The sequence below is a fragment of the Streptomyces sp. NPDC002602 genome (assembly GCF_042889445.1).
Taxonomy (GTDB): Bacteria; Actinomycetota; Actinomycetes; order Streptomycetales; family Streptomycetaceae; genus Streptomyces.
Genome location: NZ_JBIAQX010000002.1, coordinates 57,108 through 171,009, shown reverse-complemented (window position 1 = coordinate 171,009; position 113,902 = coordinate 57,108). Strand labels below are relative to the sequence as shown.

At 71.8% G+C, this 113,902-nt stretch carries 101 protein-coding genes and 2 riboswitches (2 of these 103 only partly in view); of the genes, 58 read left to right on the top strand and 43 right to left on the bottom strand.

Translation table 11 applies throughout. The annotated features are described in order from the left end of the window. On the bottom strand, positions 1 to 419 hold the 5' portion of the coding sequence (locus ACFYW3_RS06145; protein ID WP_351750149.1) for an RDD family protein. Its footprint begins 49 nt before the window's first position; the window shows 419 of its 468 coding nt (coding positions 1–419); the start codon lies at positions 417 to 419; the stop codon falls past the left edge of the window. Positions 420 to 604: 185 nt separating this feature from the next. Here ACFYW3_RS06145 and glnA point away from each other — a divergent pair, with 185 nt between their 5' ends. Next, the gene (glnA, locus tag ACFYW3_RS06140; protein ID WP_053676099.1) at positions 605 to 2,014 is read left to right on the top strand and encodes a type I glutamate--ammonia ligase; all 1,410 of its coding nucleotides are present in this window, start codon (positions 605 to 607) and stop codon (positions 2,012 to 2,014) included. A gap of 165 nt (positions 2,015 to 2,179) precedes the next feature. On the opposite strand, the gene ACFYW3_RS06135 is transcribed toward glnA, so the two are convergent. Beyond that, positions 2,180 to 2,842, bottom strand: a complete 663-nt coding sequence (locus tag ACFYW3_RS06135) for a TetR/AcrR family transcriptional regulator (protein ID WP_389385674.1) — start codon at positions 2,840 to 2,842, stop codon at positions 2,180 to 2,182. Between the two features lie 86 nt (positions 2,843 to 2,928). Between ACFYW3_RS06135 and ACFYW3_RS06130 the strand changes: the two genes are divergently transcribed. Beyond that, entirely contained in the window at positions 2,929 to 3,699 is a 771-nt protein-coding gene (locus ACFYW3_RS06130) for an SDR family NAD(P)-dependent oxidoreductase (protein WP_351750139.1), read from the top strand. Between the two features lie 86 nt (positions 3,700 to 3,785). Here the strand turns inward: ACFYW3_RS06130 and ACFYW3_RS06125 are convergent, their stop codons facing one another. From ACFYW3_RS06125 to ACFYW3_RS06100, 6 genes are all read right to left on the bottom strand, one after another. After that, complete coding sequence (locus ACFYW3_RS06125; protein ID WP_053676096.1) at positions 3,786 to 4,304, bottom strand: DUF4240 domain-containing protein; 519 nt, start codon at positions 4,302 to 4,304, stop codon at positions 3,786 to 3,788. 183 nt (positions 4,305 to 4,487) lie between these two features. Then, complete coding sequence (gene aceE / locus ACFYW3_RS06120) at positions 4,488 to 7,172, bottom strand: pyruvate dehydrogenase (acetyl-transferring), homodimeric type (RefSeq protein ID WP_351750138.1); 2,685 nt, start codon at positions 7,170 to 7,172, stop codon at positions 4,488 to 4,490. A gap of 330 nt (positions 7,173 to 7,502) precedes the next feature. Continuing rightward, on the bottom strand, positions 7,503 to 8,126 hold the full coding sequence (locus ACFYW3_RS06115) for a GntR family transcriptional regulator (protein ID WP_053676140.1): 624 nt from the start codon (positions 8,124 to 8,126) through the stop codon (positions 7,503 to 7,505). A gap of 306 nt (positions 8,127 to 8,432) precedes the next feature. Then, positions 8,433 to 10,256, bottom strand: a complete 1,824-nt coding sequence (sucB, locus tag ACFYW3_RS06110) for a 2-oxoglutarate dehydrogenase, E2 component, dihydrolipoamide succinyltransferase (RefSeq protein ID WP_389385673.1) — start codon at positions 10,254 to 10,256, stop codon at positions 8,433 to 8,435. Positions 10,257 to 10,309: 53 nt separating this feature from the next. Then, positions 10,310 to 11,698 carry a dihydrolipoyl dehydrogenase gene (lpdA, locus tag ACFYW3_RS06105; RefSeq protein ID WP_053676093.1) on the bottom strand — a complete coding sequence of 463 codons (1,389 nt, stop codon included), beginning with the start codon at positions 11,696 to 11,698 and terminating at the stop codon, positions 10,310 to 10,312. A 313-nt stretch (positions 11,699 to 12,011) separates the two neighbouring features. Next, a complete protein-coding gene (locus tag ACFYW3_RS06100) occupies positions 12,012 to 13,541 on the bottom strand; it encodes a leucyl aminopeptidase (RefSeq protein ID WP_351750136.1) in 1,530 nt (509 codons plus the stop codon). 376 nt (positions 13,542 to 13,917) lie between these two features. Between ACFYW3_RS06100 and ACFYW3_RS06095 the strand changes: the two genes are divergently transcribed. From ACFYW3_RS06095 to ACFYW3_RS06075, 5 genes are all read left to right on the top strand, one after another. Continuing rightward, positions 13,918 to 15,927, top strand: coding sequence for a hypothetical protein (locus tag ACFYW3_RS06095; protein WP_389385672.1), 2,010 nt, complete (start codon positions 13,918 to 13,920; stop codon positions 15,925 to 15,927). 119 nt (positions 15,928 to 16,046) lie between these two features. Continuing rightward, on the top strand, positions 16,047 to 17,561 hold the full coding sequence (gene pelF, locus ACFYW3_RS06090; protein WP_351750134.1) for a GT4 family glycosyltransferase PelF: 1,515 nt from the start codon (positions 16,047 to 16,049) through the stop codon (positions 17,559 to 17,561). After that, the gene (locus ACFYW3_RS06085; protein WP_389385671.1) at positions 17,558 to 19,084 is read left to right on the top strand and encodes a hypothetical protein; all 1,527 of its coding nucleotides are present in this window, start codon (positions 17,558 to 17,560) and stop codon (positions 19,082 to 19,084) included. Before pelF ends, ACFYW3_RS06085 begins: the two co-directional genes overlap by 4 nt. A gap of 26 nt (positions 19,085 to 19,110) precedes the next feature. Then, the gene (locus ACFYW3_RS06080; protein ID WP_351750132.1) at positions 19,111 to 19,776 is read left to right on the top strand and encodes a spherulation-specific family 4 protein; all 666 of its coding nucleotides are present in this window, start codon (positions 19,111 to 19,113) and stop codon (positions 19,774 to 19,776) included. Continuing rightward, a complete protein-coding gene (locus tag ACFYW3_RS06075; RefSeq protein ID WP_351750131.1) occupies positions 19,773 to 20,621 on the top strand; it encodes an endo alpha-1,4 polygalactosaminidase in 849 nt (282 codons plus the stop codon). The genes ACFYW3_RS06080 and ACFYW3_RS06075 overlap by 4 nt, the downstream gene beginning before the upstream one ends. 59 nt (positions 20,622 to 20,680) lie before the next feature. Here the strand turns inward: ACFYW3_RS06075 and ACFYW3_RS06070 are convergent, their stop codons facing one another. From ACFYW3_RS06070 to ACFYW3_RS06050, 5 genes are all read right to left on the bottom strand, one after another. Next, complete coding sequence (locus tag ACFYW3_RS06070; RefSeq protein ID WP_389385967.1) at positions 20,681 to 21,859, bottom strand: sensor histidine kinase; 1,179 nt, start codon at positions 21,857 to 21,859, stop codon at positions 20,681 to 20,683. Positions 21,860 to 21,950: 91 nt separating this feature from the next. Then, complete coding sequence (locus ACFYW3_RS06065) at positions 21,951 to 22,667, bottom strand: hypothetical protein (protein WP_351750130.1); 717 nt, start codon at positions 22,665 to 22,667, stop codon at positions 21,951 to 21,953. Continuing rightward, positions 22,664 to 24,556 (bottom strand): phosphatidylglycerol lysyltransferase domain-containing protein, encoded by a 1,893-nt coding sequence (locus ACFYW3_RS06060; protein ID WP_351750129.1) that lies wholly within the window; start codon positions 24,554 to 24,556, stop codon positions 22,664 to 22,666. The genes ACFYW3_RS06065 and ACFYW3_RS06060 overlap by 4 nt, the downstream gene beginning before the upstream one ends. Before the next feature lie 81 nt (positions 24,557 to 24,637). Then, on the bottom strand, positions 24,638 to 25,693 hold the full coding sequence (gene cobT, locus ACFYW3_RS06055) for a nicotinate-nucleotide--dimethylbenzimidazole phosphoribosyltransferase (protein ID WP_389385966.1): 1,056 nt from the start codon (positions 25,691 to 25,693) through the stop codon (positions 24,638 to 24,640). 116 nt (positions 25,694 to 25,809) lie between these two features. Next, positions 25,810 to 27,024, bottom strand: a complete 1,215-nt coding sequence (locus ACFYW3_RS06050; RefSeq protein WP_351750128.1) for a bifunctional adenosylcobinamide kinase/adenosylcobinamide-phosphate guanylyltransferase — start codon at positions 27,022 to 27,024, stop codon at positions 25,810 to 25,812. Positions 27,025 to 27,152: 128 nt separating this feature from the next. Here ACFYW3_RS06050 and ACFYW3_RS06045 point away from each other — a divergent pair, with 128 nt between their 5' ends. Further along, complete coding sequence (locus tag ACFYW3_RS06045; protein WP_053676083.1) at positions 27,153 to 27,365, top strand: hypothetical protein; 213 nt, start codon at positions 27,153 to 27,155, stop codon at positions 27,363 to 27,365. Between the two features lie 28 nt (positions 27,366 to 27,393). On the opposite strand, the gene ACFYW3_RS06040 is transcribed toward ACFYW3_RS06045, so the two are convergent. Further along, complete coding sequence (locus tag ACFYW3_RS06040; RefSeq protein ID WP_389385965.1) at positions 27,394 to 28,137, bottom strand: class I SAM-dependent methyltransferase; 744 nt, start codon at positions 28,135 to 28,137, stop codon at positions 27,394 to 27,396. An 80-nt stretch (positions 28,138 to 28,217) separates the two neighbouring features. After that, positions 28,218 to 28,817, bottom strand: a complete 600-nt coding sequence (locus ACFYW3_RS06035; protein ID WP_351750127.1) for a DUF3043 domain-containing protein — start codon at positions 28,815 to 28,817, stop codon at positions 28,218 to 28,220. Positions 28,818 to 29,099: 282 nt separating this feature from the next. Between ACFYW3_RS06035 and ACFYW3_RS06030 the strand changes: the two genes are divergently transcribed. Both ACFYW3_RS06030 and ACFYW3_RS06025 read left to right on the top strand, forming a co-directional pair. Continuing rightward, the gene (locus tag ACFYW3_RS06030) at positions 29,100 to 29,894 is read left to right on the top strand and encodes a PspA/IM30 family protein (RefSeq protein ID WP_351750126.1); all 795 of its coding nucleotides are present in this window, start codon (positions 29,100 to 29,102) and stop codon (positions 29,892 to 29,894) included. Between the two features lie 13 nt (positions 29,895 to 29,907). Next, positions 29,908 to 30,186 carry a hypothetical protein gene (locus tag ACFYW3_RS06025; RefSeq protein ID WP_267798596.1) on the top strand — a complete coding sequence of 93 codons (279 nt, stop codon included), beginning with the start codon at positions 29,908 to 29,910 and terminating at the stop codon, positions 30,184 to 30,186. Between the two features lie 27 nt (positions 30,187 to 30,213). Here the strand turns inward: ACFYW3_RS06025 and ACFYW3_RS06020 are convergent, their stop codons facing one another. Beyond that, entirely contained in the window at positions 30,214 to 30,981 is a 768-nt protein-coding gene (locus ACFYW3_RS06020; RefSeq protein WP_351750125.1) for a hypothetical protein, read from the bottom strand. Between the two features lie 70 nt (positions 30,982 to 31,051). Between ACFYW3_RS06020 and ACFYW3_RS06015 the strand changes: the two genes are divergently transcribed. The 3 genes from ACFYW3_RS06015 (at position 31,052) to ACFYW3_RS06005 (ending at position 35,986) form a co-directional block, all read left to right on the top strand. Continuing rightward, on the top strand, positions 31,052 to 31,873 hold the full coding sequence (locus ACFYW3_RS06015) for an adenosylcobinamide-GDP ribazoletransferase (RefSeq protein WP_351750124.1): 822 nt from the start codon (positions 31,052 to 31,054) through the stop codon (positions 31,871 to 31,873). A gap of 104 nt (positions 31,874 to 31,977) precedes the next feature. Continuing rightward, entirely contained in the window at positions 31,978 to 32,685 is a 708-nt protein-coding gene (locus ACFYW3_RS06010) for a response regulator transcription factor (protein WP_351750177.1), read from the top strand. 184 nt (positions 32,686 to 32,869) lie between these two features. Beyond that, positions 32,870 to 35,986 carry an efflux RND transporter permease subunit gene (locus tag ACFYW3_RS06005; RefSeq protein ID WP_389385670.1) on the top strand — a complete coding sequence of 1,039 codons (3,117 nt, stop codon included), beginning with the start codon at positions 32,870 to 32,872 and terminating at the stop codon, positions 35,984 to 35,986. Positions 35,987 to 36,159: 173 nt separating this feature from the next. Here ACFYW3_RS06005 and nadA read toward each other — a convergent pair whose 3' ends face one another. After that, a complete protein-coding gene (gene nadA, locus ACFYW3_RS06000) occupies positions 36,160 to 37,347 on the bottom strand; it encodes a quinolinate synthase NadA (RefSeq protein ID WP_351750122.1) in 1,188 nt (395 codons plus the stop codon). A 307-nt stretch (positions 37,348 to 37,654) separates the two neighbouring features. Between nadA and erpA the strand changes: the two genes are divergently transcribed. Then, positions 37,655 to 38,011 carry an iron-sulfur cluster insertion protein ErpA gene (erpA, locus tag ACFYW3_RS05995; RefSeq protein WP_053676136.1) on the top strand — a complete coding sequence of 119 codons (357 nt, stop codon included), beginning with the start codon at positions 37,655 to 37,657 and terminating at the stop codon, positions 38,009 to 38,011. 121 nt (positions 38,012 to 38,132) lie between these two features. Here the strand turns inward: erpA and ACFYW3_RS05990 are convergent, their stop codons facing one another. Then, on the bottom strand, positions 38,133 to 39,602 hold the full coding sequence (locus ACFYW3_RS05990) for a hypothetical protein (protein ID WP_351750121.1): 1,470 nt from the start codon (positions 39,600 to 39,602) through the stop codon (positions 38,133 to 38,135). Between the two features lie 93 nt (positions 39,603 to 39,695). After that, positions 39,696 to 39,911, bottom strand: coding sequence for a hypothetical protein (locus ACFYW3_RS05985; protein ID WP_351383588.1), 216 nt, complete (start codon positions 39,909 to 39,911; stop codon positions 39,696 to 39,698). Between the two features lie 133 nt (positions 39,912 to 40,044). Between ACFYW3_RS05985 and ACFYW3_RS05980 the strand changes: the two genes are divergently transcribed. Then, positions 40,045 to 41,022, top strand: coding sequence for a carbohydrate kinase family protein (locus ACFYW3_RS05980; RefSeq protein WP_351750120.1), 978 nt, complete (start codon positions 40,045 to 40,047; stop codon positions 41,020 to 41,022). 63 nt (positions 41,023 to 41,085) lie between these two features. Here ACFYW3_RS05980 and ACFYW3_RS05975 read toward each other — a convergent pair whose 3' ends face one another. Beyond that, positions 41,086 to 42,465 (bottom strand): cysteine desulfurase/sulfurtransferase TusA family protein, encoded by a 1,380-nt coding sequence (locus ACFYW3_RS05975; protein WP_389385669.1) that lies wholly within the window; start codon positions 42,463 to 42,465, stop codon positions 41,086 to 41,088. A gap of 283 nt (positions 42,466 to 42,748) precedes the next feature. Here ACFYW3_RS05975 and ACFYW3_RS05970 point away from each other — a divergent pair, with 283 nt between their 5' ends. The 4 genes from ACFYW3_RS05970 (at position 42,749) to ACFYW3_RS05955 (ending at position 47,248) form a co-directional block, all read left to right on the top strand. Next, a complete protein-coding gene (locus tag ACFYW3_RS05970; RefSeq protein ID WP_053676070.1) occupies positions 42,749 to 43,759 on the top strand; it encodes a cytochrome c oxidase subunit II in 1,011 nt (336 codons plus the stop codon). Further along, positions 43,756 to 45,486 carry a cytochrome c oxidase subunit I gene (gene ctaD / locus ACFYW3_RS05965; RefSeq protein ID WP_267798586.1) on the top strand — a complete coding sequence of 577 codons (1,731 nt, stop codon included), beginning with the start codon at positions 43,756 to 43,758 and terminating at the stop codon, positions 45,484 to 45,486. The genes ACFYW3_RS05970 and ctaD overlap by 4 nt, the downstream gene beginning before the upstream one ends. Beyond that, complete coding sequence (locus ACFYW3_RS05960) at positions 45,483 to 45,881, top strand: cytochrome c oxidase subunit 4 (RefSeq protein ID WP_053676068.1); 399 nt, start codon at positions 45,483 to 45,485, stop codon at positions 45,879 to 45,881. The genes ctaD and ACFYW3_RS05960 overlap by 4 nt, the downstream gene beginning before the upstream one ends. Positions 45,882 to 46,000: 119 nt before the next feature. After that, the gene (locus tag ACFYW3_RS05955) at positions 46,001 to 47,248 is read left to right on the top strand and encodes an Ig-like domain-containing protein (protein ID WP_351750118.1); all 1,248 of its coding nucleotides are present in this window, start codon (positions 46,001 to 46,003) and stop codon (positions 47,246 to 47,248) included. 104 nt (positions 47,249 to 47,352) lie between these two features. Here ACFYW3_RS05955 and ACFYW3_RS05950 read toward each other — a convergent pair whose 3' ends face one another. Beyond that, positions 47,353 to 47,754, bottom strand: coding sequence for a hypothetical protein (locus ACFYW3_RS05950; protein WP_053676066.1), 402 nt, complete (start codon positions 47,752 to 47,754; stop codon positions 47,353 to 47,355). Positions 47,755 to 47,954: 200 nt separating this feature from the next. On the opposite strand from ACFYW3_RS05950, the gene ACFYW3_RS05945 reads away from it, so the two are divergent. From ACFYW3_RS05945 to ACFYW3_RS05920, 6 genes are all read left to right on the top strand, one after another. Further along, positions 47,955 to 48,575, top strand: coding sequence for a heme-copper oxidase subunit III (locus tag ACFYW3_RS05945; protein ID WP_053676065.1), 621 nt, complete (start codon positions 47,955 to 47,957; stop codon positions 48,573 to 48,575). Between the two features lie 76 nt (positions 48,576 to 48,651). After that, positions 48,652 to 49,461: a c-type cytochrome gene (locus tag ACFYW3_RS05940; RefSeq protein WP_329445749.1), complete on the top strand. Its 810-nt coding sequence runs from the start codon at positions 48,652 to 48,654 to the stop codon at positions 49,459 to 49,461. Next, entirely contained in the window at positions 49,458 to 50,516 is a 1,059-nt protein-coding gene (locus tag ACFYW3_RS05935) for a Rieske 2Fe-2S domain-containing protein (RefSeq protein ID WP_351750117.1), read from the top strand. The genes ACFYW3_RS05940 and ACFYW3_RS05935 overlap by 4 nt, the downstream gene beginning before the upstream one ends. Beyond that, entirely contained in the window at positions 50,513 to 52,144 is a 1,632-nt protein-coding gene (locus ACFYW3_RS05930; protein ID WP_351750116.1) for a cytochrome bc complex cytochrome b subunit, read from the top strand. The genes ACFYW3_RS05935 and ACFYW3_RS05930 overlap by 4 nt, the downstream gene beginning before the upstream one ends. 190 nt (positions 52,145 to 52,334) lie before the next feature. Further along, on the top strand, positions 52,335 to 53,399 hold the full coding sequence (trpD, locus tag ACFYW3_RS05925; protein ID WP_351750115.1) for an anthranilate phosphoribosyltransferase: 1,065 nt from the start codon (positions 52,335 to 52,337) through the stop codon (positions 53,397 to 53,399). Between the two features lie 95 nt (positions 53,400 to 53,494). After that, positions 53,495 to 53,611: riboswitch (SAM riboswitch) on the top strand. Between the two features lie 231 nt (positions 53,612 to 53,842). Continuing rightward, on the top strand, positions 53,843 to 55,228 hold the full coding sequence (locus ACFYW3_RS05920; RefSeq protein ID WP_389385668.1) for an aminotransferase class V-fold PLP-dependent enzyme: 1,386 nt from the start codon (positions 53,843 to 53,845) through the stop codon (positions 55,226 to 55,228). 196 nt (positions 55,229 to 55,424) lie between these two features. Here the strand turns inward: ACFYW3_RS05920 and ACFYW3_RS05915 are convergent, their stop codons facing one another. Both ACFYW3_RS05915 and ACFYW3_RS05910 read right to left on the bottom strand, forming a co-directional pair. Next, positions 55,425 to 55,706 (bottom strand): Lrp/AsnC ligand binding domain-containing protein, encoded by a 282-nt coding sequence (locus ACFYW3_RS05915; protein WP_053676059.1) that lies wholly within the window; start codon positions 55,704 to 55,706, stop codon positions 55,425 to 55,427. Beyond that, positions 55,703 to 56,425: a rhomboid family intramembrane serine protease gene (locus ACFYW3_RS05910; RefSeq protein ID WP_389385667.1), complete on the bottom strand. Its 723-nt coding sequence runs from the start codon at positions 56,423 to 56,425 to the stop codon at positions 55,703 to 55,705. Before ACFYW3_RS05910 ends, ACFYW3_RS05915 begins: the two co-directional genes overlap by 4 nt. 133 nt (positions 56,426 to 56,558) lie before the next feature. Here ACFYW3_RS05910 and ACFYW3_RS05905 point away from each other — a divergent pair, with 133 nt between their 5' ends. From ACFYW3_RS05905 to ACFYW3_RS05875, 7 genes are all read left to right on the top strand, one after another. Then, entirely contained in the window at positions 56,559 to 56,798 is a 240-nt protein-coding gene (locus tag ACFYW3_RS05905) for a hypothetical protein (protein WP_008738811.1), read from the top strand. Between the two features lie 40 nt (positions 56,799 to 56,838). Further along, positions 56,839 to 58,203, top strand: a complete 1,365-nt coding sequence (locus ACFYW3_RS05900) for an NYN domain-containing protein (protein WP_389385964.1) — start codon at positions 56,839 to 56,841, stop codon at positions 58,201 to 58,203. A 287-nt stretch (positions 58,204 to 58,490) separates the two neighbouring features. Then, positions 58,491 to 59,531 (top strand): NlpC/P60 family protein, encoded by a 1,041-nt coding sequence (locus ACFYW3_RS05895; protein WP_351750112.1) that lies wholly within the window; start codon positions 58,491 to 58,493, stop codon positions 59,529 to 59,531. 255 nt (positions 59,532 to 59,786) lie between these two features. Continuing rightward, a complete protein-coding gene (locus tag ACFYW3_RS05890; RefSeq protein ID WP_389385666.1) occupies positions 59,787 to 60,824 on the top strand; it encodes an NlpC/P60 family protein in 1,038 nt (345 codons plus the stop codon). A 56-nt stretch (positions 60,825 to 60,880) separates the two neighbouring features. After that, complete coding sequence (locus tag ACFYW3_RS05885) at positions 60,881 to 61,999, top strand: hypothetical protein (protein ID WP_389385665.1); 1,119 nt, start codon at positions 60,881 to 60,883, stop codon at positions 61,997 to 61,999. A gap of 117 nt (positions 62,000 to 62,116) precedes the next feature. Then, positions 62,117 to 63,259 carry a glycosyltransferase family 4 protein gene (locus ACFYW3_RS05880; protein WP_351750109.1) on the top strand — a complete coding sequence of 381 codons (1,143 nt, stop codon included), beginning with the start codon at positions 62,117 to 62,119 and terminating at the stop codon, positions 63,257 to 63,259. Between the two features lie 131 nt (positions 63,260 to 63,390). After that, positions 63,391 to 65,004, top strand: a complete 1,614-nt coding sequence (locus tag ACFYW3_RS05875; RefSeq protein ID WP_389385664.1) for a GMC oxidoreductase — start codon at positions 63,391 to 63,393, stop codon at positions 65,002 to 65,004. 48 nt (positions 65,005 to 65,052) lie between these two features. Here the strand turns inward: ACFYW3_RS05875 and ACFYW3_RS05870 are convergent, their stop codons facing one another. Then, positions 65,053 to 66,849: an AMP-dependent synthetase/ligase gene (locus ACFYW3_RS05870; protein WP_351750107.1), complete on the bottom strand. Its 1,797-nt coding sequence runs from the start codon at positions 66,847 to 66,849 to the stop codon at positions 65,053 to 65,055. Positions 66,850 to 67,077: 228 nt separating this feature from the next. On the opposite strand from ACFYW3_RS05870, the gene ACFYW3_RS05865 reads away from it, so the two are divergent. The 6 genes from ACFYW3_RS05865 (at position 67,078) to ACFYW3_RS05840 (ending at position 72,245) form a co-directional block, all read left to right on the top strand. Continuing rightward, complete coding sequence (locus ACFYW3_RS05865) at positions 67,078 to 67,860, top strand: metallophosphoesterase (protein WP_351750106.1); 783 nt, start codon at positions 67,078 to 67,080, stop codon at positions 67,858 to 67,860. 200 nt (positions 67,861 to 68,060) lie between these two features. After that, the gene (locus ACFYW3_RS05860) at positions 68,061 to 68,501 is read left to right on the top strand and encodes an SRPBCC family protein (RefSeq protein WP_351383550.1); all 441 of its coding nucleotides are present in this window, start codon (positions 68,061 to 68,063) and stop codon (positions 68,499 to 68,501) included. A 127-nt stretch (positions 68,502 to 68,628) separates the two neighbouring features. Then, positions 68,629 to 69,843: an ArsA family ATPase gene (locus ACFYW3_RS05855; protein WP_389385663.1), complete on the top strand. Its 1,215-nt coding sequence runs from the start codon at positions 68,629 to 68,631 to the stop codon at positions 69,841 to 69,843. 74 nt (positions 69,844 to 69,917) lie between these two features. Then, positions 69,918 to 70,406, top strand: coding sequence for a DUF5304 domain-containing protein (locus tag ACFYW3_RS05850; RefSeq protein ID WP_389385662.1), 489 nt, complete (start codon positions 69,918 to 69,920; stop codon positions 70,404 to 70,406). Between the two features lie 61 nt (positions 70,407 to 70,467). Then, positions 70,468 to 71,409, top strand: coding sequence for an ROK family glucokinase (locus ACFYW3_RS05845; protein ID WP_351750103.1), 942 nt, complete (start codon positions 70,468 to 70,470; stop codon positions 71,407 to 71,409). Positions 71,410 to 71,480: 71 nt separating this feature from the next. After that, on the top strand, positions 71,481 to 72,245 hold the full coding sequence (locus tag ACFYW3_RS05840) for an endonuclease/exonuclease/phosphatase family protein (RefSeq protein WP_389385661.1): 765 nt from the start codon (positions 71,481 to 71,483) through the stop codon (positions 72,243 to 72,245). 115 nt (positions 72,246 to 72,360) lie between these two features. On the opposite strand, the gene ACFYW3_RS05835 is transcribed toward ACFYW3_RS05840, so the two are convergent. Beyond that, entirely contained in the window at positions 72,361 to 72,966 is a 606-nt protein-coding gene (locus ACFYW3_RS05835) for a hypothetical protein (protein WP_351750101.1), read from the bottom strand. Beyond that, on the bottom strand, positions 72,959 to 73,738 hold the full coding sequence (locus ACFYW3_RS05830; RefSeq protein ID WP_329445775.1) for an alpha/beta fold hydrolase: 780 nt from the start codon (positions 73,736 to 73,738) through the stop codon (positions 72,959 to 72,961). Before ACFYW3_RS05830 ends, ACFYW3_RS05835 begins: the two co-directional genes overlap by 8 nt. 194 nt (positions 73,739 to 73,932) lie before the next feature. Here ACFYW3_RS05830 and ACFYW3_RS05825 point away from each other — a divergent pair, with 194 nt between their 5' ends. The 5 genes from ACFYW3_RS05825 to ACFYW3_RS05805 all read left to right on the top strand — a co-directional run bounded on the left by ACFYW3_RS05825 (position 73,933) and on the right by ACFYW3_RS05805 (position 78,888). Continuing rightward, positions 73,933 to 74,655 carry a lysophospholipid acyltransferase family protein gene (locus ACFYW3_RS05825; protein WP_351750175.1) on the top strand — a complete coding sequence of 241 codons (723 nt, stop codon included), beginning with the start codon at positions 73,933 to 73,935 and terminating at the stop codon, positions 74,653 to 74,655. Positions 74,656 to 74,691: 36 nt separating this feature from the next. Beyond that, positions 74,692 to 75,903, top strand: coding sequence for a MacS family sensor histidine kinase (gene macS, locus ACFYW3_RS05820; RefSeq protein ID WP_389385660.1), 1,212 nt, complete (start codon positions 74,692 to 74,694; stop codon positions 75,901 to 75,903). 41 nt (positions 75,904 to 75,944) lie between these two features. Further along, positions 75,945 to 76,589, top strand: coding sequence for a response regulator transcription factor (locus tag ACFYW3_RS05815; RefSeq protein WP_053676133.1), 645 nt, complete (start codon positions 75,945 to 75,947; stop codon positions 76,587 to 76,589). Positions 76,590 to 76,783: 194 nt separating this feature from the next. Next, positions 76,784 to 77,812: a 6-phosphofructokinase gene (locus ACFYW3_RS05810; protein WP_351750099.1), complete on the top strand. Its 1,029-nt coding sequence runs from the start codon at positions 76,784 to 76,786 to the stop codon at positions 77,810 to 77,812. A gap of 86 nt (positions 77,813 to 77,898) precedes the next feature. After that, on the top strand, positions 77,899 to 78,888 hold the full coding sequence (locus ACFYW3_RS05805) for a 2-hydroxyacid dehydrogenase (RefSeq protein WP_389385659.1): 990 nt from the start codon (positions 77,899 to 77,901) through the stop codon (positions 78,886 to 78,888). A gap of 86 nt (positions 78,889 to 78,974) precedes the next feature. On the opposite strand, the gene ACFYW3_RS05800 is transcribed toward ACFYW3_RS05805, so the two are convergent. Further along, positions 78,975 to 80,852 (bottom strand): anthranilate synthase family protein, encoded by a 1,878-nt coding sequence (locus tag ACFYW3_RS05800; RefSeq protein ID WP_389385658.1) that lies wholly within the window; start codon positions 80,850 to 80,852, stop codon positions 78,975 to 78,977. A 313-nt stretch (positions 80,853 to 81,165) separates the two neighbouring features. On the opposite strand from ACFYW3_RS05800, the gene ACFYW3_RS05795 reads away from it, so the two are divergent. Beyond that, complete coding sequence (locus tag ACFYW3_RS05795; RefSeq protein ID WP_351383522.1) at positions 81,166 to 82,521, top strand: class II 3-deoxy-7-phosphoheptulonate synthase; 1,356 nt, start codon at positions 81,166 to 81,168, stop codon at positions 82,519 to 82,521. A 177-nt stretch (positions 82,522 to 82,698) separates the two neighbouring features. Next, on the top strand, positions 82,699 to 82,938 hold the full coding sequence (locus ACFYW3_RS05790; protein WP_351750096.1) for a (2Fe-2S)-binding protein: 240 nt from the start codon (positions 82,699 to 82,701) through the stop codon (positions 82,936 to 82,938). A 68-nt stretch (positions 82,939 to 83,006) separates the two neighbouring features. Here the strand turns inward: ACFYW3_RS05790 and bfr are convergent, their stop codons facing one another. Next, positions 83,007 to 83,486 (bottom strand): bacterioferritin, encoded by a 480-nt coding sequence (gene bfr, locus ACFYW3_RS05785; RefSeq protein WP_053676038.1) that lies wholly within the window; start codon positions 83,484 to 83,486, stop codon positions 83,007 to 83,009. Between the two features lie 173 nt (positions 83,487 to 83,659). Here bfr and ACFYW3_RS05780 point away from each other — a divergent pair, with 173 nt between their 5' ends. After that, complete coding sequence (locus tag ACFYW3_RS05780) at positions 83,660 to 84,292, top strand: sulfite oxidase-like oxidoreductase (RefSeq protein WP_053676037.1); 633 nt, start codon at positions 83,660 to 83,662, stop codon at positions 84,290 to 84,292. Between the two features lie 10 nt (positions 84,293 to 84,302). On the opposite strand, the gene ACFYW3_RS05775 is transcribed toward ACFYW3_RS05780, so the two are convergent. The 6 genes from ACFYW3_RS05775 to thiO all read right to left on the bottom strand — a co-directional run bounded on the left by ACFYW3_RS05775 (position 84,303) and on the right by thiO (position 90,141). Next, on the bottom strand, positions 84,303 to 84,839 hold the full coding sequence (locus ACFYW3_RS05775; protein ID WP_389385657.1) for a DUF4396 domain-containing protein: 537 nt from the start codon (positions 84,837 to 84,839) through the stop codon (positions 84,303 to 84,305). A 94-nt stretch (positions 84,840 to 84,933) separates the two neighbouring features. Next, positions 84,934 to 85,794: a deoxyribonuclease IV gene (locus tag ACFYW3_RS05770; protein WP_351750094.1), complete on the bottom strand. Its 861-nt coding sequence runs from the start codon at positions 85,792 to 85,794 to the stop codon at positions 84,934 to 84,936. A gap of 2 nt (positions 85,795 to 85,796) precedes the next feature. Further along, positions 85,797 to 87,707: a Stk1 family PASTA domain-containing Ser/Thr kinase gene (gene pknB / locus ACFYW3_RS05765; RefSeq protein ID WP_389385656.1), complete on the bottom strand. Its 1,911-nt coding sequence runs from the start codon at positions 87,705 to 87,707 to the stop codon at positions 85,797 to 85,799. A 246-nt stretch (positions 87,708 to 87,953) separates the two neighbouring features. Further along, the gene (locus ACFYW3_RS05760) at positions 87,954 to 88,748 is read right to left on the bottom strand and encodes a thiazole synthase (RefSeq protein WP_351750092.1); all 795 of its coding nucleotides are present in this window, start codon (positions 88,746 to 88,748) and stop codon (positions 87,954 to 87,956) included. Positions 88,749 to 88,753: 5 nt separating this feature from the next. Then, entirely contained in the window at positions 88,754 to 88,954 is a 201-nt protein-coding gene (gene thiS / locus ACFYW3_RS05755; protein ID WP_351386098.1) for a sulfur carrier protein ThiS, read from the bottom strand. Beyond that, positions 88,951 to 90,141, bottom strand: coding sequence for a glycine oxidase ThiO (gene thiO / locus ACFYW3_RS05750; protein ID WP_389385655.1), 1,191 nt, complete (start codon positions 90,139 to 90,141; stop codon positions 88,951 to 88,953). The genes thiS and thiO overlap by 4 nt, the downstream gene beginning before the upstream one ends. Further along, a riboswitch (TPP riboswitch) is annotated at positions 90,139 to 90,251 on the bottom strand. It overlaps the preceding gene by 3 nt. A 91-nt stretch (positions 90,252 to 90,342) precedes the next feature. Here thiO and ACFYW3_RS05745 point away from each other — a divergent pair. The 5 genes from ACFYW3_RS05745 to ACFYW3_RS05725 all read left to right on the top strand — a co-directional run bounded on the left by ACFYW3_RS05745 (position 90,343) and on the right by ACFYW3_RS05725 (position 94,734). Beyond that, entirely contained in the window at positions 90,343 to 91,563 is a 1,221-nt protein-coding gene (locus tag ACFYW3_RS05745; protein ID WP_389385654.1) for an NAD(P)/FAD-dependent oxidoreductase, read from the top strand. A gap of 118 nt (positions 91,564 to 91,681) precedes the next feature. After that, the gene (locus ACFYW3_RS05740; RefSeq protein WP_053676030.1) at positions 91,682 to 92,047 is read left to right on the top strand and encodes an Rv2175c family DNA-binding protein; all 366 of its coding nucleotides are present in this window, start codon (positions 91,682 to 91,684) and stop codon (positions 92,045 to 92,047) included. Between the two features lie 80 nt (positions 92,048 to 92,127). Next, positions 92,128 to 92,766, top strand: a complete 639-nt coding sequence (thiE, locus tag ACFYW3_RS05735) for a thiamine phosphate synthase (RefSeq protein WP_053676029.1) — start codon at positions 92,128 to 92,130, stop codon at positions 92,764 to 92,766. A 73-nt stretch (positions 92,767 to 92,839) separates the two neighbouring features. Further along, positions 92,840 to 93,754: a methylenetetrahydrofolate reductase [NAD(P)H] gene (gene metF, locus ACFYW3_RS05730; protein ID WP_351750089.1), complete on the top strand. Its 915-nt coding sequence runs from the start codon at positions 92,840 to 92,842 to the stop codon at positions 93,752 to 93,754. Positions 93,755 to 93,804: 50 nt separating this feature from the next. Continuing rightward, on the top strand, positions 93,805 to 94,734 hold the full coding sequence (locus ACFYW3_RS05725; RefSeq protein ID WP_389385653.1) for a hypothetical protein: 930 nt from the start codon (positions 93,805 to 93,807) through the stop codon (positions 94,732 to 94,734). Between the two features lie 37 nt (positions 94,735 to 94,771). Here ACFYW3_RS05725 and ACFYW3_RS05720 read toward each other — a convergent pair whose 3' ends face one another. The 5 genes from ACFYW3_RS05720 to ACFYW3_RS05700 all read right to left on the bottom strand — a co-directional run bounded on the left by ACFYW3_RS05720 (position 94,772) and on the right by ACFYW3_RS05700 (position 99,040). Continuing rightward, positions 94,772 to 96,184 (bottom strand): phytoene desaturase family protein, encoded by a 1,413-nt coding sequence (locus ACFYW3_RS05720; RefSeq protein WP_389385652.1) that lies wholly within the window; start codon positions 96,182 to 96,184, stop codon positions 94,772 to 94,774. Positions 96,185 to 96,292: 108 nt separating this feature from the next. Continuing rightward, positions 96,293 to 96,919 (bottom strand): DUF4126 domain-containing protein, encoded by a 627-nt coding sequence (locus tag ACFYW3_RS05715; RefSeq protein ID WP_351750086.1) that lies wholly within the window; start codon positions 96,917 to 96,919, stop codon positions 96,293 to 96,295. 95 nt (positions 96,920 to 97,014) lie between these two features. After that, positions 97,015 to 97,416 carry a DUF3040 domain-containing protein gene (locus tag ACFYW3_RS05710; RefSeq protein ID WP_053676024.1) on the bottom strand — a complete coding sequence of 134 codons (402 nt, stop codon included), beginning with the start codon at positions 97,414 to 97,416 and terminating at the stop codon, positions 97,015 to 97,017. Between the two features lie 265 nt (positions 97,417 to 97,681). Further along, complete coding sequence (locus tag ACFYW3_RS05705; protein WP_351750085.1) at positions 97,682 to 98,440, bottom strand: methyltransferase domain-containing protein; 759 nt, start codon at positions 98,438 to 98,440, stop codon at positions 97,682 to 97,684. Between the two features lie 72 nt (positions 98,441 to 98,512). Then, complete coding sequence (locus tag ACFYW3_RS05700; protein WP_351750084.1) at positions 98,513 to 99,040, bottom strand: SAV_6107 family HEPN domain-containing protein; 528 nt, start codon at positions 99,038 to 99,040, stop codon at positions 98,513 to 98,515. 281 nt (positions 99,041 to 99,321) lie between these two features. Here ACFYW3_RS05700 and ACFYW3_RS05695 point away from each other — a divergent pair, with 281 nt between their 5' ends. From ACFYW3_RS05695 to ACFYW3_RS05685, 3 genes are read left to right on the top strand one after another with little or no spacing between them, the layout of a single operon-like run. Then, positions 99,322 to 100,410: an ATP-binding cassette domain-containing protein gene (locus tag ACFYW3_RS05695; RefSeq protein ID WP_389385651.1), complete on the top strand. Its 1,089-nt coding sequence runs from the start codon at positions 99,322 to 99,324 to the stop codon at positions 100,408 to 100,410. Next, positions 100,382 to 102,475 carry a YhgE/Pip domain-containing protein gene (locus tag ACFYW3_RS05690; RefSeq protein ID WP_351750082.1) on the top strand — a complete coding sequence of 698 codons (2,094 nt, stop codon included), beginning with the start codon at positions 100,382 to 100,384 and terminating at the stop codon, positions 102,473 to 102,475. Before ACFYW3_RS05695 ends, ACFYW3_RS05690 begins: the two co-directional genes overlap by 29 nt. Positions 102,476 to 102,504: 29 nt before the next feature. Further along, positions 102,505 to 103,137 carry a TetR/AcrR family transcriptional regulator gene (locus tag ACFYW3_RS05685; protein ID WP_053676019.1) on the top strand — a complete coding sequence of 211 codons (633 nt, stop codon included), beginning with the start codon at positions 102,505 to 102,507 and terminating at the stop codon, positions 103,135 to 103,137. Positions 103,138 to 103,455: 318 nt separating this feature from the next. On the opposite strand, the gene ACFYW3_RS05680 is transcribed toward ACFYW3_RS05685, so the two are convergent. The 4 genes from ACFYW3_RS05680 to ACFYW3_RS05665 all read right to left on the bottom strand — a co-directional run bounded on the left by ACFYW3_RS05680 (position 103,456) and on the right by ACFYW3_RS05665 (position 108,952). Continuing rightward, positions 103,456 to 105,870 (bottom strand): transglutaminaseTgpA domain-containing protein, encoded by a 2,415-nt coding sequence (locus tag ACFYW3_RS05680; protein WP_389385650.1) that lies wholly within the window; start codon positions 105,868 to 105,870, stop codon positions 103,456 to 103,458. Continuing rightward, the gene (locus tag ACFYW3_RS05675) at positions 105,867 to 107,231 is read right to left on the bottom strand and encodes a DUF58 domain-containing protein (protein ID WP_351750080.1); all 1,365 of its coding nucleotides are present in this window, start codon (positions 107,229 to 107,231) and stop codon (positions 105,867 to 105,869) included. Before ACFYW3_RS05675 ends, ACFYW3_RS05680 begins: the two co-directional genes overlap by 4 nt. Next, the gene (locus ACFYW3_RS05670; RefSeq protein WP_351750079.1) at positions 107,231 to 108,241 is read right to left on the bottom strand and encodes a MoxR family ATPase; all 1,011 of its coding nucleotides are present in this window, start codon (positions 108,239 to 108,241) and stop codon (positions 107,231 to 107,233) included. Before ACFYW3_RS05670 ends, ACFYW3_RS05675 begins: the two co-directional genes overlap by 1 nt. A 159-nt stretch (positions 108,242 to 108,400) precedes the next feature. Further along, positions 108,401 to 108,952 (bottom strand): carbonic anhydrase, encoded by a 552-nt coding sequence (locus ACFYW3_RS05665; protein WP_351750078.1) that lies wholly within the window; start codon positions 108,950 to 108,952, stop codon positions 108,401 to 108,403. A gap of 341 nt (positions 108,953 to 109,293) precedes the next feature. Between ACFYW3_RS05665 and rsmH the strand changes: the two genes are divergently transcribed. The 4 genes from rsmH to ACFYW3_RS05645 all read left to right on the top strand — a co-directional run. Further along, on the top strand, positions 109,294 to 110,223 hold the full coding sequence (gene rsmH / locus ACFYW3_RS05660) for a 16S rRNA (cytosine(1402)-N(4))-methyltransferase RsmH (RefSeq protein WP_389385963.1): 930 nt from the start codon (positions 109,294 to 109,296) through the stop codon (positions 110,221 to 110,223). 77 nt (positions 110,224 to 110,300) lie between these two features. Next, entirely contained in the window at positions 110,301 to 110,738 is a 438-nt protein-coding gene (locus tag ACFYW3_RS05655; RefSeq protein ID WP_389385649.1) for a hypothetical protein, read from the top strand. Between the two features lie 108 nt (positions 110,739 to 110,846). Continuing rightward, positions 110,847 to 112,871: a penicillin-binding protein 2 gene (locus tag ACFYW3_RS05650; RefSeq protein ID WP_351762995.1), complete on the top strand. Its 2,025-nt coding sequence runs from the start codon at positions 110,847 to 110,849 to the stop codon at positions 112,869 to 112,871. Between the two features lie 37 nt (positions 112,872 to 112,908). After that, positions 112,909 to 113,902, top strand: the 5' portion of a protein-coding gene (locus ACFYW3_RS05645; RefSeq protein ID WP_389385648.1) for a UDP-N-acetylmuramoyl-L-alanyl-D-glutamate--2,6-diaminopimelate ligase. 722 nt of this gene lie beyond the right edge of the window; only the first 994 of its 1,716 coding nucleotides appear in the window; its start codon is at positions 112,909 to 112,911; the stop codon falls past the right edge of the window.

Genomic DNA, 113,902 nt, shown 5'->3' with positions numbered 1-113,902 from the left:
CCGTCCCGGTCCGAGATCAGGGCGGGGACGAAGAGGGCCAGCAGCAGGGTGCGCAGCGCCACCCGGCCGAGGCCCAGGCGCGAGCCGTCGAGCGCGATGACCCGGAGTCCCAGGATCCGCTTGCCGGGGGTGAAGCCCACGGTGCCCACCGTCAGGAACGTGAGGCTCAGGAAGAGCGCCAGCGTCCACGGGCTGGAGGCGTTCAGGTCACCGCCCGTGATCAGGGCGTAGGCGATCAGCTGACAACCGACCCAGTCGATGAGGACGGCGCCGAGCCGACGCCCGAAACGGGCCACCGAGCCGGGCCCCGAACGGGGAAGGCCCAGGCGCTCGCCCGGATGGCCGAAGTCGACGCCCATCTCCTCGGCGGCCGCGCGGGGGCCGGAAAGCCAGGATCCGATTGCTTGCCTGTTGTCCACCCGACCACGGTACCGGTGCGCTCTCCGGCACCCGGGGCGGGACCCTGGTTAACTTGTGCGAAACAAATGGGTCATGCTTGAGAAATCCCGTCTGCTTATGGTCGGGTCAGCGTGCGGCACCGCACTGACGCACCACGAGCTATAAAGCCCGCCCCTGCCCCGGGGTCGGGAGTAGGAGGAGTTGGATGTTCCAGAACGCCGACGAAGTGAAGCAGTACATCGAGGAGAACGACGTCAAGTTCGTCGACGTCCGCTTCTGTGACCTGCCTGGTGTGATGCAGCACTTCACCATCCCGGCGCGGGCGTTCGACCCGGCGGAGGAGCTCGCCTTCGACGGATCCTCCATCCGCGGCTTCCAGGCGATCCACGAGTCCGACATGGCGCTGCGCGCCGACATCACCACCGCGCGCCTGGACCCGTTCCGCAAGGACAAGACGCTCAACATCAACTTCTTCATCCACGACCCGATCACGGGCGAGGCCTACAGCCGCGACCCGCGCAACATCGCGAAGAAGGCCGAGGCGTACCTCGCCTCCACCGGCATCGCCGACACCGCGTACTTCGGCCCCGAGGCCGAGTTCTACGTGTTCGACAGCGTGCGCTTCGCGACGACCGCGAACGAGAGCTTCTACCACATCGACTCCGAGGCCGGCGCCTGGAACACCGGCTCCGAGGAGAACAACCGCGGCTACAAGGTCCGCTACAAGGGCGGCTACTTCCCCGTCGCCCCGGTCGACCACTTCGCCGACCTGCGCGCCGAGATCTCGCTGGAACTGGACGCCCAGGGCCTCCAGGTCGAGCGCCAGCACCACGAGGTCGGCACCGGCGGCCAGGCCGAGATCAACTACAAGTTCAACACGCTGCTCGCCGCGGCCGACGACCTGATGCTCTTCAAGTACATCGTGAAGAACGTCGCCTGGCGCAACGGCAAGACCGCGACCTTCATGCCGAAGCCGATCTTCGGTGACAACGGCTCGGGCATGCACGTCCACCAGTCGCTGTGGGCGAACGGCGACCCGCTGTTCTACGACGAGGCCGGCTACGCGGGCCTCTCGGACACCGCCCGCTACTACATCGGCGGCATCCTCAAGCACGCCCCGTCGCTGCTGGCCTTCACCAACCCGACGGTGAACTCCTACCACCGCCTGGTGCCGGGCTTCGAGGCGCCGGTCAACATGGTGTACTCGCAGCGCAACCGCTCCGCCGCGATGCGCATCCCGATCACCGGCTCGAACCCGAAGGCCAAGCGCGTCGAGTTCCGCGCCCCGGACCCGTCGTCCAACCCGTACCTCGCCTTCGCGGCGCTGCTGCTCGCGGGTCTCGACGGCGTCAAGAACAAGATCGAGCCGATGGAGCCGATCGACAAGGACCTCTACGAGCTCTCGCCCGACGAGCACGCGAGCGTCCCGCAGGTCCCGACCAGCCTGGAGGACGTCCTCAAGGCCCTGGAGGAGGACCACGAGTACCTCCTCGCCGGCGGTGTCTTCACCCCGGACCTGATCGAGACCTGGATCGACTACAAGCGCACCAACGAGATCGCCCCGATCGCGCTGCGCCCGCACCCGCACGAGTTCGAGATGTACTTCGACATCTAGTCGCCCCCGAGCGCCCACCGGCGGAACCCGCACGACGGGCCACCGGACGGGCGCTCCGCGACCTCGCCGCAGATGCCTGCGGCCGTGCCGCCCTCCACTCCTCACGGAGCGGGGGGCGGCACTTCGTCGTTCCGGGGCGCATCGTCGCTTCCGGGACGCGGGCCCTCAGATCGGGCGGTGGAGCAGGGGCATCGCGCCCGTCAGGTCGCGCAGGCAGCGGACCGCGAGTTCGGCCGGGGAGCCGGGGCCGACGGCCGGGGCGTCGGTGGCCGACCAGAGTTCCAGGGCGATGCGGATCGCGTCCGTGGCGGCCGCCGCCAGGAGACGGACGCCCACGGCGTCGGCGTCCGGTCCGGCGAGCCGGGCGATCACCGGGACCAGGCGTTCCTCGGAGTCCTGGTTCACGCGGTACCAGACGGCCCGCAGGGCCTCGTCGCCGGTGGCCGCCCGGAGCAGCCCGCGCGTCACCTTCAGGCCTTCCTCGACGGCCTGGGAGTCGCCGAGGGAGCGGGTGACGGCGCGCTCCAGTGCCTCGGCCAGGGGGGTGCCGGGGTCCTCCTCGGCGAGCAGCGCGCGCCAGGCGTCACCGCCGCCGGCGAGCAGGGGGGCCACGGCCTCCTGCTTGTTGCGGAAGTAGCGGTAGAACGTGCGCAGGGCCACGCCGGCGCGGTGGGCGATGTCCTCGGCGGTGGTGCCGTCGGGGCCGTGCTCGGCGAAGAGTTCGCAGGCGGCGCGGGCGATGTCGAGCTGGGTGGCGGCCTTGCGGCGCTCGGTCAGCGACTGGGCTCCGGGGCCGGCCTGGGGAGAGTACGGACGAGGGGATCTCACGTATGAAGCCTACCGTCCGACAGGCTCGACGAATGCATGCATTGACACACTGGCAAAACATGTCACTTGGTCGTACGCTCGCCCCCATGAACCGTTACGAAGGACGTCGCGTCCTCATCACCGGCGGCGGCTCCGGCATCGGCCGGGCCACCGTCCACCGCATCCTCGCCGAGGGCGGCCGCGTACACACCGTGGACGTCGACGAAGCCGGGCTCGAGAACACGGCGGACCAGGCCGGCGCCGACGGCCACACGGACCGCCTCACCACCGCCGTCCTCGACATATCCGACGAGGCGGCCGTACGGGCCGGGATCGCCGGCGCCGTGGCGAGCCTCGGCGGGCTCGACGTGCTGGTGAACGCCGCCGGCATCCTGCGCTCCGCGCACACCCACCAGACCACGCTCGACCTCTGGAACAAGGTCATCGCGGTCAACCTCACCGGCACCTTCCTGGTGATCCGCGAGTCGATCCCGGCGCTGCTGGCGGGCGACCAGCCGGTCGTCGTGAACTTCAGCTCCACCTCGGCGTCCTTCGCGCACCCCTACATGTCCGCCTACGCGGCCAGCAAGGGCGGCATCCAGTCCATGACCCACGCCCTGGCCGCCGAGTACAGCAAGCAGGGCCTGCGGTTCGTCGCCGTGGCCCCCGGCTCCATCGAGTCCGGCATGACCACCGGCAACGGCCCGGGCCTGCCCGAGGACACCGACTGGAGCCTGTTCACCAAACTCGCCCCGGCCCTGGGCCAGGGATTCGCGGGCCCGCAGACGGTGGCCGGCGTCGTCGCCATGCTCGGATCCGAGGACGGCGCGTTCATCACCGGCACGGAGATCCGCATCGACGGCGGCACGCACTACTGAGGCGCACCGGCCACTGAGGCGCACCGGCCACTGAGGCGCGCCGGCCACGACCCACCCGCGCCGCCCGCACGCGCCACCGACCGGCGTCAGCCCCTGAACCGGTCCCAGAGCCGGGGGAAGCGTTCCGCGAGCACGGCTTCGTTCTCGAAGTCGAGGGGAGCGCCCTCCGGCTCGGCCGCCTGGAGCGGGACCCCGAGGTCCGGCGCCACCGAACCGGTCAGCTGCTCGTACGCCTCGTCCGCCGCGTAACCCAGCTCCTCGCCGTCGCCGTCGATCTCCTCGTCGAAGTCGCCCAGCAGCTCCGCCAGGTGGTCGGGATCGTGGACCCCGCCCTCGAAGACCTCCCGCCCCTGGCCGATCAGCCAGCACCGGAAGTAGTCGAACGCGTCGTCGCTCGCCCCGTCGAGCAGCACCCAGGCCGCGCCCCAGAGGTCCCAGGTGTACGCCCGGTTGTACCGCGACTCGAAGTGCCGGGCGAAGTCCAGCACGGAGTCCGGGTCGAGCTGCGCCAGCCGCTCCACGAGCAGCTCGGCGTGCTCCTCGGGGTCGCCCTCGGCGGCCTCGCGGGTACGGTCGACGATCTCCCAGAACTCCGTCTCGTCCATCACCGCTCCAGCATCACGGGTCCACCCCCGTGCCGCCACCGCTCATACGGCCAAAGGCCGGTGTCCGATCCCCATTGGCGGGGCGGACACCGGCCTTCTGCCGTACGGTGGCGCGTTACGTCGGCGCGTTACGTCGGCGCGTTGCGTCGGCGCGTCGGACTCGGCGCGACGGGCGCCCGGGCCCTACAGGCCGTAGCGCTCGCGGGCCTCCTTGATGGCGGACGCCGGCACCTCGCCGCGGCGGGCGAGCTGGGCCAGCGCGGCCACCACGATGGACTGGGCGTCGACACCGAAGTGCCGGCGGGCGCCCTCGCGGGTGTCGGAGAGGCCGAAGCCGTCCGTGCCGAGCGAGGTGTAGTCCTGCTCCACCCACTGGCTGATCTGGTCCGGGACCTGACGCATCCAGTCGGACACGGCCAGCACCGGGCTCGTGACGCCCTCCAGCGCGCGGGTGACGTACGGGGTGCGCACCTCGCCGCGCAGCAGCGCCTCGTCGCACTCCAGCGCGTCGCGGCGCAGCTCGCCCCAGGAGGTGGCGGACCAGACGTCGGCGGCCACGTTCCAGTCGGCGGCGAGCAGCTTCTGGGCGTCCAGGGCCCAGTGGATCGCCGTGCCGGAGGCCATGAGCTGGACCTTCGGGGCGTCGGCGGCCGGGGCCGCCTCGGCCAGGTCGGCCGCCGTGTTGAAGCGGTACAGGCCCTTGAGGATGCCTTCCTCGACGCCCTCCGGGATGGCGGGCTGGACCTTCGGCTCGTTGTAGACCGTCAGGTAGTAGAAGACGTCTTCCGGCTTCTCGCCGTACATGCGGCGCAGACCGTCCTTGACGATCACCGCGATCTCGTACGCGAAGGCCGGGTCGTAGTTGAGCGACGCCGGGTTCGTGGACGCGATCAGGTGCGAGTGGCCGTCGGCGTGCTGGAGGCCCTCACCGGTCAGCGTGGTGCGACCGGCGGTGGCGCCGACGATGAAGCCCTTGCCGAGCTGGTCGGCGAGCTGCCACATCTGGTCGGCGGTGCGCTGCCAGCCGAACATCGAGTAGAAGATGTAGAACGGGATCATCGGCTCGCCGTGCGTCGCGTACGACGTGCAGGCGGCGATGAAGTCGGCCATGGCGCCGGCCTCGGTGATCCCCTCGTTGAGGATCTGGCCGTCCTTGGCTTCCTTGTAGTACATGAGCTGGTCGCGGTCGACCGGCTCGTACGTCTGGCCCAGCGGCGAGTAGATGCCGGCCGACGGGAAGAGGGACTCCATGCCGAAGGTGCGGGCCTCGTCGGGGACGATCGGCACCCAGCGCTTGCCGGTCTCCTTGTCCCGCATCAGGTCCTTGACGAGCCGGACGAAGGCCATGGTGGTGGCCATCTCCTGCTTGCCGGAGCCCTTGAGCAGCGGGGCGAAGGAGCGGTCCGCCGGGGCCGGCAGGGCCACGGGCTTGACCTTGCGGGCCGGGGCCGGCCCGCCGAGGGCCGCGCGGCGCTCGTTGAGGTACCGCACCTCGGGGCTGTCCGCGCCCGGGTGGCCGTAGGGGACCTGGCCGTCGACGAAGGCGCTGTCCGGGATCGGGAGGTCGAGCTTGTCGCGCATGCTCTTGAACTCGTCGATCGTGAGCTTCTTCATCTGGTGGTTCGCGTTCTTCGACTCGAACCCGGCGCCCAGCGTGTAGCCCTTGACGGTCTGCGCGAGGATGACCGTCGGCGCGCCCTTGTGCTCCAGGGCGGCCTTGTACGCGGCGTACACCTTGCGGGGCTCGTGGCCGCCGCGGGAGGTGTGGAAGCACTCGGCGATCTTCGCGTCGGACAGCACGGCCGCGAGCTGCACGAGTTCGGCGTTGGCGCCGAAGAAGTGCTCGCGGATGTAGGCCGCGTCGCGGGTCGCGTACGTCTGGAACTGCGCGTCCGGCACCTCGCGCAGGCGGCGCACGAGGGCGCCCGTGGTGTCGAGCTGGAACAGCTCGTCCCAGGCGGAGCCCCACAGGGACTTGATGACGTTCCAGCCGGCGCCGCGGAACTGGGCCTCCAGCTCCTGGACCACGCGGAAGTTGGCGCGGACCGGACCGTCGAGACGCTGCAGGTTGCAGTTGATGACGAAGGTCAGGTTGTCGAGCTGCTCGCGGGAGGCGAGGGCCAGGGCGGCGGTCGACTCGGGCTCGTCCATCTCGCCGTCGCCCAGGAAGGCCCAGACGTGCGAGTTCGCGGTGTCCTTGATGCCGCGGTTGTGCAGGTAGCGGTTGAACCGCGCCTGGTAGATCGCGGACAGCGGGCCGAGGCCCATGGACACCGTCGGGAACTCCCACAGCCACGGCAGGCGCCGCGGGTGCGGGTAGGACGGCAGGCCGTTGCCGCCGGACTCCTGGCGGAAGTTGTCGAGCTGCTGCTCGGAGACGCGGCCGTCGAGGAAGGCGCGCGCGTAGATGCCGGGGGAGGCGTGGCCCTGGATGTAGAGCTGGTCGCCCGATCCGTCGGCCTCCTTCCCGCGGAAGAAGTGCTGGAAGCCGGTCTCGTAGAGCCAGGCCGCCGACGCGAAGGTGGCGATGTGGCCGCCGACGCCGTACTTGGAGCCGCGGGTCACCATGGCGGCCGCGTTCCAGCGGTTCCACGCGGTGATCCTGGCTTCCATCGCCTCGTCGCCGGGGAACTCGGGCTCCGCGGCGGTGGGGATGGTGTTGACGTAGTCCGTCTCAAGGAGCTTCGGCAGCGCCAGACCGGCGGCCTCGGCGTGCTGGAGGGTACGACGGAGCAGGTACTCGGCGCGGCGCGTACCGGCGGCCTTGGCGACGGCGTCGAGGGAGGCCGCCCATTCGGCGGTCTCCTCGGTGTCGCGGTCCGGGAGCTGGTCGAGCTCGCTCGGAAGCTTTCCTACGGGGTCGGACATCGGTGTGCGCCGCCTTCCGGACAAAGGAGAGGTGGTGAAGAAAATCCCTGACGGGCAGGACAGGGTCGATGGACCCGGGTGGGGTCCGCGTTGACTGTAAAGCGCTGATCGATGATCGATCAAATAAAAGTGACAATTAAATGTCCAACGGGCGAAAGTCGGCACCGGGTGCCATGGCTCAAGGCACCCGGTGCCGGTGGTTCGCGTCGTGGGACCAGTACGTGGAGCCAGTACAGGTCGACGCGCCGGCGGCTCCCTGGAGAGCTGCTCGAAACCCCTGGTCGGAGGGGGGTTTCAGGGGGTCTTGCCGGCCTGGCGCGGGGAGGTCCGTCAGGCGCGCGGCGCGCAGCCCAGGACATGCCGCTTCACGAGCAGCCCGATGTCCGGATCCTGCCCGCGGAACGCCGCCACGAGTGCCTCGTGCTCCTCCGCGTACGACTTCTGCACGGTGCCGAGCCAGCGAATGGACAGCGCCGTGAACACCTCGATGCCCAGGCTCTCCCAGGTGTGCAGCAGCACGCTGTTCCCGGCCGCCCGCACCATCTCGCGGTGGAACCCGACCGTGTGCCGCACCTGCGCCGTCCCGTCCTCGGTGCGGTCCGCCTCCCACAGGGCCGCCACGTGCGGCTCCAGCGCCGTGCAGTCGGCCGCCAGCCGGGGCGCGGCCAGCTCGGCGGCGATCTGCTCCAGACCGGCCCGGACCGGGTAGATCTCCTCCAGGTCGGCCGCGGAGAGGTTCCGTACGCGGACGCCCTTGTTCGGCGCGGACTCGATCAGCCGCAACGTCTCCAGCTCCCGCAGCGCCTCCCGTACGGGCGTCTGGCTGACCTCCAGCTCGACGGCGATCCGGCGCTCCACGATCCGCTCGCCGGGCTTCCAGCGGCCGCTGACGATCCCCTCCACGATGTGCTCGCGGATCTGCTCGCGCAGCGAGTGCACGACGGGTGGGGTGATCATCGGCGCTTCATCTCCTGAGGGGCACGCAGGGCTCTGATGCGTAGACAATACGGCGGTGTCGGCCCGCCGGTACGCGTTGGTGCCCGGGGAACGGGGGTGAGGCTGGTTACAAGCCCCGTGCCGGCGGGGCTCGGTGACAAGCCCCCGTGCCGGCCGGGCTCGGTCACAAGCCCCGTGCCGGCCGGGCTCGCCGGATACGGCCGGACACCTCGTCGTGGACACCCGGGCACGACGACGGCGCCCCCGCCCGGAGTGGTTCCGGACGGGGGCGCCGTATCGAGCGGATGCCGCGGGGCGTGAGCCCTACAGGCCGAGCTCGACCTCGAACTCGCCGGCTTCCAGGATGGCCTTGACGGCCGAGAGGTACCGGGCCGCGTCCGCGCCGTCCACCAGGCGGTGGTCGTAGGACAGGGTCAGGTACGTCATGTCGCGGATGCCGATGTTCGTGCCCTCGGCGGTCTCGATGACCACCGGGCGCTTGACCGTGGCACCGATGCCCAGGATGGCGACCTGGTTCGGCGGCACGATGACCGTGTCGAACAGGGCGCCGCGCGAACCGGTGTTGCTGATGGTGAAGGTCGCGCCCGACAGCTCGTCCGGCGTGATCTTGTTGCCGCGGACCTTGGCGGCCAGGTCGGCGGTCGCCTTGGAGATGCCCGCCAGGTTGAGGTCACCGGCACCCTTGATGACCGGGGTCATCAGGCCCTTCTCGGAGTCCACGGCGATGCCGATGTTCTCCGAGTCGAAGTAGGTGATGGTGCCCTCGTCCTCGTTGATCCGGGCGTTGACGACCGCGTGGGCCTTCAGCGCCTGGGCCGCGGCCTTGACGAAGAACGGCATCGGCGAGAGCTTGACGCCCTCACGGGCCAGGAACGCGCCCTTGGCCTTCTCGCGCAGCTTCATGATCTTGGTGATGTCCACCTCGACCACGGAGCTGAGCTGCGCCTGCGAGTGCAGGGCCTTCATCATGTTGTCGCCGATGACCTTGCGCATGCGGGTCATCTTGACGGTCTGGCCACGCAGCTCGGACACCGCGGCCGGAGCCTTGGCGGCCGGAGCGGCAGCGGCGGCGGCCGGCGCCGGAGCGGCGGCGGCGGCCTTGGCGGCCTCGGCGGCGGCCAGGACGTCCTGCTTGCGGATACGGCCACCGACACCGGAGCCCGAGACCGAGGACAGGTCGACGCCGGACTCCGAGGCGAGCTTGCGCACCAGCGGGGTCACGTACGCGCCCTCGTCACCGGCCGAGGCCGGGGCGGCGGGAGCGGCCGGGGCCACGGGAGCCGCGGCGGCCGGAGCCTGTGCGGCCGGAGCGGCCTGCGCCGGCGCGGCGGCCGGAGCCGCCACGGGAGCCGGAGCGGCAGCCGCGGGGGCGGCCTGGACCGGAGCCGGGGCGGCGGCCGCGGGGGCAGCCTCCACCGGAGCCGGGGCGGCGGCGGGAGCGGCGGCCTCGGCCGGAGCCGGGGCGGCCTCGGCCGGAGCGGCCGCGGGAGCCGCGCCGGCGACACCGATGACGGCCAGGCGAGCGCCGACCTCGGCGGTCTCGTCCTCGCCGACCAGGATCTCCAGCAGGGTGCCGGCGACCGGGGCGGGGATCTCGGTGTCGACCTTGTCGGTCGAGACCTCCAGCAGCGGCTCGTCGGCCTCGACCGACTCGCCGACCTGCTTCAGCCAGCGGGTGACGGTGCCCTCGGTGACGCTCTCGCCCAGGGCGGGGAGGGTGACGTCCGTGCCGGACGCGGCAGGCGCGGCGGCGGGTGCCTCGGCGGCAGGTGCCTCGGCGGCGGGAGCCTCGGCAGCCGGGGCCGCCTCGGCGGCCGGAGCCTCGGCGGGTGCCTCGGCGGGTGCCTCGGCGGCGACCGTCTCGGCCTCGGCCGGGGCCGGGGCGCCCGAGCCGTCGTCGATGACGGCCAGCTCGGCGCCGACCTCGACGGTCTCGTCCTCGGCGACCTTGATGGAGGCCAGGATGCCGGAGACGGGCGACGGGATCTCGGTGTCGACCTTGTCGGTCGATACCTCGAGCAACGGCTCGTCGGCCTCGACGCGCTCGCCCTCGGCCTTCAGCCAACGGGTGACAGTGCCCTCGGTGACGCTCTCACCGAGCGCCGGAAGGGTTACGGAAACCGACATGGTTTCAGTTGCTCCTAACGAAAGTGCGGAAGTGGTCGTCGCGCCCGTGACGATTAGTCGTGGGAGTGAAGCGGCTTGCCGGCAAGGGCCAGGTGGGCCTCGCCGAGCGCTTCGTTCTGGGTCGGGTGCGCGTGGATGAGCTGCGCGACCTCGGCCGGCAGAGCTTCCCAGTTGTAGATCAACTGGGCTTCGCCGACCTGCTCGCCCATCCGGTCACCGACCATGTGGACGCCGACCACGGCACCATCCTTGACCTGGACGAGCTTGATCTCGCCCGCGGTCTTGAGGATCTTGCTCTTGCCGTTGCCCGCCAGGTTGTACTTCAGGGCCACGACCTTGTCCGCCCCGTAGATCTCCTTGGCCTTGGCCTCGGTGATGCCGACGGAGGCGACCTCGGGGTGGCAGTACGTGACGCGCGGCACACCGTCGTAGTCGATCGGGACGGCCTTGAGGCCGGCCAGACGCTCGGCGACGAGGATGCCCTCGGCGAAGCCGACGTGTGCGAGCTGCAGGGTCGGGACGAGGTCACCGACGGCCGAGATGCTCGGCACGTTGGTCTGCATGTACTCGTCGACCAGGACGTAGCCGCGGTCCATCGCGACGCCCTGCTCCTCGTAACCCAGACCCTGCGAGACCGGGCCGCGGCCGATCGCGACCAGCAGCACCTCCGCCTCGAAGGTCTTGCCGTCGGCGAGGGTGACGCGGACACCGTTCTCGGTGTACTCGGCCTTCTCGAAGAAGGTGCCGAGGTTGAACTTGATGCCGCGCTTGCGGAACGCGCGCTCAAGAAGCTTGGAGCTGTTCTCGTCCTCGACCGGCACGAGGTGCTTGAGGCCCTCGATGACGGTGACGTCGGTGCCGAAGGACTTCCACGCCGAGGCGAACTCGACGCCGATGACGCCGCCGCCCAGGATGATCGCGGACTCGGGCACGCGGTCCAGGACGAGCGCGTGGTCCGAGGAGATGATGCGGTTTCCGTCGATGTCCAGGCCCGGCAGCGACTTCGGCACGGAGCCGGTCGCCAGCAGGACGTGGCGGCCCTGGATGGTGCGGCCGTCGACGTCGACGGAGGTCGGCGAGGAGAGGCGGCCCTCACCCTCGATGTAGGTCACCTTGCGCGAGGCGACGAGACCCTGGAGACCCTTGTACAGGCCCGAGATGACGTCGTCCTTGTACTTGTGCACACCCGCGATGTCGATGCCCTCGAAGGAGGCCTTGACACCGAACTGGGCGGCTTCGCGCGCCTGGTCCGCGATCTCACCGGCGTGCAGCAGTGCCTTCGTGGGGATGCAGCCGTTGTGCAGGCAGGTGCCGCCGAGCTTGTTCTTCTCGATCAGCGCAACGTCGAGACCCAGCTGGGATGCGCGCAGCGCCGCGGCGTAACCGCCACTGCCACCGCCGAGGATCACTAGGTCGAAAACGGTGCTGGCGTCGTTCGCCACGTCACGTCCTCCATGCATGTGCGCCGGGCACCGGTCCTCTGTGACCGGGGCGGCGGCTGGTAATCGGCCGCTTGTTTCTTCGGCCCTGTGGTGGGGGCCCTGTCCTGCCGAGAACCCATCTTCGCATTTGTCGGGGGAACGCGGGACGCCGGGCCCCGGCTCTGGACGGTCGTTCCGCCCGAACCGGGGGTTACCGCTGCGTAGAAACCTACTGATCCTCGAGGTTTCGTCCAGGGCGAACGCGCCCCGGGACCCCGACGGGGTCCCGGGGCGCGTTCGCGTCCCTCCCGGCGAGACGGATCGCCGGTCGTTCTCAGCCCAGATCGCCCGTGGCGGTGCGCTCGGCCAGCCGCACCAGGGTGCGCACGGCCGAGCCGGTGCCGCCCTTGGGGGTGTAGCCGTACGGGGCGCCCTCGTGGAAGGCGGGACCCGCGATGTCGAGGTGGGCCCAGGTGATGCCCTCGCCGACGAACTCCTGGAGGAAGAGGCCGGCCACCAGGCCGCCACCCATGCGGACACCCATGTTGGCGATGTCGGCGGTGGGGGAGTCCATGGTCTTGCGCAGGTCCGCGGGGAGCGGCATCGGCCAGGAGGCCTCGCCGACCTCCTCGGCGATCTCGTGGATCGAGGTGCGGAAGGCGTCGTCGTTGGCCATCACGCCGAAGGTCCGGTCACCCAGGGCCAGCACCATGGCGCCGGTCAGGGTGGCGACGTCGACGATCGCGTCCGGGTTCTCCTCGGAGGCCTTGGTCAGCGCGTCGCCCAGGACCAGACGGCCCTCGGCGTCGGTGTTGAGGACCTCGACGGTCTTGCCGCTGTACATGCGCAGCACGTCGCCGGGCTTGGTGGCGGAGCCGGACGGCATGTTCTCGGCGAGCGCGAGCCAGCCGGTGACGTTGACCTGGAGGCCCAGCTTGGCGGCCGCGACGACGGCGGCGAACACGGCGGCGGCGCCGGCCATGTCGCACTTCATCGTCTCGTTGTGGCCGGCCGGCTTCAGGGAGATGCCGCCCGAGTCGTAGGTGATGCCCTTGCCGACGAAGGCGAGGGTCTTCGCCGCCTTGGAGTGGGTGTAGCTGAGCTTCACCAGGCGGGGCGGGTTCTCGGAGCCCTTGCCGACGCCCATGATGCCGCCGAAGCCACCCTTGACGAGGGCCTTCTCGTCCAGCACCTGGACCTTGATGCCGTTCTCCTTCGCGGCCGCGGACGCGACGGCGGCGAAGGCCTCGGGGGTGAGGTCGTTCGGCGGGGTGTTGACCAGGTCACGCGCGATGTTGACCTCGGTCGCGACGACGACGGCGCGCTCGGCCGCGGCCTTGTGCTCCTTGTCGCGCGGCTTGGCGCCGAGCAGGGCGATCTCGGCGAGGGGCTGCTTGGGGCCCTCGCCCTTGGCGGCCTTCTTCTCGCCGCCCTGGTAGACGGTGAAGGCGTACGCGCCGAGCAGCGCGCCCTCGGCGACCGCCGTGACGGCGGAGGCGTCGTCGAGGGGAAGCGCGAAGGCGGCCTTCTTCACGCCGTGCAGGGCGCGGGCGGCGGATCCGGCGGCGCGGCGCAGCGCCTCCTCGTCGTAGGACTCGTCCTGCTCCGGTACGGAGCCCAGACCGACCGCCAGCACGACCGGGACCTTGAGGCCGGCGGGCGCGGGCAGCTTGGTGATCTCGCCTTCCGCGCCAGAGGCGCCGAGCGCGTCAAGCACGGTGGCGAGCTTTCCGCCGAACGCCTTGTCCACGGCCTCGGCGCCTGCGGCGACCACGGGGCCCTTGGCGCCCTTCGCCACGCCGACCACGAGGGCGTCGGCGCGCAACGTCGCGGCGCCGGCAGTGCTGAGAGTCAGAGCAGTCACGGTGGTGAAGTCTCGCTTCCGTTTGTGTAGGTGGGCGCTGCGGTCGCGTCAGGGTCGCCGGCCGCTCCGCAGCGATCGTATTCCGGCTCGACGGCCGCCGGAAACGAGCCTACGCCGACGCACTCGTCCGTACGTCACTCGAAGGTTTGGCAAGTTGTTCGATCAGGACGCCGGCAGGTTCACCCATCTGTGGCCTCTGTTCCAGGTTTGCCCTTGAGACCTGGCGGGGTCCGAGAGAGTGATGCCGCTCTCGCAAGGGGACGCGGGGTCCCTTTGCACGATTTCCACAGAGCCTCCCCGGCGCGGCCGAACGCCATGCGGCCCAAGTCGTCGGGAGGCCTGCGGGGGGAAGGCCGAAATGGTCAACAAGAACCGGATGAACAGGGTTGCCGCGGCGATGGCCGCCGCGACCCTGATGTCCGTGGCAGTACCCGCGGCGTCCGCCGAGGCGGTCGTCGTGACACCGCGCATCGACCTCAGGGTGCTGGTCGTCGACGACGGCGGCAGCTCGGTCGAGGCGATCACCGCCGAACTCCGCGACACCGGGGTTCCGTACACCCGCGTCGACCTGAGCAGCGGCAGCCGCCCGGTGATCAACGCCGCCTACCTCAGCGACACGGTCGACGGCCGTCCGCGCGCCAAGTTCCAGGGCGTGGTCCTGCCCAACGAGAACCCCTTCGGCGCGGGTTCGGCCGAGATGACGGCGCTCGCCGCGTACGAGACGACGTACGGGATCCGCCAGGTCGACGCCTACACCTGGTCGCACCCGGGCGTCGGACTGGAGTACACCGACAACGGCGGCTACAGCGGCACGCTCGACGGCACCCAGGCCGCCGTCACCGCCGCCGGCAAGACGGGCCCCTTCGGCTACCTCGGCGGTCAGGTCACCTTCGAGGACAACTCGCCCCTGGTACCCGAGAGCTACGGGTTCATGGGCAAGCCGCGCACCGGCTACACCAGCTACCTCGACGCGCCCGTAGGCTCCGGCCGTGCCTCGCTCGTCGGCGAGTACGCCCACGACGGGCGCAGCGAACTGGTCGTCACCTTCGGCTACAACCAGTACCAGCAGCAGTTCCGGCTGCTGGCCCGGGGCATCGTCGAATGGCTCACCCAGGGCGTCCACCTCGGCCAGGAGCGCAACTACTTCGCGGTCCACGTCGACGACGTCTTCGCCCCGGACGCCCGCTGGAGCAAGGAGCTGAACTGCACGCCCGGCGACTACGCCTGCGCGGGCGGCGAGGGTCAGGAGAGCACCATCCGGATGACCGCCGCCGACGCCCAGTACGCGGCGCAGTGGCAGACCTCCAAGAACTTCAAGCTCGACATGCTCTTCAACGCGGGCGCGGGCGAGGAGTGGAAGGCCGAACACGGCGGCGTCGACGCCATGACCGCCCAACTGGTGGCGGACCGGGCCAAGTACCGCTGGATGAACCACACCTACACGCACCCGTTCCTCGGCTGTGTGCAGGACACCACCACCTCCCCCTGGACCTGCAAGAAGAACGCCCAGGGCGTGATCCAGTACATGAGCCGCGCCGAGATCTCGGCGCAGATCCGCGACAACAACAACTGGGCGGCCGCCAAGGGCATCACCACCGACCGCACCGAGCTCGTCACCGGCGAGCACTCCGGCCTCAAGACGGCCCCGCAGCAGCCCGTGGACAACCCCAACCTGGCGGGCGCGCTCGCCGACAACGGGGTCAAGTGGGCGGGCAGCGACAACTCCCGCGAGCCGGCGCAGCGCGCGGTCGGCGCCGCCCTGACCGTCCCGCGCCACCCGATGAACGTGTACTACAACACGGGCACCAACGCGGAGATGGCCGACGAGTACAACTGGATCTACACCAGTCGTGCCGACGGCGGCAGCGGCGCCTGCGAGGACAACCCGGCGACCTCCACCTGTCTGCCGGCCCCGCTCGACGTCAACACCGGCTACACGAACTACATCGTCCCGCAGGAGGCCCGGACCGCCCTGCGCCACGTGCTGGCCAACGACCCCCGGCCGCACTACGTCCACCAGTCCAACCTGGCCGAGGACCGCACCCTGTACCCGGTGCTCAACCAGGTCCTCGACACCTACCGCACCCTGTACGCGCCCAGCGCGCCCATCGTGAACCAGACCATGAAGGACACCGGCGTCGAGCTGACCCGTCGCGCGGCCTGGGACAAGGCCATCGCGAACAACCAGGTCACCGCCTACCGCATCGGCAAGGACGTCACCGTCAAGGCGCCCTCCGGAGTGGTCGCCCCGATCACCGCGCCCAACGGGACCAAGAAGCAGCTGGTGCTCGGCACCGCCGACTTCGGCACCGCGTACGCCGGCACCCGCTCGGCCTGGACGGGCCCGGAGCTGCTCCAGTCCGCGGTCACGCTGAAGCTGCTCTGACCTCCCCCCGGCCTCCGTCGGGCCGGCCGTTCCACCGCACGCGTACACGCATCACCCAGCGCCGGCGCTCTGCGAACCACGGGCGCCGGCCCCTTTTCCGTCCTGGGGGGACACACCGCATGAGCCATGGGCGTCATGTCACCATGCTCACCGAAGGCACCTATCCACACGTCCACGGGGGCGTCAGCACCTGGTGCGACCAACTGGTCCGCGGCATGCCGGAGGTCGACTTCAACGTCATAGCCCTGACCGGCTCCGGACGCGAGCCGGTCACCTGGGAACTGCCGCGCAACGTCTACCGGCACACGGCCGTACCGCTCTGGGGCCCTCCGACGGCCCGGCGACTGCGGTCGACACTGCGCGGCAGGGCCCTGCGAGGTTTCACCGAGACGTACGAGACGTTCCTGCTCTCCCTGCTCGACCCGCGGCACGGCGGATTCTCGCGATCCCTGCGCGAACTGGCCCTGCTGGCCCGCGCCGGCAAACTCGCGCCGGCCCTGCGCTCCGAGTCCGTACTGCGCCTGCTGATGACCGTCTGGACCCGCCCCGGCCTGGTCACCGCCGAGGCAGCGCCCACCATCCACGACGCGCTCACCGCCACCGACCTGCTGGAACACGCGCTGCGCCCGCTGTCCGTGCGGATCCCGCCCGACAGCGTCGCCCACGCCGTCAGCAGCGGCCTCGCCACCCTTCCGGCCCTCGCCGCCAAATACCTCGACCAGGTGCCGTTCCTCCTCACCGAGCACGGCATCTACCTGCGCGAGCGCTACCTGGGCTACCGCACCGCGGAACAGCGCTGGCCCGTCAAGGCGTTGATGCTCGGCTTCTACCGCGAGCTCAACACCGAGGGCTACCGGCAGGCCGACCTGATCACCCCCTGCAACCAGTACAACCGTCGCTGGGAGGAGCGCGGAGGCGCCGCCTCCGACCGGATCCGCACCGTCTACAACGGCGTCGACCCGCACGCCTTCCCCGAGGCGGGCCCCGAACCCGAGGTCCCCACCCTCAGCTGGTGCGGCCGCATCGACCCGATCAAGGACCTCGAAACCCTCATCCGAGCCTACGCGTTCATGCGCGAGGAACTGCCCGCCCTGCGGCTGCGCCTCTTCGGGCCGGTCCCGGCGGGCTGCGAGGACTACAAGCTCCGCCTGGAGAAGCTGGCCGCCGAACTCGGCGTCGGCGACGGCATCACCTACGAGGGCCGGATCGACCAGGTCGCGAAGGCCTACGCCGCCGGCAGCGTCGTGATGCTCTCCTCCATCAGCGAGGGCTTCCCCTTCAGCATCATCGAGGCCATGTCCTGCGGTCGCACCACGGTCTCCACCGACGTGGGAGGCGTGCGCGAGGCCGTCGGGGACACCGGTCTCGTCGTTCCGCCCCGCGAGCCGGAGACCATGGCCCGCGCCACTCTCGCCCTGCTCCGCGACGACGAACGGCGCGCCGAACTCGGCCGGATGTCGCGCAGGCGGGTGGTCGAGAAGTTCACCCTCCACCAGTCCGTCGACGGCTTCCGGCACATCTACCGGGAACTCGCCGGCCAGCCCCTGCTGCCCGTCCACCCGGGCGACGACTGGACCCAGCGGCTCGCGGACCCCTGGTACAAGGAGCTCGCCGCCGACGGGAGCCTGTGGTGAGCGGTTCCCTCTGGCTGAAGGTCCCGGGCGGCAACACGCTGCCCGCCGTCCCGCGACCCCGGCGGACGGTCCCCCCGGCCGCCGACCCGATGGACGAACTCGCCGAGCGGCTCGACGTGTTCATCGCCGCCGCCGTCCACCCCGACGAGATAGCGGCCATCCTCGAATCCGACGGGATGACCGACGAGTACATCCGGCTCACCTACGGCCGCCACGACTCCTTCGCGCTCGCCGAGGAGCTGTACACCCGGGTGCCCCGCTCCTTCCCGGAGCCCGAGGGCGCACCCGACCCCTGGAAGGTCTCGCTCACCGCCTGCCTGCTCCGCGGTGTGATCTTCGCCCTGCCCGGCCTGGCCTACCTGCTCGGCGCACCCCTGCTGGAGGGCCCCCGGGACCGGCTGGGGCTGCCCGCCGGGACGCTGACCCTGCTCGCCGGGGCACTGATCGGGTGGGTCTGGGACCAGACCCTGTCCCACCGGGCCTACTCCTGGCTCGGCCTCGGCGATCGGGCCGCCGCCGGGCGGACCCTGCTCGCCGGGGCCCCCGCCGGGGCGCTGCTGGGCACCGCCGCCGCGCTGGCGGTGCCCGGCGGGCCGCCGTTCTCGTACGCGTTCGCCGCCGGACAGGCCCTGTACGTCGGCGCAGCCACCGTCCTGTTGGTCCTCGGCCGGGAGCGGATGCTGATCGCCGCGCTCGCGCCGATGGCCGCGGGCGCGGTGCTGTCCCTCTTCGTGGACCTGCCCGTACCCGTGCGCGTCACCCTGCTCGTGGTGTCGCTGCTGGCCGCCTGCGCCCTCGCCATCCGGGAACTCCCGCTGGCCGAGGGGGTGCGGACCGCCGTGCGCCGTGTCCGGGGCTGGTCCCGGCGAGGCCCGGGGGAGGGCCCGGTGCGCTGGCGGATGCTGCGCGGGGCCGAGGAGGAGTACCGGCCGCGCGGACCCCGGCTCGGGGACTCCGTGCCCTACGGGGTGTTCGGCCTCGGCACCGGCCTGCTCGTGCTGTACGCCGCCCTCGGCGAGGTGCTGGCCGGAGGTCCCGCCGAGGCCGTCGCCGCGCCCTCCGCGGTGGCCCTCACCCTCAGCATGGGTCCTGCCGAATGGCTGCTCCACCGGTTCCGCAGCGGCAGCCTCGCCGGGCTGCGGGCCGCCCGCTCGCCCCGGGCGTTCCGCCGCCGGATGCTCGGCACGCTGACCCGGTGCCTCGCCGTCTACCTGGTGGTGCTGCTCGCCCTGGGCGTCGTCGGGACCCTGCTGTGGCCCGGAGCCCCCGCGCCGACCGGCCTGCGCGTCGCGACGCTGCTGCTGCTCGGCGCCGTGATGTGGACCGGGCTGCTGCTCCAGTCGTTCGGCGCGGTCCGCCCCGCCGCGGTGGTCTGCGCCTCGGCCGCCGTCGCCCAGAGCCTGGCCCTGCTCCTCGGGACCGGGCAGCCGCGGCTGGTCCAACTCGTCGTGGCGGGCACGGCGGCCGCCGCCCTGGCCGCCATGGTCTGCCTGTTCCTGGGTCGGGCCACGGCCCACCGCTGACGCACGTGCCCCCGTACCCGACGGACATGAAGAAGGACCACATGCTGCTGGTGCCCCTCTACGAGCACCCCGCCGACCGGCCCGAGGCCTGGGAGCTGCTGATCCGCTCCGCGGGCCGTCTGCACTCGGTGGTGCTCAACCCCGACAGCGGTCCGGGCGACGCCCCCGACGAACGGTTCGCCGCCGTCGCCGCACGGCTGCGCGAAGCCGGGGTGCCCGTCCTGGGCTACGCCGACACCGACTACGGGCGGCGCCCGCACGCGGCCGTCGTCCAGGACCTGTTGCGCCACCGCGACTGGTACGACACCGACGGGGCCTTCCTCGACCAGGCCTCCGCCGACCCCGAACTGCTGGCCCACTACGGTCGGCTCGGGGTCGCCGCCCGGGCCGCGGGCGCCCGCACGGTCGTCCTGAACCACGGTGTCCACCCGCATCCCGGGTACGCCGAACTCGCGGACCTGCTGGTCACCTTCGAGGGGCCCTGGGACGCCTACCGGGACGCGGCGGCCGTGCCCGCCTGGACCGCCGACCACCCCGCGGGACGGTTCTGCCACCTGGTGTACGCCGTCCCGCCGGGCGCGCCCACCGCCGAACTCGCCCGGGAGCGGGGGGCCGCCGTGCACTGCGCGGTCCCCGGGACCGGCGCGCACCCCTGGGGCACCCTCCCGTACGCCCTGGAGGCCACCGCGTGAACCGCCGTCCGCCGCGGTGGTCCCTGTCGGTCCTCGTCCCGCTGCTGCTGCTCGCCGCGTGCACCACCGTGCCGGAGCCGGACGACGTCTCGCCCGACCCGGCGCCGGGGCAGCGCTGGCAGCCGGCGCCGGGGGTCAGTTGGCAGTGGCAGCTCTCGGGCAGGCTCGACACCTCGGTGAAGGCGGCCGTGTACGACGTCGACGGGTTCACCACGACCAAGGAGCAGGTCGCCGACCTGAAGAAGGCCGGACGCAAGACGATCTGCTACCTCTCCACCGGGGCCTGGGAGGACTTCCGGCCGGACGCCGACGACTTCCCGAAGTCGATGCTCGGCAAGGGCAACGGCTGGAAGGGCGAACGCTGGTTGGACATCCGGCGCCTCAAGGAGCTGGAACCGCTGATGGCCAAACGCGTCGACATGTGCCGGGAGAAGGGCTTCGACGCGGTGGAGCCCGACAACATGGACGGCTACGCCAACACCTCGGGCTTCCCGCTGACCGGCGACGACCAGTTGAGGTACAACCGGCTGATCGCCCGGCTCGCCCACGACCGGGGCCTGTCGGTCGGCCTGAAGAACGACCTGGACCAGATCCCCCAACTCGTCGGGAACTTCGACTTCGCGGTCAACGAGCAGTGCGTGGAACACGACGAGTGCGACCGGTACGCGCCGTTCACCGACGCGGACAAGGCCGTCTTCCACGTCGAGTACGAGGGTCGGGTGGGCGAGTGGTGCGCCCGCTCGCAGGAGGCGAGGCTCAGCTCGCTCCAGAAGAAGTACGACCTGGGTGCCTGGCGCAGGGTCTGCCCCGCTCCGGCACCCCCCGAGGGAACCGGAGGGAACTGAGGGCCGTCCCGCGATCCCCGGCCGGCGCACGATGCCGGCCGGGGATCGCGGGACAGCCCTCAGGAGACCGGCAGGACGGCGTGGACCCGGTACCCGCCGCCGTACCGGGGGCCCGCGAAGCAGGAGCCGCCCAGCGCGCCCGCCCGCTCGCGCATCCCCAGCAGCCCGTGGCCGCCACCCGGATCGGCCGGTGCCGGGGCCGGGTCGGCGGAGGTGCCGCCGTCGTCGAGGACGGTCACCTCCACCGAGGCCCCCACCCGGACCACGCTGACCTCGGCACTGGCTCCCGGGCCCGCGTGCTTGCGCACGTTGGTCAGCGCCTCCTGGATCACCCGGTACACGGCCAGGTCCACGGCGGCCGGCAGCGCGGAATCGTCCCGCCCCAACTGCACGATGACCTCGACCGGCAGTCCGGCGTGCCGGAAGGTGTCCGTCAGCTCGTCCAGTACGGCCAGCCCCGGCGCGGGCTCGGTCGGCGCCTCCGGGTCGCCGGACTGGCGCAGCAGCCCGACCGTGGCACGGAGCTCGTTCAACGCCGAACGGCTGGCGTCCCGTACGTGGGCCAACGCCTCCTTGGCCTGGTCGGGGCGCTTGTCCATCACGTGCGCGGCCACCCCCGCCTGCACGTTGACCAGGGCGATGTGGTGGGCGACCACGTCGTGCAGGTCCCGGGCGATCCGCAGCCGCTCCTCGGCCACCCGGCGCCTGGCCTCCTCGTCGCGGGTCCGTTCGGCGCGCTCGGCCCGTTCCCGGATGGCGTCGATGAAGGCGCGTCGACTGCGCACGGCGTCCCCGGCGGCGGCGGCCATGCCGGTCCAGGCGAAGATCCCGAGGTTCTCCTGCGCGTACCAGGGCAGTGGTCCCACCAGCATGGCGACGCCGGTCAGCCCCGTCATGGTGAGCAGCCCGATCCGCCAGGTGGTGGGCCGGTCGGTGCGGGCGGCCAGCGTGTACAGGGCGATCACCGCGCACATCACGACGGGTGCCCGGGGCTCCCCGGTGGTCAGTTCCAGCAGGGACAGCGCGCAGGTCACGGCGAGCACGGCGCGGGTGTGCCGGCGCCGGAACACGAGGGCCGTGGCGCCCAGCAGCATCAGCAGGAGCGAGAAGGGTTCGGGGGTGCGGGTGCCGAAGGTGGGCCCGTGCGGCCCGCGGGGATCGGCGAACGATCCGACGACCATGGAGACGAGCGCCCCGAGCGCCAGCACGGCGTCGGTGGCGAGCGGATGGGCCCGCATCCACTGCCGGGTGGGGGCGAAGGGCCCGAGGTGTGTCGTCACCCCGTTACGGTACGGCCTGCCCGCGAGGCGCCGGACGGAGGCGGAGGCGTCACGCCCCCGGCGGTGCGCTCGGCGCGGGCGGCGGGCGTTGTCCCAGCGGGGCGCGGGAGCGCCGGGGCCCCCATTTCGCGCGCACCACGCACACCACCATGACGGCGGCGATGGCGGCCAGGTGCTCCTTGCCCGCCAGGTTGTCCTTGATCAGCACCTCGCCGATCATCACCAGGATCACCAGGGCGCCGGTGAGGTGGGCGCGGTAGCGCCAGCAGACGTAGATGGCGAGTCCCACGACCGCCGCCGACGGCCCCGTGTCGTTGACGACGCGGTCGGACACCGGCAGACCGAAGGGGTGGTCGGGTCCCAGGGAGAGACCGATCCGGGCGTACGTGGTGCCGGCGAGGGTGGCCACGTAGCCGACCAGCAGCGTGCGCCACCAGCCGATGCAGATCTCCGAGATCCCGAAGACCAGCAGGATCTGCGCGAGCGCCCCCCACACCGGCAGGTCGAGCGCCGGGACGAACAGGGACAGGGGCGTGCGCAACAGCGCCAGCCAGAGCGGGTCGACGGCCTTGACCGAACCGAGGTCCTGCACCGGCTGGAAGCCCCAAGAGGTGTTCTGGACGATCTGGAAGACCGAGGTCAGACAGACCGCGCCGAGGGTCATCGGGATCGCCCGCCACTTCTCGCGGGCGAGCGAGTCCCGGATCGTCCAGAACAGGGGCCCCCACTCGCGGCGGGCGAACCGCCGCAGTGAGGAGTTCGTCAACGCTTGGTCTCCAGGTGTCTGCGGTGCATCCACTTCGGCAGGCCGGGAGCTTCGAGGAAGCCCTCCGCCCGGCCCGCCGCGACGCCGATCCGCAGCAGGTCCGAACTCTTCTCGAAGAGCATGAACCGCGGTTCCCAGATCGGCCGGTATTTGGCGTTGGCCCGGTAGAGGGACTCGATCTGCCACCAGCGCGAGAAGAAGCTCAGCAGCGAGCGCCACATGCGCAGCACCGGACCGGCGCCGAGCTTCGATCCCCGCTCGAAGACGGAACGGAACATCGCGAAGTTCAGTGAGACCTGTGTGACGCCGATCTCCTTTGACCGCTCCAGGAGTTCGATGACCATGAACTCCATCAGACCGTTCTCGGAGTCCCGGTCGCGGCGCATCAGGTCGAGCGACAGACCCTTGGGTCCCCACGGCACGAAGGACAGCACGGCACGCAGTTCACCGTTGCCGTCGAAGCACTCCAGCATCACGCACTGGCCGTCGTCGGGATCGCCCAACCGGCCCAGCGCCATCGAGAAGCCGCGCTCGGTCGCGCCGTCGCGCCAGTCGTCGGCGCGGACGAGGAGTACGTCCATCTCCTCGGTCGGGATGTCGGAGTGCCGGCGGATGCGCACCGTGTACCCGGCGCGCTTGACCCGGTTGTAGGCCTGTCGGACGGTCCGCATGGCGCGGCCCTCCAGGGTGAACTCGGCGGTCTCGACGATGGCCTCGTCGCCCAGTTCCAGCGCGTCCAGGCCGTGCCGGGCGTAGATCTGCCCGGCCTCCTCGCTCGCGCCCATGACGGCCGGCACCCAGCCGTGCTCGCGGGCCTCGGCCAGCCAGGGCTCGATGGCGCCGGGCCAGGCCTCGGGGTCGCCGATCGGGTCGCCGGAGGCCAGGGACACGCCGCCGACGACGCGGTAGGTGACGGCGGCCTTGCCGGTGGGGGACCAGATGACGGACTTCTCGCGGCGCAGCGCGAAGTAGCCGAGCGAGTCGCGGTCGCCCTGCTTGGCGAGCAGGGCCCGCAGCCGGTCCTCGTCCTCGGGGGTGAGCGGGTCCACGGCGCGGCGCGAGCGGAACGCGGCGAACAGCACGGCGAGGAGCAGCAGCATCGACATGACGTTGACGAAGACGTCCACCCACGCCGGCGTGGCGATCCCGTCGTAGGCCCGGTCGTTCGGCTCCAGGGTGATCAGCCGCATCGCGCCGTACTTCCAGCGGGCGAGGAAGGTGGCGTCGGCCCGGTCCGGGTCGGTGTTGGTGGCGCCGACGAGCAGGGCGGCGACCAGCGAGGTCAGCAGCAGGCCGACGGCGGCCACGGCGGTGGCCAGCTTGGGGTTGGACCGGTCGCCCTTGGCGTAGAACTCGTGACGGCCCAGCAGCAGGGCGCCGACGAAGGCCGCGGTCAAGGCGAGCGAGACCCAGTTCTGCGCGTGGTCGCGGAACTCCGGGTAGCAGAAGTCGTAGTCCCCGCCGACGCACGGGGCGAAGGCGGCCGTGGCGAAGGCGAACAGCAGCATGCCGCTGATCACCAGGTTCAGGATCCAGGCGGCCCGTTTGCGGCGGCCCATGGTGACGGCGAGGATCAGCGAGAACAGCCCCGAGGCGAAGCCCGCCGTGAGCAGGTAGGGCGTGTAGAAGTCGGCGGTGTTGTGCCGGCGCAGGTCCTGCCCCAGCGAAAGCCACACCGCGCTGAGGAAGTTCACGAAGGTGACGACGCGCAGGTACCAGATCGCGAAGGCGGCGCCGCGCCGTGACGGTTTGCTGCCCCTGCGGGCCTCCGCCTTGGCCGCGGAATCCCCCTTGCCTGTTTCCCCCCTGCCGGCGGGATCGCCGCCGGACTCTTTCTTTCCGTTTACTGCCGTTGTGGTATCTGCGCTGGTCAAGCGGACCTCTCCCATGAAAAGCGATGATATGGGGCGTCACCGTCCACGGGCGGATCGAGCGCCCCGGACTGGTCAGGCCCGTGGCGCCCGGTGAATTCAGTCCGTCGGCTCCTCCGCCGCTCGTTCCGGCAGCTCCGCAGCGAGTGCGGCGGCCGCCTGGACGAGGGGGAGGGCCAGCAAGGCCCCTGTTCCCTCGCCCACAGTGACGCCGTGGTCGAGGACGGGGTTGAGTGCCATCCTGTCCAAGGCCTTCGCCTGGCCGGGTTCGCCGCTCGCCTGGCCGGCCAACCACCAGTCCGGGGCCCGGAACGCGGCCCTCTGGGCCACCAACCCGCAGGCGGCCGAGACCAGCCCGTCGAGGATGACCGGTGTACGGCGCACCGCGCACTGGAGCAGGAAGCCGGTGATCGCGGCGACGTCCGTGCCGCCGACCTTCGCCAGCAGGGCCACCTGGTCGCCCAGGACGGGACGGGCCCGGCGCAGGGCGTCGCGGATGGCCGCGCACTTGCGCATCCAGGCCAGGTCGTCGATCGGGGCGCCCCCGCGACCGGTGACGACCGAGGCGTCCGTCCCGCACAGTGCGGCGACCAGCGTCGCGGCCACCGTGGTGCCGCCGACACTGAGGTCCCCGAGCACGACGAGATCGGTTCCCGAGTCGGCCTCCTCGTCGGCGACGCGCATCCCGAGCCGCAGCGCGGCCTCGGCCTCCTCGACCGTCAACGCGTCCTCGACGTCGATCCGGCCGCTGCCGCGCCGCACCCGGTGCCGCACGACCTCCTCGGGGAGCAGCCCCGGATCGCAGTCCAGGCCGGTGTCCACGATCCGTACGCCGGCGCCGAACCGCGCGGCCAGGACGGCCACCGGACTCGTCCCGTCGAGCACGCCCCGCACCAGCTCGTGCGTGGTCCCGGCGGCCCGCGCGGAGACCCCCTCGGCGGCGATCCCGTGGTCGGCCGCGAACAGCACGACGCGGGGCCGCTCGATCTGTCGGACCGGGACCCGCCCCTGAGCGGCGGCGAGCCACTCGCCGAGCTCGTCGAGCCGGCCCAGGGCGCCGGGCGGCACCGCCAGCCGCTCACGGCGATCCTCGGCGTCACGCCGGACGCCCCCGTCGGGGCGTTCGATCAGATCGGAGAAGTCGTCGAGATTCAGCATGGTCATCTGCCAGAGGGTACAGCCGGTGAGGCCCTCCCCAAGCCCCTCCCGCGGCCTCGCCGTCGGTGCGCCGGCGGCGATTTCGGGCGCCCCGGCGACCGGTGTCGGCGACGTCAGTCCTTCAGGACCACCGCCTGTCCGGCCACGATCAGCAGGACGTGCTCGCACTGCGCCGCCACCGCGTTGTTGAGCCGCCCCAACTCGTCACGGAAACGTCGACCGGAGGACGTCGCGGGGACCACTCCCGAGCCGACCTCGTTGCTGACGAGCACCACCGGACGACGGGTCGCGCGGACCGCCGCCACCAACTCCGCGGTCGACTCGCGCAGTTTCCGCTGTCCGCCGCCCGCCCACGCCTCGTCGTCCCAGGCCCCGGCCCGGTCCATCGCGTCGGTCAGCCACAGCGCCAGGCAGTCGATCAGCAGCGGCGGGCCGCCGTCGTTCTCCAACAGCGGGACCAGCGCGCAGGTTTCCACCGTCCGCCAGGTCGACGGCCGGCGCTCCCGGTGCAGACCCACCCGCTGTGCCCACTCCGCGTCCCCGTCGCGGGAGCCGCCCGTGGCCACGTAGACCACCTCGGGGAAGCCCGCCAGCCGGCGTTCCGCCTCGTACGACTTGCCGGACCGGGCGCCGCCCAGGACCAGGGTGCGCCGCGGCAGTTCCGGCGCCGCGTGGTACTCGCCGACCGCCACCGTCGTGCCGTCCGGCACCACCCGCGCCCCGGCCGCCGCGCACCGTCGCTCCGCCTCCCGCCCGGGCGGGGTGTCGTGGTCCAGGTGCACGGCGATCAGGTCCGTCGCCGGCCCCAGCGCGCCGCTCGCCCGCAGCCGCGCCACCGCCTCCGGCCGGCCGAGCACGTCCGCGAGGACCACGTCGTAGGGACGCTGCCCGGCCGGGCCCCCGGACCCCAGGCCGGCCGGCGCCCCGCCCGGCGGCAGGTACAGCAGCCGGCCGCCGTCCGGCCCGGTCACCTCGTACCCGGTGCCCGGCGTGTCCATCGGCACCGCCCGCACCCGGTGACCACTGATCACCGACAGTTCCTGCCCGTCCGGCACCCGCCCCGCCGCCGGCAGACCCGGCGGCAGCTCGACGGGGGGCCCGTCGTGCGGATGGGTGAGCAGCACCTGCCGCACACCGGCCAGCGAATGCCCCGCCCGGGCCCCGGCCAACACCGCCCCGGGGGTCAGGTCGAGCAGCAGCGCGCCGTCCACGAGCACGGCCGTCGCCGCCCTGGAGAGGGGGCCGACGGAGACCGCGCAGGCGGCGCAGGGACAGCCGGGTCGGGGCAGTCCTTCGGGGGTACCGGTACCGAGCAGAGTGAGTTCCACCCGATGATCCTCCCGCGTCCGCGGGAGTGGTGCTCGCCCGGCTACTCTGCGGGCAGACTCAAGGCGAACAACGCGGGTGCGCGACGGACGATCGACGCGCGGACAGCGGACGAGCAACGGAGGCGGACATGGCGTGGACGTGGCGGTTCGAGACGGCCGAGGGCAGCGAGACGACCCCGTCGGTGGTGCCGGAGGAGTTCACCACGCAGGGGGACGCGGAGTCCTGGATCGGTGAGTACTGGAAGGACCTGCTGGAGGGCGGCACCGAGAAGGTGAAGCTCTCCGACGACACGGGCACCGAGCTGTACACGATGAGCCTGCGCGAGGCCCTGGACGCCTGACCGGCTCCCGCCGCCGCGGTGTGCGGGCTCAGCCCCGCACACCGCACAGGTGCAACAGCGCCGCCACCGCGCGGTACGGGTCGGTGCGCCCGGCCCGGTCCTCGGCCGCGAGCAACCGTTCCATCTCGGCCTCGTTCGGCAGGTGGTTCCCGGCCTCGGTGCCGTCGGTGAAGACCCGCACCCCGTACCAGGCCTGGAGCGGAGCCCCGATCCCCGAGAGCGTGGCCGTCAGACCCGCCAGCCGGTCGGCGCGTACGTCCAGACCCAACCGGTTCGTGTAGTCGACGGTGTCGAACGCCCGCAGAGCGGCGTTCCAGTCGCCGCCGATCCCCGGTCGCATGGCGAGCGCGTCGCCGTTGCGCACCAGCAGGGACAGCAGCCCGCCCGGGGCGAGCATCCGGGCCAGCCCCGCCAGCATGGCGTCCGGCTCCGGTACGTACATCAGGACGCCGTGGCACAGCACCACGTCGAAGCTGCCCGGCACGAAGTGCGCGCCGGTCTCCCGGCCGTCGCCCTCCATCAGCCGGACCCGGTCGCGGATGCCCGCCGGCTCGCCCGCCAGCGCCTCACGGGCGACCGCCAGCATGTCGGGGTCCTGCTCCAGGCCGGTCACCTTGTGTCCGGCGCGCGCCAAGCGCAGGGCCTGGGTGCCCTGGCCCATGCCCACGTCAAGGACGCGCAGTCGCTGCCCGACCGGGAAGCGGTGCGCGATCTGTTCGTCGACCTGGCGGCCCACGAGTTCCTGCCGGACCGCGTTGCGCAGTCCGCCCAGGCCCTCCAGCCACAGTCGGGATCCCCCGGAGAAGTCGGCCACGTCGCCCCCCGACGCCCCGGATGCGGGCGTCGCTGCGCTCAGGGCCGTTCCCCACGCTTGACCTGCGGCTTCGGCAGGCGCAGCCGGCGCATCTGAAGGGTGCGCATCAGGCCGTACGCGACGGCGCCGCGCTTGGGCTCGTCCGGGAAGCGCTCGTTGACGGCCTTGCGCAGGCGGATGAACATGCCGACGGAGTCGAGGAGGATCAGCGCGATCACACCCATCCACAGCACCAGCGCGATGCTCTGGAGCCGCTCGACCCGCACCATGCTCAGCACGAGGATGATCACCGCCAGCGGCAGGAACATCTCGGCGACCGAGAAGCGCGAGTCCACGAAGTCGCGGACGAAGCGGCGGACGGGGCCCTTGTCGCGGGCGGGCAGGTAGCGCTCGTCGCCGTTGGCGAGGGCCTCGCGCTGCTTCGCCATCTCCACGCGACGGCGCTCACGGGCCCGCTTGGCGTCCTCCTTCCGATTGCCGGTCGAGGCCACCACTGCCTTGCGCTGCGACTGGGCCACAGCACGCTTCGGCGTCGGGCGGCCCTTCGGGGCCTGGGGGTCACGGGGCTGCGAAAGGTCGGCGCTCACCTTGTCGGTGGCGGGGGCCTTTTCTTCCTTGGAGGAACGGCTACCAAACACGAAACCAAGCCTACGTGGTCAAGGGCACGCTCCCCACCTCGGCGGGGAACGATCCGGCAACGGCGGGCGTCTTCACTTGTGCAGGGTTCTTGTGGCGGGCGGGCCCCTCCGGGGATCTCCTGGGACCACCTACTCCTTACGCCTGACACGGCGGCGGCGTAGTCGTCCTGGAGGAGGAGCGCATTCGTTCTCGAACAGTGCGGTAATGGAGACAGGGCCCGTACTGTGGGTCCTGCTGGTGACCTTGAGCGAGGTCCGTCTAGAAGGGGGCGCGCGAAGCCCATGAGCGGTGTCATGAAGCGTATGGGGATGATCTTCCGCGCGAAGGCGAACAAGGCCCTTGACCGGGCCGAGGACCCGCGCGAAACCCTCGACTACTCGTACCAGAAGCAGCTCGAACTGCTGCAGAAGGTGCGCCGCGGTGTCGCCGACGTCGCGACCTCCCGCAAGCGCCTGGAACTGCAGCTGAACCAGCTCCAGGGCCAGTCCGCCAAGCTGGAGGACCAGGGCCGCAAGGCGCTGGCCCTCGGCCGCGAGGACCTGGCCCGCGAGGCCCTGTCCCGGCGCGCGTCGCTGCAGCAGCAGGTCGGCGACCTGGAGGTGCAGCACCAGACCCTCCAGGGCGAGGAGGAGAAGCTGACCCTCGCCGCCCAGCGCCTCCAGGCCAAGGTGGACGCCTTCCGCACCAAGAAGGAGACCATCAAGGCCACCTACACCGCCGCCCAGGCGCAGACCCGGATCGCGGAGTCCTTCTCCGGCATCTCGGAGGAGATGAGCGACGTCGGCCTCGCCATCCAGCGGGCCGAGGACAAGACGGCCCAGCTCCAGGCCCGCGCTGGCGCGATCGACGAGCTGCTGGCCTCCGGCGCCCTGGACGACCGCAGCGGCCTCGGCTCCAAGGACGACATCCAGGCCGAGTTGGACCGCCTCTCCGGCGGGTCCGACGTGGAGCTGGAGCTCCAGCGGATGAAGGCCGAACTGGCGGGCGGCCCGGCCGACCGACAGCAGGCCATCGAGGGCGGCGCCCCGGGCACCGCCCAGCCCACCCAGACCCCGCACCGGTTCGACAAGCAGTAGGACGGGGCCCGTCATGATTGTCCGCATCATGGGGGAGGGCCAGTGGGAACTGGCCGACAGCCACTTCGTCGAGCTGAACAAGCTCGACGACGAACTGCTCGCCGAGATGGAGTCCGGTGACGGCGAGGGGTTCCGGCGCACGCTGGCCGCGCTCCTCGACGCGGTCCGCAGACTCGGCGAGCCCCTGCCGGACGATGCGCTGGAGCCGTCCGAGCTGATCCTCCCGGCGCCCGGCGCGAGCCTGGACGAGGTCAGGGAGATGCTCAGCGACGACGGCCTGATCCCGGGCTGATCCTCCGGGGCACCGGCGCTCCGCCCGTCAGTCCGGGCCCTTCTCCAGCGAGACCCGCTCCGGGTCCGGCGTCCCGCCGATGAAGTTCTCGAACCTGCGGCGCGGCGAGGCCCAGCGCCGGTCGTGGTGGAAGGCGCGCAGCCCGGCCTTGGCCCGCGCCTTCGGGCGGTTCGCGTAGAAGCGCTTCGCGTAGGGGGAACCGGGTCGGGCGAGGCGGATCGCGCCGATCAGCGCCACGAAGGGCACGACCGTGCCGAAGATCGCGGTGCGCGCCTTGCCCTTCCACAGCGCGACCAGCGCCAGGCAGAAGTTGCCGGCCATGTTCATCACGACCACCCCGCGGCTCTGCCGTTCCTCGGCGGTGAGGTCGTTGACCCCGAACGGCAGGAACCCGCCGAGCATCAGCGCCACCAGCGCGGCGGTCAGGACCACGATCTCCACGCTCTTGCGGCCGTCCTCGCTCCAGTAGACGTCGTCCAGGTGCAGGATCAGCGCGAACTCGTCCAGCACCAGCCCGGCGCCGATGCCGAACAGCACGGCCGAGAGCAGCGCCCCGAAGCCCTGCCGGCCGCTGCTGACGGCCCCGAAACCGCCGATGATCACCAGGATCACCCCCGGCACGACGTGATGGATGTGCACACCGCCCGGCGTGACGTTCTTGAACGGCCCCCGCCCCGCCCGGATCAGGCGGGTGATCACCCGGGTGATCAGGAAGGACAGGACGAACGACAGCAGCGCGAGCAGCAGCGGGAGCTTGCCCGGCTCCAGGATGTTGCGGTACCACCAGTGACCCATGACACCACCTTCCACCGTGGCGGGTAATGCGCAATTCAACCCCGGCGGTGGCGGGGTAGCGTTCGCGCCGATGAAAGATTCGTTCGAAGATCCGCCGCAGTCGCCGCCGCCCGAGCGCGCCCCGCTCGTCGACGGGGTCCGCTTCGCGTTCGGCACCCTCACCGTGCTGCCCGCCCGCATCACCCGATGGGACCGGCCGGCCGCCCGTACCGGGATGGCCTGCGCACCGCTCGCCGGACTCGCCGTGGGTCTGCTCGCGGCCGTCCCCGGAGTGCTCCTGCTGGTCCTCGGCGGTGGGCCGCTGCTGGCCGCCGCCGTCACCGTCGCCGTGCCGGCCGCGCTGACCCGGGGGCTGCACCTCGACGGACTCGCCGACACGGTCGACGGGCTGGGGAGCGCCAAGCCCGCCGAAGAGGCGCTGCGGATCATGAAGCAGTCCGACATCGGCCCCTTCGGGGTGATCGCCCTGTTGGTGGTCTTCCTGGTGCAGGTGGCGGCGCTGGCGAACGTGTACGCCGACAGTTGGGTACGGGGCGCCCTCGCCACCGTCCTCGCCGCCGTCACCGCGCGCCTCGCCATGACCCTGGCCGCCCGCGACGGGGTCCCGGCCGCCCGCCCCGGAGGCCTGGGCGCGGCGGTCGCGAGCGTGGTCCCCATCCGCTCGGCCGCACTCGTCACCGCCCTCACCGTGGCGGCCTGCACGGCCGCGGCCCTCCCGCTGGGGCTGCCCGCCGCGGCCCAACACGCGGCGGCCGTACTCGTCGCCCTGCCCGTCGCCGAACTGCTCCTGCGCCGCTGCGTGAGCCGCTTCGACGGGGTCACCGGTGACGTCTTCGGCGCCCTGTCCGAGGTCGCGGCCACCGTGGTCCTCGTGGTCCTGGCCCTGGGCTGACCCCCGCTGACCACCGTGTCCGCAGGGGCACGGCACGCCGCCCCGCGACCGGGCCGGACCCATGGGGCACGTACCCTCGGGGGGTGGACGACACGGTGACGGGGATGCCGGGCGGCGGGCCCATCAGGGTGCTGCTCGCCGACGATCAGGCGCTGCTGCGCAGCGCGTTCAAGGTGCTCGTCGACTCCGAGGCCGACATGGAGGTCGTCGGCGAGGCCGCCGACGGGGCCCAGGCCTACGCCCTCGCCGGCGAACGACGGGCCGACGTGGTCCTCATGGACATCCGGATGCCGGGCACCGACGGGCTCGCCGCCACCCGCATGATCAGCGCCGACCCGGAACTGCGCGACGTACGCGTCGTCATGCTGACCACCTTCGAGGTGGACGAGTACGTGGTCCAGGCCCTGCGCGCCGGCGCCTCCGGCTTCCTCGGCAAGGGCGCCGAACCGGACGAGCTGCTCAACGCGATCCGGGTCGCCGCCGCCGGTGAGGCCCTGCTGTCCCCGGCCGCCACCAAGGGGCTCATCGCCACCTTCCTCGCGCAGGGCGGCCACCCGGACGTCCCCGCCGACGGCTCCGCGCACGCCGCCCGCCTCGCCACGCTGACCGTGCGCGAGCGCGAGGTCCTCGTACTCGTCGCGGCGGGCCTGTCCAACGACGGCATCGCCGGCCGCCTGGAGGTCAGCCCGCTCACCGTCAAGACCCACGTCAACCGGGCCATGGCCAAGCTGGGCGCCCGCGACCGGGCCCAACTGGTGGTCGTCGCCTACGAATCGGGCCTGGTGCGGCCCCGGGCCGACGGCGCGCGGTAGTTCCTCGGGGCGGCGCAGTAGTACGGCGTACTGCGGGCGCGGTATGCCGCGCGTGAGTACGGGACCTGCGGGCGACGTGGCGGCATCCGCGGGTGCGAAAGGCTGAGGGGCCCTCGCACGTCCCCGACGGTGTCACCTCGGCGCCGTCACCTCGCCGCCGTCACCGAATGAGAGAACCTCCACCATGTCGTGGCTGTCCCGCTTCAGCCTGGCCCAGAGAGCGCTGATCGGCCTCGTGTCGATCATCGCGCTCGTCTTCGGCGCCATAGCCGTCCCGCAGCTCAAGCAGCAACTGCTGCCGTCCATCGAACTGCCGATGGTGTCCGTGCTCGCGCCCTACCAGGGCGCGTCGCCCGACGTGGTGGAGAAGCAGGTCATCGAGCCGATCGAAAGCACCCTCAAGGGCGTCGACGGCATCACCGGCATCACCTCCACCGCCAGTGAGGGCAACGCCCTCGTCATGGCGACCTTCGACTACGGCGACAGCGGCACCAAGCAGCTCGTCGCCGATGTCCAGCAGGCCGTCAACCGGGCCCGCGTCCGGCTGCCCGCCGACGTGGACCCGCAGGTGGTGGCCGGTTCCACCGACGACATCCCGACCGTCGTCCTCGCCGTCACCTCGGACAGGGACGAGCAGGGCCTCGCGGACCAGCTGGAGGCCTCGGTGGTCCCCGTCCTCTCGAACATCGAGGGCGTCGGCCAGGTCACCGTGGACGGGGTGCGGAAACTCCAGATCGCCGTCACCCCGGACGACGCGAAGCTCGCGGCCGCAGGCCTCGACGCGGCCGCGCTGAACAAGGCAATCCAGGCCGGCGGCGCCACGATGCCGGCCGGCTCCTTCGACGAGGAGGGCAAGAACCGCACCGTCCGCGTGGGCGCCGGCTACACCTACCTCGCCCAGTTGGAGGACCTGCGGCTGAGCCCCGGCCCCGGCAAGCCGGCCGTCCGTCTCGGCGACGTGGCCGCGGTGAACCTGGAGCCAGCCCCAGCCGTCTCCATCACCCGTACCAACGGCAAGCCCAGCCTCGCCCTCGCCCTGACCATGGACAAGGACGGCAGCGCCGTCGCGATCTCCGACGCCGTCAAGGACAAGCTGCCCGAGCTGCGTTCCACCCTCGGCTCCGGTGCCGACCTCGCCGTGGTCACCGACCAGGGCCCGGCCGTCGCCAAGTCCATCTCCAGCCTCACCACCGAGGGCCTGCTCGGCCTGGTCTTCGCGGTGCTCGTGATCCTGGTCTTCCTCGGCTCCCTGCGCTCGACCCTGGTCACCGCGGTCTCCATCCCGCTGTCCGTGGTCCTCGCGCTGATCGTGCTGTGGACCCGCGACCTGTCGCTCAACATGCTGACCCTGGGCGCCCTCACCATCGCCATCGGCCGCGTCGTCGACGACTCGATCGTGGTCCTGGAGAACATCAAGCGGCACCTCGGCTACGGCGAGGAGCGCGAGGCCGCGATCATCACCGCCGTCAAGGAGGTGGCCGGCGCGGTCACCTCGTCCACGTTGACCACCGTCGCCGTCTTCCTGCCGATCGGCCTCGTCGGCGGGATGATCGGCGAACTCTTCGGTTCCTTCTCGCTCACCGTCACCGCGGCCCTGCTGGCCTCGCTGCTCGTCTCGCTGACGGTGGTCCCGGTCCTGTCGTACTGGTTCCTGCGCGCCCCGAAGGGCACCTCGCAGGACCCCGACAAGGCCCGCCGCGACGCCGAGGAGAAGGAGGCGCGCAGCCGTCTCCAGCGCCTCTACGTACGGGTCCTGGGCTTCGCGACCCGGCGCCGGCTGACGAGCGTGGCCATCGCCGTCGTGGTCCTCGTCGCCACCTTCGCCATGTCCCCGCTGCTGAAGACCAACTTCTTCGACCAGGGCGAGCAGGACACCCTGACGGTCAAGCAGGAGCTGGCCCCCGGTACCTCGCTGGCCGCCGCGGACGCGTCGAGCCGCAAGGTCGAGCAGGTCCTGGCCTCGGTCGACGGAGTCAAGGACTACCAGGTCACCGTCGGGTCCTCCGGCTTCATGGCGGCCTTCGGCGGCGGCACGGGCTCCAACCAGGCCTCGTACCAGGTCACGCTGGAGGACTCCGGCAAGGCCGAGTCCGTCAAGAAGAGCATCGAGAGCAAGCTGGCCGCGCTCGACGGTGTCGGCGACACCCGCATCATCGCGGGCGGCGGCTTCGGGAGCTCCAACCTGAGCGTGGTCGTCAAGGCCGGCGACGCCGACGTGCTGGCCAAGGCCGCCGCGCAGGTCCAGGCCGAGGTGGCCAAGCTCAAGGACGTCACCGACGTGCAGAGCGACCTCTCGCAGTCGGTGCCCCGGATCTCGGTGGTCGCCGGGCCCACGGCCGCCGAGGCGGGCCTGGACCAGGCCGCGCTGGGCGCGATCGTCGCGCAGTCCGTCCGGGGCACCCCGGCCGGCAAGGCCGTCCTGGACGGCACCGAGTGGGACATCCTCGTGAGGTCGGCGCAGCCGGCCACCACCCTGGCCCAGCTCCGGGCGCTCCCCGTCGGCCCGGTCAAGCTCGGTGACATCGCCGAGGTCAAGGTGGTCCCCGGCCCGGTCGCGATGACCCGGATCGACGGCGCCCGCGCCGCCACCATCACGGCCAAGCCGGTCGGCGACAACACAGGCGCCGTCAGCACGGAACTCCAGAGCAGGATCAAGGCGCTGGACCTGCCCGCGGGCGCCACGGCCTCGATCGGCGGCGTCTCCGAGGATCAGGACGACGCCTTCGCCTCCCTGGCCCTGGCCATGCTCGCCGCCATCGCGATCGTCTTCATGCTGCTGGTCGCGACCTTCCGCTCGCTGGTCCAGCCGCTGATCCTGCTGGTGTCCGTGCCGTTCGCGGCGACCGGCGCGCTCGGCCTGCTCATCGTTACCGGCACCCCCATGGGCGTCCCGGCGATGATCGGCATGCTGATGCTCATCGGCATCGTGGTGACCAACGCGATCGTCCTGATCGACCTGGTCAACCAGTACCGCGCCCAGGGCCTCGGCGTCGTCGAGGCCGTCGTCGAGGGCGGCCGGCACCGGCTCCGCCCGATCCTGATGACCGCCCTCGCGACGATCTTCGCGCTGCTCCCGATGGCGCTCGGCGTCACCGGCGAGGGCGGCTTCATCTCGCAGCCGCTCGCGGTCGTGGTGATCGGCGGCCTGGTCAGCTCGACGTTGCTGACCCTGCTGCTCGTGCCGACCCTCTACACCATGGTCGAACTGTTCAAGGAGCGCCGCCGGGCGAAGAAGCGGGCCCGCCTGACGGCGGTCCCGAGCCCCGCCCCGACCGAGGACGACGCCCCGGCCAAGGTCTGACGCACACGACCCGAGGGCCCCGGTCCCCGTACCAGTACGGGGGACCGGGGCCCTTCCCACGGGCGTACGGGGACCGCGGCGGCCCCGGGGACGGCGAAGGGGCGCCCGGCGGCAGGCCGGGCGCCCCTTCCACGTCTTCCACGTCCACGAACGCCCCGCGTTCGAGCGGATCGCTATGGAAGCGCGAGCATGCGCTCCAGGGCGAGCTTCGCGAAGCTCTCGGTCTCCTTGTCGACCTCGATCCGGTTGACCAGGTTGCCCTCGGCGAGGGATTCCAGGGTCCAGACCAGGTGCGGCAGGTCGATGCGGTTCATCGTCGAGCAGAAGCAGACCGTCTTGTCGAGGAAGACGACCTCCTTGTCCTCGGCGGCGAAACGGTTCGCCAGACGGCGGACCAGATTCAGTTCGGTGCCGATGGCCCACTTGGAACCGGCCGGGGCCGCCTCCAGCGCCTTGATGATGTACTCGGTGGAACCGACGTAGTCCGCGGCCGCCACCACCTCGTGCCTGCACTCGGGGTGGACCAGGACGTTCACACCGGGGATGCGGGCCCGGACGTCCTCGACCGACTCGACCGAGAACCGGCCGTGCACCGAGCAGTGCCCGCGCCACAGGATCATCTTGGCGTCGCGCAGTTGCTCGACGGTCAGGCCGCCGTTCGGCTTGTGCGGGTTGTAGAGCACGCAGTCGTCCGGCGACATCCCCATGTCGCGGACCGCGGTGTTGCGCCCGAGGTGCTGGTCGGGCAGGAAGAGCACCTTCTCGCCCTGCTCGAAGGCCCAGTCCAGGGCCTTCTTGGCGTTGGACGACGTGCAGATCGTGCCGCCGTGCTTGCCGGTGAAGGCCTTGATGTCGGCCGAGGAGTTCATGTAGGAGACGGGCACGGTGTCGCCCGCGATCCCGGCCTCGGTCAGCACGTCCCAGCACTCCGCGACCTGCTCGGCGGTGGCCATGTCGGCCATCGAGCAGCCGGCCGCGAGGTCGGGAAGGACGACCTTCTGGTCGTCGGAGGTGAGGATGTCAGCGGACTCGGCCATGAAGTGGACGCCGCAGAAGACGATGTACTCGGCCTCCGGCTTGGCGGCCGCGTCCCTCGCCAGCTTGAACGAGTCGCCGGTGACGTCCGCGAACTCGATGACCTCGTCGCGCTGGTAGTGGTGGCCGAGGATGAAGACCTTGTCCCCGAGCTTCTCCTTGGCCGCGCGGGCACGCGCCACCAGGTTCGGGTCCGACGGCGAGGGCAGGTCGCCGGGGCACTCCACCCCGCGCTCGCTCTTGGGGTCGGCTTCGCGGCCGAGCAGCAGCAGGGCAAGGGGCGTCGGCTGGACGTCCAAAGGCTGGGCGGTGGTCACGACACGCACCCTTTCTGTTCTGCGACTAGGTACTTCCGAGGAAGCGCTTCGACTTCTCGTCTATTTGACGTTATCTATCATAACCGCTTCACGTCAGTTTGACGATGCCCGATAGCGTCGATGTGACGCATTCGCCCGCTCCGGAACTCTCTCGTCCGTCGGGTTCGTCCCCCCGTGCCGGTGTGCGAGCATGAATATCGAGACAAGGTGCGGGACCCGGAATGAATCCGCCATCGCACTGGTTGCCACCGACGGCAAGAGTCCGACGTTTCCCCAGCCTCCGGCGGGGAGCCGCCCACTTCGGGAGTGAATGCAGATGTCCGTACAGGACGACAAGACCACTGTGAGCGACGGCATCCTCCTGTCCGACGCCGCCGCCGTGAAGGTCAAGACCCTGCTGGAGCAGGAAGGCCGTGAGGACCTGGCGCTGCGCGTGGCCGTCCAGCCCGGTGGCTGCTCGGGCCTGCGCTACCAGCTCTTCTTCGACGAGCGCTCCCTCGACGGCGACGTCGTCAAGGACTTCGACGGCGTCAAGGTCGTCACGGACCGGATGAGCTCGCCCTACCTCCACGGTGCCTCCATCGACTTCGTCGACACCATCGAGAAGCAGGGCTTCACCATCGACAACCCGAACGCCACCGGCTCCTGCGCCTGCGGCGACTCGTTCAGCTAAGCCTGTACGAGGAGGGCCCGCGCACCGGTCGAGTACGACTGGTGCGCGGGCCCTCTCGCATGTCGGGGCTCGCGTGTCGGGCACCCCGTGCGGGACCCCGACAGGGCGGGATCCCCTCGGCTCACCCGCGGGGGAGCGGCTTGCCCGTGGTCGCGTCGACCACCTTCCGGTCGCCGAGCGGCTCCTTGAGGGTCACCGTCCGGGACATCTCCTCCGCGATCATGATGCAGTTCTGGCCGGGCTTGTTCGGGGTGTCGGTGATCTTCACCAGTACCGACCCGCCCTCCTCGCGCGCCTCCACGGCGTACGCGCTGCACACCCCGCCCCAGAAGTTCACGGTCAGCTTCCGGTCGGCCTCGGCGTACGAGAACCCGGGCACGGTGCGCCCCCCTGTCGGCGGGACCGGCGCCGGAGCGGCGCTCTCCTCGGCCGAGGCCGGCTGGACCACCGTGTGGCCCGCCGCGCCGTCCTTGCCGGCCACCTCGAAGTGCCAGGCAGGGACCAGGCCCCGCGTCCCGTCGACCGTCCCGGGCGCCAACCCGAGCACGGCGCCCCGTACGGTCTCCGTCCGCGGCGGCTTCATCGGGCGCGGCTCCGGGTTGCAGGGCGGCGTGTCGGTCGCCCCGACCGGGGTGTCCGGAGTCAGCGGCACCGAGGTCGCGCAACCGCTCGGGCCGCTGCCCGTGCCGGTCGACCCCGACTTCCCGGCGTTCAGCCGGGCCAGCGCCTCGACGGCCCCGACCACCGACTGCTCGGCGGCCCGGACCGGGGCCTTCAGTTCGCCGCTCGCCGTCACCACCCGGGAGTCCGGACCCACGCTCACCTTGCTGGACCAGCCCTGCGTCGGCAGGTCCCCGATCACCGGGTCCGCGGTCACCACCCGGGCCGAGCCCTGCGCGAGCCGGGCGTCCAGCTTCGCGCCGGCCTGGCCCGCGGCGGCCAGCACCGGGGCCGCGGCGGCCTTCGCGGCCTCCTCGGAGACCGGCGTGGCGCCGGCGGAGCCCTGCGGCTCCTGCGGGCCCTGCGGGTCCTTCGGGAGGGTGGCCGGGCCGCAGGTGTCCTGGCCGCGCTTGCAGGAGTCACCGCCCCCGCCACCGTTGTCGCCGCCCGGCTGGAAGCGGTTGAACGTCCAGGTGCCGGGAGCCTTGAGGGCGACCGTCAGTCGGGGCCCGGAGCCGTCCGCGCCCTCGCCGGCCAGCCACTGTTCGCCCGACAGCCGGGGCGCGCCGGTGACGCCCAACGCGCTCGCCAGCCGCGCCACTTCCTCGGACGTCACCTCGCCCGACGCGGCGAACGTCGGCGCCTTCGCCGGAGCCCCGGGCAGCTTCACGTCCGCGCGGTACGTCACCCCGCCGCCGGACGGGTCCGGCTCGCCGGGGGCGATCCCCGGCCCCGACGGGGTCCCGGCCTCGCGGGCCGCGGCGGCCGTGCGCTCGTTGGTCCGCCCGGCGCCGGATCCGTCGCCGTGGGCGGTCGACGCCCAGTAGGCCGTACCGCCACCCGCGAGCAGGACGGCGGCCGCGATCGAGCCGATGGCCCAGGCCGGCCGCCGTCGTGTGGCGCGTGCTGTGTCGGGTTCTTCGCTGGTCACCGAATCGCTCCCTCACTCGTCCCGTCGTACGTGACGCGGGTGTGACGGGACAGGGGCGAAACCGGTTCCCCCCGGGGATCCGAAAGAGACGGCCTAGTCGCCGTACGCGGCGGTGGACGCGATCAGGCGGGCCGAGGAGGGCGGGACGCTGATGCCGTGGATCTGGGACGGTGCCACCCGGTCCGGGCGCGGGCCCACCGGGACCGCCCAGTGCGGGGCCATCCGGGCGCAGTCACCCAGCAGTCGTGCGAAACCGGGACGGATCTCGGCGTTGTGGTCGGCGTACCCGAAGCCATCGCTGTAGGTCATGAGGGCACCGTAGGCCCGGCCCGGCGGGCGAAGAAAGGCCTACTACGGGGTAGTTTCGTACGGTCGGCCTGGCGCCGGGGACCGGGTAGTTTTGAATGTCCCCCTTGCCGCCCTCCGCAGGAGCATCCACGCCGTGCGCATCGCAGTCACCGGCTCCATCGCCACCGACCACCTCATGACCTTCCCCGGCCGTTTCGCCGATCAGCTGGTCGCGGACCAGTTGCACACGGTCTCCCTCTCCTTCCTCGTGGACAACCTCGACGTACGGCGGGGCGGTGTCGGCCCGAACATCTGCTTCGGAATGGGTCAGCTCGGCAGCCGTCCCGTCCTGGTCGGCGCGGCCGGCTCGGACTTCGACGAGTACCGCGCGTGGCTGGACCGCAACGGGGTCGACACCGAGTCCGTGCGGATCTCCGAGGTGCTGCACACCGCGCGCTTCGTCTGCACGACGGACGCCGACCACAACCAGATCGGCTCCTTCTACACGGGCGCGATGAGCGAGGCCCGGCTGATCGAGCTGAAGGCCGTCGCCGACCGGGTGGGCGGGCTGGACCTCGTCCTCATCGGCGCCGACGACCCCGAGGCGATGCTGCGCCACACCGAGGAGTGCCGCACGCGAGGGATCCCCTTCGCCGCAGACTTCTCGCAGCAGATCGCCCGGATGGACGGCGACAACATCCGCACCCTGATGGAGGGCGCGACGTACCTCTTCTCGAACGAGTACGAGAAGGGCCTCATCGAGTCGAAGTCCGGCTGGACCGACGAGGAGATCCTGGCCAAGGTCGGCACCCGGGTGACGACGCTGGGCTCCCAGGGCGTGCGGATCGACCGGGTCGGCGAGGAGCCGATCGTCGTCGGCTGCCCCGAGGAGACCGCGAAGGTGGACCCGACGGGCGTCGGCGACGCCTTCCGCGCCGGCTTCCTGACGGGCCTGGGCTGGGGCGTGGGCCTGGAGCGGGCGGCGCAGGTGGGCTGCATGCTCGCCACGCTGGTCATCGAGACGCTGGGCACGCAGGAGTACACGCTGGCGCGGGCGCACTTCATGGAGCGCTTCACCAAGGCGTACGGGGACGAGGCCGCGGCCGAGGTCCGGTCCCACCTCTCGGCGTAGGGGCGACGGCGCGGCGGGGGCCCTCCCGCCGCGCTCCCCGCCGTACGCCCCCGGCCGCGCGGGTCAGCGCAGCCGGCGGACCGCGTACGCCACGCCCACCTCGGCCGCCGTCTCGCCCAGGTAGGCGTGGCCGCGCATCGCGCACCACGCCGGGATGTCCAGGCGGGCGACCTCGTCGTCCGACACGACCGTCACCGTGCCGCCCACCGGGACGGTCACGATCGCCCGGGCCAGTTCGATCACCGGCTGGGGGCAGCGCAGCCCCAGGGCGTCGAGGCGCACCGCGTCCGCGACCGGCGCGCACGGCTCCGGCTCGCTCACCCCGAGCTTCTCCCGGACGTCGGCCACCGCGCGCGGCAGGACCTCCAGGAAGCCGTTCACGTCGTCGGCGGTGGTCCCGGCCGGCAGGGACACCCGTACGTTCCCCTCCGACAGCACCCCCATGGCCCGCAGCACGTGCGAAGGCGTCAGGGTCGAACTGGTGCAGGAGGAGCCGGAGGACACCGAGTAGCCCGCCCGGTCCAACTCGTGCAGCAGGGTCTCCCCGTCGACGTACAGGCAGGAGAACGTGACCAGGTGCGGCAGCCGCCGGTCCGGGTCGCCGACCACCTCCACGTCCGGCACCAGCCGGGCCACCCGCCGCCGGATCCGATCCACCAGCACCCGCAGTCGGGCCGCCTCCACATCGGCCTCGGCGCGCACCGCCCGCAGCGAGGCGGCCGCCGCCACGATCGCGGGCAGATTGGCGAAACCGGGGGAGCGGCCCGACTCCCTTTCGTCCGAGGGCCCTTGGGGGGAGAAGCGGACCCCCTTGCGGACGGCCAACAGCCCGACCCCGGGCGGACCACCCCACTTGTGGGCGCTCGCGGTGAGCAGCGACCACCCGCCCTCCACCCGGCCCCACGCCAGCGACTGGGCCGCGTCCACCAGCAACGGCACCCCGGCCGCGCCGCACGCCTCGGCCACCTCCGCCACCGGCTGGACGGTGCCCACCTCGTGATTGGCCGACTGGAGACAGGCCAGCGCCGTGGTCGGGCCGAGCACACGGGCGTACTCCGCCGGGTTGACCGCGCCGAAGCGGTCGACCGGCACCTCGGTGACCGTGCCGCCGGCGGACGCGTGCACCTCGGCGGCGTGCAGTACCGAACTGTGTTCGACCGCCGACACCACCAGCCGCCCGCCGACCCGCCGGCGTCCGGCCAGGGCTCCGGCGAGGCCCGTGTGAACCGCGTGCGTCCCCGAAGGAGTGAACACCAGCTCGTCGGGGCGACAGCCCACCGCCTCGGCCGAGGCCTCGCGCGCCGCGTCCAACAGCAACCGGGCGCGGCGGCCCTCCCGGTACAGCCGGGCCGGGTCGGCCCAGCCCTCGTCCAGGGCGGCCTGCAGCGCCTGACGGGCCACGGGGTGCAGCGGGGCGGCTGAGGCGGTGTCGAAGTACGGCATCCGGCCACGCTAACCGGAGGCCGGGGACGCCCGAGGTCAGGGGCCGTCAGTTGTCCGCCGGAGTGCGCCATTCAGGGCCGGATGGCCCGTCCCCCGGACGGCGGATCCATCCCTTCGGGGTCAGTAGCGGCGCGTTGGGCACCCTCCCCGCGCGACCTCAAATAGCGTCCAGTAGGGTTTGGTCCGCATAAACATCCAAACCCCTGCCTGCGTCAGGGCCGGCGACCGACCCGAATACGGCCGCGGCCAGCCACGCGGGCCGAGACTCTCGGGAAGGCGCTACGTGAGTCCCTACGGCTCCGACCGCTCGCCGCGGCGCCCGATGCGGCGGAAGCTGCTCCAGGCGCTGACTGCGGGCGTGGTCCTGGCGACCGCCACTGGTTGCTCGTATACATGGAAAGACTTCCCTCGCCTCGGAATGCCGACTCCGGTAACTGAGGAGGCGCCGCGCATTCTCTCCCTCTGGCAGGGATCCTGGGCTGCCGCGCTGATCACGGGCATCCTGGTGTGGGGCCTGATCCTGTGGAGCGTCATCTTCCACCGGCGCAGCCGCACGAAGATCGAGGTTCCGGCGCAGACCCGGTACAACATGCCCATCGAGGCGCTGTACACCGTGGTCCCGCTCATCATCGTCTCGGTGCTCTTCTACTTCACCGCGCGTGACGAGTCGAAGTTGCTCGCCCTCTCCAAGCCCGCCCACACCATCAACGTGGTCGGCTACCAGTGGAGCTGGGGCTTCAACTACATCGAGGACGTCGACGGCGACCCCGCGACCCCGAAGCTGCCGGCCCCGTCGGTCGGCGAGGAGAAGAAGGAGGGGGCCGTCCCGGTCCCCAAGGAGCTCGCCTCCATCCCGGACCGCTTCGCCAAGGACTTCCCCAAGGGCGCCGAAGGCGTCTACACCCAGGGCGTCCCCGGCGACCGGAACCCGCAGACGGGCAACCCGGGCCCGACCCTCTGGCTCCCCAAGGGCGAGAAGGTCCGCTTCATCCTCTCGTCCAATGACGTCATCCACTCGTTCTGGGTGGTTCCCTTCCTGTTCAAGCAGGACGTCATCCCCGGCCACACCAACGTCTTCGAGGTGACCCCCTCCCAGGAGGGCACCTTCATGGGCAAGTGCGCCGAGCTCTGCGGTGTCGACCACTCCCGGATGCTCTTCAACGTGAAGGTCGTCTCGCCGGAGAAGTACCAGGCGCACCTGAAGGAACTGGCCGAGAAGGGGCAGACCGGCTTCCTGCCGGCCGGCATCAAGCAGACCGACCCGGCCCGGAACTCGGAGACGAACAAACTGTGAGCATCCTCAACGAATCTCAGGGTGCCGCCGCCGACTCGTATGAGAACGAGCTGCCGGTACGGCGCAAGCAGCCGGGCAATGTCGTCGTGAAGTGGTTGACCACCACCGACCACAAGACCATCGGCACGATGTACCTGATCACGTCGTTCGTGTTCTTCATCATCGGCGGGATCATGGCGCTCTTCATGCGCGCCGAGCTGGCCCGTCCGGGCACGCAGATCATGTCGAACGAGCAGTTCAACCAGGCGTTCACCATGCATGGCACGATCATGCTGCTGATGTTCGCCACCCCGCTCTTCGCGGGCTTCGCGAACTGGATCATGCCGCTGCAGATCGGCGCGCCCGACGTGGCGTTCCCGCGGCTGAACATGTTCGCGTACTGGCTGTACCTCTTCGGCTCGACCATCGCGGTCGCCGGCTTCGTGACGCCGAACGGCGCGGCCGACTTCGGCTGGTTCGCCTACTCGCCCCTGTCGGACGCGGTGCGTTCGCCGGGCATCGGCGCCGACATGTGGATCATGGGTCTGGCCTTCTCCGGCTTCGGCACGATCCTCGGCTCGGTCAACTTCATCACCACGATCATCTGCATGCGCGCGCCCGGCATGACGATGTTCCGCATGCCGATCTTCACCTGGAACGTGCTGCTGACCGGTGTCCTGGTCCTGCTCGCCTTCCCGGTCCTCGCCGCCGCGCTCTTCGCGCTGGAGGCCGACCGGAAGTTCGGTGCGCACGTCTTCGACGCGGCCAACGGCGGCGCCTTGCTGTGGCAACACCTCTTCTGGTTCTTCGGACACCCAGAGGTGTACATCATCGCCTTGCCCTTCTTCGGCATCATCTCCGAGGTCATCCCGGTCTTCTCGCGCAAGCCGATGTTCGGTTACATCGGTCTGATCGCCGCGACGATCGCGATCGCCGGTCTCTCGGTGACGGTGTGGGCCCACCACATGTACGTCACCGGCGGTGTGCTGCTGCCGTTCTTCTCCTTCATGACCTTCCTGATCGCGGTACCGACCGGTGTGAAGTTCTTCAACTGGATCGGCACCATGTGGAAGGGCTCGTTGTCCTTCGAGACCCCGATGCTCTGGGCCGTCGGCTTCCTGATCACCTTCACCTTCGGTGGTCTGACCGGCGTCATCCTGGCCTCGCCCCCGATGGACTTCCACGTCTCCGACTCGTACTTCGTCGTCGCGCACTTCCACTACGTGATCTTCGGCACCGTGGTGTTCGCGATGTTCTCCGGCTTCCACTTCTGGTGGCCGAAGTTCACGGGCAAGATGCTGGACGAGCGCCTCGGCAAGATCACCTTCTGGACGCTGTTCGTGGGCTTCCACGGCACCTTCCTGGTGCAGCACTGGCTGGGCGCCGAGGGCATGGCGCGTCGTTACGCCGACTACCTCGAGGCCGACGGCTTCACCGCGCTGAACACGATCTCCACGATCAGCTCGTTCCTGCTCGGCCTGTCGATGCTGCCCTTCATGTACAACGTCTGGAAGACGGCGAAGTACGGGAAGAAGATCGAGGTCGACGACCCGTGGGGCTACGGCCGTTCGCTCGAATGGGCGACTTCCTGCCCGCCGCCGCGGCACAACTTCCTCACCCTCCCGCGGATTCGTTCCGAGTCCCCGGCGTTCGACCTGCACCACCCGGAGATCGCGGCCCTCGACCACCTCGAGGACCACGGCGCCGGCACCAAGGCCGTCACCGGTGGCAAGGAGGCCGGCAAGTGAAGATCCAGGGCAAGATGTTCCTCTGGCTCTCCTTCTTCATCCTGATCATGGCCGTCGTGTACGGCGTGTGGTCGAAGGAGCCCGTCGGCACCACCGCGCTCTTCCTGGCCTTCGGCCTGAGCGTCATGATCGGCTACTACCTGGCCTTCACGGCCAAGCGCGTCGACGAGATGGCCCAGGACAACCTGGAGGCCGACGTCGCCGACGAGGCGGGCGAGCTGGGGTTCTTCTCCCCGCACAGCTGGCAGCCGCTCTCGCTGGCGATCGGTGGCGCGCTCGCGTTCATGGGCGTCATCTTCGGCTGGTGGCTCATGTACTTCTCGGCCCCGATCATCGTGATCGGCCTGTGGGGCTGGGTGTACGAGTACTACCGCGGTGAGAACCAGAACCAGTAGCGAAAGCGGCACCCACGCACGACACCAGGGGCCCGGACACCTCGAACAGAGGAGTCCGGGCCCCTCGTTTGCAGTCACCCCGCGCGCCGTAATTGTCATATCTTCATAGCGTTAGCCCCATGAACCACTCACCGCGTCTTTGGACGGTAATCGGCTGCTCCCTGCTGGTCGCGTCCCTCGGGGCCGGCGCCACCGCCTGTGGGTCCGAAGAGGAGAACCCGCTGTCCGCCCGCCCGTTTGACGCGGGCGAGCAGGTCGCCTTCAACCAGAAAGCCGGCGGACGACCGGTGGACCACAACCGGCCACTGGAGATCACCGCGAAGAGCGGCGGCGGCCGGATCACCGACGTCACCGTCGTGGACACCCACGGCCGTCGCCTGGCCGGCGAACTCACCGCCACCGGCGAGCGCTGGCACAGCACGGTCCCGCTGGCCGCCGGCGTGCGCTACACCGTCACCGTCAACACGGAGGACGAGCGGGGCGCTCCGGGGCAGCGAAGGATGACGTTCGACACCACACCCTCCAAAGGGGTCCTCCAGGTCGAGTTCGGGCCCGAGGAGGGCAAGTACGGCGTCGGACAGCCCATCACGGCCGAACTCAACGAACCCGTCAAGGACAAGGACGCCCGCGCGCTGGTCGAGCGCGGCCTGGTCGTCGACACGCCGGAGGGGGTCGAGGGGGCCTGGCACTGGGTCGACGACAAGAACCTGCACTTCCGGCCCAAGGAGTACTGGCCGGCCAACACCACCGTGTCCGTACGGAGCAACCTGGAGGGCGTCAGGATCACCGACGACCTCTACGGCGCCGCGGCCAAGCCGCTGAAGCTGGAGATCGGCGACCGCGTCGAGGTCACCACCGACGCCTCCTCGCACTACCTGACCTTCCGGCGCAACGGAGAAGTGATCAATACCATTCCGGTGACCACCGGAAAGCCGGGCTTCTCCACCCGAAACGGGATCAAAGTGGTCCTCGGCAAGCAGTACTTCGTCCAGATGCGCGGCGACACCGTCGGGATCGGCGGCAGCGAGTACTACAACCTGCCCGTCTACTACGCGACGCGCGTCACCTGGAGTGGTGAATACGTGCACGCGGCCCCGTGGTCCGTCGGCTCCCAGGGCTACGAGAACGTCAGCCACGGCTGCACCGGCATGAGCACGGGCAACGCCGCCTGGTTCTACGAGAACATCACCGAGGGCGACATCGTCAAGGTGATCAACAGCATCGGCGACGACATGGACACCTTCGGGAACGGCTTCGGCGACTGGAACATGGAGTGGAAGGAGTGGCGCGAGGGCAGCGCCCTCCTCAAGGGCACGCAGGACGGTCGCAGCCCCGTCGACCAGGCCCGACTCCGCCCGCAGGTCTGAACCGGCGCGCGCGGGCGCGCGGAACCCCCCGAAAGAGGCCCTCGATCGGCCCACGGGAGCCCGTACGGGCTCCCGTGGGCCGGTTCGCGTTCGCCCCGCGCCGTTTACGCGTCCAGGGCCAGCCGGGGCCGCAGCAGGCCCGCCAGGACCTCCGGGAAGTCCACCGGGTCCACCGGAAGGGTCACCGCCGCGTCCGCGCGGCTCCAGGTGGCCAGCCAGGCGTCCTGGGGGCGCCCCATGAGCAGCAGGACCGGCGGGCAGCGGAAGATCTCGTCCTTGATCTGCCGGCACACGCCCATGCCCCCGGCGGGGACGGCCTCCCCGTCCAGCACGCACACGTCGATGCCGCCCGCGTCCAGCGCGGACAGGACCGCCGGAAGGGTCGCGCACTCCAGGAACTCCACCGGCGGCAGGTCCGCGGCCGGCCTGCGTCCGGCGGCCAGCCGCACCTGCTCCCGGGTGCCCGCGTCGTCGCTGTAGACCAGAACTCGCGCAGTCGCCCGCATTTCGTTCCTCCACGTGTCCCGTGAATCACGTTGATGTTGCGCGGGATGCTACTCCGTCCGACCCGGTGTCAACATCGGTTCGCACAGCCTCGCGAGTACCCGCCCACCACCCGATCTGATGGGCCGTTCGGGCCTTGCACACGCCCCTGACACTCCGAACGGCACCCCCCGGGGTGAGGGCGGGATAAGCGACCGACATAATGTCGGTCGTGGCGACAGCAACGACAGTAGATACCGGGCACGCGCACCCGACGGTCAACCGGCCGAACCTCGTCAGCGTCGGAACCATCATCTGGTTGAGTTCCGAGCTGATGTTCTTCGCGGCCCTCTTCGCGATGTACTTCACCCTGCGATCAGTGACGGGTGCCGAGTACTGGACAGAACAGGCCTCGGCCTTGAATCTGCCCTTCTCGGCGACGAACACGACGATCCTGGTGCTCTCCTCGCTCACCTGCCAGCTCGGCGTGTTCGCCGCCGAGCGCGGTGACGTGAAGAAGCTCCGGACGTGGTTCATCATCACGTTCGTCATGGGTGCGATCTTCATTGGCGGCCAGGTGTTCGAGTACACCGAGCTGGTCAAGCACGAGGGCATGTCTCTCTCGTCCGGCCCGTACGGATCGGTGTTCTACCTGACCACCGGCTTCCACGGCATGCACGTGACGGGCGGTCTCATCGCCTTCCTGCTGGTCCTCGGCCGGACGTACGCGGCCAAGAGGTTCACCCACGAACAGGCCACGTCGGCCATCGTCGTGTCCTACTACTGGCACTTCGTCGATGTCGTCTGGATCGGCCTCTTCGCGACGATCTACCTGATCAAGTAGCGAACACGTCGCCGGGCCCGACCCGGCACTCCATCCAGAAACACCGACGCAGAAGATCCTGACACCGGGGTAATCCGTGAAAAAGCTCTCCGCACGACGACGCCATCCGCTGGCGGCGGTCGTCGTTCTACTCTTCGCGCTGGCGGCCACCGGGGGGCTTTACGCCGCCTTTGCCCCCGCGGGCAAGGCGCAGGCCGATGAAACCGCCCAGTCCCTCGCCATCGAGGAGGGCAAGAAGCTCTACGCCGTGGGCTGCGCAAGCTGCCACGGAACCGGCGGTCAGGGTTCCTCTGACGGCCCGAGCCTGGTCGGCGTCGGCTCCGCGGCCGTCGACTTCCAGGTGAGCACGGGCCGCATGCCCGCCCAGCAGCCCGGCGCCCAGGTGCCGAAGAAGCCCGTGATCTACTCGCAGGCCCAGATCGACCAGCTGGCCGCGTACATCTCGTCTCTCGGCGCCGGCCCGATCACGCCGACCGAGAAGCAGTACGACCCGGCAGGAGCCGACATCGCCAAGGGTGGTGAGCTGTTCCGCAACAACTGCGCGCAGTGCCACAACTTCACCGGCGAGGGCGGCGCCCTGACGCACGGCAAGTACGCCCCCAACCTTGAGGACGTCGAGCCGAAGCACATCTACGAGGCCATGCTCACCGGCCCGCAGAACATGCCCTCCTTCCCGGACAGCACCATGCCGGAGAAGCAGAAGAAGGACATCATCGCGTACCTCCAGAACGTGAACGGCGAGAAGTCGAACAGCCCCGGTGGTCTCAAGCTCGGTGGCCTCGGCCCCGTGTCCGAGGGTCTGTTCGGCTGGATCTTCGGTCTGGGTGCGCTGATCGCTGTCGCCGTCTGGGTCGCGGCCCACACCGCTAAGGCCAAGAAGTCATGAGTAGCCAAGACATTCCCGAAGAGAAGCACCTGCCGAGCGAGCAGGGCGACGCGCACCACGGTGGCGTAGCGGTCGCGGACGATCCGTTCGCCGACCCGGGCCTTCCGGTCCACAAGCCGCGCATCCAGGACATCGACGAGCGGGCCGCCAAGCGGTCCGAGCGTACGGTCGCGATGCTGTTCACGTTGTCGATGCTGGCCACGATCGGCTTCATCGCCTCGTACGTGGCCATCCCGATCGACAAGATCGTCTACATCTTCCCCGTCGGGAAGGTGAGCGGCCTGAACTTCGCCCTGGGTCTGACCCTGGGCGTGGCCCTCTTCTGCATCGGCGCGGGCGCGGTCCACTGGGCCCGCACCCTGATGTCCGACGTCGAGGTGGCCGACGAGCGGCACGCCATCGCCTCCCCGCCGGAGGTCAAGGCGAAGGTCCTCGCGGACTTCGCCGACGGTGCGCGCGAGTCCGACATCGGTCGACGCAAGCTGATCCGCAACACGATGTTCGGCGCGCTGGCCCTGCTGCCGCTCTCCGGCGTCATCCTGATGCGCGACTTGGGCCCGCTGCCCGAGGACAAGCTCCGCAAGACCCTGTGGGCCAAGGGCAAGCTGCTCATCAACGACAACACGAACGAGCCGCTGCGTCCCGAGGACGTCATCGTCGGTTCGCTCACCTTCGCCCGGCCGGAAGGCCTGGAGGAGGAGCAGCACGACTTCCAGACCCAGATCGCCAAGGCCGCCCTGATGATCGTCCGCATTCAGCCGGACGACATCAAGGACAAGCAGGAGCTGGAGTGGTCCCACGACGGGATCGTGGCCTACTCCAAGATCTGCACCCACGTCGGCTGCCCGATCAGCCTGTACGAGCAGCAGACGCACCACGTGCTCTGCCCGTGCCACCAGTCCACCTTCGACCTCTCCGACGGCGCCCGAGTCATCTTCGGCCCGGCTGGTCACGCGCTTCCGCAGCTGCGGATCGGCGTCAATGACGAAGGTTTCCTCGAGGCGCTCGGCGACTTCGAAGAGCCCGTCGGTCCTGCTTTCTGGGAGCGCGGATGAGCACTGCCACCACTGACACCAGCGCGCGCAAAGCGCCCGCCGGCGAGCGCGTAGCGGACTGGGCGGACGGTCGCCTGGGCATCTACGGCCTCGCCAAGGCGAACATGCGCAAGATCTTCCCGGACCACTGGTCCTTCATGCTGGGTGAGATCTGCCTCTACGCCTTCGTCATCATCATCCTCACGGGTGTGTACCTGACGCTGTTCTTCCACCCGAGCATGAACGAGGTCGTGTACCACGGCTCGTACGTGCCGATGCAGGGCGTCCAGATGTCCGAGGCCTTCGCCTCGACCCTGGACATCAGCTTCGACGTCCGCGGCGGTCTGCTCATCCGGCAGATCCACCACTGGGCGGCGCTGATCTTCGTCGCGGCCATGGTCGTGCACATGATGCGCGTCTTCTTCACGGGTGCGTTCCGCAAGCCCCGCGAGGTCAACTGGATCTTCGGCTTCCTGCTGCTGGTCCTCGGCATGTTCACCGGTTTCACCGGTTACTCGCTGCCGGACGACCTGCTCTCGGGCACCGGTGTCCGCTTCATGCAGGGCGCCATCCTGTCGGTCCCGGTCGTGGGCACCTACCTGTCGATGTTCCTCTTCGGCGGGGAGTTCCCGGGCGGCGACTTCGTCGCGCGGTTCTACTCGGTCCACATCCTGCTGCTGCCCGGCATCATGATGGGCCTGTTGGTGGCCCACCTGATCCTGGTCGTGTTCCACAAGCACACCCAGTACGCCGGCCCCGGCAAGACCAACAAGAACGTCGTCGGCATGCCGCTGCTGCCGGTCTACATGGCCAAGGCCGGAGGCTTCTTCTTCCTGGTCTTCGGTGTCATCGCGGCCATCGCGGCGCTCGCCTCGATCAACCCGATCTGGGCGCTCGGCCCGTACCGCCCGGACCACGTGTCCACCGGCGCGCAGCCCGACTGGTACATGGGCATGCCGGAAGGCCTGATCCGAGCCATGCCGGGCTGGGAGATCAACCTGTGGGGCCACACCCTCGTCCTGGGCGTGTTCATCCCGCTGCTGCTCTTCCCGCTGGTGCTGGGCGCGATCGCCGTCTGGCCGTTCATCGAGTCCTGGGTCACCGGGGACAAGCGCGAGCACCACATCCTGGACCGCCCGCGCAACGTCCCGACCCGTACGGGCTTCGGTGTCGCCTGGATCGCGGAGTACATCGTGCTCCTCATCGGCGGCGGCAACGACATGTTCGCCCAGTACTTCCACCTGTCGATCAACTCGATCACCTGGTTCGTCCGGATCGGCTTCTTCGTCGTCCCGGTCCTCGCCTTCATCGTCACCAAGCGGATCTGCCTCGGTCTCCAGCGCCGGGACCACGACAAGGTGCTGCACGGTCGCGAGACCGGTGTCATCAAGCGCCTGCCGCACGGTGAGTTCGTCGAGGTCCACGAGCCGCTCTCGCAGGCCAAGCTGCACACGCTCACCGCGCACGAGCAGTACCGGCCGATCGAGCTCGGCCCGACGGTCGACGAGAACGGCGTCGAGCGCAAGGTCGGGGCCACGCAGAAGCTCCGCGCGAAGCTCAGCAAGGGCTTCTACGCGGAGAACAACCAGATTCCGAAGCCCACGGTGGAGGAGTACAAGGAGATCCAGAGTGGCCACGGCCACCACTGATCCCGCGTGAGCGTTTGACCGCACCCGCATGAGGGATTGATTCCGGTCAATCCTGGTGTCGCCACGGCGAGAGCCCCGTCCAGACCCTGGACGGGGCTCTTTGCCGTCCCGCTCGGCTGGATAGGCTGAGACCCTTCCCATCAGACGTGGGCGGCGAGCACGGGGCGGCCCACTAGCGCAGGAGCGGACCATGGACGTTGTGACCCCGGCAGGCGGCGACAGCGTGGCGGCCCGCGGTTGGCCGGGCGTGCTCGACGCCCTGCTGACCGGCCGGGACCTGCGCGCCGAGGACACCGCCTGGGCCATGGACACGATCATGCGCGGCGAGGCCACCGACGCCCAGATCGCAGGCTTCGTGGTGGCGCTGCGGGCCAAGGGCGAGACGATCGAGGAGATCGCCGGGCTCGTCGGGAGCATGTACGAGCACGCCAACCTGATCGAGGTGCCCGGCCGGACGGTGGACATCGTCGGAACCGGCGGCGACGGGGCCAAGACGGTGAACATCTCCACGATGTCGGCGATCGTGGTGGCCGGTACCGGTGCCAAGGTCGTCAAGCACGGCAACCGGGCCGCGTCCTCCTCGAGCGGCTCCTCGGACGTCCTGGAGAAGCTCGGAGTCAACCTCGACCTGACCCCCGCGCGCGTGGTGCAGGTCGCCGAGGAGGCCGGCATCACCTTCTGCTTCGCCGTGAAGTTCCACCCCGCGCTGCGGCACGTGGCGGCGGCGCGCAAGGAGTTGGGCATCCGCACCCTGTTCAACTTCCTCGGCCCGCTGACCAACCCGGCCCGCGTCCGCGCCCAGGCGACCGGCGTGGCCGACCCCCGGGTGGCGCCCATCGTCGCGGGCGTCCTCGCCGAACGCGGTTCCTCGGCGCTCGTGTTCCGGGGCGACGACGGCCTCGACGAGCTGACCACCACCGGCACCTCCCGGGTGTGGTGGGTGCGGGACGGATCGGTCACCGAGCTGCCCTTCGACCCGCGCGACGTGGGGATCGACGTGGTCGACGTGTCCGCGCTGCGGGGCGAGGACCCCTCGTACAACGCGGACGTGGCCCGGCGCCTGCTCGCGGGCGAGACCGGTCCCGTGCGCGACGCCGTCCTGCTGAACGCGGCCGCCGCCCTGGTGGCGCTGGACCCGGGCTCCGGCTCGCTGGAGGAGCAGATCGCGGCCGGCATCACCCGGGCGGCGCAGTCCATCGACTCGGGATCGGCGCGCGCCGCGCTGGATCGCTGGGTGACGGCCAGCAACGCGTAGTGCGGCTCGTCCGAAAGGCGTGAAACAGCCGACCCCGGTCCACGATGCGGACCGGGGTCTTGCGCACGACGGATCGTGTGGCAGGATTCTGCCCAGGTCACGAGTGACAGCGTTTAGGCCCCGGCTTGCTGTCCGGCAACCCTCCTTCCGTGGCGGGGTGCCCCGGGTGATGACCAGGCCGTAGGCAGTGAGGTCCACGGCAAGCGCGGATCCCTCGACACCAGGGATCCTGGTCTCTCGAGGAGTGTTTTCCGTGAGCAAGCGAATGCGATAGGGCGGCTCCGCCCCTTCTTCACCCCCTCGGAACAGGGACCTCTCCGCGTACCCGCGTACGCCCTCCCGTGCTCCGAGGCCATCCCCGTACCCCTCCGGTCGGCCGCCGAGCCGTACCCGCGTACGGGCACACCGAAGCCATTCAGCCCTGCCTGCCGGGAGATTCCGCCATGTCCGCATCCCTGAACACCGCCGTCACCACCGCCGCCGTCGCCGCCGACCCCGCCTGTGTCGAGCCGCTGCCCGTGCTCGGCCGTGACGTCACCGTGCCGCTCGTCACCGGCGGCGAGGTCACCTACGCCGCCCTCGACTACGCGGCCAGCGCCCCCGCCCTGCAGCGCGTCTGGGACGACGTGGCCGCCTACGCCCCGTACTACGGGAGCGTGCACCGGGGCGCCGGCTACCTCTCGCAGCTCTCCACCGACCTGTTCGAGCAGAGCCGGGTCGCCGTCGCGGAGTTCCTCGACTGCCGCGCCGAGGACCAGGTGATCTTCACGCGGTCCACCACCGACTCCCTGAACCTGCTCGCCGCCGCGCTCCCGGCCGACTGCCAGGTCTTCGTCTTCGAGACCGAGCACCACGCCTCCCTGCTGCCGTGGGGGGACGCCCGGGTCACCTGCCTCGACGCGCCGCGCACCCCGGCCCAGGCCGTCGAGACCCTGGAGCGGGCGCTGGCCGGGCGCGACCCGTACGGTCCCGCGCTGGTGTGCGTGACCGGAGCGTCCAACGTCACCGGTGAGCTGTGGCCCGTACGGGAACTCGCCGCGGCGGCGCACGCCCACGGCGCGCGGATCGTGCTGGACGCAGCCCAGTTGGCCCCGCACCACCCCGTCTCCGTACGGGAGCTCGACGTCGACTGGGTGGCCTTCTCCGGACACAAGCTGTACGCGCCCTTCGGCTCGGGAGTGCTCGCCGGCCGCGCGGACTGGCTCCAGGCCGCCGAGCCGTACCTGGCCGGCGGTGGCGCCTCCCGCACGGTGGCCCGCCGCGAGGACGGCGGCGTGGACGTCGAGTGGCACACCACGGCCGCCCGTCACGAGGCCGGTTCCCCGAACGTCATCGGCGTCTACTCCATCGCCTCCGCCTGCAAGGCCCTGAAGGAGGCCGGGTTCGAGAACCTGGTCGCCCGCGAGAACCACCTCATCGCGAAGGTCCGCGAGGGCCTCGCCGAGGTCCCGGCCGTCCGCGTCCTGTCCCTGTTCGGGGACGACGCCCCGCGCGTCGGCGTCATCTCCTTCGTCGTCGACGGCTGGAACAGCTCGCACTTCGCCGCCGCCCTCTCCGCGGAGTACGGCATCGGCGTCCGCGACGGCCTGTTCTGCGCCCACCCGCTGGTCCGCACCCTGCTCGGCAGCGAGCCGCAGGAGCCGGGGGAGTGCGGGGCTCCGGAGGCCGCCCCGGGGGAGCGCTCGCTCAACGCGATCCGCGTCAGCTTCGGCGCCGGCACCCCCGACGAGCACGTCGAGCGGTTCGTCGGCGCGGTGAAGGAGCTTGTCGCGGACGGCGCCAAGTGGCGGTACCACACCGAAGAGGGCCGCTGCGTCCCGGCCGTCTGAGCCCGTCCCGGCCGTCCGACCCGGTGTGGTCGTCCCCCCGGTGTGGTCGTCCGCCCGACCCCGTGCCCACCGCCTGAACCCCGTGCCGACCGTCCGCGTCGGCCTCTGAACGCCGCGCGCCCCGGTCGGGAGGATTCCCGCCGGGGCCTTCGGTCGTCGCGAGGGCTGCCGGGCCTCGACACGCCCGGGCCGGAAACTACGCGTCGAGGCCGATCGCGAAGGCGGCTTCCAGGTCGTGCTGGGAGTACGTGCGGAACGCCACGTGCGTGTCCGTGGCCTCGACGCCCGGGATCTTGCTGATGCTGCCCGGGATGATGTCGGCGAGGTTCTCGTGGCGGGCCACCCGGACCAGGGCGATCAGGTCGTAGGTGCCGGTGACGGAGTAGACCTCGCTGACGCTGTCCAACGCGGCGATGGCCTCGGCGATCTCGGGGATCCGGTCCACGCTGGTCTTGATGAGCACGATCGCGGTGATCACGGTTGGCTGTCTCCCTCGCCGGCAGTCACTGGTCGCCTCACTCTAGTCGTACGCCGGTATCGCACCCACGCGTAGCCGAAGCCCAGGGAGAAGCCCACCACGTGGGCCAGATAGGCGACCCCCGGACCGCTCTCCGCCCGGTGCGCCGCCACCCACTGCAACGCGAACCAGAACACCAGCACGATCCAGGCGGGGAAGCGCAGCGGCACGAAGAACAGGAACGGGAACAGGCTCGTGACCCGGGCGCGCGGGAACAGGCACAGGAACGCCCCGAGCACCGCCGAGATCGCCCCCGACGCCCCGACCAGCGTCTGGTCGGAGGAGGCGTTGGCCGCCGCGTAGGCGCCCAGGGCGAGGTAGCCCGTGCAGACGTAGAAGACGAGGAAGGCCGGGCGGCCCATCCGGGCCTCCGTCATCGCGCCGAAGACGTACAGGAAGAGCATGTTGCCCAGCAGGTGCAGCCAGCTGCCGTGGACGAACAGTGCGGTCAGCGGAGTGAGCAGCGCCCTGCCCGATCCGGAGAGGAGCTGGTCGGGGACCACGCCCCAGCGCCGGAAGTAGTCGGTGCCGCGCGCCAGTAACTCGTCGCCGGTGCCGTAGACCGGATTCATGCCCGAGGCGGGACCGAGGACGAACACCACGCAGCAGCCGGCGATCAGCGCGTGGGTGATCACCGGGCCCCGGGAGGCCTCGCGGACGGTCTGCCACCTTACGATCATGCGACCGAGCATGACCCAACCGGACCCCCTCGGAGCGGTGGCAGGCCGTAGGGTTACGAGCTGCGGTCCGCCGTACGGCTCAGCGGGCCGCTTTAATTGAAACTGAAAGAGCCACGAAGGAGAGAGCGGCCTGATGACGGTTCCCCTGCCGACCGACACCACCCGGTGGCGCTGCACCCTGTGCGGCAACCTCACGCGTTTCGACGTGACCCGTTCGTCGAAGGTCGTGGAGTACGTCCACCTGGACCTCGCCGGGGAGCCCAAGGTCGAGGAGCGAGAGGTGGTCAATGAGACCATCGAGTCGGTCCGCTGTCGCTGGTGCAACGCGGTGGACCAGATCGAGCTCGTGGACAGGCCGGGCGCGGACTCCTGAGGGAGCCGGGCCCACAGGAAGATCACGGTAGGGGTGACGGATTGTGGAGCCAGCAAGCGGCGCTGAGCCGGCCGACGAGGCCGGCGACGCCGCCGAGGTGCTCGACCGCCCGCTGCCGGAAGGCGTGCGGCGCAGGGTCGTCGCACTCGTCTCGGACGCCTTCGGCGGGCTGACGGTCGGGGACCTCCCGGCGCAGCTGCGCCAGTACGCCCGGTTCACCCCGACCCGGCGTGCCAAGTTCGCGGGCAACGCCATGGCCGCGGCGGTGGAGACGGACGCGGTCTTCCGCGGCCGGGTCGCCGAGAAGCTCCGCGAGGCCCAGGCCGAACTGGCCGGGGCCCTGGAGTCCGGGGCCCCGCCCGCCGCCGCCGATCCGCTGGACGTGGCGGCCGCCGCGTACGTGCTGCGCCCGGCCGGCTGGGTCAAGCTGGTGGCCGCCGCGGGCGAGGAGGCGCAGCGCGCCGACGCCGAGCGGGTCGGTGACGAGACCCGGCGCGAACTGGAGCGGCTCCGCGAGGAGCTGGCGCACGTACGCGAACTGCAGCGCAGCGGCGGTGAACAGGTGCGCGGCGAACTGGACGCGGCGCGCAAGGAAGCGGAATCGCTTCAGCGCAAGCTGCGCAGCGCCCTCAGCGACGTCAAGCGGGGCGAGGCGGCCCTGCGCAAGGTCAACGCCGAGATCGACGGGATCCGCGGCGAGGCGGCGGCGCAGGTGACGGCCGCCGAGAGCGAGACGCGGCGGCTCAAGTCACGCCTCGCCGAGGTGGAATCCGCGTTGGAGACCTCGCGCCGCGCCACCCGCGAGGGACGCAGCATCGAGGACATGCGGCTGCGGCTGCTCCTGGACACCGTGTTGGACGCGGCGGCCGGGCTGCGCCGCGAGCTGGCGCTGCCGCCCGTGTCCACCCGGCCCGCGGACACCGTGGAGGCGGTGGAGCCGGGCCGGATGACCCCGAAGGACATCGCGGCGCGTGCCCTGTCGGAGACCGATCCGGCGCTGCTGGACCAGCTGTTGGCGCTGCCCCAGGCGCATCTGGTGATCGACGGCTACAACGTGACCAAGACCGGCTATCCGACGATGCCGCTGGAGAAGCAGCGGCTCCGGCTGCTCGGCGGCCTCTCGATGCTGGCCGCGCAGACGGGCGCGGAGATGACCTGTGTCTTCGACGGCGCGGAGCTGGCCGCCCCGGTGCTGCTCGCCCCGCCGCGCGGGGTGCGGGTGCTGTTCTCCAAGGCGGGGGTGACGGCGGACGAGCTGATCCGCCAGTTGGTGCGGGCCGAACCGCCCGGCCGGCCCGTGGTCGTGGTCTCCACGGACCGCGAGGTGGCCGACGGGGTGGCGAAGGCGGGTGCCCGGCCGGTGACGTCCGCGCTGCTGCTCAAGCGACTCGCCCGGGTTTCGTAGTCCCTGCGGCTTCTGTCCCTTCCCGTAACGGCTGTGCGTAATGCCGGTATTGATGGGTCGGTGAAGGGAACGTACCGTCAACTGTCCGGCACGGAGCGTGCGAAGACGGTAAAGAAGCCGGTCGGCGACCGGAATTTTGCCTTCGGGGATTTGAACTCATCACAGCCGGGTCACTAGGGTCTGTTCAAACCTTCGTACGGTCGTTCACTCATTCGGAGTGTCGGCGGAGGCGCGCTGCCGAGTGTGTGACCGTCTTCGGCGGCTCCAGGAAGAAGGAGCTCGCGTTCGTGGCGTCCCACCGTCGACCCAAGCCGCCGACCCGCACGCGCGTGAGCGTCCTCACCGCCCTCGCCACCGCGGCCGTCGCGCTCTCCGCCCAATCGGCCTCGGCCGCCCCGGACAAGCCGAGCAAGGACGAGGTCAAGGCCCAGGTCGACGCCCTCTACGAGGACTCCGAGCAGGCCGGCGAGAAGGCCAACGCGGCCAAGGACCGCCAGGACAAGCTGGAGAAGGAGATCGGCCGGCTCCAGGACCAGGTCGCGCGCGGCCAGGCGGACCTCAACGACCTGCGCAACACGCTCGGTTCGATGGCCACGGCCCAGTACCGCGGCGGCGGCCTCGACCAGTCCATGGAACTGCTCCTCGCCGAGAACCCCCAGGACTACCTCGACAAGTCCTCCATGCTCCAGCAGATGAGCGGCAAGCAGGTCGAGACGATATCCACGATCCAGACCAAGCAGCGGGCCCTGGCGCAGCAGCGCGCGGAGGCCGGCGCCAAGCTCGCCGACCTCGACGCCACCCGCAAGGAGCTGGCCGAGAAGAAGGCCACGGCCCAGCGCAAGCTCGCCGAGGCGCAGGCCCACCTCAACACGCTGACCGCGGAAGAGCGCAGCCAGTTGAAGGAGGCGGAGGCCAAGGCGGGCGAGGAGGCCGCCAAGGCCGCGGGCGGGAGCGCCAAGCCCGGCGCGGTGAAGGGCTCCGGGCGGGCCGCGCAGGCGCTCGCCGCCGCCGTGACCCAGGAGGGCAAGGGCTACAACCTGGGCTCCACCGGCATGGCGTACTGGGACTGCTCCAGCCTGGCGCAGTGGGCCTACGGGCAGGCCGGCGTCCAGATCAGCCGCACCACCTACACGCAGGTCAACGACGGCACGCGCATCGGCATGAGCGAACTCCAGCCCGGTGACCTGGTCTTCTTCTACGACGACCTGCACCACGTCGGCCTCTACGCGGGCAACGGCCAGGTCTTCCACGCCGCCAACCCCAGGCGCGGCGTCAAGTACGAAGCCATGAGCAACATGCCCTTCCAGTTCGGCGTCCGCGTCGGCTGACCCCGCCCCGCGCCCTCTCCGGGCCGGGAAGGGCGCGCCGCGCACCGCCCATCCGGGCGAATTGCGCGGCTCCGCTCTGACCGCACGCCCCGCCGGTGACCTGCGTCTCCTGCGGGGCGCCCGTGTGTCCGGCCCCCGATGGTCGTTGGTCGGCGCCCCGTCGCGCCGCTACTGTCTGCCAGCGCGGAACCCGGCACACGGCCGTCCACGGAGGGCGGACCCGGGCCCCGCGCAAGCGGAAGGGAGCGGTTCCACGTGGCGTCCCATCGCCGGCCCGGCCTCATCGGCCTCGACCGGAACACGAAGATCACCGTCCTCACCGCCGCAGCGGCCACCGTCGCGGTCGCCCTGACGGGAGCACCCGCCGGCGCGGCCCCCGGGCTCCCGCAGGACCCCTCGGCCCGGGCCCGGGTCGACCGGCTCTTCGAGGAAGCCGAACGGGCCACCGAGCGGTTCAACGAGGCCGGTGAGAAGGCCGACCGGCTCCGCGCCGAGGTCAGCCGCGCCCAGGACTCGGTCGCCCGGGGCCAGGACCGCATCAACACCATGCGCGGGGTCCTCGGCGCCTTCGCCGGAGCCCAGTACCGTTCGGACGGCATGGACCCCACCCTCTCGCTGATCCTGTCGGACAACCCCGACGACTACCTCGACAAGGCGGCCGTCCTCGGCCGGCTCGGCGACCGCCAAGCCGACCAGCTCGACCAACTCCGCGACGAGCAGCGCCGCATCGCCGTGCAGCGCCGGGAGGCTTCCCACAAGCTCGCCGAGCTGGACGCCCTGCGCGCCGAGGTCGCCCGGCACAAGAGATCCCTCACCGCGAAGCTCGCCGACGCCCGCCGGCTGCTGAACGCGATGCCCTCGCAGGAACGGGCCGACTACGAGCGCGCCTCGCGCTCCGGCGACCGGCCCGGCCCGCTCCCCGAGATCCCCTCCGCCGGCGCGTCCTCGGGCCGGGCCGCGACCGCCGTGATGGCGGCCCGGGCCGCCGTGGGTCGCCCGTACGTGTGGGGTTCCACCGGCCCCTCCGCCTTCGACTGTTCCGGGCTGATGGTGTGGTCCTACCGCCAGGCGGGCGTCTCGCTGCCGCGCACCTCGCAGGCACAGCGGCACGCGGGCCGGCAGGTGCCGCTGTCCCAGGCCCGGCCCGGTGACCTGGTGACGTACCGCTCGGACGCCAGCCACGTCGGCATGTACGTCGGCAACGGCCAGGTGGTCCACGCCCCCTACCCGGGCGCGCGGGTCCGCTACGACCCCGTCGGCATGATGCCGGTGTCCTCGGTGACCCGACCCTGAGGCGGACCCTGCGCAGGTGACCCGACCCTGAGGCGGACCCTGCGTACGATCGACTGATGCTCCCGCGTCATCGGCCGGTCGTACGAGTCCTGCCCCTGCTGCTGTGCGCGCTCCTGGTCGGATGCGGCCTGGCCGGCGCCGCCCCCCTGGACCCCGGCGTCCGGCGCGCCGTGGCCGACTGGTCCTCGGCCCCGCCCGCGCGCCTCGCCGGCATCCCGCTCGAGGGCTGGTCGTACGAGGTCACCTCGGTCCGGCGGGACGGCGACCGGGCGCTCGCGCGGGCCCGGCTCCACTACCGGCTGACCGGCCACGACGCGGCCCCCGCCGAGTCGGCGCGCGAGGTCGACCTGACCCGGGACGACGGGACCTGGCGGGTGACCGGCGACCGGCCCGCCCCGGGAGCCCCGCCGCAACTGTGGGACCAGGGCGATCCGACGGTGGTCCGGGGCACGCACGCGCTGGTGCTCGGCGTCGGACAGCCCCGGGAGACCCTGTCCGGGATCGCCGCCGAGGCCGACCGGGCGGTGCCCGCCGTCGACGCCGCCTGGCCGGGGCCCTGGGCGGGGCGGGTGGTGGTGTTGGTCCCGGGCACGCTGGACGCCATGGCCGCGCTGCTGGGGCAGCCGGCCGCCGCGTACCGGGGCATGGGGGCCGTCACCACCGGCAAGGCGGGGGCCGGGCCCGCGCCGGCCGACCGGGTGGTCGTCAACCCCGAGGGGTACGCCCAACTGTCGGGGGCGGGTCGCCGGATCGTGCTGACCCACGAGGTCACCCACGTGGCCACCCGCGCCGCGACCACCGCCGGGACCCCGCTGTGGCTCTCCGAGGGCTTCGCGGACTGGGTGGCCTACCGGGACACCCCGAGCACGCCGGCCGAGGCGGCGCCCGCGCTGGGGCGGGCGGTGCGGCGCGGTGAACCGCCCGCCGCGCTGCCCTCGAACGAGGACTTCGCGTTCGGCGGGGACCCGGACGCGCTGGCGCGCGCGTACGAGGGCTCCTGGCTGGCCTGCCGGCTGATCGCGGCCAAGTGGGGCGACGCCACGCTGGTCCGGCTGTACGAGGCGGCGGGCCGCGAGCCGCTGTCCACGGCGCTGGCGGACACGATCGGCGGCGACCCGGCGGGCCTGACGGCGGCCTGGCAGGCGGCCCTGAGCGGGGAACTGGGAGCCCGTTAGCCCCTTGGCCGGGGCCACCCGCCCGCCGGGCCCCGCGGGGTCGTGCCGGCGCGGGGTGGCCAGGCTCGGCGGGGACCGCGCGGGTGCGCGCCGGACCGTCCGGTACTTTGGCTGACGATGCACAAGACGCTGATCGTGACCAACGACTTCCCGCCGCGACCGGGCGGCATCCAGGCCTTCCTGCACAACATGGCGCTGCGCCTGGATCCCGACCGGATCGTCGTCTACGCCTCCACCTGGAAGCACGGCGCCGAGGGCCGCGAGGCCACCGAGGCCTTCGACGCGGAGCAGCCCTTCCAGGTGGTGCGCGACCGCACGACGATGCTGCTGCCGACCCCGCGGGTGACCCGGCGGGCCGTCGGCCTGCTGCGCGAGCACGGCTGCGAGTCCGTGTGGTTCGGCGCGGCCGCCCCGCTCGGCCTGATGGGGCCCGCGCTGCGCCGGGCGGGCGCGCGCCGGCTGGTCGCGACCACGCACGGGCACGAGGCCGGCTGGGCCCAGTTGCCGGCCGCGCGGCAGTTGCTGCGACGGATCGGCGAGGGCACCGACACCCTGACCTACCTCGGGGAGTACACCCGCGCGCGGATCGCCTCGGCGGTCACGGACCGGGCGGCCGCCCGGATGGTCCAACTCCCCCCGGGAGTCGACGAGAAGACCTTCCACCCGGAGTCGGGCGGCGCGGAGGTCCGGGCACGGCTCGGGCTCGCCGAGCGGCCCGTGGTGGTGTGCGTGTCCCGGCTGGTCCCGCGCAAGGGACAGGACACCCTCATCGAGGCCATGCCCCGGATCCTGGCCGCGGTGCCCGACGCCGTGCTGCTGATCGTGGGCGGTGGCCCGTACGAGGCCGACCTGCGCCGCCTCGCGGCCGACACGGGCGTGGCCGACTCCGTGGTCTTCACCGGGGCGGTCCCGTGGTCGGAGCTGCCCGCGCACTACGGCGCCGGTGACGTCTTCGCGATGCCGTGCCGGACCCGGCGCGGGGGACTGGACGTCGAGGGGCTCGGGATCGTGTACCTGGAGGCCTCCGCGACGGGGCTCCCGGTGGTCGCGGGCGACTCGGGCGGCGCCCCCGACGCGGTCCTGGACGGGGAGACCGGCTGGGTGGTCCGGGGCGGCTCCCCGGACGAGGCCGCCGACCGGATCGCCACCCTGCTGCTGGACCCGGAGCTGCGCCGCCGCATGGGCGAGCGGGGCCGCGCGTGGGTCGAGGAGAAGTGGCGCTGGGACCTGCTCGCCGAGCGCCTGCGCGAGCTGCTCTGAGGTTCCCTTCCCGGGGGACCTTCCGGCCGTCGGGCGACGGGGCGTGGCCGGTTCGCCATGCCTGACTGTCACTCAGATGTGTGTCAGCGCCTGCTATGGGGGGATGTGCGGATTCCGCTCATCATGCGGCCATGACACCTCAGCTGACGCGCCGTCAAATGCTTGGCATCGGCGCCCTCCAGACCGCGGCCGTACTCGGATTCACCCGGATCGGACTGTCCTCCGCGGCGGCCGTCGAACCCGCCGCGGCGACCTACGCCCCCGCCATCGTCGTGGGCTCCGGATACGGCTCCGCCGTCGCCGCGCTCCGGCTCGGCCAGGCCGGCGTCCGTACCGTCGTCCTCGAAATGGGCCGGCTCTGGGACACCCCCGGGTCCGACGGCAGGATCTTCCCGTCCACCTCCGCGCCCGACCAGCGCTCCATGTGGTTCCGCACCCGCACCGAGGCCCCGCTCGCCCAGTTCCTCTGGCTGGACGTGGTCAACCGGAACATCAGCCCCTACCCCGGCGTCCTCGACCGGGTGAACTTCGGCGACATGTCCGTGTACGTGGGGCGCGGGGTGGGCGGCGGATCCCTCGTCAACGGGGGCATGGCACCGACGCCCCGACGCTCGTACTTCTCCGAGGTGCTGCCCCGGGTCGACGCCGACGAGATGTACGGCACCTACTACCCCCGCGCCCGGGCCATGCTCGGCGTCAACGACATCGACCCGGCCTGGTTCGAGTCCACGGAGTGGTACCGCTTCGCCCGCGTCTCCCGCAAGCACGCCCAGAACACCGGCCTGAGGACCACCTTCGTCCCCAACGTCTACGACTTCGACCACATGAAGCGCGAGGCCGCCGGCACCGCCCCCAAGTCCGCTCTCGCCGGCGAGGTCATCTACGGCAACAACCACGGCAAGAAGAGCGTCGACAAGACCTACCTCGCCGCCGCCCTCGGCACCGGCAACGTCACCATCGAGACCATGCAACGCGTCGTCGGCGTACGGACCGACCCGGCCGGGGGCTACGTGCTGACGGTGCGCACCAGCGATGTCACCGGCAAGGTCACCCAGACCCGCGAACTCGGTTGCCGGCAGCTCTTCCTGGGCGCCGGCAGCCTCGGCACCACCGAGATCCTCGTCCGTGCCCGCGAGACCGGCACCCTGCCCGCGCTGACGGAACAGGTCGGCCGGGGCTGGGGGCCCAACGGCAACGTCATGACCGCCCGGGCCAACCACCTCTGGGACACGGTCGGGGCGAACCAGTCCACCATGCCCGCCTTGGGCATCGACGACTGGGACAACGCCGCCAACCCGGTCTTCGCGGAGATCGCCCCGCTCCCGATGGGGATCGAGCACTGGATCTCGATGTACCTGGCCATCACCAGGAACCCCGAGCGCGGACACTTCACCTACGACGCCGCCACCGACTCGGCGCGCCTGCAGTGGAGCCGGGACCAGAACACCCCGTCGGTGCGGGCGGCGAAACAGCTCTTCGACCGGATCAACCGGCGCAACTTCACGATCTACCGCTACGACCTGTTCGGCGACAACAAGGCCTTCGCCGACAACTTCACCTACCACCCGCTCGGCGGCTGCGTCCTCGGCGAGGCCACCGACGACCACGGCCGGGTCAAGGGCCACCAGGGGCTGTACGTGGTCGACGGCTCACTGGTCCCGGGGTCCCTCGGCGTGAACCCGTTCGTGACCATCACCGCGCTCGCCGAGCGGAACATGGAACGGATCCTCACCGACCCGCGCTGACCCCGGCCGGCGAACCCACTCCGGTCGGGGCCCCGGGAACACGGGGGATCAGCCCCGGTACAGCGCCTCGATCTCGTCCGCGTAGTCCTTCGCCACCACGTTCCGCTTGAGCTTCAGCGACGGCGTGATGTGGCCCGACTCCTCCGTGAACTGGGAGGGCAGAATGCGGAATTTCCGCACCGATTCCGCCTTGGAAACCGCCGCGTTGCCGTCGTCCACGGCCTTCTGGACGGCGGCGATCAGATCCGCGTCCTCGCGCAGCTCCGCCGCCGTCACACCGGCCGGCTTGCCGTTCTCGGCGGCCCAGCGGCCCAGGAACTCCTCGTCGATGGTGACCAGCGCGGCCACGAACGGCCGGGCGTCGCCCACCACCATGCACTCCGCGACCAGCGCGTGGGCACGGATGCGGTCCTCGATCACCGCGGGCGCCACGTTCTTGCCGCCCGCCGTGACGATGAGTTCCTTCTTGCGCCCGGTGATCGCGAGGTAGCCGTCCTCGTCGAGGGTGCCGACGTCGCCGGTGTGGAACCAGCCGTCGGTGAGCGCCTCGGCGGTCGCCGTCTCGTTCTTCCAGTACTCCTTGAAGATGTGCTCGCCGTGCAGCAGCACCTCGCCGTCGTCGGCGATGCGCACCACGGAGCCCGGGAGCGGCTGACCGACCGAACCGATCTTCTGGCGGTCCCACGGGTTGAAGGCCGTGGCCGCGCAGGTCTCGGTCAGGCCGTAGCCCTCCAGCACCGTGAAGCCGATGCCGCGGAAGAAGTGGCCGAGCCGCTCGCCCAGGGGGGCGCCGCCGGAGATCGCGTACTCGCCGCGCCCGCCGAGGACCGTGTGCAGCTTGCTGTAGACCAGCTTCGAGAACAACTTGTGCTTGAGCCGCAGGCCGAGGCCGGGGCCGCCCGGGGCGTCCTGCGCACGGCTGTACGCGATGGCCGTCTCGGCCGCCGCGTCGAAGATCCGGCCCTTGCCGTCGGCCTGGGCCTTGGCGCGGGCCGAGTTGTAGACCTTCTCGAAGACGCGCGGCACGCCGAGGATCAGCGTGGGCCGGAACGACTGGAGTTCGTCGGTGAGGTTCTTGATGTCCGGTACGCAGCCCAGCCGGATCGGCGCCAGGACGGCCGCCACCTCCACCAGGCGCCCGAAGACGTGCGCGGCCGGCAGGAAGAGCAGCACGGAGCACTCGCCGGTGCGGAAGAGCGGGCCGAGCCGCTCGACGATGTTGCCGCACTCCGCGAAGAAGTTGCGGTGCGTCAGCACGCAGCCCTTGGGGCGGCCCGTGGTGCCCGAGGTGTAGACGATGGTCGCCGGGTCGTCGGCGTTCGCCAGGGCGGTGCGCTCGTCGACCTCGGCGTCCGTGACCCCGGCGCCGGCGGCGCGGAGCGCGGCGGGGGCGCCCTGCTCGATCTCCCAGACCTCGCGCAGCTCCGGCAGCCTGTCGCGCAGACCGGCCACCGTCGCACTGTGGCCGGGGCTCTCGACGACGACGGCCGCCGCGCCGGAGTCACCGAGGATCCACTGGATCTGCTCGGGGGAGCTGGTCTCGTAGACCGGCACCGTGACGCCGCCCGCGGTCCAGATGGCGAAGTCGAACAGCACCCACTCGTACCGGGTGCGGGAAATCAGGGCCACCCGCTCACCGGGTCGGATGCCGGACGCGATCAGACCCTTGGCCGTGGCTCTGACCTCGGCCAGGAACTCGGTCGCGCTCACGTCCTGCCATCTGCCGTCCACCTTGCGGCTCATGACGGCGACGTCGGGATGCTGAGCGGCGTTGCGGCGGATGAGATCCGTCAGGTTCCCGTCCGACGGGACCTCGTACAGGGCCGGAAGGCTGAACTCGCGCAAGACTGCTGCTCCTCTGGGCGCCATCGCCACCATGTGGACCGACCGGACGTTACCCACCGGTAGTGGGTTCCGGATAGGGGGAACCGGCCAGATGTTCCATGCGTCACACGACACGGACGTGCCGAGCCGACACTAGTCGACCCCGTCGACGACTCGGAAGTAACCGCAGGTCCGCCGGCCGCGGGGCTGCCCCTACCCGTCGGGCCCGGGCGCCCCTAGGGTGGCGGCATGGTGGGCAGGGAGAGTCGTACGCGGGTTCATGTCGTCAGTGACGTCCACGGCAACGTCGAGGCGCTCGCACGGGCCGGAGAGGGCGCCGACGCCCTGATCTGCCTCGGTGACCTGGTGCTCTTCCTCGACTACGCGGACCACTCGCGCGGCATCTTCCCCGATCTGTTCGGAGTCGAGAACGCCGATCGGATCGTGGAGCTGCGCACCGCCCGCCGCTACGGGGAAGCGCGCGATCTCGGCCGGCGGCTGTGGGCCGGGCTCGATCGGGAGGCGCTGATCGAGGGGGCGGTGCGACGCCAGTACGCCGAGATGTTCGCGGCGTTCCCGAATCCCACGTACGCCACCTACGGCAACGTCGACATGCCGGGCCTGTGGCCGCAGTACGCGGGACCGGGCACGACCGTGCTCGACGGCCAGCGGGTGGAGATCGGCGGCCGGGTCTTCGGCTTCGTGGGCGGCGGACTGCCCTCGCCCATGCGGACCCCGTACGAGGTGGACCCCGAGGAGTACGCGGCCAAGGTGGAGGCCCTGGGCGAGGTGGACGTGCTCTGCTCGCACATTCCGCCGGAGGTGCCGGAGCTCTGCTACGACACGGTGGCCAGGCGGTTCGAGCGGGGCAGCGAGGCCCTGTTGGAGGCGATCCGGCGAACCCGCCCGAGGTACGCGCTGTTCGGGCACGTGCACCAGCCGATGGCTCGGCGGATGCGGATCGGGGCGACGGAGTGCGTGAACGTGGGGCACTTCGCCTCCACGGGACGGCCGTGGGCGATGGAGTGGTGAGTCGAGCCGTTCGATCCCGCGCCGTCCGCGCCGCCCGTGCCACTTGTGCCGCCCGCGCTACCCGCGCCGACGGCCGGTACGGCCGGCACCGCGGGACCGGGGAGGCACTGGAGTGGCCGGGCCCGCACGCGCGGTAGCCTTCACGCGGCGGCCGGAGGCCCCCGCACACTTGTCGAACAGTCCCCGGAGGAGCGACCGCGATGGCGGAACACACCAGCTCGAGCATCACGATCGAGGCGGCCCCGGCCGAGGTCATGGCCGTGATCGCCGACTTCGCACGCTACCCCGAGTGGACCGGCGAGGTGAAGGAGGCCGAGGTGCTGGCCACCGACGCCGCGGGCCGCGCCGAGAAGGTCCGTCTGCTGCTCGACGCCGGCGCGATCAAGGACGACCACACGCTCGCCTACTCCTGGACGGGCGCCGACGAGGTCAGCTGGACGCTGGACAAGTCGCAGATGCTCCGCCAGCTCGACGGCTCGTACCGGCTCGCCCCGCTGGACGGCGGCAAGCGCACCGAGGTCACCTACCAGCTGACCGTGGACGTCAAGATCCCGATGCTCGGCATGATCAAGCGCAAGGCCGAGAAGGTCATCATCGACCGCGCCCTGGCGGGCCTGAAGAAGCGCGTCGAATCCGCCTGAGCGCACGCCGGAGCCGGGCGACTTCGGCCACGCCGGCGTTCGAGGCGCGAGGCCCGGTACGGAGCCCCGCCGGAGGGCGCACCCCGGGCGGAGCCCGGCCCGTACCCCCTCACAGGAGCACCGCACCATGCACACCCTGCTGATCACCGGCCCCGGCGGAGCCGGTCGCACCACCGTGGCCGCGGCCACCGCCCTCGCCGCCGCGCGGCAGGGGCGCCGCGTCCTGCTGCTGTCAGGTGACCCCGGCACCCCCGACGACCGCCTGGTCGAGCTGCTCGGGCCCACCACCGGCCCTGCCGCGGAGGTCGTGCCCGGGCTGAGGGCCGTCCCCGTCGCCCACGGGATCCGGGCCGCGCGGATCGACTCCGGCGAGGAGTTCCGGGCCGAGCTCGTCACCCTCCAGGAGCGGGGCGCCTCCCTGCTCGGGATGCTCGGCGGACGGCCCCTCGGGTCGGAGGAACTCACCGAACTGCCCGGCGCCGAACAGTTCGCCCTGCTCAGGGCCCTGCGTCGAGCCGCCTCGGCCCCCGGCGTCGATCTCCTGATCGTGGACATGCCCCCGCTGCACCAGGCGATCGCCACCCTCGCGCTCCCCGCCCAACTGCGCCGCTACCTCGCCCGGCTGCTCCCCGCGGAGCGGCAGGCGGCCCGAGCCCTGCGCCCCGTCCTCGCCCAGCTCGCCGGGGTGCCCATGCCCGCGCAGTGGCTGTACGAGGCGGCCGCCCGCTGGGACGAGGAACTGGCCGCCGTCGAGGCCGTCGTCGAGTCCCCCGCGACCGAGCTGCGCCTGGTGGCCGAGCCCGGACCCGCATCCGACGACGCGCTGCGCACCGGCCGGCTCGGGCTCGCCCTGCACCGGCTCCCGGTCGCCTCCCTCGTCGCGAACCGGACGGTCCCGCGGGGCTCCGCCGACCCGTGGGTCGCCGACCTCGCCGCCCGACAGGGCAAGCACACCGACCAGTGGGCCGCCGAGCTGACCGTGGTCCCGCTCGCGCACCTCGGTCGCGACCCCCGCGATCTGCGGGACCTGAGCCTGCTCGCCGACACCGACGGCATCGCCCCCCGGGAGGCCGCCGTGTACCGCCGTGCCTGGGCCGTCGAGGACCGACTCGCCGAGGACGGGGTGCTGGTCTGGGCCGTGCCGCTGCCCGGCGCCCGCAAGTCCGACCTGGACCTGATCCGGCGCGGCGACGAACTGCTGCTCACGGCCGGCCCGTACCGCAGGATCGTTTCGCTGCCGTCGGCGCTCCGGCGCTGCACCGTCTCCGGCGCGGCCCTGACCGACGGCGAGCTGCGCGTCCGCTTCACCCCGGACCCGCAGCTGTGGCCCCGCGAGCGCTGAGGCCCGTACCACCGTTCGGGTACCGTCGAAGGTAGTCCGTCCCGTACGTCCCGCATCCGCCGCAGGAGTCCGCCATGAGCGAGGCCACCGACCGCCCCATCGACGACGACGCCTGGGCCAAGGCCTGCGCCGAGGACCTCGCAGCGGAGAAGGAGCGCCGCAGGGCGGGGCAGGGCCAGGCGGGCACCGGCAGCGCCGCCGAGGAGCTGTTCAAGCTCTTCGAAGCCGTCGCCGACAAGGTCTCCGCCCTGAACAACCCGCTGCTCGGCGCCACCGCCCAGGGCGCCGTGCGCCAGTTCGTCACCCAGGCCAAGACCGCCGCCAAGCCCGTGATCGAACGCAACCCCGAGGTCTTCGACCACCTCGCGGCGGCCGGCTCCGAGCTGCTCGCCGCCTACCGGTCGGCCGTCGAGGGCCACGAGCGCCGCTGGACCCGCGACGAGACCGCGCCGTCCGCTCCCGGCCCCCGCGGGGAGAGCGCGCCCGGCACCCCCGGCGCCGGACGCGACGACCGGGAAGAAGGTCCCGATTCCGGCCCTTCCGGGCGGATCGATCTCGACTGATCCTCCGTCGCGCTCGGGTACGGTGGGCCGTGGCGGGGTTTGACCGGAAACCGAGGGACTAATGGGACTCACCATCGGCGTCGACATCGGCGGCACGAAGATCGCGGCCGGCGTGGTCGACGAAGAGGGCACCATCCTTGAGACGTACAAGGTGCCCACCCCGCCGACCGCGGACGGGGTGACGGACGCGATCTGCGCCGCCGTGTCCGAGGTCAGCAGCAATCACACCATCGAGGCCGTCGGCATCGGCGCCGCCGGATACGTGGACGACAAGCGCGCCACCGTGCTCTTCGCGCCGAACATCAACTGGCGCCACGAGCCGCTCAAGGACAAGGTCGAGCAGCGCATCGGCCTGCCGGTCGTCGTCGAGAACGACGCGAACTGCGCGGCCTGGGGCGAGTACCGCTTCGGCGCCGGCCAGGGCCACGACGACGTCATCTGCATCACGCTCGGCACGGGCCTCGGCGGCGGCATCATCATCGGCAACAAGCTGCGGCGCGGACGCTTCGGCGTCGCCGCCGAGTTCGGCCACATCCGGGTCGTCCCGGACGGCCTGCTGTGCGGATGCGGCAGCCAGGGCTGCTGGGAGCAGTACGCCTCCGGGCGCGCGCTCGTCCGGTACGCCAGGCAGCGCGCCAACGCCACCCCCGAGAACGCGACGACCCTGCTCGCGCTCGGCGACGGCACCCCCGAGGGCATCGAGGGCAAGCACATCAGCGAGGCGGCCCGGGCCGGCGACCTGGTCGCCATCGACTCCTTCCGCGAGCTGGCCCGCTGGGCCGGCGCGGGGCTGGCCGACCTGGCGTCCCTGTTCGACCCGTCCGCGTTCATCGTCGGCGGCGGTGTCTCCGACGAGGGCGACCTCGTCCTGGACCCGATCCGCAAGTCCTTCAAGCGCTGGCTGATCGGCGGCGCCTGGCGCCCGCACGCGCAGGTCCTCGCCGCACAGCTCGGCGGCAAGGCCGGCATGGTCGGCGCGGCCGACCTCGCCCGCCAGGGCTGACGCACCCGGTTCCCTCCGCTGCCCGCCGCGCCCCCTGTGGGAGCGGCGGGCGGCTGCGTATCTTGCGGGGCATGGACCTGCCGAAGTCGCATACGGAGCCCGACGGTTCAGCCGTGATCCGGGTGCTCAGCTACAACATTCGCTCGCTGCGCGACGACGAGGACGCGCTCGCCCGCGTGATCCGTGCGTGCGAGCCCGACCTGGTGTGCGTCCAGGAGGCGCCGCGCTTCTTCCGGTGGCGCAAACACGCGGCGCGACTCGCGTCGAAGTGTGACCTGGTGGTGCTGGGCGGCGGCGCGACGGCGGCCGGCCCGCTGCTGCTGTGCTCGCTGCGGGCGCACGTGGAGCACACCCGGGACGTCCTGCTGCCGTTGCGGCCGGGACTGCACCGCAGGGGCTTCGCGACGGCCGTCGTCCGCTTCGGGCCCGCACCCGGGACCAGGGTCGGCGTGCTCAGCGCGCACCTGCCGCTGGACGCGGGGGAACGGGAGGAACACGCGGGGCTGCTGCTGGAGCGGCTGGCGGGCCTGGACGCCCCGTACGCGATCGCCGCGGGCGACGTCAACGAAGGCCCGGAGGGCCGCGCCTTCGGCCTGCTGGCGACGGAACTCCAGGACTGCCGGGCCGTGGCGCCGTGGGGAGGGGAACACACCTGGCTCCGGTCCGGGGCGCCGAGGCGGATCGACGCGGTCTTCGCGTCGAAGGGGATCGAGGTGCTGGGCTGCGGGGTCCCGACGGGCCTTCCCGGGGTCACGGACGCGGACCTGAGGGACGCCACCGACCACCTCCCGGTGCTGGCGGCGCTGCGCCTCGGCGCCGGCCCGGCGTCGGGCTGAGCCGCCCGGTGCGACGCCGGCGGGTGCGATGCCGGCGGGTGCCTCGTACCGGGGCGGCGTCGCGCCGGGGCCCGGCCGGGCCCCGACGGATCCGCAAGGGACGGCGGTCACAGCACTAGACGACCGCTCCGCGCCCCGGGTCGTCCTCGTCATCGTCGTCCTGCGACATGCGGGCCACCAGGGTGGCGAAGCCGCCCAGGAAGCCGCCGATGCCCAGGGTGGTCAGCCACCAGGTCATCTCCCACTGGAGCAGCACCGCCACGAGCAACAGCACCGGTCCGCCCACGACCGCCAGCCAGGCGAACTTGGAGGTGGTGTCCGCCGCCGGGAGCTCCGGCTCCGGAGGTACGAAATGGCCCTCGTCCGCCCGGTCCTCGGGCGTCACGTCCTCGTCCTTCGGTTCGACCGGCGAGTGGTCCCGGGGGCCCGCCCCGCCCACGCCCGGCGCGAAGGTCACCGAGCTGCCCAGCGGCCCGGCGGGGGCCGGCGGGTCACCGGGACCGGCGTCCTTGGGACCGGCGTCCTTCTCCGGCGGCTTCGCGACCGAGGGGGGCGTCGGCTGGACGTCCTCCTCGGGCAGCATCAGGTTCTCGATCGGTCGGAACGGTCTGGATCCCGGCGGGTCCGGCGGTTCCTGCCCGTACCCGGCGACGATCGCCGCCCACGCGGCCTCCTCGTCCAACGGGGGAACACCCCCGGACGACTCCTCGTGCTCAGCCACCGCTGGCCGCCCCCTCCCTGCCGACGCTCTTCGAGAGCCGTCCGACGAACGCAACACTGTCCGCGAAGATCCGCTCCGCGTCATGGTCCAACGTCGCGACGTGGTAGCTCTGTTCCAGCAGGGTCTCGGTCACGTCCGTGGACGAGATCCGGGCCAGCACCCGCGCCGAGTCCACGGGCGGGACGACGTGGTCCTGCGGGCTGTGCAGCAGCAGCACCGGCTGGGTGACCTGCGGCAACTCGGCGTCCACCAGGCGCAGGAACGCGCGCAGCGAATGCGCGGCCCGCGTCGGGACGCGGTCGTAGCCGACCTCCACCGAGCCCGGCTTCGCGATGTCGTTGGCGACGCCCGGCGTGGAGCGGATGACGTGCTTGGCCACCGGAAGGGCGAAGGCCAGCGGGTCGTGCACCTTGTTGGCCGGGTTGACCAGGACGATGCCGCTGACCGAGTCCCCGTGCTTGGCGGCCAGGCGCAGGGTCAGCGCGCCGCCCATCGACAGCCCGAAGACGAACACCTGCTCGCACCGGTCGAGCAGCTCGCGCAGCGCGCGGTCGACCTCGGCGTACCAGTCCTGCCAGCCCGTGAGTTGCATGTCCTGCCAACGCGTCCCGTGCCCGGGCAGCAACGGCAGCGACACCGTCAGCCCCCGCTCGGCCAGGTACTCGGCCCAGGGGCGCAGCGACTGCGGGGAACCGGTGAAGCCGTGGCAGAGCAGTACGCCGACCTCTCCGCCCTCGTGGCGGAACGGCTCTGCTCCAGGGAGGACGGGCACCAGGGTCTCCTTGTTGATCGGAAGGCGAGGGGGATGAGGGGGTGATGAGGGGGTACGGGTGCGTAGCGCTGTGTGACTTCACCGTACGCGACCGGGGTGGTACCGACCAGGGTCGTAGGACCGCTCCCGGGGGAGCCAGGGGATAAGGTCTGTTCGACAGACACAGGAAGGCTTTCGAGTTGATCTACGGCGCAATGAAGTTCTCGATCGGCGGTTCCCTGAAGCTCGCCTTCAGGCCGTGGGTGGAGGGCCTCGAAAACATTCCCGCTGAGGGGCCGGCGATCCTCGCGAGCAACCACCTGTCCTTCTCGGACTCCTTCTTCCTTCCGGCCGTGCTCGATCGGAAGGTGACCTTCATCGCGAAGGCGGAGTACTTCACCTCCCCCGGCGTCAAGGGCAAGCTCACGGCCGCCTTCTTCAAGGGCGTCGGCCAGCTCCCGGTGGACCGCTCCGGCGCGCGAGGTGCCGGCGAGGCCGCCATCAAGAGCGGCATCGACGTCATCGAACGCGGAGAGCTGTTCGGTATCTACCCCGAGGGGACGCGTTCACCCGACGGCCGTCTCTACCGCGGCAAGCCCGGCGGTCTGGCCCGGGTGGCGCTCGCCACCGGAGCCCCGGTCATCCCGGTCGCGATGATCGACACCGAGAAGATCCAGCCGCCCGGCAAGGTGGTGCCCAAGCTGATGCGACCCGGCATCCGGATCGGCAAGCCGCTGGACTTCAGCCGCTACCACGGCATGGACGGCGACCGGTTCATCCTGCGCTCGGTGACCGACGAGGTCATGTACGAGATCATGAAGCTCTCGGGCCAGGAGTACGTCGACATCTACGCGACGGCCGCCAAGCGGCAGATCGCGGACGCCGAGAAGGCCGCCAAGGCCGAGAAGGCGGACAAGGGCGAGCAGGGCACGGAGTAGCGGGGCGGGCGACACCGCCCGTACGGGGTGGGGGAGATGGCGAAGCGCGAGCGCGTCGTGCGCATGTCGGTCGAGCAGCCGCTGTGGCGGGCCCTGACCGGCTACCGGCTGCTGACCATGGTCTACGCGGTGCTGCTGTTCGCCTCCGCGTACAAGGAGTTCGATCACCCCGGCGTCGCGGTCGGCTACCTCGCGGTCCTCGCCGTCTGGACGTTGGCCACCCACCGCCGGGTGGCCAACGCGGCGAGCTGCACCAAGCCCTTCCTCGGCGCCGACCTCGGCGTCGCCATCGCCGGGATCCTGCTCACCCCGCTCGCCGACGACGCGGAGCGGATCGCGGGCGGCGGCCCCACGCTCCCCAGCATCTGGACGGCCGGCTCGGTCCTCGCCTTCGCCCTCAAGGGCGGCTGGCGGTGGGCCGGCTTCGCCTCCACCTTCGTGGCCGCCGCCAACATCGTGGTCCACGGCGGCGATCCCACCCGCGACACCCTCCACAACGTCCTGCTGGTCTGGGTCGCCTCCATCGCCATCGGCTATGTGGTCGAGGTCGCCCGGGCCAGTGAGGCCACGCTGGCCCGCGCCCTGGAGATCGAGGCCGCCACCCGTGAACGCGAGCGCCTGGCCCGCGACATCCACGACGGGGTCCTCCAGGTCCTCGCGATGGTCCAACGGCGCGGCACCGAACTGGGCGGCGAGGCGGCCGACCTGGGCCGGATGGCGGGGGAGCAGGAGGTGGCCCTGCGCACCCTGGTCTCCAGCGGGCTCGTGCCCACCTCCCGGATCTCCCGCGACGAGTCGCTCGGCGCGCTCGTGGACTCCTACGACGACGAGGAGCCGGCCGACGGGAACGGCGAGCTGGACCTGCGCGGCCTCCTCGCCCCCCACGCCGGCTCCAAGGTGAGCTTCGCCGAGCCGGGCACCCCGGTGCCGCTCCCGGCGCCCGCGGCGCGGGAGCTGGCGGCGGCGGTCGGGGCCGCCCTCGACAACGTGCGCAAGCACGCGGGGGAGGACGCCCGGGCCTGGATCCTGGTCGAGGACTGGGGCGACGAGGTCATCGTCACCGTTCGCGACGACGGCCCCGGCATCCCGGCCGGTCGGCTGGACCAGGCGGAGGGCGAGGGCAGGATGGGCGTCGCCCTGTCGATCCGGGGCCGGCTGCGTGATCTCGGCGGCACCGCCGAGCTGGTGTCCGTCCCCGGACAGGGCACCGAAGTGGAACTGAAAGTACCGAGGGGGAGAACCCAGTGACCGATCCCAACGAGCCCAATGAGCTCAGCGCCATCAAGGTGATGGTCGTCGACGACCACCCGATGTGGCGGGACGCGGTCGCCCGTGACCTGGCCGCCGCAGGCTTCGACGTCGTGGCCACCGCCGGCGACGGCCCGGAGGCGGTCCGCCGCGCCCACGCCGCCGCCCCGCACGTCCTGGTCCTCGACCTCAACCTGCCCGGCATGCCCGGCGTGCGGGTCTGCAAGGAACTGGTCGGCGCCGACCCGGCCCTGCGCGTGCTCGTGCTCTCCGCGAGCGGCGAGCACGCCGACGTCCTGGAGGCGGTGAAGTCGGGCGCGACCGGCTACCTGCTGAAGTCCGCCGGGGCCGCGGAGCTCATCGACGCCGTCCGCCGCACGGCCGCCGGCGACCCGGTGTTCACCCCCGGCCTCGCCGGTCTCGTCCTCGGCGAGTACCGCCGGCTGGCCACCGACCCGGCACCGGCCGCCGCCAACGAGCCCAAGGCCCCGCAGCTGACCGACCGGGAGACCGAGGTGCTGCGGCTGGTGGCCAAGGGGCTCTCGTACAAGCAGATCGCGGAGCGGCTGGTCATCTCCCACCGCACGGTGCAGAACCACGTCCAGAACACCCTGGGCAAGCTCCAACTGCACAACCGGGTGGAGCTCGTCCGGTACGCCATAGAGCGCGGCCTGGACGACGCGTAGTGCCGTACCCGCGGCCTCGTACACGCGGTCCCCTCGCGCATGGTCCCCGTTCGAGTGAACGGGTGTGCGGTAACGCCCCCTGAATCCACCGGAATTGCCTCTTCCCGGCATATTGATGTGACCTGAGTCACCACTAGCGTGACGGTCGTGCGGGCTCATTGGGCTCAGTGGGCCCTTTGCCGAAGGGAGATTCCATGAAGGTCGGAGTGTTGACGGGCGGCGGAGACTGCCCCGGGCTCAACGCGGTCATCCGGGCCGTCGTCCGCAAGGGCGTGCAGGAGTACCAGTACGAGTTCCTCGGCTTCAAGGACGGCTGGCGCGGCGCGGTCACCGGGGACACGGTGCCGCTCGGCATCCCGGCCGTGCGCGGGATCCTGCCGCGTGGCGGGACCATCCTCGGCTCCTCGCGCACCAACCCGTTCAAGCTGGAGAACGGGGTCCGCCGGATCAAGGAGAACCTCGCGAAGTTCGAGGTCGACGCCCTCGTCGCGATCGGCGGCGAGGACACCCTCGGGGTCGCCGCCAAGCTGTACGAGGAGTACGGCATCCCCTGTGTGGGAGTGCCGAAGACCATCGACAACGACCTCTCGGCCACCGACTACACCTTCGGCTTCGACACGGCCGTCGGCATCGCGACCGAGGCCATCGACCGGCTCCACACCACGGCCGAGTCGCACATGCGGGTGCTGGTCGTCGAGGTCATGGGGCGCCACGCGGGCTGGATCGCCCTCCATTCCGGCCTGGCCGGCGGGGCCAATGTCATCCTCCTCCCCGAGCAGCGCTTCGACGTGGACCAGGTCTGCGCCTGGGTCACCTCCCGCTTCAAGGCGAGCTACGCGCCGATCGTGGTCGTCGCCGAGGGCGCGATGCCCACGGACGGCGAACTGGTGCTCAAGGACGCCACGACGGACTCCTTCGGACACGTGCGGCTCTCGGGCGTCGGCGAGTGGCTCGCCAAGGAGATCGAGGCGCGGACCGGCAAGGAGGCCCGTACGACGGTCCTCGGACACGTCCAGCGCGGCGGCACCCCCAGCGCCTTCGACCGCTGGCTGGCCACCCGCTTCGGGCTGCACGCCGTCGACGCGGTGCGTGACGGCGACTTCGGCAAGATGGTCGCGTTGAAGGGGACGGACATCGTCCGGGTGCCGATCCTGGAGGCCACGTCGAAGCTCAAGACGGTCGACCCGGCGCTCTACGCGGAGGCCGGCGTCTTCTTCGGCTGAGCCGGAGCGCGTGTGCGGATCATGGGTCGTATCGTGACGAAGGACCCATGATCCGATGCGGGCGACGACGCGGTACGGGAGCGAACGTGGAGATCCTCGCATTCGGGGTGCGGGCGGGCGAGAAGCCGCTCATGGAGAAGGCGTTCGCGGGCCGGCCCGAGGTGCGCTGCCTGGACGTGTTCCTGAGCGAGGACACCGCCCCCATCGCGGCCGGGTACGAGATCGTCTCGTCGAGCGTCAACGCCGACCTCGGCGGGCGGGTGCTGCGGATCCTGGCCGACGGCGGGACCCGGATGATCGCCCAACGCTCCACCGGCTACAACAACATCGACCTCGACGCGGCCCGGGAACTGGGCCTGACCGTCAGCCGGGTCTCGCACCACTCGCCGTTCTCGGTGGCCGAATTCGCCTGGACCCTCGCGATGGCCGTCAACCGCGGCATCGTGCGGGCCTCGAACCGCACCCGGGACTTCGACTTCCGCCTCAACGGACTGATGGGCCGTGACCTGCACGGCCGCACGGTCGGCGTCCTCGGCACCGGGAAGACCGGCGAGGCCTTCACCCGGATCGCGCGCGGCTTCGGCATGAACCTGCTGGGCTGGGACGTGACCCCGAACCCGGCCTGCGTGGACCTCGGCATGAAGTACGTCGACAAGGACACGCTGTTCGTCGAGTCGGACCTGATCAGCCTGCACGTCCCGCTGCTGGACGCCACGCGGCACATCGTCGACGGCCCGGCGCTGCGGCTGATGAAGGACGACGCGATCCTGGTCAACTCCAGCCGGGGCGCACTGGTGGACACGGACGCGCTGGTGGACGAACTCCGGGCGGGGCGGTTCGCGGGCGTCGGCCTGGACGTGTACGAGGCGGAGGCCGGACCGTTCTTCACGGACCGTTCCCTGGAAGCCGTCGAGGACGACACCCTCGCCCGACTGATCGCCTTCCCCAACGTGGTGGTGACCTCGCACCAGGCGTGCCACACCCACGACGCGGTGGGCCGGATCATCGACGCCACCCTCGCGAACGTGCGGGACTACCTGGCCGGCCGACGCTCCGAGAACACCCTGTCGCCGTGAAACACCCCGCCGGGGCCGTCGCCCCGGCCCGCGCCGACCGCCCCGGCGGGGTCGGTTTCCCGACCCCGCCGCCGACACCCGGGCCCTCAGGCCGGGACGGCCGCCCGGACCCCCGTCAGTAGGTCGCGCAGCAGCTCCGCCCCGCGCAGGGTGAGAACCGACTCCGGGTGGAACTGCACCCCCGCGAAGCCCGCCGTCGACCGCAGCGCGTGCACCTCGCCCGTCCCCGGATCCCGCGCGACCTCGACCCCGCGCAGCGCCAGCCGCTCCGCGAGCTCCGCCGGGCAGTGCGCGGTGTACGTGTTGTAGAACCCGACCACCTCGGACGCCCCGAACAGGTCGATCCGGGTCTGCGCCCCCTGCGCCGGCTCCGCCTTGCGGATCAGCGGGAGGCCCAGCTCGGCGGCCAACAGCTCGTGCCCCAGGCAGACGCCCAGCAGCCCGTGCCGGTGCCCCGCCAGCAACTCCGCCGCCAGCGTGCGCAACGTCCGCATCTTCGGGTCGGACGCGTCGGCAGGGTTCCCCGGTCCCGGGCCCAGGACGACCGGCCCCTCCCAGGCCAGGGCCGCCGCCCGCAGCCCGGGGTCGTCGTAGCGGCGCACGGTCACCTCCAGCCCGGTCACCCGCAGCACGTGGGCCAGCATCGCCGTGAAGGTGTCCTCGCCGTCCACCACCAGCGCGTGGCCCGGCGCGCCTGCCGGACGCTCCTGCATCCGCAGCCAGAAGGGGGCCAGGTCCGCCCGCCGTGCGGCGAGGGCCGCCTGCACCCGGGGATCGTCCGCGAGCGGCCCCCCGGTCGCCGCGCGGCGCGGCGCGGGAGCCCGCACCCCCAGCGCGGCCAGCACCCCGGCGGCCTTCGCGTGCGTCTCGGCCACCTCGCCCGCCGGGTCGGAGTGCCGCACCAGCGTCGCCCCGACCGGTACGCGCAGGGTCCCGTCGGGCGCGATGTCGGCCGTGCGGATCAGGATCGGCGAGTCCAGGGTCTGCGCCCCGGCGGCGTCCGTGCCCAGCAGGGCCAGCGCGCCCGCGTAGTAGCCGCGGCCACCGCTCTCGTACCGCTCGATCACCCGGCAGGCGTTCTGCACCGGCGAGCCCGTCACCGTCGCCGCGAACATGGTCTCCCGGAGCACCTCGCGCACGTCCAGCGAGGAACGGCCGCGCAGCTCGTACTCGGTGTGCGCGAGGTGGGCCATCTCCTTCAGCCGGGGCCCGACGACCACCCCGCCCATGTCGCCGACCGTGCACATCATCTTGAGTTCCTCGTCGACGACCATCGACAGTTCCTCGGTCTCCTTGCGGTCGCCGAGGAAGGCCAGCAGCGAATCGACCGTCGGGCCCTGCGCGGGATACCGGTACGTACCGCTGATCGGATTCATCACGACCGTCCCGCCGGACATGCGCACGTGGACCTCCGGGCTCGCCCCCACCAGCGTGCGCTCCCCGGTGTGCACGACGTACGTCCAGTACGCGCCCCGCTCGCCCACCAACAGCCGCCGGAACAGGGCCAGGGCGTCCGCCCGCCCGAAGCCCTCGATCCGCCCCTCGTAGGTGCGCCGGATGACGAAGTTCGCGCCCTCGCCGCGCCCGATCTCGTCCTCGATGACGCGCTCCACGGTGGCCGCGTACCGCGCGTCCGGGACGTCGAAGCCACCGTCCTCGACCCGCACCTCGTGGTCCGGCAGCGCGGCGAGCACCTCGGCCAACGGCAGCTCGTACGCCTCCTCGGCCGCCAGCACGCTCAGCGGCGTACCGTCGTCGCGCACGTCGAACCCCCGCTCCCGGATCTGTCGGAACGGCACCAGGGCCAGCGTGGGCAGGTCCCCGACGGGCAGGTCGGCGAGTCGTTCGGCGGTGTGGACCGGGCCGATCAGCAGCTCGACGGTGTCGTGGTCACGGCCGGGGGTGCGGCGGCGCAGCAGGGCGAACGGCGGGCAGGAGTCGTCGAGCAGTCTGCTGATGTCCATGGGCGGGCGTCCTTCTCGGAGATCTCGGAGATGAGATGGGGTGAGAGGGGCCGGCCCGGGCCCGGAAACGCCGAAGGCCGCCCCTCGGGCGGCCTTCGCGTCGTTCGAGTCGTCTACGTACGCGCGAGGAGTGGGCCGCCGGAAGCGGGCCACCACCAGTTCTTGTTCGAGTGCGCGTACATGCCGCCGACGATAGCCCACGCCGGGGAGGGAGACGAAGCGTCCGCGGGGGCGGGTCGCATTCCGAGAGACATCCGTCTCAGGGTGTGGGCACCGGGCTGGACGCGACGTGTGACGACGTAATGTGTACGAGGTGACCGTGAACGCTGAAACCCAAGCCCCCGCCACCAAGGCGACCTGGCGAGACCTTCCCGCGGCGCAGCAGCCTTCGTACCCCGATGCCGAGGCCCTGCGCGCTGTCGTCGCGGACCTCGAGTCGTATCCTCCCCTCGTGTTCGCGGGTGAGTGCGACCAGCTGCGCGCCCGTCTGGGAGCCGTCGCCAAGGGCGAGGCGTTCCTGCTGCAGGGCGGCGACTGTGCCGAGGCCTTCGACGCCGTGTCCGCCGAGCACATCCGTGCCAAGCTGAAGACGCTGCTCCAGATGAGCGCCGTCCTGACGTACGCCGCCTCCGTGCCGGTCGTCAAGGTCGGCCGCATCGCCGGCCAGTACTCCAAGCCGCGCTCCAAGGACACCGAGACCCGCGACGGCATCACCCTGCCGACCTACCGCGGCGACTCCGTCAACGGCTTCGCCTTCACCGAAGAGGCCCGGATCCCGGACCCCGAGCGGCTGAAGCGCATGTACCACGCGTCGGCCTCCACGCTGAACCTGGTCCGCGCCTTCACCACCGGCGGCTACGCCGACCTGCGCCAGGTGCACGCCTGGAACCAGGACTTCGTGAAGTCCTCCCCGTCCGGGCAGCGCTACGAGCAGCTCGCGCGGGAGATCGACAACGCGCTGAACTTCATGAAGGCCTGCGGCACCGACCCGGCCGAGTTCAAGGCGGTCGAGTTCTACGCCTCCCACGAGGCGCTGCTCCTGGACTACGAGGGCGCGCTGACCCGCACCGACTCGCGGACCGGCAAGCTGTACGACACCTCGGGCCACATGGTCTGGATCGGTGAGCGCACCCGCCAGCTGGACCACGCGCACATCGAGTTCTGCTCGCGGATCGCCAACCCGATCGGCATCAAGCTCGGCCCCACGACCACCGTGGACGAGGCGCTGACCTACATCGACCGCCTGGACCCCGAGCGCGAGCCGGGCCGGCTCACCTTCGTCGTCCGCATGGGCGCCGACAAGGTCCGCGACAAGCTCCCCGAGCTGGTCGAGAAGGTCACCGCGTCCGGTGCGACCGTCGCCTGGGTCACCGACCCGATGCACGGCAACACCTTCGAGGCGGCCTCCGGCCACAAGACGCGTCGTTTCGACGACGTGCTCGACGAGGTCAAGGGCTTCTTCGAGGTCCACAAGGCGCTGGGCACCCACCCGGGCGGCATCCACGTCGAGCTCACCGGTGACGATGTCACCGAGTGCGTGGGCGGCGGCGACGAGATCTTCGTCGACGACCTGCACCAGCGCTACGAGACGGCCTGCGACCCGCGGCTCAACCGCAGCCAGTCCCTGGACCTCGCGTTCCTGGTGGCCGAGATGTACCGCGACCAGTAGGACGCGGCGCGCGATCAGTACGTGGTTTCGTACGACGGTGGGGCACGGATCGATGTGATCCGTGCCCCACCGTCGTATCCGGGTCTTTTAGGGGACCCTAAGTTTGGGTATGGTTAGGTAAGCCTCACCGAATACGGGATGGCTCGTCGAACCATTCCTGCCAGGGAGGTGAACCGCGTGTACGTCTGCTCTTGTTTCGGGATCACCGACAAGCAGGTCAAGGACCACGCGGCTGCCGGGGCGTGCACCCCCCGCCAGATCGCCTCGGAGACCAAGGCCGGCACGGACTGCGGTTCGTGCGTGCGGACCATCCAGGGAATCCTCGGCCGCGGGGCGTGCCCGCGCCGCGAACTGCTGGAGACGGGCAACGCGGCGGCCGTGCTCGCCGCCGACCCGCGGCTCGCCGAAGCGGCCTAGTTCGCCGAAGCGGTCTGGTTCGCCGAAGCGGCCTGGTTCGCAGAATCGGCCCGGCGCATCGATTCGGCTCAGCTCTCCGGCTGCTCGATGAGTTGCGCGATGTAGAGCGGCTCCCCGATGCTCTCGATCAGTTCCAGCTGGGTGTCGAGGTAGTCGATGTGGTGCTCCTCGTCCTCCAGGATCTCCTCGAAGAGGCGCGCGGAGGTGATGTCACCCTTGCCGCGCATGACCTCGATGCCGCGCTTGAGTCGGTCGATGGCCTCGACCTCGACCTGGCGGTCCGCCTGGAACATCTCCGTCAGCGTCTGGCCCACGCGGACGTGGAAGAGGCGCTGGTAGTTGGGCAGACCGTCGAGCATGAGGATGCGCTCGGTGATCTTGTCCGCGTGCTTCATCTCGTCGATGGACTCGGCACGGGTGTAGTTGGCGAGCTTCGTCCAACCCTTGTTGTCCTGGATGCGGTAGTGCAGCCAGTACTGGTTGATCGCCGTGAGCTCGCCGGTCAGCTGCTCGTTGAGAAACTCAAGGACCTCGGGGTCGCCCTGCATCGCAGAGGCTCCTTCCAAGCAATGTCAGCTAAGTGACTGGGCAGGTGCGCGCATCCTTGCACCGCCGCCCGGGGGCGTCCAGTAAGTGCCTCCTTAGTGGGAGTTGCCGTGACTTGCCCGAATCGGTCCAGACCTGGTCATGACCACCCTGCCCAATCTGTCACCATGGACTCATGGGTCAGCCGGAAAGCCGGGAATCTCCGGAAGCAGAGCAGTTCGAGCTTCCTCCGGGGCAACGGTTGCAGCGCGGCTGGCCGGTCACCCACTACGGCCCGGTCCCCAAGTTCAAGCCGGACCGCTGGGAGTTCCGCGTCTTCGGCGCGACGGCCGACGGTGACAAGCACTGCTGGAACCACGAGGAGTTCGCGGCCCTGCCGTTCGAGTCGGTCGTGGCCGACCTGCACTGCGTGACGAAGTTCAGCATGCTCGGAGCCGAATGGGGTGGCGTCCGCGCCCGCACCGTTCTCGCGCTCGCCCCGCCGGCTCCCCAGGTCACGCACGTGATGGTGTGGGCCGAGTACGGCTTCAGTTCGAACATGCGATTGGCGGATTTCGCCGCGGACCGGACGGTCTTCGCCACCCATCAGGGTGGCGAACTGCTGACCGCCGAGCACGGTTTCCCCCTGCGTCTCGTGGTCCCGCACCTGTACGCCTGGAAGGGCCCCAAGTGGGTCCGCGGCATCGAGTACATGACCGCCGACCGGCGGGGTTTCTGGGAGGAGCGGGGCTACCACAACGTCGGTGACCCCTGGCGCGAGCAGCGCTACTCCTACCAGGAGGAGCCCGGGGACGGTCCGGAGCTCTGACCGCCGCGTCTCAGTGGTGGTACCGGTGGACGACCGCGTGTCCCTTGCCGCGGCCGATCATCCACTTGTTGACCGGTGTGGTGATCACGAAGGCGGCCGCGAGCGCGATGGCCAGCACGATCCAGAACAGCGGGTCCGAGAGGTGGGCGTCCATGGCGCCCGGCCACAGGGCGATCACCCCGTTGTCGATCAGCTCCATCACGGCGATGGAGAGGGTGTCGGCCGCCAGCGCCACCCGGACGGCCGTACGGAGGTCCACGCCGGCGCCGAGGATCCCGCGCAGGGTGAGCGCGTAGCCGAAGAAGAACGCGAGGACGATCGCCAGGATCATCGTGGCCAGGTTGCCCCAGCCCAGCGCGGTACCGATGATCATGCCCAGTACCTCGCCGATGGCGCATCCGGTGAGGCAGTGCAGGGTGGCCTTCGCGGCCATGGCCCAACTGACCCGGCCGTGGGCGTCGTGGCCGTGGCCGCCGTCGGGGGTGCCGCCGTGGTGGTCTGCGTGTCGGTGTTCGTGGTGTTCGTGGTGTGCGTGCGCGTGATCCATCGAATACCCCCTGGGAACGACTGAGGAACGGGTCTGCGACTAGCGGAACCGTATACCCCCCTGGGGTATTCCCGGGCGTTCGCCGCCCGGTGTGTCACCTCGGGCCGCGCAGCTCCTTCAGCAGCGCCACGTCCGCCGCGTGGCCCTCTTTGCCGCCCGGCGTCTCGATGATCAGCGGTACCCCGTCCATCGCCGCGTGGGTGAACAGCTCGGCGAACGCCTCCCGGCCGATGTGCCCCTGGCCGATGTTCTCGTGCCGGTCCTTGTGGGCGCCCACACCCTCCTTGGAGTCATTGGCGTGGACGAGTTTCAGCCGGCCCTCACCCACCGTCTCCACCAGGAGATCCAACGTCCGCTTGACGCCGCCCGTCTCCGCCAGATCGTGCCCGGCCGCGAAGACGTGGCAGGTGTCCAGGCAGATCCCGAGCTTCGGATGGTGGTCCAGGGCGTCGAAGTACGGCCCGAAGTCCCAGGTGCGCGAGCACAGGGAGAACCCCTGACCGGCCGTGGACTCCAGCAGCAGGAACGGGTCGTCGTCGTGCGTCAGTTCCTCCAGGAGCGGCAGCATGTGCTCCCTGACCTGCGCGTACGCTTCCTCGCGCGGCCGGCCCCCGGTGGCTGAGCCGGTGTGGACGACCACGCCCAGCGCACCGATCTCACGGCCCCGGCGCAGCGAGTGCCGAAGGGAGTCCACCGACTTCTCGACGGTCGCCTCGGTGTGCGAGCCGAAGTTGATCAGGTACGGCGCGTGCACGTACGCGGGGATCGACTCCCGCGCGCACTCCTCACGGAACAACTCGTCCTGCGCCGGGTTCCCGACGGGGGTCGCCCACCCGCGAGGATTGGCCACGAAGACCTGGACGGCCTCGGCGCCCATCTCGCGGGCGTACGGGAGCCCGACCGAGGCGAGGCCGCCCGCGACGGGGACGTGCCCACCCACCGGATTGCGTGCCACGCCTACAGCCCCTTGGTCTTGATCGTGATCGTGCTGCCCTCGACGGCGTTCTGGCCGCCCGGCACGGACTGGCTCTCCACGGTGTTGCTGAACGACAGGAACGGCCGGTCCACCTTCACCTTGAAGCCCGATCCCTCCAGCGCCTTCCGGGCCGCGTCCACGTCCTGGCCGGTGACGTCCGGCACCTGGACCTGGCGGGGCCCCTTGGAGAGGGTCAGGGTCACCGTGTCGCCCGCGGCGGCCTGGGTGCCGGCCCCGATCGACTGGTTGGCGACCGTACCGGCGGGCGAGGCGGCGTTGACCTGCTCGGCCGCCGTACCCACCTTCAGCCCGAGGGCCTCCAGGGCCGACCGGGCCTCGTCCGCGGACCGGCCGGTGACGCTCGGCACCCGGACCGGGCTGCCCTTGCTGACGACGAGCGCCACCGCCGTGTCGGGGGCCCGCTTCTCCCCGCCCGCCGGATCGCTGCTGATGACGGAGCCCTGGGCGACGTCCTCGCTGAACGCCTGGGTGACGATCCCGGGGGCCAGCCCGACCGCCGTCAGCTCCGCCTTCGCCGCCTTCAGGGGCTTGCCCTTCAGGGCCGGCACGCTCACGACCTCGGGGCCACGGGAGAGGGTGATCGTGACCGCGTCGTTCCCGCGGATGCGCTTGCCGCTCGGCGGGTCGGTGTTCATGACGGTGCCGCGGTCGAAGGCGTCGCTGAACTTGCGGTTCACACCCTTCACTCCGAGCCCGGCCGCCGACAGCTGCGACCTGGCCTCCTGCTCCGACTTGCCGAGCAGGTTGGGGACCTTGGTGAACTGACCGGAGTTGATGTACCAGACGCCGACCCCCAGACCGAGGGCCAACAGTATGCCCGCGACGATCAGCAGCGGGCCGCGGCGCGGCGCGCCCAGGCCCCCCGCCGGCCGGCGCCGGGGCGGGATCGGAGCGGGTGACTCCAGCCGGGAGGTGTGGTGCACGGACTGCTGCGCCGTGACGGGCCGGGCGATCACGCTGGTGCGGTCCTCGGAGGCGGGCCGGTCCTCGGCGCGGGCCTGCGGCGGCTCGGCGTCGAGTTCCGCGTCGGTCAGCAGCGCGCGGGCCTCGAGCGTCAGCCCGAGCAGGGCGGCGGCGTCGGAGGGGCGCTGCTCCGGGGCGCGGGCCGCCGCCAGCGCGACGAGCTCGTCCAGGCCGGAGGGCAGCCCGGGGACGGCGGCCGACGGGGGCGGCACGTCCTCGTTGAGGTGCTGGTAGAGCACCTGGGCGGGGCTGCCGCCGTTGTGCGGCTTGGCGCCCGTGAGCATCTCGTACAGGACCACACCGCAGGCGTAGACGTCCACGCGGGTGTCGGTGATCCCGTTCTCGATCTGCTCGGGCGCGAGGTAGGAGACGGTGCCGAGGACCGAACCGGTGGTGTTCGTGACGGAGTCCACACTGCGCACCAGACCGAAGTCGGCGACCTTGACCCGGCCGTCGTCGCCGATCAGCACGTTCTCGGGCTTCATGTCCCGGTGGACGAAACCGGCCCGGTGGGCGGCGCCGAGGGCGGCGAGGACCGGTTCGAGGATGTCCAGGGCCGCCCGGGGGCGCAGCGCGCCCCGCTCGCGGAGCACGTCGCGCAGGGTGCAGCCGGAGACGTACTCCATGGCGAGGTACGTGTACGGGCCGTCCGTCCCCTGGTCGAAGACCGCGACCACGTTGGGGTGGGCGAGCCGCGCCACGGACTTCGCCTCACGGATGAACCGGTCGACGAAGGCGCCGTCGGCGGCCAGCGCCGGGTGCATCACCTTCAGCGCGAGGATCCGGTCGAGACGGGTGTCGAGGGCCCGGTAGACCGTGGCCATGCCGCCGGCCGCGATTCGGGCGTCGACGCGGTAGCGGCCGTCGAGCACGCGCCCGACGAGGGGGTCATCCAGGGTCGTATCCACCCGGCGATTCTACGAGCGGCGCGGAGTGCGCCGACGCGGGCGGGGGTGGTTGCAGCGCACCTGTGACGTGCCCGGCGCCTTGCCGGCGGGGCTGAAACGACCAGCCCCGGCCGCACCCGACCGGCGAGGCTGGATCGGACCGCCCCGACCGCAGTCGGCCGCGGCGAGGCTGGGTGTGGCCCCGCGCCACGAACGCCGGCGAGGCTGGGTGTGGCCCCGCGCCTCGGACGCCGCCCCGGCCGGAGGCTAGAAGGCGGGGCGTTCCGGGTCGAGGGCGGCGCGGCCCTCGGTGGGGGAGGAGGCCTCGGCGAAGCGCCGCTGGGGGATGCGCCCCGCGCGGTGGGCGAGGCGCCCCGCCGAGACGGCGTCCCGCATGGCGGCCGCCATCAGCGCGGGCGACTGGGCCCGGGTGACGGCCGACGCCAGCATGACGGCGGCGCACCCCAGCTCCATCGCCAGCGCCGCGTCCGAGGCGGTGCCGGCGCCCGCGTCCAGGATCACCGGGACCCCGGCCCGTTCCGTGATCAGCTCGAAGTTGTGCGGGTTGCGGATGCCCATGCCGGAGCCGATGGGGGAGCCCAGCGGCATGATCGCCGCGCAGCCCACGTCCTCCAGTTTCCGCGCCAGCACCGGATCGTCGTTGGTGTACGGGAGCACGGTGAAGCCCTCGTCCACCAGGATCTCGGCGGCGTCGAGCAGTTCGACGCCGTCCGGGAGCAGGGTGCGTTCGTCGGCCACGACTTCGAGCTTGACCCAGTCCGTGCCGAGGGCCTCGCGGGCCAGCCGCGCGGTCAGCACGGCCTCGCCGGCCGTGAAGCAGCCCGCGGTGTTCGGCAGGACCGCGATGCCCAGTCGGGAGAGCACGGACAGCACCGACCCCTGGACCGTCGGGTCCAGGCGGCGCATGGCCACGGTGGTCAGTTCCGTGCCGGAGGCGATCAGGGCGCGTTCCAGGACGTCCAGGCTGGGGGCGCCGCCCGTGCCCATGATCAGGCGGGAGGTGAAGGTCCGGCCGCCGAGGGAGAAGAGGTCGTCCGCCATCGTGGTCAGCCTCCCTGGACCGCGGTGAGGACCTCGACCCGGTCGCCTTCGCCGACCTCGGTGTGCGACCACCGGCCGCGCGGCACCACGGTCTCGTTGAGTGCCGCCGCGACGCCCTGGTGGGCGCGCGTCAGGGTGGCGACCACCGCGTCGAGGGTGGTGCCGGCCGCGACCTCGCGCGGCTCGCCGTTGACGGAGATGGTCATGCGTACGACTCCTGACGTGCCTGGGTGAAACGGCGCGGGGTGAAGGGGCGGGCGACCTCCGGCATGGTGCCGGTGGCCAGCAGTTCCGCCATGACGTCGCCGGTGAGCGGGGTCAGCAGCACCCCGTTGCGGTAGTGCCCGGTGGCCAGGTGCAGGCCGGGCAGTTCGGTGGGTCCGAGCAGCGGGGCGTTGTCGGGGGAGGCCGGTCGCAGGCCCGCCCGGGTCTCGGTCAGCGGGAGTTCGGTGATGCCGGGCACCAACTCGTGGGCGTCGCGCAGCAGCTCGTACACCCCGCCGGCGGTGACGGTGGTGTCCCAGCCGAGTTCCTCGCTGGTGGCCCCGACGACGAGTTCGCCGTTCTCGCGCGGCACCAGGTAGACGTGGCTGCCCCGGACGACGGCCCGTACGGTCCGGGAGAGGAACGGCGCGTACGAGGCCGGCACCGTCAGCCGCAGCACCTGACCCTTCACCGGCCGTACCGGGACCCGCACCTGCGGTGGCACGCCCGCCAACCGCCCGCTCAGCGAGCCCGCGGCCAGCACCACCTGGTCGGCGCGCAGCTCCGTGCCGTCGTCGAGCGCGGCCCCCGCGGCCCGGTCGTGCAGCACGGTCAACCGGTCGGCGCCGGCCCGGTGGACGCTCACCCCGGCCCGTTCGCAGGCGGCCAGCAGTGCGGCGGCGAGCCGGCGCGGGTCCACCTGGTGGTCCCCGTCGACGCGCAGGCCGCCCCGGACGCCCGGGGCCAGCATGGGTTCCAGGCGCCGGCACTCGCGGCCGGTCAGCCACTGCGACTCCAGCCCGCAGCGGCGTTGCAGCGCGTGCAGTTCGCGCAGGTGGAGACGGTCGTCGGAGTCGAGGGCCACGGCGAGGGTGCCGCAGGCGCGGTAGCCGATCCCCAGCCCGCCGGAGGCCTCGGTGAGTTCGGCGGCGAACTCCGGGTAGCGGGCGGCGGAGGCGACGTTGAGCCCGAGCAGGGTCTCCTCGCCGTAGTGCAGCTCGGTGACGGCGGCGAGCATGCCGGCCGCGACCTGGGCCGCGCCCCCTCCGGGGGACGGATCGACGAGTACGGTGCGCAGTCCGCGCCGGGCGGCCCGCCAGGCGACGACCAGGCCGATGACGCCGCCCCCGATGACGAGGACGTCGTGACCCGCCGGTCGTGACACGTGCGGTGAACGCGATGAGTGCATGGGTGTCCAGCCCCTCCCTTCGCCGGCATGACCCGGATCAGGTTCGTACGGTCGGAGGCCGGTCAGCCTCCCTCTCAGCCCGGTGCGCCCGGACTCCCGCGATAGGTACGGTGGCCAGACTAACCCCGGGGTCGATGCCGGGTAAGGCTGCCTCCCCGCCCGCTATTCCTGACGCACCGTCAGAAGATTAGGGTGGGAGACGTGAGCGAGCAGACGGAACAGACTCAGAGCGGCGTCGTCATCGTGGGCGCCGGAATGGCCGGCGTGCAGACCGCCGTGGCCCTGCGCGAACAGGGCTACACCGGCCCCGTGACCCTGCTGGGCGCCGAACCCCACCAGCCCTACGACCGGCCCCCGCTCTCCAAGGCGGTCCTCCTGGGCAAGGCCGAGGACTCCGCGTTCGACGTGGACTTCGAGGGGCTCGACATCCGCCTTCGACTGGGCACCGAGGTCACGGGCCTGCGCGCGGGAGCGCGCGAACTCGACACGGAGGTCGGCCCGGTCCCGTACGAGGCCCTGGTCCTGGCGACCGGCGCCGAACCGCTGACCCTGCCCGGCTCCGAGGGCGTCCGCGGCGTCCACCTGCTGCGCACCCTCGACGACGCCGCCCGACTGCGCCCCGTCCTCGCCGCCGCCCCGGCCGTCGTCGTGGTCGGGGCCGGCTGGATCGGCGCGGAGTTCGCCACCGCGGCCCGGGAGGCGGGCTGCGCCGTCACCGTCGTCGAGGCGGCCGACCGGGTCCTGGCGGGGGCCCTGCCCGCCGAGGTCGGCGAGGCGATGGGCCGCTGGTACGCCCAGGCGGGCGCGACCCTGCTGACCGGCGCCCGGGTGGCCTCGGTGGAGCCGGGCCGGGTCCTGCTCTCGGACGGCCGGGAACTGCCGGCCGGCGCGGTCATCGTGGGCATCGGGGCCCGCCCCGCCACCGCGTGGCTCGCGGACTCGGGGATCGACCTGGGACCGGACGGCTCGGTCACGGCCGACGCCTGGCTGCGGACCTCGCTGGAGGACGTGTACGCGGTGGGCGACTGCGCCTCGTTCCCCTCCGCCCGCTACGGGACCAGGCTGCTGGTCCACCACTGGGACAACGCCCTCCAGGGCCCCAGGGTGGTCGCCGCCGACATCCTGAGCGGCGGAACGGACCGGGCCTACGACCCGGTGCCCTACTTCTGGTCGGAGCAGTTCGGGCGCTTCGTGCAGTACGCCGGGCACCACGACGGCGCGGACGAGACGGTGTGGCGGGGCGACCCGGCCGACCCGGCGTGGTCCGTCTGCTGGCTCCGCGACGGGGTCCTGGTCGCCGTCCTCGCCGTGGGCCGCCCCCGCGACCTCGCGCAGGGCCGCCGCCTGATCGAATCCGGCACCGCCCTGGATCCGGCCAAGGTCGCCGACCCCGCAACCCCCCTGAAGTCCGCCGCGGCCTGACCCCGGCCACGGTCGCGGGGCGCCGCCGCGCCGGGCGGGGGCCCGGTGGCGCCCGCCCCGGCGCCCGGACGGACGGCCCGGGTACCGGCGGCCGGCCCGAGATGGCAGGCTTGTCCCCGTGACCGAGATTGACGCAAAGATCGATGCCCTTGTCCCCGCCTGGCTGTACCTCCCCGACATCGCGGAGATGCTCGACATCGAAGTGACCCGGGTCCGCCAGCTGGTCAAGGAAGGTCAGCTGCTCGCCGTGCGCCGCGGCGAGAACCGCTCCCTCCAGGTACCCGCCCCCTTCATCGACGGCGACAAGGTCGTCAAGGGCCTCGTCGGCCTGCTGACGGTGCTCCGCGACGACGGCTTCTCCGACGCGGAGATCCTGGAGTGGATGTTCACCGCCGACCCCACCCTGCCCGGCACCCCCGCGCAGGCGCTGAGCGAGAATCGCGGCACGGAGGTGAAGCGCCGCGCTCAGGCGCTCGCCCTCTGACCGGCTGATTCGCCGAACCAATCGGTGTACGGGCCGAGCGCGCGGGCCCGTACACCGCCACGACCACGGGGGGTACACCCATGCAGCAGCTGTCCGACGCCCGGCTCTATCTGTGCACGGACGCCCGCAAGCGGCAGGGTGACCTTCCCGAGTTCCTCGACGCCGTCCTGGCCGGCGGGGTGGACGTCGTCCAGCTCCGCGACAAGGGCATGGAGGCGGGGGAGGAGCTGGAACACCTCCAGGTCTTCGCCGAGGCGGCCCGCCGCCACGGAAGGCTCCTCGCGGTCAACGACCGCGCCGACGTCGCGCACGCCATCGGCTCCGACGTCCTGCACCTCGGCCAAGGGGACATCCCCGTTCCCGCCGCCCGCGCGATCCTCGGCCCCGACGTCCTCATCGGCCGCTCCTGCCACTCCGAGTCCGAGGTCGACGCGGCCGTCGCCGAGCCCGGCGTGGACTACTTCTGCACCGGCCCCTGCTGGCCCACCCCCACCAAGCCCGGCCGGCACGCCCCCGGCCTCGGGCTCGTCCGCCACGCCGCCTCCCTCGCGCAGGACCGGCCCTGGTTCGCCATCGGCGGCATCGACGCCGGCAACCTGGACGAGGTCCTCGACGCCGGGGCCACCCGTGTCGTGGTCGTGCGCGCGCTCACCGAGGCCTCCGACCCCGGGGCGGCCGCCGCCGAACTGGCCAAGCGGGTCCGCGCCCGTCTCGCGTAGCCGGGTGTCCAAAAACGTGTCCAATGGGCGGACAACGCTTCGGTGTCCGCCGGCGCGCGTCTAACCTGCCGGTATGGCCCTTGGTACCGCTTCCACCTGGTCGGACCGCGCACACACGGTCCGCGAGCTCATCGCGTCCGGGCGCTCGTACTCCTTCGAGTTCTGGGCGCCCAAGACCGAGAAGGGCGAACGCAACCTCTGGAACGCGCTCCGCCGCATCGAGGCGGTGGGCCCGAGCTTCGTGTCCGTCACCTACGGGGCCGGCGGCTCCACGCGCGGAGGCACCGTACGTGCCACCGAGGCCATCGCCGCGAACACCACCCTCACCCCCGTCGCGCACCTCACCGCCGTGGACCAGTCCGTCGCGGAGCTGCGTCACGTCATCGGCCAGTTCGCCGACGCCGGCATCCGCAACATGCTCGCGCTGCGCGGGGACCCGCCCGGCGACCCCATGGCCGACTGGGTCAGGCACCCCGAGGGCGTGGACTACGCGGCCGACCTGGTCCGCCTGCTCAAGGAGTCCGGCGACTTCTGCGTCGGCGTCGCCGCCTTCCCCGAGATGCACCCGCGTTCGGACGACTGGGACACGGACATCCGGCACTTCGTGGACAAGTGCCGCGCGGGCGCCGACTATGCGATCACCCAGATGTTCTTCGATCCGGAGAATTATCTGAGGCTCCGCGACAGCGTCGCGAAGGCGGGCTGTGACACCCCGATCATCCCCGAGGTCATGCCTGTTGTGGGCATCAAGCAGTTGGACCGGCTGCCCCAGCTCAGCACCGCGGTCTTCCCCTCGGCGGTAAAAGACCGCATGCTCGCCGTCAAGGACGATCCGGCCGCTGTACGCTCCATTGGCATCGAGTTCGCCACGGAGTTCTGCGCGCGGCTGCTGTCCGAGGGTGTTCCGGGGCTGCACTTCATCACGCTGAACAACTCCACGGCGACTCTCGAAATCTACGAGAACCTGGGCCTGCACCAGCGGGCCTGATCGGCCGTCCCCCGTTCCCGCGCCGGCGGCCGTACCGAGAGGGGCCACGCATGGGAATGACGGTCCTCTACACCGCGTTCGGATTCGTCGCGTTGTGGCTGCTTGCCGAGGTCCTGATGCAGTACAAGGCCCGGCTCCGCTGGCGCCTGCTCGCCTTCGCCGGTTTCGCCGGCGTGGTCGCCGGGGTGGTGTTGCCGTCGGTGCCCGTCATCGCCGTCGGCGCGACCGCGTTCGCCGTGGGCCAGACCCTGGTGACGCTCTCCTTCCGCAAGGGTTTCGTGGCCGGCTGGGCGCTGCGCCGCGGTGGGGAACCCGTACGGCAGCAGAGCGGCCGGCGCCGGGGCGGCGGCCCGCGCGCCGAACGCCCCGAGCCCACGCTGGAGGTGACGGGGCTGGAGTACGGCGACCGGACGGCCGCCGGGCGCCGCGACGGCGCGGACGCCCCCGACGACTTCGACGACCGGGAGACGAACGTCTTCACCCCGCAGCCGGTTCCCGAGGACACAGGCTCGTACGGGATACAGAGCTTCGCCCCCCAGTACGGCGACCCGTCGGGCCAGTACGCCGACCAGTCGGGCCAGGCGGCCGAAACGGCCGCGTTCGCCTCGCCGTTCGCCGCGGCAGGGCAGGACGGCCAGTACGCGCCGCAGTACGGCGCGCAGCCCCAGGGCGGCTACGACTACTCCGGCGGGTACCCGATGGGCGAGCAGCAGGTCTACGCGGCCTACTCGGACCCGTACATCGGCACCACACCCCAGAGCAACGACTACGCGCCCTACGCGGACGGCACCGGGCAGCAGTACGCGATGGACACCCCGCCCGGCGGGGTCTGGGTACCGCAGCAGCGGTCCACCGACGAGTACGGCGGCCAGTCCTACCCGACGGACGAGCAGTACCAGCAGCAACAGCAGCAGCAGCAGCAACAGCAGCAGTACCCGTACCAGGGCGGCCCCGGCGAGTACGAGCAGTACCGCTACTGACCCGCCCGAGCCCCGGGCCCGAGGCCAGGGGTCACGGCTAGCGGGAGCCGCGGAACTCCGCACCCTCCACGATGAGCCCGGCCACCAGGGCGCCGGTCATGCCCGCGTGCGGGAGCCCGCCGCCCGGGTGGGCCCAGCCGCCCGCGAGGTACAACCCCGGCAGACCCGTGGTGTTCGAGGGGTGGAGCAGCCGTCCGCCGGCTCCCGCGAGGGCGGGCGGCGGCACGGCCCCGTCCAGGGCGCCCGTCGCCGCCGCGATGTCGGCCGGGGTGCGCAGTTCGTGCCACAGCAGCCGCTCCCGCAGACCCGGCACGGCCGGGGCCGCCGCGGCGATCAGCTCCTGCGCGGTGGGCGTCGTGCCGGGCTCCACGACCGCCTGGACGGTGACGGCCTCGTGCGCGGAGTCGGGCCGGACGGCGGGGTCGTCGGGCCGCAGCACGGTCAGGTCCGCTCCGACCAGGGTGCGGTGCACGGCCTCCGCCGGCCTGGGCCCGTCGAGGGCCAGGAACAGCGTGTACCGACCGGGGAGCCCCGTGGGTGGGGCGGGGGCCGGACCGGGCGCCGGCGGGATCCCGAGCGCCCGGGGGTCGACCCCGCAGACCACGGCGTCGGCCTCCACGGTCCCGGCCTCCGCCGTGCTCGTGTCGGCCAGCGAGAGGCCGGCCGCCCGGCCGTCCCGCTCCACGATCCCCCGCACGTCCGCGTCGAAGACGAAGGTCACCTTCCGTTCCAGGCAGCGCTCGTACACGGCCGTGGCCAGCTCCCGGACACCACCGCGCACGTACCAGCTCCCGAAGGTCTGCTCCATGTACGGGAGCACCGCCGCCGAGGCCGGCGCGTCCGTCGGGCGCAGACCGTACGCGCGCACCCGCGCGGTCAGCAGCTCGCCGAGCGGCCCGCCCAGTTCCCGCTCGGCCACCTCGGCGAGGGTCGGCGGGCGTCGCCGCAGCAGGCCGCTCTTGCGCAACGCCGGGTAGGGGTCCGTGCCCAGCACCTGCCAGTCGGGGCGCAGCGGCTCCTCCAGCAGCGGGCGGCGCGTGGCGTTCCAGGCGTCGCGGGCCCGCCCGAGCACCCCGTTCCAGCGGTCCCCGGAGCCCGCGCCGAAGGCCTCGTCGAGCACGGCGGCGGCGCCCCCGCGCGAGGCGTTGGGGAGGGTGACCGAGGTGCCGTCCGGCAGCAGGTGCCGGACCGCGGGGTCCACCTGGACGAGGTCGACGCAGTCCTCCAGCGGCTTCCTGCCCGTCTTCACGAACAGGTCGCGGTAGACGGCGGGCAGGTGCAACAGCCCCGGCCCGGTGTCGAAGGCGAAACCGTCGCGTTCGTACCGGCCGACCGCGCCGCCGTACGTGGAGCCGCGCTCGTACACCGTCACCCGGTGGCCCGCCACGGCCAACCGGGCCGCCGTCGCCATCGCGCCCATCCCGGCGCCGATCACCGCAATTCGTGCCATGCGGCTGAGCCTATCGAGCGAACCGAGGGCCGGGTCGGCCAGGTCGTACGAGGTCAGGGCGGGCGCGGAGCCCGGTCGGCGCCCGCGCGCGACGGGTCGGCGGTGCGCTCAGTGGGGTGGCGCGCCGGAGGTCTGACGCAACTCGGCGGCCATCCGCCTCTCCTCGCGGCGTTGGGCCCGCCGCCTTCGGTAGCGGCGGATCCGACTCCAGAGGAAGAAGATCATCGCCAGGCCGGCCGCCAGCAGCACGGCCGCGATGATCGCGGCGGCCTGGGGGTTGAACATGGCGAACGTGACGATGCCCGCCACACCGAGGTCCTCGGCGGTGCTCAGGGCGATGTTGGTGAACGGTTCCGGTGAGGTGTTGACCGCCATCCGGGTACCGGCCTTGACGAAATGGCTGGCCAGCGCGGTGGAACCGCCGACGGCCCCGGCGGCCAGGTCGGGGAGCGAGCCGCTCTGCCCGGCCAGCAGGGCCCCGACCACCGCACCCGCCACCGGGCGGATCACGGTGTGCAGGGTGTCCCACAGCGAGTCCACGTAGGGGATCTTGTCGGCCACCGCCTCGCAGAGGAACAGCACGCCGGCGACGATCAGGACGTCGGGGCGCTGCAACGACTCCGGAACCTCGTCCGTGAGCCCGGTCGCGCCGAAGATGCCGAGCAGGAGGACCACGGCGTAGGCGTTGATCCCACTGGCCCAGCCACTGGTGAAGACCAGGGGCAGCACAGTCATTCGGTCATCATGCCGCAGGACGGGTGATCCGTCCGGGAGAACGGCGAGGGGACGGCCGCCCGTCGGCGACCGTCCCCTCGCTCATGTCTGTGGGGCTACTGCCCCTGTTCGTCACGGCGGCGCTGCCACCGTTCCTCGATGCGCGTCATCATCGACCGACGCTGTCGGTTCCGGCCGCGGGCCGAACCACCTGCACTGTCGGAGACGGGCTGCTCGCCAGGCTTGGGTGCCTTGCGCCAACCGGTGACCACGAGAACCGTACAGCCCAGCATGACGAGGAAACCCACCACGCTGATCCAGAGCACGTTCGGCACGATCACACCGGTCATGAGGAGCGCGATACCCACCACAATGCCTGCGACTGCCTGGTAAACCCGTCGCCGGGTGTACGTGCGCAGTCCGCTTCCCTCAAGCGCTGTCGCGAACTTGGGATCTTCGGCGTACAGCGCTCGCTCCATCTGCTCGAGCATTCGCTGCTCGTGCTCCGAGAGCGGCACGGGAGTCCTCCTCATCCGTCGGTCGCGAAGGGTAGCGACCAGGGGTCCCCTTCAGGATAGGCGGGGAATCGCCCCCGTGATACCCGCCCTCTACGCCACGTTCGAAAAATGCCCTGCGTACAAACCGTACCGTCGGCCGTGCGGTCACTGAGGCGCTTATTCCCCAATGGTCCGTCCGCCATGCCGACCGGTGTCCTCGATCATACGGGGCCGGCGGCCGGTTCACAGGGTGTCGGCGGATCCGCGTGCGCGGACGCGCCGCAGATCAGGCGGTCTTCTCGCCCAGAACGTGCAACTGCGTGGCCACCGCGTGGAAGGCGGGCAGCTCGGCGGCGGCCTCCTCCAGGCGCAGCAGCGCCTCCACCGCGCCGGGCTCGGTGTCGACCAGGACGCCCGGGACGAGGTCCGCGAAGATCCGTACACCGTGCACCGCGCCGACCTCCAGGCCGGCTCCGCCCACCAGCTCGGTGAGCTGCTCGGCGGTGAAGCGGCGCGGGACCGGGTCGCCGGTGCCCCATCGACCCGCCGGGTCGGTGAGGGCGGTACGGGCCTCGGTGAAGTGCCCCGCCAGCGCGCGGGCCAGGACGGCTCCGCCGAGTCCGGCGCCGAGCAGGCTCAGGATCCCGCCCGATCGCAGGGCCGCGACGGCGTTGGCCACGCCCTCGGCCGGGTCGTCCACGTACTCCAGCACGCCGTGGCAGAGCACCACGTCGTACGCGTCCCGGTCGACGACGTCCAGCAGGCCCTGGGCGTCGCCCTGGACCCCTCGCACCAGATCGGCGACACCGGCCTCGGAGACCCGACGCTCCAGCCCGAACAGCGCGTTCGGGCTGGGGTCGACCACCGTCACCCGGTGGCCCAGTCGGGCCACCGGGACGGCGAACTTTCCGGTGCCGCCGCCGGTGTCCAGCACGTCCAGCACGTCCCGCCCGGTCGCCTTCACCCGGCGGTCGAGGGCCTCCTTGAGGACCTCCCACACCACGGCGGTGCGGAGGGAGGCACGGGGGCGGGAAGTGTCCGACACGGCTGATGGCTCCTCGGCGCGGTAAGGGTGAGCGGGCGTGCCCCACCCTATTGCCTCAGGCCGCCGACCAGCTCATCCCGCGTGCGGACGCTCCGGCCGCGGCTGCGGCAGGGCCGTGGGCAGGCTCTGCGCGGCGGTGGGCGGGCCCTGTGCGGCAGCCGGGGTCACCGGTCGCAGGGACAGCATCCGCTCGACCAGGCGCAGGAACATCCCCACCTCGCGGACGAGGTCGTCGGCCTCCCGACCCGTCGCGGCGTCCGGTATGCCGGCCTCGGCCCGGGCCCGGCGTTCGGCGCCCGAGGCGAACAGGGCGCTCCACTCCGTCAGCTCCGGCGCCATCTCCGGCAGCACCTCCCACGCGCTGCGGATCCGGGGCCGCCGGCGCGGGTTGACCGGTTCGGGCTTCACGCGCGCGGCCAGCACGGCCGCCGCCGCGCGCAGGGCGGCGAGGTGTGCGGTGGCGTAGCGCTCGTTGGGCAGGGACAGTCCGACCGCCTCGGTCAGGCCGCGGTGGGCCTTGGCGAGCAGATCGAGGGCGGCCGGCGGTGCCGACGCTTTCCTCGGGACGGGGTGGACAGGGGACGGGGACGGTGTGGCCATGACGAACCTCCTGTCGATGCGTGCTGCTTCTGATGCCGGGTACTGCTCGGGTACTGCCTTTTCGGGTACTGCCTGTTCCGGTACCGCCGTTCGGGTGGTGCTGCCTTGCCCGCCGCGTTGTCGCGCTGCGTGAGTCCATCGTGACCCCCGCCACTGACAATCCCGGTGACCTGCACTTTTACCCCCGGTTGGGGATCTTCACCCCCCTGGCCGCAACCGGAACCCGCGGAACCTGCTAGTTTTTGAACTGACCAGTCAGTTCAAAAGAAGGGGGAGGCGGCGTGGAGAGCCCACACGGAGCGGCCGTCAAGGCCGAGGACTTCGGACTCAAGGGCCCGCGCGGCTGGGTCTTCCGGGGAGTGGGGATCGACGCCGCGCCCGGCTCGCTCATCGCGCTGGAAGGCCCCTCCGGAAGCGGCCGGACCTGCCTGCTCCTCGCCCTCACCGGCCGGATGAAGCCCTCCGAGGGCCAGGCCGAGATCGGCGGGCACCCGCTGCCGAAGAAGATGACCGCGGTGCGGCGGATCGCCGCCCTCGGGCACGTCCCCGGGGTCAACGACCTCGACGAGGCGCTCACCGTCGCCGAGCAACTGCGCGAGGGGGCCATGCTCCAGCGCCGTTACGAGGGTCCCGTGCGGGCCCTGTTCCGACCGCGCGGAGAGCGCCGCGCCGCCGCCGCGGCCCGGATCGAGGAGGCCCTCGCGACCGCCGGGCTCGACCTGGCGACCCTGCCCAAGGGGCCGCGCACCTCCGTCCGCGACCTGGAGCGGCTGGAGGCCGTCCGGCTGTCCGTGGCCATCGCCCTGCTGGGCGGGCCCCGACTGCTGGCCCTGGACGACACCGACCTCAAGCTCTCGGCCGCCGAGCGCGCCGAACTGTGGGCGCTGCTCCGCTCGATCGCCGACCGGGGCACCACCGTCCTCGCGGTGTGCGACGAGGCGCCGGAGGGGGTCCTGGTGCTGCGCACGGTCGCGACCGCGGTCGAGCCCACCGCCGTGCCGACCACCGGGGCCAAGGCCTCACCCGCCCCGGCCGCCCGGTCGGGCGGCGGCACGGAATCCCCGATCACCTGGGGAGCCAAGCCCGAGAACAAGCCCGAGCCGGCGGGCGAGCCCGAGCCGGAAGCCGAGCCGGAAGCCGAGCCGGAAGAACCCGAGCCCGGGGCCGAGGCCGAGGCCGAGACCGACACCGGCCAGGACGGCGACACGGCCACCACCGACAAGGACGCGGCCACCACCGACAAGGACGCGGCCATCACCGACAAGGACACGGCCGCCGCCGACAACGGCACGGCCGCCGGCACCGACGACGACACCGACGACGACACGAAGGGGACGGACGATGCGCTCGCCGAAGCTCGCCGCGCTTGAGCTGAAGCGGTTCGGGCGGGGGAAGCTGCCCCGGGCCGCTCTCGTCGCGCTGCTCCTCCTGCCGCTGCTCTACGGAGCCCTGTACCTCTGGTCCTTCTGGAACCCCTACGGCAACCTCGACAAGGTTCCCGTGGCCCTCGTCAACTCCGACCGCGGCGCCACCGTCGACGGCAAGCACCTCGCCGCGGGCGACGAGATCACCAAGAAGCTGCGCGACAGCAAGACCTTCGACTGGCGCGAGGTCGACGCGGACGAGGCGGCCGAGGGGCTGGAGGAGGGGAAGTACTACCTGTCCCTGACCATGCCCGCCGACTTCAGCGCGAAGATCGCCTCCAGTTCCGGCGCCGACCCCACCACCGGGGCGCTCCAGGTCCGGACGAACGACGCGAACAACTACATCGTCGGCTCGATCTCCAAGACCGTCTTCTCCGAGGTCCGTTCCGCCGCGTCCACCAACGCCTCCCGCGGATTCCTCGACAAGATCTTCGTCAACTTCTCCGACCTGCACGACAAGACCGCCGAGGCCGCCGACGGCGCCGACAAGCTCAAGGACGGCGCCGGCAAGGCCAAGCAGGGCGCCAAGGACCTCGCCGACGGCCTCGACACGGCCAAGGAGAAGACGGGCGAGCTCAACGGCGGGCTGAAGAAGCTGAACACGGCCGCCGGGCAGTTGGAGACCGGTTCGAAGGACCTCGCCGCCGGCACCCAGACCCTCGCCGACAAGGTCAACGGGGCCGCCGCCAAGGCCAAGCCCTTCGTCAGCGACCCGAAGTCCCTGGCCGCCACCGCCGAACTCGTCGCGGACACCGCCCAGGTGGTCAACAAGCACCTGGACTCCTTCGCCAAGAACGCCCCGGCCGCCGCCGCCGTCACCCAGCGGGCCGCGACCGGCGCGGACAAGTACTACACCGCCCACTGCGTCACCCCGGGCGCCGAGCCGCACCTGGCCTCCTGCCCCGACCTGAAGCGGATCAAGGACGACACCGCCGAGGGCGCCATGCTGGCCGGTGACGTCAACGACGTCGTCAAGGCCTCCGGCACCGACATGGGCAAGCTCCGCCGTCAGCTCGACGACCTGGAGAACAAGGCCCGCGAACTCGCCGACAAGGCCCCCGGCCTGTCCTCCGACCTCAACGCGGCCGTCGCCAAGGTCAACGCCCTGAACACCGGCGCCCAGAAGGTCGCCTCCGGCATGACGCAACTGCACACCGGCCTCGGCACCGCCTTCACCGGCTCCGGCGCGCTCACCGAGGGCGTCGGCAAGCTCGGGGACGGCGCGCACACCCTGGACAGCGGCATGTACAAGCTGGTCGACGGCAGCGGCGAACTCGCCGGCGGCCTGCACGACGGCGCCGGCAAGATCCCGGACTACGACCAGCAGGCCCGCGACGCCCGGACCCAGGTCATGGCCGACCCCGTCCGGCTCGCCAACCAGTCCCTCCACAAGGCGCCCAACTACGGCACCGGCTTCGCCCCGTACTTCATCCCGCTCTCCCTGTGGGTCGGCGCGATGGTCGCCTACATGCTGATCGCCCCGCTGAACCGGCGGGCCCTGGCCGCCGGAGCCTCGCCCTGGCGGGTCGCCCTCGCGGGCTGGCTGCCCGTGGCCGGCATCGGCTTCGCACAGGTCGCCCTGTTGATGTCGGTGCTCCACTGGGCCCCGGACCTCGGCCTGGAGATGGCCCGGCCCGCGCTCACCATCGCCTTCCTGATGCTGGTCACCTGCTGCTTCGCGGCGATCGTCCAGTGGCTCAACGCCAAGTTCGGGGCGGCCGGACGCATCCTGGTCCTCGCCGTCCTGATGCTCCAGTTGACCTCGGCGGGCGGCACGTACCCCGTTCAGACCAGCCCCGCCTTCTTCAACTGGATCCACCCGTACCTGCCCATGTCGTACGTCGTCGAGAGCCTGCGCCGCCTCATCACCGGCGGCGACCTCGCCCCGGTGTGGCAGGGATCCCTGGTCCTGCTGGCCTTCACGGTCGGAGCCCTGGCCCTGACCGCGCTCGCCGCCCGCGGCAAGCAGGTGTGGACGATGAGTCGACTGCACCCGGAACTGAGCCTGTAGAGAGCTGTTGACCTGTGAGAATCAGCGCCATGGAAAGCAGCAGCACCGGTACGGCCGCCGGCGGCGGTCGACGTCAGGCCACCCGGCAGAAGCTCTACGAAGCGGCCGTCACCCTCATCGCCGAGCAGGGCTTCTCCGCGACCACGGTCGACGAGATCGCCGAACGGGCGGGCGTGGCCAAGGGCACCGTCTACTACAACTTCGCGAGCAAGAACGACCTCTTCGAGGAGCTGCTGCGGCACGGGGTGGGGCTGTTGACCGTCTCGCTGCGGACGGCGGCGGAGGAGACGGAGGCGCGCGGCGGCACCCGGATCGAGGCGCTCGACGCGATGATCCGCGCGGGCCTGGTCTTCATCGACCGGTACCCGGCCTTCACCCAGCTGTACGTCGCCGAGCTCTGGCGGACCAACCGCACCTGGCAGTCCACGCTGATGGTGGTCCGCCGCGAGGCGGTGGCGGTGGTGGAGGACGTCCTGCGCGAAGGGGTCGAGCGGGGCGAACTGAGCGCCGAGATCGACGTCCCGCTGACGGCGGCCGCCATGGTGGGCATGGTGCTGGTGGCCGCGCTGGACTGGCAGTCCTTCCAGAGCGAGCGGTCCCTGGACGACGTCCACTCGGCCCTGTCGCTGCTGCTGCGGGGCCGGGTGAGCGGCAGCCGCTGACCCCCGGTCGGCGGTGCCGCCCGGGGACGGTCCCGGCGTAGAACTGAGTATCCGTACCCAGCCCTCCGGATGAGTACGAGTACGGATGGGTTCCCACCTGCGCACACAGCAGACTGGGGGCACGGACCGGGCGCCCGGTCCCGCACCGCGGACACGGGGCCGCGGAGCGGGACCGGGCCCTCGTCCTCGGCCGGGAGGGGTACGGGGGACCCGGCGACACGAACGCCGGTGCGGCGGGGCTCGGGGGGAACGAGCCTCGCCGCACCGGCGTTTTCGCGTGCTTGGGTCCGGGGCCGACCCCGAGGGGCCGGCCCGGGCTCAGCCCCGGCCGCGCAGCGGGAGCCGGATCCGACCGGACAGCGCCGCGCCCCGGGCGGTCACGCCCGACCAACGGGTCGACGCGGCCCAGGAGAGCCGGGCCAGGGACCGGGGCAGCAACAGGGCCCGTACCCGGGTGCCGCGCGACACGGTCGCGAGCAGCGCGGCACTCGCCAGCAGGACGTCGTCCGCCAGCCCCTCGTACGAGGTGTCCGCGCCCGGCGGGGCGTACAGAGCCCGTTCCACCGCGCCCGCGACCCGGTGCACGGCCCGGGCGGCCTCGTCCTCCAGCCGGCCCAGGACGACCACCCGCCCCGCCGCCCGGCGGGGGGACAGGGCCTCGTCCGGCGGGATGTTCACGTCCCAGGCCGCGTCGCCCAACTCGCGCCAGGCGAGCAGCACGTCGCCGGCCGCCAGCCGCCGCGTCCGGATCCTGCGCCGCCACAGCAGGGGCAGCAGGGGCAGACCCAGGACGAGGATCCCCGCGGCCGTCCAGCCCAGGACCGACAGCGGCGTCACCCCACCGTCGGAGTTCCCGCCCTGCGAGAGCACGGGCCCGCCGCACTCGCCGAGCTTCTTCAGCTCCGGCGGGCAGTCCTCCGCCTTCGACGGGGCCGCCGAAGGCGCCGACGCGCCCGGCGAGGGCAGCGCCGCCGGGGCGGACGGCTGCGCGGTCGGCTGCGCGGCCCGGCTGTACTCCGGTACCGAGATGCCCGAACGGGGGGTCGGCTCGAACCGGGTCCAGCCCACGCCCTCGAAGTACAGCTCGGGCCACGCGTGCGCGTCCCGCAGCGACACGTTCACGCTGCCGTCGGCCTGCTTGGAGCCCGGGGTGAACCCGACCGCCACCCGCGCCGGGATGTTCAGCGAGCGGGCCATCGCCGCCATCGAGAACGAGAAGTGGACGCAGAAGCCCTCCTTGTCGTTCAGGAACCGGGCGATGGCCTGCGAACCCGAACCGGAACTCACCGTGGTGTCGTAGCGGAACCCGCCGCTCACCGCGAAGAAGTCCTGGAGCCGGACCGCCCGCGTGTAGTCGTCGGTCGCGCCCCGGGTGACCTTCCTGGCCGTCTCGGCGACGACCGGCGGCAGGCCGGACGGCAGCTTCGTGTACTCGGACCGGACCGCCGGGTCCGGCTCGGGGGCGTTGCGCAACTGCGAGGCCGTCGGCCGGAGCAGCAGGCTGCGCACCGTGTACTGGGCGCCCTGCACGTTCTGGAAGCGGTCCTTGCCCAACTGGTCCCCGACCAGGGTCCGGCCGGCCGGCTCGAACCGCCACTTCCCGCCGATGTCCACCTGCGTCGCCGGGTACGGCATCGGCAGGTAGCGCTGCGCGTACGTCTGGGCCGCCGAGACGGTCGTGCGCACCTCGGCCGCGTCCCGGCGCACCTCACCGCCGAGCCCCTGCGGGTTGGGCAACCTCTCCGGCACGTCCGTCAGGGGGCGCCCGGAGGCCTCCCACTTGACCCCGTTGAACTCGTCGAGCGCGAGGATGCGCAGGTACTGCTCGGACTGCTGGGGGCTGTCCGTGCGGTACCGCAGCACCACCCGGTTGTCCTGCGCGTTCAGGCTGCCCTGGAGCGACACCAGCGGGTTCACCGCCGAGATCGTCCCGCCGCCCGCGCCGTTGCCCGCACCGCCGTCGTCCCCGGTGCCCAGCATGCCGCCGCCCAGCGACGGCAGCACCGCCGGCACGGCCAGCGCCAGACCGAGCGTGACCACGCCGATCCGCCGGCCGGTGCGCACCGGGGCCACGGCCCGGGTGCCGTCCTTGCCGCCCCCGTAGCCGGAAGCGGCCGAGACGCGCCCGCCCGGTGCCGCGCCGAAGACCCGGCCCCACTGCGCGAGCCGGTCCCGCCCCTCGGTCAACAGCAGCATCAGGAAGCCGCAGCCCGCCAGCAGGAAGGAGAACCAGGCGCCGCCCTGACCGGCCGAGAGCCCGGCGGCCACCGAGTAGAGCGCCAACAGCGGCAGTCCGGCCGCCGCGGCCGTCCGCATCGTGACGGCCAGCATGTCCACCAGCAGACCGATCAGCAGCACCCCGGCGAGCAGCAGCAGCCGTATGCCGTCCGTCAGCGGCGCCGGTATGGCGAACTCGCCGACATCGCGCACACCCTGCTGGAACAGCGACCCGAAGTCCGTGACCAGGTGGCCCAGCAGCCCGCCGGAGGGCGACTCGGCCTTCCCCGCGAAGAGGAAGACAAGCAGCAGCAGCGTCACCAGGAGCTGCGCCGCCACCGTCAGCGACCGCGCCAACGGGATCCGCCGGGCCCCGGCCCCCACGGCGCTCTGCACGCCGAGCAGTACCGCCGCCTGCACCAGCCAGCCGGAGGACTCCACCAGCGGGGCCAGCGACCAGGAGGTCAGCAGTGTGGCCAGCATCGCGAAGAACGTCAGTCGTGCGCGCCCGCTCATCCCCAACCTCCGGAAGTCGCCGTGCCGAGCGGGGAGTTCCCGGCCTGCCGCCACAGATCGCCGAAGGCCACCCCGGGCGGGGCGGCCAGTGCCGTCCAGCCCGCGTCGCGCAGCCGGCCCAGCCGTGTCTCCACCCGCGAGGTCTCGCCCGTCCAGGCCGCGGAGTCCAGCACGAACGCCACGGCGCCCCCGCTGCGCTGCCGCATCCTGCTCGCCATCTCCGTCTGTACGTCGTCCAGGTCGCCGAGGAAGGCGATGAGGAGCCCGTCGGAGCCCGCCCCGCCGAAGCCCCCGCCCGCCCCGCCGCCGCGGAGCGCGTCGTGGGCCTTGGACAGCCCGCTCTCGTCGGAGTGCCCGATGACCGCGAGGGTGTCCAGCATCAGCCCGGCCGCCTCGGCGGGATCGTGCCCGCCGGAGGAGAAGCCGCCGCCGGTGTCGCCGGGTACCGAGGTGCCGTTGTCGGTCAGCAGCCGCACCGAGAACCCCTGCTCCAGCAGGTGCACCAGGGTGGAGGCGGCCCCGGACACGGCCCACTCGAAGGCGGAGTCGGGGCCGGCGCCCCGGTAGGCGTCCGCCCGGGTGTCCAGCAGGACCGTGGCCCTGGTGCGCTGGGGCTGCTCCTCGCGGCGCACCATCAGCTCGCCGTAGCGGGCGGTGGAGCGCCAGTGCACCCGACGCAGGTCGTCGCCGCGCCGGTACTCGCGCGGGATCACGTCGTCGTCGCCGGCCAGGGCCAGGGAGCGGCGGCTGCCGTCGCCGTGGCCGTTGGCCTCGCCGGTCAGGCGGACCGCGGGCAGGGCCTCGGTGCGCGGGATGACGGTGAGGGTGTCGTAGGTGCTGAAGGAACGGGTCAACTCGACCATCCCGAAGGGGTCGGTCAGCCGGAGCTGGAGCGGGCCCAGCGGGTAGCGGCCGCGCAGGTCGGAGCGGACCCGGTAGGACACCTCGCGGCGCCCCGCGGGCTCGACCCGGTCCAGGACGAAGCGGGGCCGGGGCCCCAGCACGTACGGCACCCGGTCCTGGAGCATCAGCAGCCCGGTGGGCATCCTGGAGGTGTTGTCCATGCGCAGTTGCACCCTGGCCTCACCGCCCGCGGGCACCCGGTCCGGGGTCAGCCGGCGGCTGCCGGAGACCCGGTGGCGGGTGCGGTGCAGGGCGACGACACAGATCAGGGGGAGCAGGGCCAGCAGCAGTCCGACCCGGAGCAGCTCGCCCTGTCCGAGTACGTACGCGCACGCGGCGGCCGCGATCCCGGCGGCCAGGAACGAGCGGCCGCGCGTGGTCAGCCCCGACAGCGAGGCGCGCAGACCGGCGCCGCCCCCTCCCGCGCCACCGGCGCCGCTCGGGGCACCGGCGCTCATCAGAAGCCCCGGATGCCCGCGCCGGGCGGCATCTCGCCGCGTGCGTGCGCGGCCGGCACGGGGGTGCGCTGCAGGATGTCGGCGACGACCTGCTCGGCGGTCCGCCGGTTCAGCTGGGCCTGCGCGGTCGGCAGCAGCCGGTGCGCGAGGACCGGGGCGGCCAGCGCCTGGACGTCGTCGGGCAGGACGTAGTCCCGGCCGGTCAGCGCGGCGGACGCCTTCACGGCGCGCAGCAGGTGCAGGGTGGCGCGGGGCGAGGCGCCCAGGCGCAGGTCCGGGTGGCTGCGGGTGGCGGAGACCAGGTCGACCACGTAGCGGCGCACGGGCTCGGCCACGTACACCTCGCGGACGGCCTCTATCAGCTTGACGATGTCGTGGGCGTGCGCGACGGCCTGCAGGTCGTCCAGCGGGGAGAGCCCGCCGTGCACGTCCAGCATCTGGAGCTCGGCCTCCGGGCTGGGGTAGCCGACCGAGACGCGGGCCATGAAACGGTCGCGCTGGGCCTCGGGGAGCGGGTAGGTGCCCTCCATCTCCACCGGGTTCTGGGTGGCGACCACCATGAAGGGGCTGGGAAGCGTGTAGGTCGTGCCGTCGATGGTGACCTGGCGTTCCTCCATCGACTCCAGCAGCGCGGACTGGGTCTTGGGGGAGGCGCGGTTGATCTCGTCGCCGATGACGATCTGGGCGAAGATCGCGCCGGGCTTGAACTCGAACTCGCGGCGCTGCTGGTCGTAGATGCTGACGCCGGTGATGTCGGACGGCAGCAGGTCCGGCGTGAACTGGATGCGCTGCACCGAGCAGTCGATGGACTTGGCGAGCGTCTTGGCCAGCATGGTCTTGCCGACGCCGGGCACGTCCTCGATCAGCAGGTGCCCCTCCGCGAGCAGGACCGTCAGCGCGAGGCGGACGACCTCCGGCTTGCCCTCGATCACGCTCTCGACCGAGTGGCGGACCCGCTCCGCAGTGCTGGTCAGATCCGCGAGGCTCGCTCGGTCGTCATACGTGGTCACCTTGTTCTCCTCGGCCCTTGTTTCCGGGCCGATCACGCTCTTGACGCATGAACCGGCCCACCCCGACACCTCTGCATCGCGAGAGTGCGGACGCCGGCCCGGGAACACTCCCGGGTGGCGTCACCCCGCATTCTTGACGGCGTTACGGCCTTGTGTCACTCAAGAGCTGGGATCGATCTCCCGCAGGAGCCCGGTGTGCACGTCGAAGACGAAGCCTCGCACATCGTCGCGGAAGGGCAGGAAGGGGTTCGTCCGAACCCGCTGCATGGACTGGCGCACGTCCTGGTCCACGTCCCGGAAGGCCTCGACGGCCCAGGCGGGGCGCTGGCCGACCTCGTCCTCCAGCTCGTGCCGGAAGTCCTCGGTCAGGCTTTCGAGACCGCAGCCGGTGTGGTGGATGAGTATCACCGCGCGGGTGCCCAGCGCCCGCTGGCTGATGGTGAGCGAACGGATCGTGTCGTCGGTGACCACACCGCCGGCGTTGCGGATCGTGTGGCAGTCGCCCAGCTTCAGGCCGAGGGCGGCGTGCAGGTCGAGGCGGGCGTCCATGCAGGCCACGACGGCGACCTGGAGGACCGGGCGGGCGTCCATCCCGGGATCGCCGAACGCGGAGGCGTACCTGCGGTTCGCCTCGACCAGCCGGTCCGTGACGGACCCACCGGCGGACGCCTGGGCTGCGGATTCTGCGGGCAGGGATGCGGAAGTCGTCATGTCTAAGACGTTAATGGGCACCGCTGGGGGAGGCATGGAGCGAGGAGGGACAAAGAAGGTCAACCGGCCTTGTTGTGAGCTAACCCACAAGGGTGGGCAGGATGCCGCTGTTCAGGTGATTCGCGGCATTCGCGGGTTCCGTACGAGCGGAGCGGACGGCGCGCCGGGCGGTTCGTTGACCGCGGGGACCGTTGCACTAAAGTGACGCGAACCGGCCGGAGCCCGGCCCTCACCGGCCGCCCGGCCCCCTGGTAAAACTCCGCGTGCGCGGCGCGGCGTACGCCTGCCGCGCCGTTATCTGAGAGGGCGCTTTGACTAGCGAGTCCCGACACGTCCCGGTGATGCTCCAGCGGTGCCTGGACCTGTTGGCCCCGGCGCTGGAGAGGCCGGGGGCCGTCGTAGTCGACTGCACCCTCGGTCTCGGCGGCCACAGCGAGGCCCTGCTGACCCGGTTCCCCGAGGCCCACCTGATCGGCCTCGACCGCGACAAGGAGGCCCTGAGGCTCTCCGGGGAGCGCCTCGCGCCCTTCGGCGACCGGGTCACCCTCGTCCACGCGATCTACGCCGACCTGGCCGAGGTGCTCGACGGACTGCGCATCCCCGCGGTCCAGGGCATCCTCTTCGACCTGGGCGTCTCCTCGATGCAGCTCGACGAGGCCGACCGAGGGTTCGCGTACGCCCAGGACGCCCCGCTCGACATGCGCATGGACCAGTCGACCGGCATCAGCGCCGCCGAGGTCCTCAACACCTACGCCCCCGGCGAGCTGGTCCGCATCCTGCGCCAGTACGGCGAGGAGAAGCAGGCCAAACGCATCGTCTCCGCGGTGGTGCGGGAGCGGGAGAAGGAACCCTTCACCAACAGCGCCCGGCTGGTCGAACTGATCCGCGACTCGCTGCCCCAGGCGGCGAAGCGCACCGGCGGCAACCCGGCCAAGCGCACCTTCCAGGCGCTGCGCATCGAGGTCAACGGCGAGCTGTCCGGCCTGGAGCGGGCCATCCCGGCGGCCGTGGACCGGATCGCGGTCGGCGGCCGGATCGCGGTGCTGTCGTACCACTCGCTGGAGGACCGGCTGGTCAAGCAGGTCTTCGCGGCGGGCGCCGCCTCCACCGCGCCCCCCGGACTGCCGGTGGTGCCGGAGAAGTACCAGCCCAAGCTCAAACTCCTCACGCGCGGCGCCGAGCTCCCCACGGAGGAGGAGATCGCCGAGAACCGGCGGGCGGCTCCCGCCCGGTGCCGCGGAGTCGAACGGATCCGCGAGGCGCGACTGTGATCAAGCGCGGAGGGCGGCTGAGGCCCGGCGTCGCCGCCGGCGCCGGAGCGGGGAACGGAGCGGGTCAGGCGGCCCGGATGCCTTTCGTGCTGTTGGTCGTCGCCCTGCTGGGCGGCGGCCTGATCAGCCTGCTGTTGCTGAACTCCGCGCTCAACCAGGGCTCCTTCCAGCTCACGCAGCTGAAGAAGGAGACCCTCGTGCTGACCGACGAGGAGCAGGCGCTCCAGCGGGACGTGGACGGCTACTCGGCCCCCGACGCGCTCCAGCGACGGGCGCACGAACTGGGCCTGGTGCCGGGCGGCAGCCCCGTCTTCATCGGCCCGGACGGGAAGGTCGCGGGCACCGCCTCGCAGGCGCAGGCGCCGCCCCCGCCGTCCCCCGCGCCGGTCGCGCAGCCCTCCGCGGCGTCCGGCGCGCCCTCCGGGGCCCCGTCCCCCGCCGCGAGCGGCCCGCCCGCGCCCAACCCGTCCGCGGCGAGCGGGACCCCCCAGCCCAGCCAGACCCCTGGAAGGTGACGTCGTGACGCGGACCCCCGCGGGGCTTGCCCCCAGCCCGCCCCCGCCTCGTTCGCCGGGCGGCGCCCCGGCCGGAGACGCCGTCCGGGCCGTGCCGGCGGTGGCCGCGTGAGCCCGCAGGAGCCGCCCCGGCGGCGGGTGCCGGGCCCCGGCCGGCCCCGGCCCAACGGCGGCGACCGGGCCAGGGCCACGGCGCGTCCCGCGTCCCGCCCCGCCACCCGCAGGCCGGCCCCGGCCCGCACGGCCCACACCATCCGGCTCGGAAACCCCAAACCCCGGCTGCGCCTCGTCGGCGTCGGGCTGACCCTGGTCATGCTCGCCTTCGTCGTACGGCTGCTCCAGGTACAGGCCGTCGACGCCTCCGCCTACTCCGCCAAGGCCTCCGAGAACCGCTTCACCAGCTACACCCTGGCCGCCGAACGCGGGGAGATCACCGACCGCAAGGGCGTGGCCCTGGCCACGAGCGTCGACGCGTACGACATCACCGCCGACCCGAAGATGTTCACCGCGCAGGAGAGCAAGGCCCCGGACGCCCCCGCGCAGGCCGCGGCCCTCCTCGCGCCGATCCTCGGCAAGGACGCCAAGGAGATCGCCAAGCTCCTGGAGACGAAGAACTCCCGCTACGTCATCCTCGCCCGCCGCCAGACCCCCCAGGTCTGGAACCAGATCAAGGACCTCAAGAAGGTCTTCGCGGACAAGGCGGCCGCCGACAAGCGCAAGAACGGCCCCGGCGCCAACGTCATCGCGGGCGTGTTCAAGGAGGACAGCAGCAAGCGCGTGTACCCGAACGGCGACCTCGCCGCCGGGATACTGGGTTACGTCAACGCCGAGGGCAAGGGCGGCGGCGGCCTGGAGTCCTCCCTCGACAAGAAGCTCTCCGGCAAGGACGGCAGCCTCACCTACGCCCAGTCCGGCGGCCGGCGCGTCCCCACCGCCGAGTCCAGCGAGAAGGCCGCCGTGCCCGGCGAGGACATCGAGCTGACCATCGACCGCGACATCCAGTGGGCCGCGCAGAGCGCCATCACCGAACAGGTCGAGAAGTCCGGCGCCGACCGCGGCTACGTCGTCGTGCAGGACACCCGCACCGGCGAGGTGCTGGCCATGGCCAACGCCCCCGGCTTCGACCCCAACGACCTGTCGAAGGCCCGCTCCACCGCCATGGGCAACGCCGCCCTCCAGGACGTGTACGAGCCCGGCTCCACCGCCAAGGTGATGTCGATGGCCGCCGTCCTGGAGGAGAAGAAGGCCACCCCGGCGACCCCCGTCGAGGTCCCCAACCGCCTCCACCGCGGCGACCGCCTCTTCAAGGACGACGTGGACCACCCCACCTGGTACCTGACCCTCAACGGGGTGCTCGCCAAGTCCTCGAACATCGGCACCATCCTGGCCACCGGCCGGCTCGGCGCCACCCAGCCCGAGGCCAACAAGGTCCTGTACGGATACCTGACCAAGTTCGGCATCGGGCAGCCCACCGGCCTGGACTACCCCGGCGAATCCCGCGGCATCCTCGCCAGGCCCGAGGCCTGGTCCACGTCCCAGCAGTACACGATCCCCTTCGGCCAGGGCCTGTCCCTCAACGCCGTCCAGGCGGCCTCCGTGTACTCCACCATCGCCAACGGCGGCGTCCGGATCGAGCCCACCCTGGTCCGCGGCACCAGGGGACCCGACGGCCGCTTCACCCCGGCCCCCGCCCCCGAGCAGACCAAGGTGATCAGCCAGGACACCTCCAAGACCCTCGCCGCGATGCTCGAATCCGTGGTCGACGACCAGGAGGGCACCGGCACCAAGGCGCGCATCCCCGGCTACCGCGTCGGCGGCAAGACCGGCACCTCCAACCGCGTCGACCCGGCCACCGGCCGCTACAAGGGATACACCGCCTCGTTCGCCGGCTTCGCGCCCGCCGACAGCCCGCGCGTCACCGTGTACTGCGCCATCCAGAACCCCACCAAGGGCAGTTACTTCGGCGGCCAGATCTGCGGACCCATCTACAAGAAGGTCATGGAGTTCGCCCTCAAGACCCTCCAGGTCGCCCCCACCGGCACCGCCCCCGCCGGACTTCCGGTCACCTTCGAACCGGGCCCGCAGCCCGCACCACAGCCGAGTACCCGGCCCGGCCCGCAGCCCGGCCAGTGAACCCGCCGCCCAGCCAGAAAAGCGTGAGGCACCATCAGTGACAACGATCACCCCCAAACCCGGGAACCAGTCGGCCACCGGCCCCGCGGTCGGGACCTCGCTTCGCGACGGGGCCACCGCGCCCGGTACGCTCACCGCCGTGTCCCACGCTGATCAGCCCAGAACCACCCGGAAAGACGCCCCGGCAGCGCCGCCGGGAGCGCCCCGCCCCGTGTCCGTGCGCCCCACCCCGCTGGCCGAGCTCGCGGCCCTGGTGGACCTCGAGGCCGCCGGCGAGCCGACGGGTCCGCGGATCACCGGCATCACGCACGACTCCCGTGCGGTGCGCCCCGGCGACCTCTACGCGGCCCTCCCCGGCGCCAAGGCGCACGGCGCGGACTTCGCCGCCCAGGCGGCCGCCCTCGGCGCCGCCGCCGTGCTGACCGATCCCGCCGGCGCCGAACGCGCCGCGGCGACCGGACTGCCGGTGCTCGCCGTCGCCGACCCGCGCGCCCGGATGGGAGAGCTCGCCGCCGCGATCTACGGCCGGCCGGGCGAGGCCCTCCTCCAGCTCGGCATCACCGGCACCTCCGGCAAGACCACCACCGCGTACCTGGTCGAGGGCGGCCTGCGCGCCGCCGGCCGGGCCACCGGCCTCGTCGGCACCGTCGAGATGCGCATCGGCGACGAACGCATCAAGTCCGAGCGCACCACCCCCGAGGCCACCGACCTCCAGGCCCTGTTCGCCGTCATGCGCGAACGCGGGGTCGAGGCCGTGGCCATGGAGGTCTCCAGCCACGCCCTCGTGCTCGGCCGGGTCGACGGCTGCGTCTTCGACGTCGCCGTCTTCAACAACCTGAGCCCGGAACACATGGAGTTCCACTCCGACATGGAGGACTACTTCCAGGCCAAGGCGCAGCTCTTCACCGAGCGCCGCGCCCGCCTCGGAGTGGTGAACGCCGACGACGAGTACGGCCGCCGCCTCGCCAAGGAGGCGACGATCCCGATCGTCACCTTCTCGGCCACGGGCGACCCGGCCGCCGACTGGCGCG

Coding starts and splice junctions, on each gene's coding strand:
- macS (WP_389385660.1), top strand. CDS start 74,692: ATGGCGAAGCGCGAGCGCGTCGTGCGCATGTCGGTCGAGCAGCCGCTG.
- ACFYW3_RS06125 (WP_053676096.1), bottom strand. CDS start 4,304: ATGGACGAGACGGAGTTCTGGGAGATCGTCGACCGTACCCGCGAGGCC.
- ACFYW3_RS05760 (WP_351750092.1), bottom strand. CDS start 88,748: ATGGCGGACGACCTCTTCTCCCTCGGCGGCCGGACCTTCACCTCCCGC.
- ACFYW3_RS05975 (WP_389385669.1), bottom strand. CDS start 42,465: ATGCCGTACTTCGACACCGCCTCAGCCGCCCCGCTGCACCCCGTGGCC.
- ACFYW3_RS06010 (WP_351750177.1), top strand. CDS start 31,978: ATGCCGGGCGGCGGGCCCATCAGGGTGCTGCTCGCCGACGATCAGGCG.
- ACFYW3_RS05725 (WP_389385653.1), top strand. CDS start 93,805: ATGGGAATGACGGTCCTCTACACCGCGTTCGGATTCGTCGCGTTGTGG.
- ACFYW3_RS05720 (WP_389385652.1), bottom strand. CDS start 96,184: ATGGCACGAATTGCGGTGATCGGCGCCGGGATGGGCGCGATGGCGACG.
- ACFYW3_RS06095 (WP_389385672.1), top strand. CDS start 13,918: ATGAACAGGGTTGCCGCGGCGATGGCCGCCGCGACCCTGATGTCCGTG.
- ACFYW3_RS05715 (WP_351750086.1), bottom strand. CDS start 96,919: ATGACTGTGCTGCCCCTGGTCTTCACCAGTGGCTGGGCCAGTGGGATC.
- ACFYW3_RS05880 (WP_351750109.1), top strand. CDS start 62,117: ATGCACAAGACGCTGATCGTGACCAACGACTTCCCGCCGCGACCGGGC.
- ACFYW3_RS05875 (WP_389385664.1), top strand. CDS start 63,391: ATGACACCTCAGCTGACGCGCCGTCAAATGCTTGGCATCGGCGCCCTC.
- ACFYW3_RS05920 (WP_389385668.1), top strand. CDS start 53,843: ATGTCCGCATCCCTGAACACCGCCGTCACCACCGCCGCCGTCGCCGCC.
- glnA (WP_053676099.1), top strand. CDS start 605: ATGTTCCAGAACGCCGACGAAGTGAAGCAGTACATCGAGGAGAACGAC.
- ACFYW3_RS05930 (WP_351750116.1), top strand. CDS start 50,513: ATGAGCACTGCCACCACTGACACCAGCGCGCGCAAAGCGCCCGCCGGC.
- ACFYW3_RS06045 (WP_053676083.1), top strand. CDS start 27,153: ATGGCGTGGACGTGGCGGTTCGAGACGGCCGAGGGCAGCGAGACGACC.
- ACFYW3_RS05865 (WP_351750106.1), top strand. CDS start 67,078: ATGGTGGGCAGGGAGAGTCGTACGCGGGTTCATGTCGTCAGTGACGTC.
- ACFYW3_RS05665 (WP_351750078.1), bottom strand. CDS start 108,952: ATGACGACTTCCGCATCCCTGCCCGCAGAATCCGCAGCCCAGGCGTCC.
- ACFYW3_RS05840 (WP_389385661.1), top strand. CDS start 71,481: ATGGACCTGCCGAAGTCGCATACGGAGCCCGACGGTTCAGCCGTGATC.
- ACFYW3_RS05885 (WP_389385665.1), top strand. CDS start 60,881: ATGCTCCCGCGTCATCGGCCGGTCGTACGAGTCCTGCCCCTGCTGCTG.
- ACFYW3_RS05815 (WP_053676133.1), top strand. CDS start 75,945: ATGGTCGTCGACGACCACCCGATGTGGCGGGACGCGGTCGCCCGTGAC.
- ACFYW3_RS05855 (WP_389385663.1), top strand. CDS start 68,629: ATGCACACCCTGCTGATCACCGGCCCCGGCGGAGCCGGTCGCACCACC.
- ACFYW3_RS05910 (WP_389385667.1), bottom strand. CDS start 56,425: ATGATCGTAAGGTGGCAGACCGTCCGCGAGGCCTCCCGGGGCCCGGTG.
- thiE (WP_053676029.1), top strand. CDS start 92,128: ATGCAGCAGCTGTCCGACGCCCGGCTCTATCTGTGCACGGACGCCCGC.
- thiS (WP_351386098.1), bottom strand. CDS start 88,954: ATGACCATCTCCGTCAACGGCGAGCCGCGCGAGGTCGCGGCCGGCACC.
- erpA (WP_053676136.1), top strand. CDS start 37,655: ATGTCCGTACAGGACGACAAGACCACTGTGAGCGACGGCATCCTCCTG.
- ACFYW3_RS06070 (WP_389385967.1), bottom strand. CDS start 21,859: ATGCGGGCCCATCCGCTCGCCACCGACGCCGTGCTGGCGCTCGGGGCG.
- pelF (WP_351750134.1), top strand. CDS start 16,047: ATGAGCCATGGGCGTCATGTCACCATGCTCACCGAAGGCACCTATCCA.
- ACFYW3_RS05905 (WP_008738811.1), top strand. CDS start 56,559: ATGACGGTTCCCCTGCCGACCGACACCACCCGGTGGCGCTGCACCCTG.
- metF (WP_351750089.1), top strand. CDS start 92,840: ATGGCCCTTGGTACCGCTTCCACCTGGTCGGACCGCGCACACACGGTC.
- ACFYW3_RS05810 (WP_351750099.1), top strand. CDS start 76,784: ATGAAGGTCGGAGTGTTGACGGGCGGCGGAGACTGCCCCGGGCTCAAC.
- ACFYW3_RS05955 (WP_351750118.1), top strand. CDS start 46,001: ATGAACCACTCACCGCGTCTTTGGACGGTAATCGGCTGCTCCCTGCTG.
- ACFYW3_RS05850 (WP_389385662.1), top strand. CDS start 69,918: ATGAGCGAGGCCACCGACCGCCCCATCGACGACGACGCCTGGGCCAAG.
- ACFYW3_RS05690 (WP_351750082.1), top strand. CDS start 100,382: ATGCGCTCGCCGAAGCTCGCCGCGCTTGAGCTGAAGCGGTTCGGGCGG.
- ACFYW3_RS05825 (WP_351750175.1), top strand. CDS start 73,933: ATGAAGTTCTCGATCGGCGGTTCCCTGAAGCTCGCCTTCAGGCCGTGG.
- ACFYW3_RS05680 (WP_389385650.1), bottom strand. CDS start 105,870: ATGAGCGGGCGCGCACGACTGACGTTCTTCGCGATGCTGGCCACACTG.
- ACFYW3_RS05845 (WP_351750103.1), top strand. CDS start 70,468: ATGGGACTCACCATCGGCGTCGACATCGGCGGCACGAAGATCGCGGCC.
- ACFYW3_RS06130 (WP_351750139.1), top strand. CDS start 2,929: ATGAACCGTTACGAAGGACGTCGCGTCCTCATCACCGGCGGCGGCTCC.
- thiO (WP_389385655.1), bottom strand. CDS start 90,141: ATGCACTCATCGCGTTCACCGCACGTGTCACGACCGGCGGGTCACGAC.
- ACFYW3_RS05685 (WP_053676019.1), top strand. CDS start 102,505: ATGGAAAGCAGCAGCACCGGTACGGCCGCCGGCGGCGGTCGACGTCAG.
- ACFYW3_RS05860 (WP_351383550.1), top strand. CDS start 68,061: ATGGCGGAACACACCAGCTCGAGCATCACGATCGAGGCGGCCCCGGCC.
- ACFYW3_RS05700 (WP_351750084.1), bottom strand. CDS start 99,040: ATGGCCACACCGTCCCCGTCCCCTGTCCACCCCGTCCCGAGGAAAGCG.
- ACFYW3_RS06080 (WP_351750132.1), top strand. CDS start 19,111: ATGAAGAAGGACCACATGCTGCTGGTGCCCCTCTACGAGCACCCCGCC.
- ACFYW3_RS05780 (WP_053676037.1), top strand. CDS start 83,660: ATGGGTCAGCCGGAAAGCCGGGAATCTCCGGAAGCAGAGCAGTTCGAG.
- ACFYW3_RS06030 (WP_351750126.1), top strand. CDS start 29,100: ATGAGCGGTGTCATGAAGCGTATGGGGATGATCTTCCGCGCGAAGGCG.
- ACFYW3_RS05950 (WP_053676066.1), bottom strand. CDS start 47,754: ATGCGGGCGACTGCGCGAGTTCTGGTCTACAGCGACGACGCGGGCACC.
- ACFYW3_RS06015 (WP_351750124.1), top strand. CDS start 31,052: ATGAAAGATTCGTTCGAAGATCCGCCGCAGTCGCCGCCGCCCGAGCGC.
- ACFYW3_RS06025 (WP_267798596.1), top strand. CDS start 29,908: ATGATTGTCCGCATCATGGGGGAGGGCCAGTGGGAACTGGCCGACAGC.
- ACFYW3_RS06020 (WP_351750125.1), bottom strand. CDS start 30,981: ATGGGTCACTGGTGGTACCGCAACATCCTGGAGCCGGGCAAGCTCCCG.
- ACFYW3_RS05985 (WP_351383588.1), bottom strand. CDS start 39,911: ATGACCTACAGCGATGGCTTCGGGTACGCCGACCACAACGCCGAGATC.
- ACFYW3_RS06060 (WP_351750129.1), bottom strand. CDS start 24,556: ATGGGAGAGGTCCGCTTGACCAGCGCAGATACCACAACGGCAGTAAAC.
- ACFYW3_RS05655 (WP_389385649.1), top strand. CDS start 110,301: ATGCCTTTCGTGCTGTTGGTCGTCGCCCTGCTGGGCGGCGGCCTGATC.
- ACFYW3_RS05935 (WP_351750117.1), top strand. CDS start 49,458: ATGAGTAGCCAAGACATTCCCGAAGAGAAGCACCTGCCGAGCGAGCAG.
- aceE (WP_351750138.1), bottom strand. CDS start 7,172: ATGTCCGACCCCGTAGGAAAGCTTCCGAGCGAGCTCGACCAGCTCCCG.
- rsmH (WP_389385963.1), top strand. CDS start 109,294: ATGCTCCAGCGGTGCCTGGACCTGTTGGCCCCGGCGCTGGAGAGGCCG.
- ACFYW3_RS05775 (WP_389385657.1), bottom strand. CDS start 84,839: ATGGATCACGCGCACGCACACCACGAACACCACGAACACCGACACGCA.
- ACFYW3_RS06005 (WP_389385670.1), top strand. CDS start 32,870: ATGTCGTGGCTGTCCCGCTTCAGCCTGGCCCAGAGAGCGCTGATCGGC.
- bfr (WP_053676038.1), bottom strand. CDS start 83,486: ATGCAGGGCGACCCCGAGGTCCTTGAGTTTCTCAACGAGCAGCTGACC.
- ACFYW3_RS05800 (WP_389385658.1), bottom strand. CDS start 80,852: ATGGACATCAGCAGACTGCTCGACGACTCCTGCCCGCCGTTCGCCCTG.
- trpD (WP_351750115.1), top strand. CDS start 52,335: ATGGACGTTGTGACCCCGGCAGGCGGCGACAGCGTGGCGGCCCGCGGT.
- ACFYW3_RS05675 (WP_351750080.1), bottom strand. CDS start 107,231: ATGAGCGCCGGTGCCCCGAGCGGCGCCGGTGGCGCGGGAGGGGGCGGC.
- ACFYW3_RS05945 (WP_053676065.1), top strand. CDS start 47,955: ATGTCGGTCGTGGCGACAGCAACGACAGTAGATACCGGGCACGCGCAC.
- sucB (WP_389385673.1), bottom strand. CDS start 10,256: ATGTCGGTTTCCGTAACCCTTCCGGCGCTCGGTGAGAGCGTCACCGAG.